Annotated in this window: 120 protein-coding genes and 4 pseudogenes (2 of these 124 running past the window's edge); 73 read left to right on the top strand and 51 right to left on the bottom strand. The window is 61.9% G+C overall.

Annotated features, from left to right (window positions below; genetic code table 11):
* The 7 genes from R6G97_RS02645 to R6G97_RS02675 form a co-directional block, all read right to left on the bottom strand.
* Nucleotides 1-243, bottom strand: partial view of an ABC transporter ATP-binding protein gene (locus R6G97_RS02645; RefSeq protein WP_043207753.1) — the beginning only. Its footprint begins 552 nt before the window's first position; only the first 243 of its 795 coding nucleotides appear in the window; it begins with the start codon at nucleotides 241-243; the stop codon falls past the left edge of the window.
* On the bottom strand, nucleotides 240-1373 hold the full coding sequence (locus R6G97_RS02650; protein WP_043207755.1) for an ABC transporter permease: 1134 nt from the start codon (nucleotides 1371-1373) through the stop codon (nucleotides 240-242). The genes R6G97_RS02645 and R6G97_RS02650 overlap by 4 nt, the downstream gene beginning before the upstream one ends.
* 149 nt (nucleotides 1374-1522) lie before the next feature.
* Nucleotides 1523-2545 carry a DUF5924 family protein gene (locus R6G97_RS02655; RefSeq protein WP_043207757.1) on the bottom strand — a complete coding sequence of 341 codons (1023 nt, stop codon included), beginning with the start codon at nucleotides 2543-2545 and terminating at the stop codon, nucleotides 1523-1525.
* Between the two features lie 104 nt (nucleotides 2546-2649).
* On the bottom strand, nucleotides 2650-4056 hold the full coding sequence (locus R6G97_RS02660) for a M16 family metallopeptidase (RefSeq protein ID WP_102082116.1): 1407 nt from the start codon (nucleotides 4054-4056) through the stop codon (nucleotides 2650-2652).
* Nucleotides 4057-4089: 33 nt separating this feature from the next.
* Complete coding sequence (locus tag R6G97_RS02665) at nucleotides 4090-5748, bottom strand: Na/Pi cotransporter family protein (protein WP_043207760.1); 1659 nt, start codon at nucleotides 5746-5748, stop codon at nucleotides 4090-4092.
* 253 nt (nucleotides 5749-6001) lie between these two features.
* Nucleotides 6002-6772, bottom strand: coding sequence for a TerC family protein (locus R6G97_RS02670; RefSeq protein ID WP_043207762.1), 771 nt, complete (start codon nucleotides 6770-6772; stop codon nucleotides 6002-6004).
* Between the two features lie 69 nt (nucleotides 6773-6841).
* Nucleotides 6842-8149 (bottom strand): CitMHS family transporter, encoded by a 1308-nt coding sequence (locus R6G97_RS02675; protein WP_043207764.1) that lies wholly within the window; start codon nucleotides 8147-8149, stop codon nucleotides 6842-6844.
* A 269-nt stretch (nucleotides 8150-8418) separates the two neighbouring features.
* On the opposite strand from R6G97_RS02675, the gene R6G97_RS02680 reads away from it, so the two are divergent.
* Nucleotides 8419-8820: a GFA family protein gene (locus R6G97_RS02680; protein ID WP_317847758.1), complete on the top strand. Its 402-nt coding sequence runs from the start codon at nucleotides 8419-8421 to the stop codon at nucleotides 8818-8820.
* A 33-nt stretch (nucleotides 8821-8853) separates the two neighbouring features.
* On the opposite strand, the gene R6G97_RS02685 is transcribed toward R6G97_RS02680, so the two are convergent.
* The 10 genes from R6G97_RS02685 to R6G97_RS02730 all read right to left on the bottom strand — a co-directional run bounded on the left by R6G97_RS02685 (nucleotide 8854) and on the right by R6G97_RS02730 (nucleotide 18752).
* Nucleotides 8854-10812: a DUF7844 domain-containing protein gene (locus R6G97_RS02685; protein ID WP_317847759.1), complete on the bottom strand. Its 1959-nt coding sequence runs from the start codon at nucleotides 10810-10812 to the stop codon at nucleotides 8854-8856.
* Nucleotides 10809-11129 (bottom strand): DUF2388 domain-containing protein, encoded by a 321-nt coding sequence (locus R6G97_RS02690; RefSeq protein WP_043207767.1) that lies wholly within the window; start codon nucleotides 11127-11129, stop codon nucleotides 10809-10811. The genes R6G97_RS02685 and R6G97_RS02690 overlap by 4 nt, the downstream gene beginning before the upstream one ends.
* Nucleotides 11130-11165: 36 nt before the next feature.
* Entirely contained in the window at nucleotides 11166-11459 is a 294-nt protein-coding gene (locus R6G97_RS02695) for a DUF2388 domain-containing protein (protein WP_043207769.1), read from the bottom strand.
* 168 nt (nucleotides 11460-11627) lie between these two features.
* Nucleotides 11628-11945 (bottom strand): DUF2388 domain-containing protein, encoded by a 318-nt coding sequence (locus R6G97_RS02700; RefSeq protein ID WP_043207771.1) that lies wholly within the window; start codon nucleotides 11943-11945, stop codon nucleotides 11628-11630.
* A gap of 294 nt (nucleotides 11946-12239) precedes the next feature.
* Nucleotides 12240-12455 (bottom strand): DUF1127 domain-containing protein, encoded by a 216-nt coding sequence (locus tag R6G97_RS02705; RefSeq protein WP_043207772.1) that lies wholly within the window; start codon nucleotides 12453-12455, stop codon nucleotides 12240-12242.
* Nucleotides 12456-12830: 375 nt separating this feature from the next.
* Complete coding sequence (locus R6G97_RS02710) at nucleotides 12831-14324, bottom strand: acetyl-CoA hydrolase/transferase family protein (protein WP_043207773.1); 1494 nt, start codon at nucleotides 14322-14324, stop codon at nucleotides 12831-12833.
* A 204-nt stretch (nucleotides 14325-14528) separates the two neighbouring features.
* Nucleotides 14529-15965 (bottom strand): NAD(P)(+) transhydrogenase (Re/Si-specific) subunit beta, encoded by a 1437-nt coding sequence (locus tag R6G97_RS02715; protein WP_043207776.1) that lies wholly within the window; start codon nucleotides 15963-15965, stop codon nucleotides 14529-14531.
* 2 nt (nucleotides 15966-15967) lie between these two features.
* Nucleotides 15968-16282, bottom strand: coding sequence for an NAD(P) transhydrogenase subunit alpha (locus tag R6G97_RS02720; RefSeq protein WP_023631272.1), 315 nt, complete (start codon nucleotides 16280-16282; stop codon nucleotides 15968-15970).
* A gap of 11 nt (nucleotides 16283-16293) precedes the next feature.
* Nucleotides 16294-17415 (bottom strand): Re/Si-specific NAD(P)(+) transhydrogenase subunit alpha, encoded by a 1122-nt coding sequence (locus R6G97_RS02725; protein ID WP_317847760.1) that lies wholly within the window; start codon nucleotides 17413-17415, stop codon nucleotides 16294-16296.
* A gap of 419 nt (nucleotides 17416-17834) precedes the next feature.
* Nucleotides 17835-18752, bottom strand: a complete 918-nt coding sequence (locus tag R6G97_RS02730) for a LysR family transcriptional regulator (protein WP_043207782.1) — start codon at nucleotides 18750-18752, stop codon at nucleotides 17835-17837.
* A 163-nt stretch (nucleotides 18753-18915) separates the two neighbouring features.
* Between R6G97_RS02730 and R6G97_RS02735 the strand changes: the two genes are divergently transcribed.
* Together R6G97_RS02735 and R6G97_RS02740 are read left to right on the top strand one after the other, a co-directional pair.
* Nucleotides 18916-20097 (top strand): acyl-CoA dehydrogenase, encoded by a 1182-nt coding sequence (locus R6G97_RS02735; RefSeq protein WP_317847761.1) that lies wholly within the window; start codon nucleotides 18916-18918, stop codon nucleotides 20095-20097.
* A gap of 14 nt (nucleotides 20098-20111) precedes the next feature.
* Entirely contained in the window at nucleotides 20112-21332 is a 1221-nt protein-coding gene (locus tag R6G97_RS02740; protein WP_090344062.1) for a CaiB/BaiF CoA transferase family protein, read from the top strand.
* Nucleotides 21333-21499: 167 nt separating this feature from the next.
* Here the strand turns inward: R6G97_RS02740 and R6G97_RS02745 are convergent, their stop codons facing one another.
* Nucleotides 21500-21637: a hypothetical protein gene (locus tag R6G97_RS02745; protein WP_317847762.1), complete on the bottom strand. Its 138-nt coding sequence runs from the start codon at nucleotides 21635-21637 to the stop codon at nucleotides 21500-21502.
* Nucleotides 21638-21708: 71 nt separating this feature from the next.
* Here R6G97_RS02745 and R6G97_RS02750 point away from each other — a divergent pair.
* A pseudogene (locus tag R6G97_RS02750) lies at nucleotides 21709-22047 on the top strand (methyl-accepting chemotaxis protein); the annotation flags it as partial.
* Nucleotides 22048-22107: 60 nt separating this feature from the next.
* Here R6G97_RS02750 and cysZ read toward each other — a convergent pair.
* A complete protein-coding gene (gene cysZ, locus R6G97_RS02755; RefSeq protein ID WP_043213846.1) occupies nucleotides 22108-22836 on the bottom strand; it encodes a sulfate transporter CysZ in 729 nt (242 codons plus the stop codon).
* A gap of 327 nt (nucleotides 22837-23163) precedes the next feature.
* Here cysZ and trxB point away from each other — a divergent pair, with 327 nt between their 5' ends.
* On the top strand, nucleotides 23164-24126 hold the full coding sequence (trxB, locus tag R6G97_RS02760; protein WP_043213848.1) for a thioredoxin-disulfide reductase: 963 nt from the start codon (nucleotides 23164-23166) through the stop codon (nucleotides 24124-24126).
* 83 nt (nucleotides 24127-24209) lie between these two features.
* Here trxB and nadC read toward each other — a convergent pair whose 3' ends face one another.
* Nucleotides 24210-25058 carry a carboxylating nicotinate-nucleotide diphosphorylase gene (gene nadC, locus R6G97_RS02765; protein WP_043207989.1) on the bottom strand — a complete coding sequence of 283 codons (849 nt, stop codon included), beginning with the start codon at nucleotides 25056-25058 and terminating at the stop codon, nucleotides 24210-24212.
* Between the two features lie 236 nt (nucleotides 25059-25294).
* Between nadC and R6G97_RS02770 the strand changes: the two genes are divergently transcribed.
* The 4 genes from R6G97_RS02770 (at nucleotide 25295) to R6G97_RS24865 (ending at nucleotide 31111) form a co-directional block, all read left to right on the top strand.
* Entirely contained in the window at nucleotides 25295-27463 is a 2169-nt protein-coding gene (locus tag R6G97_RS02770) for a DUF1631 domain-containing protein (RefSeq protein ID WP_043207990.1), read from the top strand.
* 76 nt (nucleotides 27464-27539) lie between these two features.
* Nucleotides 27540-28106, top strand: a complete 567-nt coding sequence (gene ampD / locus R6G97_RS02775; RefSeq protein ID WP_043207993.1) for a 1,6-anhydro-N-acetylmuramyl-L-alanine amidase AmpD — start codon at nucleotides 27540-27542, stop codon at nucleotides 28104-28106.
* Nucleotides 28103-28933, top strand: coding sequence for a regulatory signaling modulator protein AmpE (gene ampE, locus R6G97_RS02780; RefSeq protein WP_043207995.1), 831 nt, complete (start codon nucleotides 28103-28105; stop codon nucleotides 28931-28933). The genes ampD and ampE overlap by 4 nt, the downstream gene beginning before the upstream one ends.
* A gap of 1473 nt (nucleotides 28934-30406) precedes the next feature.
* Nucleotides 30407-31111: a methyl-accepting chemotaxis protein gene (locus R6G97_RS24865; protein WP_414628450.1), complete on the top strand. Its 705-nt coding sequence runs from the start codon at nucleotides 30407-30409 to the stop codon at nucleotides 31109-31111.
* Nucleotides 31112-31165: 54 nt separating this feature from the next.
* Here R6G97_RS24865 and R6G97_RS02790 read toward each other — a convergent pair whose 3' ends face one another.
* Entirely contained in the window at nucleotides 31166-31942 is a 777-nt protein-coding gene (locus R6G97_RS02790) for a TatD family hydrolase (RefSeq protein WP_043207999.1), read from the bottom strand.
* Nucleotides 31943-31944: 2 nt separating this feature from the next.
* Nucleotides 31945-32940, bottom strand: a complete 996-nt coding sequence (cra, locus tag R6G97_RS02795; protein WP_182941751.1) for a catabolite repressor/activator — start codon at nucleotides 32938-32940, stop codon at nucleotides 31945-31947.
* A 286-nt stretch (nucleotides 32941-33226) separates the two neighbouring features.
* Here cra and ptsP point away from each other — a divergent pair, with 286 nt between their 5' ends.
* The 3 genes from ptsP to R6G97_RS02810 are packed head-to-tail and all read left to right on the top strand — an operon-like array spanning nucleotide 33227 to nucleotide 38764.
* Entirely contained in the window at nucleotides 33227-36079 is a 2853-nt protein-coding gene (gene ptsP / locus R6G97_RS02800; RefSeq protein ID WP_317847765.1) for a phosphoenolpyruvate--protein phosphotransferase, read from the top strand.
* 1 nt (nucleotide 36080) lies between these two features.
* Nucleotides 36081-37031, top strand: a complete 951-nt coding sequence (gene pfkB / locus R6G97_RS02805; RefSeq protein ID WP_102081223.1) for a 1-phosphofructokinase — start codon at nucleotides 36081-36083, stop codon at nucleotides 37029-37031.
* The gene (locus tag R6G97_RS02810; RefSeq protein WP_317847766.1) at nucleotides 37028-38764 is read left to right on the top strand and encodes a PTS fructose-like transporter subunit IIB; all 1737 of its coding nucleotides are present in this window, start codon (nucleotides 37028-37030) and stop codon (nucleotides 38762-38764) included. Before pfkB ends, R6G97_RS02810 begins: the two co-directional genes overlap by 4 nt.
* Before the next feature lie 39 nt (nucleotides 38765-38803).
* Here the strand turns inward: R6G97_RS02810 and R6G97_RS02815 are convergent, their stop codons facing one another.
* Nucleotides 38804-39025, bottom strand: coding sequence for a DUF3820 family protein (locus R6G97_RS02815; RefSeq protein ID WP_070577002.1), 222 nt, complete (start codon nucleotides 39023-39025; stop codon nucleotides 38804-38806).
* 199 nt (nucleotides 39026-39224) lie between these two features.
* Between R6G97_RS02815 and R6G97_RS02820 the strand changes: the two genes are divergently transcribed.
* Nucleotides 39225-39701, top strand: a complete 477-nt coding sequence (locus R6G97_RS02820; protein ID WP_043208011.1) for a ferritin-like domain-containing protein — start codon at nucleotides 39225-39227, stop codon at nucleotides 39699-39701.
* Here the strand turns inward: R6G97_RS02820 and R6G97_RS02825 are convergent.
* From R6G97_RS02825 to R6G97_RS02835, 3 genes are all read right to left on the bottom strand, one after another.
* Complete coding sequence (locus tag R6G97_RS02825; RefSeq protein ID WP_317847767.1) at nucleotides 39698-41194, bottom strand: GGDEF domain-containing protein; 1497 nt, start codon at nucleotides 41192-41194, stop codon at nucleotides 39698-39700. The two genes, R6G97_RS02820 and R6G97_RS02825, sit on opposite strands and share 4 nt — an antisense overlap.
* Before the next feature lie 208 nt (nucleotides 41195-41402).
* A complete protein-coding gene (locus tag R6G97_RS02830; protein WP_043208015.1) occupies nucleotides 41403-42737 on the bottom strand; it encodes an OprD family porin in 1335 nt (444 codons plus the stop codon).
* Nucleotides 42738-42941: 204 nt separating this feature from the next.
* Nucleotides 42942-43166, bottom strand: a complete 225-nt coding sequence (locus tag R6G97_RS02835) for a hypothetical protein (RefSeq protein ID WP_102081226.1) — start codon at nucleotides 43164-43166, stop codon at nucleotides 42942-42944.
* Nucleotides 43167-43541: 375 nt separating this feature from the next.
* On the opposite strand from R6G97_RS02835, the pseudogene R6G97_RS24870 reads away from it, so the two are divergent.
* Nucleotides 43542-43823: pseudogene (locus tag R6G97_RS24870) on the top strand (PAS domain-containing protein); the annotation flags it as partial.
* Nucleotides 43824-44132: 309 nt separating this feature from the next.
* Nucleotides 44133-45125 (top strand): annotated as a pseudogene (locus tag R6G97_RS24875) (methyl-accepting chemotaxis protein); the annotation flags it as partial.
* Nucleotide 45126: 1 nt separating this feature from the next.
* On the opposite strand, the gene R6G97_RS02845 reads toward R6G97_RS24875, so the two are convergent.
* The 4 genes from R6G97_RS02845 to norR all read right to left on the bottom strand — a co-directional run bounded on the left by R6G97_RS02845 (nucleotide 45127) and on the right by norR (nucleotide 48899).
* Nucleotides 45127-45861: a YkgJ family cysteine cluster protein gene (locus tag R6G97_RS02845; protein WP_197853179.1), complete on the bottom strand. Its 735-nt coding sequence runs from the start codon at nucleotides 45859-45861 to the stop codon at nucleotides 45127-45129.
* Nucleotides 45858-46169, bottom strand: coding sequence for a hypothetical protein (locus R6G97_RS02850; protein WP_043208021.1), 312 nt, complete (start codon nucleotides 46167-46169; stop codon nucleotides 45858-45860). The genes R6G97_RS02845 and R6G97_RS02850 overlap by 4 nt, the downstream gene beginning before the upstream one ends.
* An 89-nt stretch (nucleotides 46170-46258) precedes the next feature.
* Nucleotides 46259-47158, bottom strand: coding sequence for a chemotaxis protein (locus R6G97_RS02855; RefSeq protein ID WP_043208024.1), 900 nt, complete (start codon nucleotides 47156-47158; stop codon nucleotides 46259-46261).
* A gap of 187 nt (nucleotides 47159-47345) precedes the next feature.
* The gene (gene norR, locus R6G97_RS02860) at nucleotides 47346-48899 is read right to left on the bottom strand and encodes a nitric oxide reductase transcriptional regulator NorR (RefSeq protein ID WP_102081230.1); all 1554 of its coding nucleotides are present in this window, start codon (nucleotides 48897-48899) and stop codon (nucleotides 47346-47348) included.
* A 156-nt stretch (nucleotides 48900-49055) separates the two neighbouring features.
* Between norR and hmpA the strand changes: the two genes are divergently transcribed.
* The 10 genes from hmpA (at nucleotide 49056) to R6G97_RS02910 (ending at nucleotide 59292) form a co-directional block, all read left to right on the top strand.
* On the top strand, nucleotides 49056-50234 hold the full coding sequence (hmpA, locus tag R6G97_RS02865) for an NO-inducible flavohemoprotein (protein WP_197853177.1): 1179 nt from the start codon (nucleotides 49056-49058) through the stop codon (nucleotides 50232-50234).
* A gap of 480 nt (nucleotides 50235-50714) precedes the next feature.
* The gene (locus R6G97_RS02870) at nucleotides 50715-51221 is read left to right on the top strand and encodes a disulfide bond formation protein B (protein ID WP_043208029.1); all 507 of its coding nucleotides are present in this window, start codon (nucleotides 50715-50717) and stop codon (nucleotides 51219-51221) included.
* 557 nt (nucleotides 51222-51778) lie between these two features.
* Nucleotides 51779-52723: a ubiquinol oxidase subunit II gene (cyoA, locus tag R6G97_RS02875; RefSeq protein ID WP_043208031.1), complete on the top strand. Its 945-nt coding sequence runs from the start codon at nucleotides 51779-51781 to the stop codon at nucleotides 52721-52723.
* Nucleotides 52724-52726: 3 nt separating this feature from the next.
* A complete protein-coding gene (gene cyoB / locus R6G97_RS02880) occupies nucleotides 52727-54745 on the top strand; it encodes a cytochrome o ubiquinol oxidase subunit I (RefSeq protein ID WP_043208033.1) in 2019 nt (672 codons plus the stop codon).
* Between the two features lie 3 nt (nucleotides 54746-54748).
* Nucleotides 54749-55372, top strand: a complete 624-nt coding sequence (cyoC, locus tag R6G97_RS02885) for a cytochrome o ubiquinol oxidase subunit III (protein ID WP_043208035.1) — start codon at nucleotides 54749-54751, stop codon at nucleotides 55370-55372.
* The gene (gene cyoD / locus R6G97_RS02890) at nucleotides 55372-55704 is read left to right on the top strand and encodes a cytochrome o ubiquinol oxidase subunit IV (RefSeq protein ID WP_043208038.1); all 333 of its coding nucleotides are present in this window, start codon (nucleotides 55372-55374) and stop codon (nucleotides 55702-55704) included. Before cyoC ends, cyoD begins: the two co-directional genes overlap by 1 nt.
* 11 nt (nucleotides 55705-55715) lie before the next feature.
* Entirely contained in the window at nucleotides 55716-56603 is an 888-nt protein-coding gene (cyoE, locus tag R6G97_RS02895) for a heme o synthase (RefSeq protein ID WP_043208040.1), read from the top strand.
* A gap of 271 nt (nucleotides 56604-56874) precedes the next feature.
* Complete coding sequence (gene alaC / locus R6G97_RS02900; protein WP_043208041.1) at nucleotides 56875-58083, top strand: alanine transaminase; 1209 nt, start codon at nucleotides 56875-56877, stop codon at nucleotides 58081-58083.
* A 204-nt stretch (nucleotides 58084-58287) separates the two neighbouring features.
* Complete coding sequence (locus R6G97_RS02905; protein ID WP_043208043.1) at nucleotides 58288-58665, top strand: YkgJ family cysteine cluster protein; 378 nt, start codon at nucleotides 58288-58290, stop codon at nucleotides 58663-58665.
* Nucleotides 58666-58752: 87 nt separating this feature from the next.
* Nucleotides 58753-59292: a hypothetical protein gene (locus R6G97_RS02910; protein ID WP_317847769.1), complete on the top strand. Its 540-nt coding sequence runs from the start codon at nucleotides 58753-58755 to the stop codon at nucleotides 59290-59292.
* A gap of 43 nt (nucleotides 59293-59335) precedes the next feature.
* Here R6G97_RS02910 and R6G97_RS02915 read toward each other — a convergent pair whose 3' ends face one another.
* Nucleotides 59336-59809 carry a DMT family transporter gene (locus R6G97_RS02915; RefSeq protein ID WP_043208045.1) on the bottom strand — a complete coding sequence of 158 codons (474 nt, stop codon included), beginning with the start codon at nucleotides 59807-59809 and terminating at the stop codon, nucleotides 59336-59338.
* A 90-nt stretch (nucleotides 59810-59899) separates the two neighbouring features.
* On the opposite strand from R6G97_RS02915, the gene R6G97_RS02920 reads away from it, so the two are divergent.
* Nucleotides 59900-60826 (top strand): LysR family transcriptional regulator, encoded by a 927-nt coding sequence (locus R6G97_RS02920; RefSeq protein ID WP_317847770.1) that lies wholly within the window; start codon nucleotides 59900-59902, stop codon nucleotides 60824-60826.
* A gap of 74 nt (nucleotides 60827-60900) precedes the next feature.
* On the opposite strand, the gene mnmH is transcribed toward R6G97_RS02920, so the two are convergent.
* Nucleotides 60901-62019, bottom strand: a complete 1119-nt coding sequence (gene mnmH, locus R6G97_RS02925; RefSeq protein ID WP_070577027.1) for a tRNA 2-selenouridine(34) synthase MnmH — start codon at nucleotides 62017-62019, stop codon at nucleotides 60901-60903.
* Entirely contained in the window at nucleotides 62019-63053 is a 1035-nt protein-coding gene (gene selD / locus R6G97_RS02930; protein WP_043208051.1) for a selenide, water dikinase SelD, read from the bottom strand. The genes mnmH and selD overlap by 1 nt, the downstream gene beginning before the upstream one ends.
* A 207-nt stretch (nucleotides 63054-63260) precedes the next feature.
* Here selD and R6G97_RS02935 point away from each other — a divergent pair, with 207 nt between their 5' ends.
* From R6G97_RS02935 to phnE, 4 genes are read left to right on the top strand one after another with little or no spacing between them, the layout of a single operon-like run.
* Nucleotides 63261-64115 (top strand): putative selenate ABC transporter substrate-binding protein, encoded by an 855-nt coding sequence (locus R6G97_RS02935; RefSeq protein WP_043208053.1) that lies wholly within the window; start codon nucleotides 63261-63263, stop codon nucleotides 64113-64115.
* Nucleotides 64112-64906 (top strand): phosphonate ABC transporter ATP-binding protein, encoded by a 795-nt coding sequence (locus R6G97_RS02940; protein ID WP_043208056.1) that lies wholly within the window; start codon nucleotides 64112-64114, stop codon nucleotides 64904-64906. Before R6G97_RS02935 ends, R6G97_RS02940 begins: the two co-directional genes overlap by 4 nt.
* Entirely contained in the window at nucleotides 64900-65727 is an 828-nt protein-coding gene (locus R6G97_RS02945; protein ID WP_090345264.1) for a PhnE/PtxC family ABC transporter permease, read from the top strand. The genes R6G97_RS02940 and R6G97_RS02945 overlap by 7 nt, the downstream gene beginning before the upstream one ends.
* On the top strand, nucleotides 65724-66491 hold the full coding sequence (gene phnE, locus R6G97_RS02950) for a phosphonate ABC transporter, permease protein PhnE (RefSeq protein ID WP_043208061.1): 768 nt from the start codon (nucleotides 65724-65726) through the stop codon (nucleotides 66489-66491). The genes R6G97_RS02945 and phnE overlap by 4 nt, the downstream gene beginning before the upstream one ends.
* 47 nt (nucleotides 66492-66538) lie before the next feature.
* Here phnE and R6G97_RS02955 read toward each other — a convergent pair whose 3' ends face one another.
* The 14 genes and pseudogenes from R6G97_RS02955 to R6G97_RS03020 form a co-directional block, all read right to left on the bottom strand.
* On the bottom strand, nucleotides 66539-67018 hold the full coding sequence (locus R6G97_RS02955) for a GNAT family N-acetyltransferase (RefSeq protein ID WP_102081236.1): 480 nt from the start codon (nucleotides 67016-67018) through the stop codon (nucleotides 66539-66541).
* Nucleotides 67019-67533: 515 nt separating this feature from the next.
* A complete protein-coding gene (locus R6G97_RS02960) occupies nucleotides 67534-67746 on the bottom strand; it encodes a helix-turn-helix transcriptional regulator (protein WP_274118935.1) in 213 nt (70 codons plus the stop codon).
* Between the two features lie 10 nt (nucleotides 67747-67756).
* Nucleotides 67757-68284 (bottom strand): hypothetical protein, encoded by a 528-nt coding sequence (locus R6G97_RS02965; RefSeq protein ID WP_317847771.1) that lies wholly within the window; start codon nucleotides 68282-68284, stop codon nucleotides 67757-67759.
* Entirely contained in the window at nucleotides 68281-69015 is a 735-nt protein-coding gene (locus tag R6G97_RS02970; protein WP_317847772.1) for a metallophosphoesterase, read from the bottom strand. The genes R6G97_RS02965 and R6G97_RS02970 overlap by 4 nt, the downstream gene beginning before the upstream one ends.
* Nucleotides 69012-69332: a hypothetical protein gene (locus tag R6G97_RS02975; protein WP_317847773.1), complete on the bottom strand. Its 321-nt coding sequence runs from the start codon at nucleotides 69330-69332 to the stop codon at nucleotides 69012-69014. The genes R6G97_RS02970 and R6G97_RS02975 overlap by 4 nt, the downstream gene beginning before the upstream one ends.
* On the bottom strand, nucleotides 69329-70063 hold the full coding sequence (locus tag R6G97_RS02980) for a hypothetical protein (RefSeq protein WP_317847774.1): 735 nt from the start codon (nucleotides 70061-70063) through the stop codon (nucleotides 69329-69331). The genes R6G97_RS02975 and R6G97_RS02980 overlap by 4 nt, the downstream gene beginning before the upstream one ends.
* The gene (locus R6G97_RS02985) at nucleotides 70060-70389 is read right to left on the bottom strand and encodes a hypothetical protein (protein ID WP_317847775.1); all 330 of its coding nucleotides are present in this window, start codon (nucleotides 70387-70389) and stop codon (nucleotides 70060-70062) included. The genes R6G97_RS02980 and R6G97_RS02985 overlap by 4 nt, the downstream gene beginning before the upstream one ends.
* Nucleotides 70373-70564 carry a hypothetical protein gene (locus tag R6G97_RS02990; protein WP_317847776.1) on the bottom strand — a complete coding sequence of 64 codons (192 nt, stop codon included), beginning with the start codon at nucleotides 70562-70564 and terminating at the stop codon, nucleotides 70373-70375. The genes R6G97_RS02985 and R6G97_RS02990 overlap by 17 nt, the downstream gene beginning before the upstream one ends.
* Complete coding sequence (locus R6G97_RS02995; protein WP_317847777.1) at nucleotides 70561-71124, bottom strand: hypothetical protein; 564 nt, start codon at nucleotides 71122-71124, stop codon at nucleotides 70561-70563. The genes R6G97_RS02990 and R6G97_RS02995 overlap by 4 nt, the downstream gene beginning before the upstream one ends.
* Complete coding sequence (locus tag R6G97_RS03000; protein WP_317847778.1) at nucleotides 71111-71338, bottom strand: YlcI/YnfO family protein; 228 nt, start codon at nucleotides 71336-71338, stop codon at nucleotides 71111-71113. The genes R6G97_RS02995 and R6G97_RS03000 overlap by 14 nt, the downstream gene beginning before the upstream one ends.
* 94 nt (nucleotides 71339-71432) lie before the next feature.
* Nucleotides 71433-71621 (bottom strand): annotated as a pseudogene (csrA, locus tag R6G97_RS03005) (carbon storage regulator CsrA); the annotation flags it as partial.
* Nucleotides 71622-71664: 43 nt separating this feature from the next.
* Nucleotides 71665-72498 (bottom strand): SPFH domain-containing protein, encoded by an 834-nt coding sequence (locus R6G97_RS03010; RefSeq protein WP_317847779.1) that lies wholly within the window; start codon nucleotides 72496-72498, stop codon nucleotides 71665-71667.
* A complete protein-coding gene (locus R6G97_RS03015) occupies nucleotides 72495-72743 on the bottom strand; it encodes a hypothetical protein (RefSeq protein WP_317847780.1) in 249 nt (82 codons plus the stop codon). Before R6G97_RS03015 ends, R6G97_RS03010 begins: the two co-directional genes overlap by 4 nt.
* 81 nt (nucleotides 72744-72824) lie before the next feature.
* Nucleotides 72825-73214: a LuxR C-terminal-related transcriptional regulator gene (locus R6G97_RS03020; RefSeq protein ID WP_317847781.1), complete on the bottom strand. Its 390-nt coding sequence runs from the start codon at nucleotides 73212-73214 to the stop codon at nucleotides 72825-72827.
* A gap of 160 nt (nucleotides 73215-73374) precedes the next feature.
* On the opposite strand from R6G97_RS03020, the gene R6G97_RS03025 reads away from it, so the two are divergent.
* Entirely contained in the window at nucleotides 73375-73695 is a 321-nt protein-coding gene (locus R6G97_RS03025) for a DUF1654 domain-containing protein (protein WP_317847782.1), read from the top strand.
* Between the two features lie 37 nt (nucleotides 73696-73732).
* On the opposite strand, the gene R6G97_RS03030 is transcribed toward R6G97_RS03025, so the two are convergent.
* Nucleotides 73733-74551 (bottom strand): XRE family transcriptional regulator, encoded by an 819-nt coding sequence (locus R6G97_RS03030; RefSeq protein WP_317847783.1) that lies wholly within the window; start codon nucleotides 74549-74551, stop codon nucleotides 73733-73735.
* A 91-nt stretch (nucleotides 74552-74642) separates the two neighbouring features.
* Here R6G97_RS03030 and R6G97_RS03035 point away from each other — a divergent pair, with 91 nt between their 5' ends.
* From R6G97_RS03035 to R6G97_RS03095, 13 genes are all read left to right on the top strand, one after another.
* Nucleotides 74643-74939, top strand: coding sequence for a YdaS family helix-turn-helix protein (locus R6G97_RS03035; RefSeq protein ID WP_317847784.1), 297 nt, complete (start codon nucleotides 74643-74645; stop codon nucleotides 74937-74939).
* Nucleotides 74936-75481, top strand: a complete 546-nt coding sequence (locus R6G97_RS03040) for a KilA-N domain-containing protein (protein WP_317847785.1) — start codon at nucleotides 74936-74938, stop codon at nucleotides 75479-75481. The genes R6G97_RS03035 and R6G97_RS03040 overlap by 4 nt, the downstream gene beginning before the upstream one ends.
* Nucleotides 75482-75612: 131 nt before the next feature.
* Nucleotides 75613-75999: a hypothetical protein gene (locus R6G97_RS03045; RefSeq protein WP_317847786.1), complete on the top strand. Its 387-nt coding sequence runs from the start codon at nucleotides 75613-75615 to the stop codon at nucleotides 75997-75999.
* Entirely contained in the window at nucleotides 75993-76289 is a 297-nt protein-coding gene (locus R6G97_RS03050; RefSeq protein ID WP_317847787.1) for a hypothetical protein, read from the top strand. The genes R6G97_RS03045 and R6G97_RS03050 overlap by 7 nt, the downstream gene beginning before the upstream one ends.
* Complete coding sequence (locus R6G97_RS03055) at nucleotides 76286-77041, top strand: Rha family transcriptional regulator (protein ID WP_104833989.1); 756 nt, start codon at nucleotides 76286-76288, stop codon at nucleotides 77039-77041. The genes R6G97_RS03050 and R6G97_RS03055 overlap by 4 nt, the downstream gene beginning before the upstream one ends.
* Nucleotides 77038-77679, top strand: coding sequence for a hypothetical protein (locus tag R6G97_RS03060; RefSeq protein ID WP_317847788.1), 642 nt, complete (start codon nucleotides 77038-77040; stop codon nucleotides 77677-77679). Before R6G97_RS03055 ends, R6G97_RS03060 begins: the two co-directional genes overlap by 4 nt.
* 224 nt (nucleotides 77680-77903) lie before the next feature.
* Nucleotides 77904-78689: a helix-turn-helix domain-containing protein gene (locus R6G97_RS03065; RefSeq protein WP_317847789.1), complete on the top strand. Its 786-nt coding sequence runs from the start codon at nucleotides 77904-77906 to the stop codon at nucleotides 78687-78689.
* Nucleotides 78686-79465, top strand: a complete 780-nt coding sequence (locus R6G97_RS03070; protein WP_317847790.1) for an ATP-binding protein — start codon at nucleotides 78686-78688, stop codon at nucleotides 79463-79465. The genes R6G97_RS03065 and R6G97_RS03070 overlap by 4 nt, the downstream gene beginning before the upstream one ends.
* Nucleotides 79462-80871 (top strand): replicative DNA helicase, encoded by a 1410-nt coding sequence (locus R6G97_RS03075; RefSeq protein WP_317847791.1) that lies wholly within the window; start codon nucleotides 79462-79464, stop codon nucleotides 80869-80871. The genes R6G97_RS03070 and R6G97_RS03075 overlap by 4 nt, the downstream gene beginning before the upstream one ends.
* Entirely contained in the window at nucleotides 80858-81355 is a 498-nt protein-coding gene (locus R6G97_RS03080; protein ID WP_317847792.1) for a hypothetical protein, read from the top strand. Before R6G97_RS03075 ends, R6G97_RS03080 begins: the two co-directional genes overlap by 14 nt.
* Entirely contained in the window at nucleotides 81352-81915 is a 564-nt protein-coding gene (locus R6G97_RS03085) for a hypothetical protein (protein WP_317847793.1), read from the top strand. Before R6G97_RS03080 ends, R6G97_RS03085 begins: the two co-directional genes overlap by 4 nt.
* The gene (locus R6G97_RS03090) at nucleotides 81912-82523 is read left to right on the top strand and encodes a hypothetical protein (RefSeq protein ID WP_317847794.1); all 612 of its coding nucleotides are present in this window, start codon (nucleotides 81912-81914) and stop codon (nucleotides 82521-82523) included. Before R6G97_RS03085 ends, R6G97_RS03090 begins: the two co-directional genes overlap by 4 nt.
* 359 nt (nucleotides 82524-82882) lie before the next feature.
* On the top strand, nucleotides 82883-83392 hold the full coding sequence (locus R6G97_RS03095; RefSeq protein WP_016489223.1) for an acyloxyacyl hydrolase: 510 nt from the start codon (nucleotides 82883-82885) through the stop codon (nucleotides 83390-83392).
* 543 nt (nucleotides 83393-83935) lie between these two features.
* Here R6G97_RS03095 and R6G97_RS03100 read toward each other — a convergent pair.
* Entirely contained in the window at nucleotides 83936-84169 is a 234-nt protein-coding gene (locus R6G97_RS03100) for a DUF6555 family protein (RefSeq protein ID WP_317847795.1), read from the bottom strand.
* 286 nt (nucleotides 84170-84455) lie between these two features.
* Here R6G97_RS03100 and R6G97_RS03105 point away from each other — a divergent pair, with 286 nt between their 5' ends.
* From R6G97_RS03105 to R6G97_RS03245, 29 genes are all read left to right on the top strand, one after another.
* Entirely contained in the window at nucleotides 84456-84779 is a 324-nt protein-coding gene (locus tag R6G97_RS03105) for a phage holin, lambda family (RefSeq protein WP_164525050.1), read from the top strand.
* A gap of 3 nt (nucleotides 84780-84782) precedes the next feature.
* A complete protein-coding gene (locus R6G97_RS03110; protein WP_164525049.1) occupies nucleotides 84783-85004 on the top strand; it encodes a hypothetical protein in 222 nt (73 codons plus the stop codon).
* 141 nt (nucleotides 85005-85145) lie between these two features.
* Entirely contained in the window at nucleotides 85146-85637 is a 492-nt protein-coding gene (locus R6G97_RS03115; RefSeq protein ID WP_289810898.1) for a hypothetical protein, read from the top strand.
* Nucleotides 85630-85803, top strand: coding sequence for a hypothetical protein (locus R6G97_RS03120; protein ID WP_289717715.1), 174 nt, complete (start codon nucleotides 85630-85632; stop codon nucleotides 85801-85803). Before R6G97_RS03115 ends, R6G97_RS03120 begins: the two co-directional genes overlap by 8 nt.
* Nucleotides 85804-85806: 3 nt before the next feature.
* Nucleotides 85807-86121, top strand: coding sequence for an HNH endonuclease (locus tag R6G97_RS03125; protein WP_289717714.1), 315 nt, complete (start codon nucleotides 85807-85809; stop codon nucleotides 86119-86121).
* 127 nt (nucleotides 86122-86248) lie between these two features.
* Nucleotides 86249-86674, top strand: a complete 426-nt coding sequence (locus R6G97_RS03130; protein ID WP_164525045.1) for a hypothetical protein — start codon at nucleotides 86249-86251, stop codon at nucleotides 86672-86674.
* Complete coding sequence (locus R6G97_RS03135) at nucleotides 86653-88185, top strand: terminase TerL endonuclease subunit (protein ID WP_164525044.1); 1533 nt, start codon at nucleotides 86653-86655, stop codon at nucleotides 88183-88185. The genes R6G97_RS03130 and R6G97_RS03135 overlap by 22 nt, the downstream gene beginning before the upstream one ends.
* Nucleotides 88182-88391: a hypothetical protein gene (locus tag R6G97_RS03140; protein WP_046786662.1), complete on the top strand. Its 210-nt coding sequence runs from the start codon at nucleotides 88182-88184 to the stop codon at nucleotides 88389-88391. The genes R6G97_RS03135 and R6G97_RS03140 overlap by 4 nt, the downstream gene beginning before the upstream one ends.
* Nucleotides 88391-89599, top strand: coding sequence for a phage portal protein (locus tag R6G97_RS03145; protein WP_317847796.1), 1209 nt, complete (start codon nucleotides 88391-88393; stop codon nucleotides 89597-89599). Before R6G97_RS03140 ends, R6G97_RS03145 begins: the two co-directional genes overlap by 1 nt.
* On the top strand, nucleotides 89577-90230 hold the full coding sequence (locus R6G97_RS03150) for an HK97 family phage prohead protease (protein ID WP_317847797.1): 654 nt from the start codon (nucleotides 89577-89579) through the stop codon (nucleotides 90228-90230). The genes R6G97_RS03145 and R6G97_RS03150 overlap by 23 nt, the downstream gene beginning before the upstream one ends.
* A gap of 10 nt (nucleotides 90231-90240) precedes the next feature.
* Nucleotides 90241-91443: a phage major capsid protein gene (locus tag R6G97_RS03155; RefSeq protein ID WP_289717710.1), complete on the top strand. Its 1203-nt coding sequence runs from the start codon at nucleotides 90241-90243 to the stop codon at nucleotides 91441-91443.
* Nucleotides 91444-91483: 40 nt separating this feature from the next.
* Nucleotides 91484-91765, top strand: coding sequence for a HeH/LEM domain-containing protein (locus tag R6G97_RS03160; RefSeq protein ID WP_317847798.1), 282 nt, complete (start codon nucleotides 91484-91486; stop codon nucleotides 91763-91765).
* Entirely contained in the window at nucleotides 91758-92075 is a 318-nt protein-coding gene (locus R6G97_RS03165) for a head-tail connector protein (RefSeq protein ID WP_164525040.1), read from the top strand. Before R6G97_RS03160 ends, R6G97_RS03165 begins: the two co-directional genes overlap by 8 nt.
* An 11-nt stretch (nucleotides 92076-92086) precedes the next feature.
* The gene (locus tag R6G97_RS03170) at nucleotides 92087-92404 is read left to right on the top strand and encodes a head-tail adaptor protein (protein WP_317847799.1); all 318 of its coding nucleotides are present in this window, start codon (nucleotides 92087-92089) and stop codon (nucleotides 92402-92404) included.
* A 10-nt stretch (nucleotides 92405-92414) separates the two neighbouring features.
* A complete protein-coding gene (locus R6G97_RS03175) occupies nucleotides 92415-92603 on the top strand; it encodes a DUF7302 family protein (RefSeq protein ID WP_317847800.1) in 189 nt (62 codons plus the stop codon).
* 2 nt (nucleotides 92604-92605) lie between these two features.
* Nucleotides 92606-93106, top strand: a complete 501-nt coding sequence (locus R6G97_RS03180; RefSeq protein ID WP_046786670.1) for an HK97-gp10 family putative phage morphogenesis protein — start codon at nucleotides 92606-92608, stop codon at nucleotides 93104-93106.
* Nucleotides 93099-93491 carry a DUF3168 domain-containing protein gene (locus R6G97_RS03185; protein ID WP_317847801.1) on the top strand — a complete coding sequence of 131 codons (393 nt, stop codon included), beginning with the start codon at nucleotides 93099-93101 and terminating at the stop codon, nucleotides 93489-93491. The genes R6G97_RS03180 and R6G97_RS03185 overlap by 8 nt, the downstream gene beginning before the upstream one ends.
* A gap of 59 nt (nucleotides 93492-93550) precedes the next feature.
* Nucleotides 93551-94021 (top strand): phage tail tube protein, encoded by a 471-nt coding sequence (locus tag R6G97_RS03190; RefSeq protein ID WP_317847802.1) that lies wholly within the window; start codon nucleotides 93551-93553, stop codon nucleotides 94019-94021.
* Between the two features lie 74 nt (nucleotides 94022-94095).
* The gene (locus tag R6G97_RS03195) at nucleotides 94096-94443 is read left to right on the top strand and encodes a hypothetical protein (RefSeq protein WP_289717706.1); all 348 of its coding nucleotides are present in this window, start codon (nucleotides 94096-94098) and stop codon (nucleotides 94441-94443) included.
* Nucleotides 94444-94535: 92 nt separating this feature from the next.
* Nucleotides 94536-94694, top strand: a complete 159-nt coding sequence (locus tag R6G97_RS03200; protein WP_317847803.1) for a hypothetical protein — start codon at nucleotides 94536-94538, stop codon at nucleotides 94692-94694.
* Nucleotides 94695-94762: 68 nt separating this feature from the next.
* Complete coding sequence (locus R6G97_RS03205) at nucleotides 94763-95161, top strand: hypothetical protein (protein ID WP_317847804.1); 399 nt, start codon at nucleotides 94763-94765, stop codon at nucleotides 95159-95161.
* A gap of 69 nt (nucleotides 95162-95230) precedes the next feature.
* Nucleotides 95231-100852 (top strand): DUF4214 domain-containing protein, encoded by a 5622-nt coding sequence (locus R6G97_RS03210; protein ID WP_317847805.1) that lies wholly within the window; start codon nucleotides 95231-95233, stop codon nucleotides 100850-100852.
* Complete coding sequence (locus R6G97_RS03215) at nucleotides 100849-101751, top strand: hypothetical protein (protein ID WP_317847806.1); 903 nt, start codon at nucleotides 100849-100851, stop codon at nucleotides 101749-101751. The genes R6G97_RS03210 and R6G97_RS03215 overlap by 4 nt, the downstream gene beginning before the upstream one ends.
* Nucleotides 101751-103337, top strand: coding sequence for a WD40/YVTN/BNR-like repeat-containing protein (locus R6G97_RS03220; RefSeq protein ID WP_317847807.1), 1587 nt, complete (start codon nucleotides 101751-101753; stop codon nucleotides 103335-103337). Before R6G97_RS03215 ends, R6G97_RS03220 begins: the two co-directional genes overlap by 1 nt.
* 4 nt (nucleotides 103338-103341) lie before the next feature.
* Nucleotides 103342-103857, top strand: coding sequence for a DUF4376 domain-containing protein (locus R6G97_RS03225; protein ID WP_317847808.1), 516 nt, complete (start codon nucleotides 103342-103344; stop codon nucleotides 103855-103857).
* Between the two features lie 537 nt (nucleotides 103858-104394).
* Complete coding sequence (locus R6G97_RS03230; protein ID WP_317847809.1) at nucleotides 104395-104865, top strand: hypothetical protein; 471 nt, start codon at nucleotides 104395-104397, stop codon at nucleotides 104863-104865.
* Nucleotides 104862-105044, top strand: a complete 183-nt coding sequence (locus R6G97_RS03235; protein ID WP_200928568.1) for a hypothetical protein — start codon at nucleotides 104862-104864, stop codon at nucleotides 105042-105044. Before R6G97_RS03230 ends, R6G97_RS03235 begins: the two co-directional genes overlap by 4 nt.
* Entirely contained in the window at nucleotides 105041-105478 is a 438-nt protein-coding gene (locus tag R6G97_RS03240) for a DUF1353 domain-containing protein (RefSeq protein WP_317847810.1), read from the top strand. Before R6G97_RS03235 ends, R6G97_RS03240 begins: the two co-directional genes overlap by 4 nt.
* A gap of 56 nt (nucleotides 105479-105534) precedes the next feature.
* Nucleotides 105535-105741 (top strand): hypothetical protein, encoded by a 207-nt coding sequence (locus R6G97_RS03245; protein WP_256805451.1) that lies wholly within the window; start codon nucleotides 105535-105537, stop codon nucleotides 105739-105741.
* Between the two features lie 372 nt (nucleotides 105742-106113).
* Here the strand turns inward: R6G97_RS03245 and R6G97_RS03250 are convergent, their stop codons facing one another.
* Both R6G97_RS03250 and R6G97_RS03255 read right to left on the bottom strand, forming a co-directional pair.
* On the bottom strand, nucleotides 106114-107898 hold the full coding sequence (locus tag R6G97_RS03250; protein WP_317847811.1) for a hypothetical protein: 1785 nt from the start codon (nucleotides 107896-107898) through the stop codon (nucleotides 106114-106116).
* An 844-nt stretch (nucleotides 107899-108742) separates the two neighbouring features.
* Nucleotides 108743-109600, bottom strand: partial view of a tyrosine-type recombinase/integrase gene (locus R6G97_RS03255; protein WP_317847812.1) — the 3' portion only. The gene runs 402 nt beyond the window's last position; 858 of the gene's 1260 nt are visible here — the last part of the coding sequence; its start codon lies beyond the right edge, outside the window; the stop codon is at nucleotides 108743-108745.

Raw genomic sequence — 109600 nt, forward strand, 5'->3', positions numbered from 1 at the left:
GGAGCGCTGCTCGCTGTTCAGGGTGGCCAGGTCCTGGCCGAATACGTTGACCTGCCCTTCGTTGGGCCGGCGCAGCCCGATGATGCTGCGCAGCAACACCGACTTGCCGCTGCCCGAGCCACCGACCACGGCGAGGATTTCGCCGCGGTACAGGTCCAGGTCGAGATTCTCGTGCACGCTCTGGGTGCCGAATCGGTTGCATAGCCCCCGGGCTTCGATCACTGCGTCTGGTACGCCACTCACCAGCCCATCTCCATGAAGAACAGTGCGGCCACCGCATCGAGCACGATCACCACGAAAATCGACTGGACCACGCTGGAGGTGGTGTGCGCCCCCACCGATTCGGCGCTGCCGCTGACCTTGAAGCCTTCCAGGCAGCCAATGGCGGCGATCAGGAAGGCGAAGAACGGTGCTTTGACCAGGCCGACGATGAAATGCTGCACGCCGATGTCGCTCTGCAGCAGCGAAAGGAACATCGCTGGCGAGATATCCAAGGACAGGGCACAGACCACGGCGCCGCCGACGATGCCGCAGATCATCGCGACGAAGGTCAACAGCGGCAGGGAGATCAGCAAGGCGAGCACCCGCGGCACCACCAGCAGTTCGATGGGATTGAGCCCCAGGGTGCGGATGGCATCGATTTCTTCATTGGCTTTCATCGAGCCGATCTGTGCGGTAAAGGCGCTGGCGGTGCGTCCGGCCATGAGAATGGCGGTCAGCAGCACGGCGAACTCCCGCAGGAAGGAAAACGCTACCAGGTCCACGGTGAACACCGTAGCGCCGAAATCCGCCAGTACCGTGGCGCCGAGAAACGCCACCACCGCGCCCACCAGGAAGGTCAGCAGTGCCACGATCGGTGCGGCGTCCAGGCCGGTCTGCTCGATGTGCGCGACCACCGGCGTAACCCGCCAGCGGTGAGGCTGCCAGGCCCTGCGAGCGAGCGTCTCGAGGATCAGGCCGATAAAGCCGAGCAATTGCCGGGTGTCCTCCCAGAGGGTGGCGACGGCGCAGCCGATGCGCTCGAGCAACAGCAGCAAGACGGGGCGCTCGGCTTCCTTGACCGGGATGCAGTAGTCCTGCACCGAGCAGTAGACGTTCTTTAGCAAGGCGCGGCTGGCTTCGGGGAGGTCATGGGTGCAATGCGACAGGCGCTCTGAGCCGAGCAACTCGGCCAGCAGCGAGGCGCCAGCGGTGTCGAGTCGACCCAGCTGGCTCAGGTCGGCGATCGTGTCGTCGCCATACTGTGAGCGCAACCGTTCGCTCTCGCGCTTGAGGCTGGCGTAGTGGGCCAAGGTCCAATCACCGGCGATGCGCAGGCAGGCCGGTTGGCTGCTGGTGTCCAGGGTAGCGCTGGGGGTGGTCATAGGCTCCATGCATCTGACAGGGCGCGAGGCGTCGACTCAGATCATAGCGCACCAGAGCGGCTGGGGCTGCTGGGCTGTCGCTTGCCACCGGCACTGGGGGCGCGGGTTCACCCGCGAACATATCGGTGAAAGCAACACGAGACAGTCGCGCCCAAGCATCACTGGGCTGGTGCGTCGTCGAGCACCTTGAAGCGCAGCACGCCAATCACCTGGCCATCCTCGGTCAGTACCCTCACCTGCCACTTGCCCACCGGGTTGGGTGGGAAGTTCTGCTTGTGGGTCCAGGCTCGATAGCCTTCCTTACGCCCGCCGTGGATGTCCAGGGCGATGCGGTCGACTTCTTTGCCGTTCAACTGCCACACATGATAGATGCGCTCGTTCAGGCCGCGCGGGGCGTTGATGGCGGTGTAGGCGTACAGGCCACCGCTACGGATGCGACTGACGGGGACTTCTTCGAGAGAGTCGCCGGGCTGGCGGTTCTGCACTTCAGTACTGACGGCCACTTCAGTCATCCACAGGGTCGCCGGAGGTACCCAGGAGCGCAACAGCCAACCGCCGCCGCCGACCGTCAGCGTCACCAGCACCAACGCCACCGCGCGGCGCCAGTTGTTGATCGGGAAACTGCTGGCCAGGCTCGGGAACGACAGCGCCATTGCGGCAATCAATGCCAGCTTGAAGCTTTGCGCGGTCGTCAGGTGCAGGATGATCGGCAACGCGGTCAGCAAGGCGGCGAACAGCGTCAGGGTGTGCAACGCCAGGAACAGCCAGCGTCGGGGCGCCAGCCACTTGTAGTACAGCGGGTCGATGATCGAGATGAGGCCGGCCGCGCCGAGCAAGCCCGTGAACACCAGCTGGCCGCTGTTCCAGGTGGTGGTGATGAAGAAGAACGGTAGGACGAAGAACAGGCTCTCCTGGTGGATCATCTGTGTCGCGTAACGCAGCAATGGCTGTGGGATCTCGCGCTTGAACACCTTAGCGAACAAGCCCGTCAGGGTATTCTCCAGCATCAGCCAGACCCAGCTGACCAGCATGAGCACGGCAACCCAGCTGGCCAGGCTGGCCTGGCGATCGACAAGGATGAAACTGCCGATGCCGGACAAGAAACCGCCCAGCGCGATGACGCCGGGGTAGCGCTTGAGCAGCTCGATCACGCGGATGACGAAATGGGGTATCGGGGGCATGGACGCAACAGACAAGAACGTGAGTGAGGCCAGGCAGGCCCTATCGCGGTAAAAGCTCGCGACAGGATGGAACTGGCAAGATGATGCCGCAGGATACTGCCAAATCAGGGCTTGCGTGTAGCGTCGTCGGGCTCAGCTGCCCGATGGCGTCGCAGACGCAGCAGACCAACGGCCAGGATTACTCCCAGCAGCAAAGCGAGTAGCCCATAGAGTTCGTCGAAGCCCAGCAGCGGCTTTTCGATGCGCAAGTAGCCGGGCTCCTTGAGTAAGGCGCGCAAGGCGGCATCGGCCTGCTTGAGGCTCACCTGGCGCAGCTTGCGCGCCGGGTCACGGAAGCGCCCGTCGTTGTAGTCGTTGAGCGCACCCCAGTAATAGTCCGCCAAAGCGCTGTTGCCCTGGGTGCTCCAGTTTTCCCGGGCGATGGCTGCGTCCTTGATGCGAGCGAAGGTGTCCGGGTCCAGGCCGTTCTTGCGCAGATGATCGAACAACTGCTCCATTACCTTGATCGCCTGGTCGACATCCTGTCGCTCGAGGTCTGCGTTTAAGGCCAGCATGCCGGTATCGCCGAAGCTTTCGCGCCGCACCGATGGTCCGTAGGACAAGCCATGGCGCAGGCGCAACTGGTCGTACAGGGCCCAGTCCAGATAGCGCGAGAGCAGATCGAGGGTGGCGTTCTGGTCGTTGTCGGCCGCAGGTTCGATGAACAGCCAGTGCAGTTTGACGCTGTCCCCCAGCCAGCCGCGGGTCAGGTCGCGGCGTTGTTCGGCCTGTTGAGTGATGGTGTCGAGGTTTCGACGTTCGCCCGGCTCGGTGGCCGGCAGTTCGCCGTAGGTGCGTTCCAGGTAGGCCGGCAGCAGGCGGTCCAGGCCGCCAACCACGATCAGGGTCATGTTGTTGGCGGCATACCAGCGTTCGCGCAAGGTTTTCACCTGCTCGAGGGTCATGTCCTCGAGGTTGGAGCGCTCGGCGCACTTCAGGCCCAGCTCCACGGCCAATTGGTCGCTGCCTGGGTGGCCGATGTCCTGGCGGTCGAGCCAGCGTTGCAGGTGGCCGTAATGGCCGCCGTCCTCGCGTTCGATGATCTTTTTCGCTGTCTCCAAGGACGTGGCGTCGATGCGGGTATCGCGGATCACTGACAGCAGCAGGTCGAGGACCTTGCGTTGGTTGCGCGCGGGCGCTTCGATCACGAAGGTGGTGTCGGCACTGCTGGTGTAGGCATTCCACTCGCCGCCCAGCGATTGCAGGCGCTCTTCCAGGCCCCCTTCGCCGGTGTCGTCGATGCCGCTGAACAGCAGGTGTTCAAGCAGGTGCGGCAGTTCCTTCTGGTCGCAGTCGAAGTCATCCAGGCCGACGCCGACCACCAGGCGAATGGCCACGTGATCGCGCTCATAGCCGGACTTGAGGATCACCTGCAGGCCATTGGGCAACAGATAACCCTCTACCCGCGAACGATCGAGGGCAAACGAGGGCAGGCTGCAGATCAGCAGGCAAACGAACATCAGGCAACGCATCGGCGAGCTCGGGTCTCCAGGTGTGTGCGAATTTCAGGACAGGCGGGCCTCGTCCGGCACGCTGTCGAGCAGAAGTCCGCCCGTATCCGCGCCGCCCAGTACGACATAGGCACTGCTGCAGAACAAAGAGTTCAATCGCTTCATGTCGGCGATCAGCTCCAAGTGTAGCGAACTGGTCTCGATACTTTGCACCACTTTACGTTGCAGACGACTGACATGGGCGTGGGCCAGGCGCCGCTCTTGTGCGCGGAAACGGCGCTTCTCGCGCAGCAGCAAACGCGCACTCTCGGGGTCTGCGCTGAGAAACACCGACAAGCCCAGGCGCAGGTTGGCCAACAATTGCTCCTGAAGGCCAGTGAGTTCTTCCAGCCCGACTTGGGAAAACTCTCGGCGCTGCGAGGTCTTTTGCTGTTGGACCTTGCGCAACATGCGCTCGATCAGGTCGCTGGCGAGCTTTAGGTTGATGGCCAGTTCGATGATCTCTGCCCAGCGGCGGTTGTCTTGTTCGCTCAGGTCTTCCCGGGACATTTGTGCCAAGTACAGCTTGATGGCGCTGTACAAGGCTTCGGCATCCTCGCCCAGGGCACGCACTTGCTGAGGCAGTGCGGTCTGGGTGCCGCGCAGCGCGCCGAGCATGGCTTCGAGCAGGTTATCGACGATATCTCCCAGGCGCAGCGTCTCGCGAGCAGCGTTGGCCAGGGCCAGGCTCGGTGTGCCCAAGGCGGTGGCGTCCAGGTGGCGTGCCTTGATCGGTCCATTGCCGTTCTCGCGTTCTGGCAGCAGCCAACTGCATAACCGGCCCATGGGTTTGACTGTGGGCAGCATGACCAGGCAGCGCAACGTGTTGTAGAGCAGGTGGAAGCCGATCACCAGTTCCTGGGGGCTGAAGCTCAGCGAGTCCATCCAGTCCACCAGCGGATGCAGCACGGGAATGATCAACACCAGGCCGATCAGCTTGTACAGCAGGCTGCCCAGGGCGACCCGGCGGCCGGCGGAGTTCTGCATGCTGGTGGTCAAGAAGGCCAGCAGGCCGCTGCCGATGTTGGCGCCCACCACCAGGCCGATCGCCACCGGCAGGCTGATGACTTCGGCGCCCGCGAGGGTGGCGGTGAGCAGTACGGCGGCCAGGCTGGAATAGGACACCAGGGCGAACAGCGCGCCCACCAGGGCATCGAGCATGATGTCGCCGGTCAGCGAGGCGAACAGCACTCGCACACCCTGGGCATGGGTGATTGGCGCGGCGGCCTGCACGATCAATTGCAGGGCCAGGATGATCAGTCCCAGGCCGATACCCACGCGCCCGAGCTGGCCGGCGCGGGTCTGTTTGCGCGAGAGGAAGAAGATCACCCCGAGGAAGATCAGCAGCGGCGACAGCCACGACAGGTCGAAGGTCAGCACCCGCGCCATCAGCGCGGTGCCCACGTCGGCGCCCAGCATGATCGCCAGTGCCGGCGTCATGGCCATCAAGCCCTGCCCCACGAACGAGGTCACCAGCATCGCGGTGGCATTGCTGCTCTGCACCATGGCGGTGACCACGATGCCGGCGATGAAGGCCAGTGGGCGCTTGCTCATGTTCTGGCTGAGCACACGACGCAGGTTTGAGCCGTACACGCGCAGGATGCCGGTACGTACGATATGCGTGCCCCACACCAGCAAGGCCACGGCGGACAGCAGGTTGAGCAGGGTCAGCATGTTCTGGGCCCCCTTGTTGCCTTGTGCCCCAGGCTGGGGCCAATAGGTGAAGCTGTGAGCCGGGCCCGGGGGTGGGCTGTTTTTGGGGCTCACTGAAGCTTTAGTTGTTTTGCGGACCTGCCGCCAGCTTCGCATGCTCGCCAGGCATTTGAAACATTTGAGTCATGAAAGGGCTGTCATCAACCCAAGGAAACTTCGCGCCAGAAACGAGAAAGGACCCCGAAGGGCCCTTTCTTTCTTGCGCTTCCTGATCTTATTGACCCGGAATGTCCTTGCGCAGTTTCACCGGCTCATGCTCCTTGCCCTGCTTTCGTGCCAAGGCGGTGCGCATGCGGATGTTGATCGCCTCGACCGCCAGGGAGAACGCCATGGCGAAGTAGACGTAGCCCTTTGGCACATGCACGTCGAAGGATTCGGCAATCAGCACGGTACCGACCACGATCAGGAACGACAGGGCCAGCATCTTCAGCGACGGGTGTTTGTCGATGAACTCGCTGATGGTGCCTGCACAGAGCATCATCACCAGCACGGCAACGATGATCGCGGCGATCATCACCGGTACGTGGGAGACCATGCCCACGGCAGTGATCACCGAGTCCAGCGAGAACACGATATCGATGATGGCGATCTGGATAATGGTGTAGAAGAACTTGCCGCCTGCGCCCTTGGGCTCTTCTGCGTTTTCGTCCTCGCCTTCGAGGCCGTGGTAGATCTCCTGGGAGCTCTTCCAGAGCAGGAACAGGCCACCGAAGAACAGGATCAGGTCACGCCCCGAGATGCCCTGCTCGAAGATGACGAACAGGTCGTCGGTCAGGCGCATCACCCAGGTGATCGACAGCAGCAGCATGATGCGGGTGACCATGGCCAGGGCCAGGCCGAAGATCCGCGTGCGCGGCTGCATGTGCTTGGGCATGCGGCTGACCAGGATCGAGATCATGATGATGTTGTCGATACCGAGAACGATCTCAAGCGCCGTAAGAGTAAAAAAGGCAACCCAGATTTCCGGGCTGGTCAGCCATTCCATGTGTTTTCCTTTGAACGATAAGGGCGACGCACCCAAGCGGGTGCGTCGCGGTTGAATAGTGCGCGTTTCTTACAGACTGCTGAACAGCGGGAAAATCCCCATGAGCAGCGCGGCGAGCATTATGCACAGGCACACGAGCACTGCCCACTTGAGCGTGAAGCGCTGATGATCGCCGAATTCGATACCCGCCAGGGCCACCAGCAGGTAGGTAGAGGGTACCAAGGGGCTCAGCAGGTGTACCGGCTGTCCGACGATCGACGCGCGGGCCATTTCCACCGGAGTGATGCCATAGTGGCTGGCCGCTTCGGAGAGTACCGGGAGAACCCCGTAATAGAAGGCGTCGTTGGACATGAAGAAGGTGAACGGCATGCTGACGATCGCCGTGATCACCGCCAGGTACGGCCCGAGTGCATCGGGAATCACCGCCAGCAGACTCTTGGACATGGCCTCGACCATGCCGGTGCCGGAGAGGATGCCGGTGAAGATACCGGCGGCGAAAATCAGCCCGGTCACGGCCAGCACGCTGCCGGCGTGGGCAGCGATGCGGTCTTTTTGCTGTTGCAGGCATGGGTAGTTGACGATCATCGCGATGCTGAAGGCGATCATGAACAGCACCGGAAGCGGCAAGGCGCCGGCGATCAGGGCGACCATCAGCGCAGCGGTCAGGGCGCCGTTGAACCAGATCAGCTTCGGTCGACGGGCTTCCGGAAACTGCGAAACGGTGATTTCGCTGTGGTCGATGTCGTCGGTGGGCAGGTGCAGTTCGCCCAGGCGAGCCCGTTCGCGCTTGCCGTAGAGGTAAGCGATGGCCAGGATCGCCACCACGCCGAACGCCATGGCCGGGATCATCGGCACGAAGATGTCGGACGGGTCGACATGCAGGGCGCTGGCGGCACGCGCGGTGGGGCCGCCCCACGGGGTCATGTTCATCACGCCGCCAGCGAGGATGATCAGGCCGGCCATGATCCGCGGGCTCATCCCCAGGCGGCTGTAGAGCGGCAGCATGGCGGCGCAGCAGATCATGTAGGTGGTGGCGCCGTCGCCGTCGAGCGAGACCACTAGAGCCAGCGCCGCGGTGCCGACCGACACTTTGAGCGGGTCACCTTTGACCAGTTTGAGGATCTTGCGCACGGCCGGGTCGAACAGGCCGGAGTCGATCATCAGGGCGAAGTAGAGAATGGCGAACATCAGCATGACGCCGGTGGGCGCGAGCTTGCTGATGCCTTCGAGCATCATGGGGCCGATGTGGCTGTAGAAGCCGCCGAACAGGGCGAACAGGATCGGTACCAGGATCAGGGCGATCAAGGCCGACAGGCGCTTGGTCATGATCAGGTACATGAACGAAATGACCATGGCGAAGCCGAGGAAGGTCAGCATGGCGGTACTCCAGGCGGTGCGCTGCGAAAGGAAAGTCGATTCGGGCGGGTCAGCGCGTCAGGCGCTGCGCGGGGAGTAGCCGGAGAGGTATAGCGAACAGGCGGGCACAGGAAAACATCGGGTATCACCATTGTTGTTGTTGATTGGGCCGGGCGCGGAAACTTCCGGGTGCCCTGGCTGACCGGTCTGCTGCCGGTGGTGGGGCTATCCTATTGGCGGAAGCTTTCAGCCAGCTTTCGGCTGAAACCAGGCGACAGGAGGTAGTGCCGATGACCGATGTAATGGAAGGTGGCTGCCATTGCGGCGCCCTGCGCTATCGGTTGCAAGGCGATCTTACAGATGTCGCCCATTGCCACTGCTCGATCTGCCGGCGGGTCAGCGGAGGTCTGGTGGTGACCTGGCTGACCTTGCCTCGTGACGATTTCAGATGGTTGACGGGCACGCCGGGCTGTTATGTCGCTCCGGCCAGTTGCAGCCGTTACTTTTGCACCAACTGCGGGGCTCATGTGGCGTTGCTGACGCTACACAGCCCCGCAAGCATCGACGTGACGGTGGCGACCCTGGACCACCCGGAGCGCGTACGTGCCAATCGGCACATCTGGACCAGCAGCCGGTTGCCTTGGTTGCATCTGGATGAGGATTTGCCTGGAAAGGCGCAGGAGAGCCTTTGAAGGCCGGAAACAGCCCCACCAACCTGAGCGGTATCAGGGAAGCTGCAAACCGCCGGCGGCTTTGTGCAATTCCCGCAGATGCACGCCGATCTGCTTCACATTGGCCTCTACCGCCGCGATCTCCTGGGCCCGCGAAGGCTCGAGCAATGCCCTAACTTCTTTGTCCAGGTCGGTGCTCAGGCGCAGCAATTGGGCCTGGCGCTCGCTGCTGATCTTCTCGAGCTGCTTGCGTTCTTCTGGCTGGGGCAAGCCGTAGCCCTTGTTTTCCAGCAACTCCGCCGGGCGGCTGAGGAAGCCGCTGTTGGCGAGCATTTTCTGCAAGGTGTCGTTGGCCTTGGAGATACTGCCGTCCTTGAGGGCGGTGGCGTTCAGGTAGCGCTGTTTGACCTCGTCCTGGGCCAGCAGCAGCTGGCGGCGAAGGCTGGCCTGTTCGAGCAGCAGCAACGCGGCGCTGGTGCGCAGGTCTGCCTGCTGGAACCAGGTACTGCGGTCCTTGGCATCCAGGGCCAGCCAGTCTTCGACTTTGTTCTGCTTGATCGGCAGCTGCTTCTTCAGCACATCGAACATGGCCTGGTAGCGCTCGCGGTAGGAATCGAAGCGATAGCCCAGGCGCAGGGCCTCACGTGGGTCATCCAGGACACTGGTATCGGCCAGCCCTCGCCCTTTGAGTACTTCCAGAAGGCCGTTGGGCATGATGCTGTCCAGATCGTTCAGCCGTGGATTGCCAGTGCCACTGCGCAGCAGTTTCAGGGACTCGACCGCACAATTGTTGGACAGGAAGTAATAGTTGCCGTCATAGCTCCAGTGAATCTCCGCAGCCTGGCGCACCAGGCTTTCAACCTCTTGACGGCTGAGCTTGAGCGGGATCGACGCCAGGCTGCGCAGTTCGGTCTTGGTGTACTCGTCGATCACCTGGCTCAGTGGCAGCACGAACAATCGCGAAGGGTAGGCACCGGTCAGGCCGTCCCAGCTGGACAACTGCACGTCATTGACGAATGCCCGGTACGACAGCACCAAGTGTTGGTCCAGATCCAGCCGGCAGTCTGGGCCACGAGGCCTGCCTGGGGCGCAGATCACCAGGCGCAACATGCTGTGGCCCCAACGGCTCACCCAGTTCTGGTTGGCTTCGGCCAGTAGGTAATCGACTTCATAGACCCGCTGCGGGTCGATTTCGCCCAGAGGCTGGCGGGCGAAATCGGTCCCGGCATTGAGAAATGGCAGACCGCTGACGCAAGTGTTCTGCTGTGGGGCCCAGCCGAAGTGGTCGCGCAGGTACTGATTCAGGGCGGGGCGGCGGCAGGCGTAGCTCGGGTCAAGGAGGAAGTACTCCATGTTGACCGCAACGAACTCCTTGGGGCTGCTCAATTCATAGCTGTCAGGGCTGCGGGCCAGCTGGCCATTGTGTTGCTCGCGATCGCCGCGACGGCCGACATATTGCTGCCATCCGGCCAAATCGAGCAGGCGCGGGTCGTCGCTCAGGGTAAAGCGCCTTTCAGCCTGGCCTCGGCACTGCTCAGGCAGGCCGATCTTGCCCAAGGTGTCCTGCTGGCGCTTGCAGCGGGTGATCAGCTGGCGTTCGGCTTCAGGCCACAGGCGGGCGCGGTCGTAAATGTGTGTCAGCTCGTGAAGCACGGTCGCCAGCAGCTCCTGCCGGACCGTGCCGTGAGGACGGTCGGTCTTCTTTTTGGCCGCGCTGCCATCGGTGAGGCTGGGCAGCAGGCGACGGTTGAGCTCAAGCGTCGCGACCGGCGAGGCCTGTCCATAGGCGTCGGTAGGCATACGCTCGCTCCAGCTGACCTGGATGCGTCGATCCAGCTGTTGCTTGAAGCGGGGGGGAAGCTTGCCCATGGCCTCGTCGAGCAGGGCTTGGGAGGCCTGCTGCTGCTGTGGGTCGAGGCCACTGACCTGCAGCTCGAGCTGCAGGCCAGCCAGGGCGGGCGTGCCGAGCAGCGTCAGGACGCAGCCCAGCAGCCAGGCACGCACGTGGTTCACAGAGCGAGGATGGCTTCGGCCAGAACCTGGTCGCTGGCATCGCGTGCTTCTGGGACGCGCTGGCGAAGGGTGTCGAAGGCGGCCTCCAGTTGAGCGCCGCGGATCTCGCCATTGCTGGCGACGAAACTGGCGGCGTCATCGTGGGCTTGTTGCACCACTTTGGAGTCGCGGATGGACGTCGTGGTGTCAGAGGTGAAATCGATCGAACGGCCAAAGGCACGGACGATGATATTGCTGGTGGCCACCAGGGTTTGTGCCTGGGCCAGGTCGGCCAGCAGCAGCATGCCGAGGGCAGCGGCGATCAGCGGTTTACGCATGGAGCATCTCCGGAAGATACAAGGAGTCAGACATGTTTATTGGACGAGAATTGCCTCGGCCAGTTCACGGTCACCGACACAATGGTACGCATGGGCATGACGCAGCGAATCGAGTGCCGCCTGCAGGCGTGCTCCGCGGATCTGGCCGTCGGTGGCCACGAAGGCTGCGGCGTCGTCGCGGGCCTGGATGACCAGCTTGCGGTCGAACGGCGCGGAGGTCACCTTGCTGGTGACGTAACTGCTGGCGACCAGGCTCTGGGTGGTGACATCCATGGCATGGGCGCTTCCCACGCCGATAAGGGCGAACAGTAACGGCAACGAATAACGCATGGAGTTCTGAAGGCGACGGAGGTGAACGGCGAAGGCTACCCCGGATACGTCGGCCAAGGCCAGTGTGTCCGGTTTGAATGGGGCCGATGTGCAGCCCTCTCGCGGGTAAAGCCCCTTCCACTGGCACTTGGCAGCTTCTTGGGGCTTACCCGCGCTCGGTAAGCAGTGTCAGAGCGCGAGGATGGCCTGGGCCAGTTGCGCGTCGCTTGCCTGCAGGCTTGGCAGCTGCTGGCGGATATGGATGAACGCGCTTTCAAGCTTGGCGCCGCGGATTGCGCCTTCGCTGCCGACGAAGGTCGCGGCATCGTCGCGGGCAGCCTGGACGATCTTGCTGTCACGGAACGACGAAGAGAGATCGGAGGTAGCGTCGGTGGAGGCGGCTACGCCGCGCACGACCGTGTCGGTGGTGACGACGAAGCTGGTGGCGTTGGCGGTGCCGGCCAGGGCCAGCAACAGGGCGGCGCCGATGAGGTGTTTACGGGACATGGTCGTGGACTCCTGCGTAAGGGTCTGGGTGATTCTGGTTATCTGCCGCACGTTTGATCGCTCGCGATGCTTTCAACCAAGCGGCTGAACGAAGCGTATCACGCGGCGGCGGTGCAGAGGTTAACTGGACGGGCTTTGTGCGCAGCTGTACTGGTCGATTCTCTGCTATTCAAAACTGTGCTGGTTTGCGCTGTGGTACGCGCACTAGAGCCCTGCAAACAAAAAGCCCGTCGCGGTTTCCCACGACGGGCTTTTGAAATTCTAGGGCGCCGGCCGAGGCCAGCGAGCCCGGGCTTAGCGCCAGAACGGCTTGCTCAGCTCTTCGTAACGCTGGGACTCGGTGATACCGGCGTCAGCCAGCAGACGACCGTCCAGGCGAGCCAGCTGACGACGGCTGCTGATACGACGCTGCCACAGCAGCAAGGTCGACAGGGCGCGCAGAGGCAGCGAAGCGTTGGAGGCTTGAGCGTTGTTTTCGAAAACCAGATCGGAACTGAGGGTACGTTCCATGATGTGTCATCCTTCCGCTTATGGCGGCATTAGGTAGTGATTTAACTGATGCCAATGATCCTCCTCCGTCGTCCAGAACAGTAGATACAGTTCACCAGTATTGCGATCACTCAGTTAACTGTCTAAGCCGACTGTTGCACCTGAAATTGGCGAAACTGTACCGGTGCGCACTTGTTTGGTGCAAAAACAGCGCGCTCCGATTTCGTGTCAACACAAAATCGACGTTTTTACCAGTACAGTAGTACAGTTTTTGTGAGTTAAAGGCGGGCAAGCCAACAGACTGTGTAGGTCCGAATGCAATCGCGGGAGCAGCCCACCCCCACAGAGGTGAGGATGGGGCTGCTCCCGCGACAGGTCCAGGCAGGCTGTGCTGGATCAGCTGGCGAGCATGCGACCGCTTTCTTCTAGGTTTTCGTGCCAGCTCAACGCCTCGCGCAGAATGTGCGGGGTGTGGCCGCCACGCTGGCAGGCGCGGTCGAAGTAGTCGTTCAGCGCGGCGCGGTAGTCCGGGTGCACGCAGTTATCGATGATCGCTCGTGCGCGCTCGCGCGGGGCCAGGCCGCGCAGGTCAGCCAGGCCTTGCTCGGTGACGAGAATGTCCACGTCATGCTCGGTGTGGTCCACATGGCTGACCATCGGCACTACGCTGGAGATCGCGCCGCCTTTGGCGATCGACTTGGTGACGAATACGGCCAGATGGGCGTTGCGGGCGAAATCGCCGGAGCCGCCAATGCCATTCATCATCTTGGTGCCGCAGACGTGGGTGGAGTTTACGTTGCCATAGATGTCGAATTCCAACGCGGTGTTGATACCGATGATGCCCAGGCGACGCACCACTTCGGGGTGGTTGGAAATTTCCTGTGGACGCAGGACGAGCTTGTCCTTGTAGCGCTCCAGGTTGCCGAACACATCGGCGTTGCGGCGGGTCGACAGGGTGATCGAGCTGCCCGAGGCAAAGCGCAGCTTGCCGGCGTCGATCAGATCGAAGGTCGAGTCCTGCAGCACTTCGGAGTACATGGTCAGGTCTTCGAACGGCGACTCGATCAGACCGCACATGACCGCGTTGGCGATGCTGCCGATGCCGGCCTGCAGTGGGCCGAGCTTGTTGGTCATGCGGCCGGCATCCACTTCACGCTTGAAGAAGTCGATCAGGTGGTCGGCGATGGCCTGGGTTTCGTCGTCCGGCGGCAGCACGGTGGACGGCGAGTCGGGTTGGTCGCTGATCACGATGCCAACGATTTTGGCCGGGTCGATCGGGATTGCGGTGCTGCCGATGCGGTCATCGACTTTAACCAGCGGAATAGGGGTGCGAGTCGGGCGGTAGGTCGGGATATAGATGTCGTGCAAGCCTTCGAGGTTGGCGTTGTGCGACAGGTTGATCTCGACGATCACCTGCTTGGCGAAGATCGCGAAGCTGGCCGAGTTACCTACGGACGTGGTTGGAACGATGTGGCCTTGCTCGGTGATCGCCACGGCCTCGATGACCGCGATGTCCGGCAGCTTGAGCTGCTGGTTGCGCAGCTGCTCAACGGTTTCCGACAGGTGCTGGTCGATGAACATCACTTGGCCGTCGTTGATGGCCTTGCGCAGGGTGCTGTCCACTTGGAACGGCATGCGGCGGGCGAGCACGCCGGCCTCGGTCAGCTGCTTGTCCAGGTCGTTGCCCAGGCTGGCGCCAGTCATCAGGCTGATCTTCAGGGGCGACTGCTTGGCACGTTCGGCCAGGGCATGCGGCACGGCCTTGGCTTCGCCGGCGCGGGTGAAGCCGCTCATGCCGACGGTCATGCCGTCCTGGATCAGGCCAGCGGCATCAGCCGCACTCATTACCTTGCTATGCAGGGAGGACAAGCGGATACGATCACGGTACATGGATTGTTATCTCGGGCTACTGAAGCTACTGGAGCGCAGTCTAGAGATTTCGCCCGTTGCCGTCCCGCGACCATGGTCGTAGGCGAAGACTGGATTTAGAGCCGTTGATCTGGATCATGCAAACGAAAAACCCCCGGGCATGACACCCAGGGGTTTTAGGGGATTGCCTGCGCTTCTATATATAAGTGCAGGTGAGTCTGGTGATCATTCCACGGCCTTGACCATGTCCTCGATCACCTTCTTGGCATCCCCGAACACCATCATGGTCTTGTCCAGGTAGAACAGCTCGTTGTCCAGGCCTGCGTAGCCGCTGGCCATGGAGCGCTTGTTGACGATGATGGTCTTGGCCTTGAACGCCTCGAGGATCGGCATGCCGGCGATCGGCGACTTGGGGTCGTTCTTCGCTGCCGGGTTGACCACGTCGTTGGCGCCCAGCACCAGCACCACATCGGCCTGGCCGAACTCGGCGTTGATGTCTTCCATCTCGAAGACCTGGTCGTACGGCACCTCGGCTTCGGCCAACAGCACGTTCATGTGCCCAGGCATGCGCCCCGCCACTGGGTGGATCGCGTACTTAACGGTCACGCCGTTATGGGTCAGCTTCTCGGTCAGTTCCTTGAGCGCGTGCTGGGCGCGGGCCACTGCCAGGCCGTAGCCAGGCACGATGATCACGCTGTCGGCGTTGCTCAGCAGGAAGGTCGCGTCGTCGGCCGATCCGGACTTCACCGGACGCTGCTCCTGGGAGCCTGCGCTGGCGCCGGCATCGGCATCGGCGCCGAAGCCGCCGAGGATGACGTTGAAGAACGAACGGTTCATCGCCTTGCACATGATGTACGAGAGGATCGCACCGCTGGAGCCGACCAGGGAGCCGGCAATGATCAGCATCGAGTTGTTCAACGAGAAGCCGATACCGGCCGCTGCCCAGCCCGAATAGCTGTTGAGCATGGACACCACCACCGGCATGTCGGCACCACCGATCGGAATAATGATCAGCACGCCCATGATGAACGCCAAGGCGAGCATCAGGGTGAAGGCACTGTAATGGCCAGTGAAGGTGAACAGCAGGCCCAAGGCAATGGTGGCCAGGCCCAGGATCAAGTTCAGCTTGTGCTGCCCGGTGAACTGTACCGGTGCGCCTTGGAACAGGCGGAATTTGTACTTGCCTGACAGCTTGCCGAAGGCGATGACTGAGCCGGAGAAGGTGATCGCACCGATGGCCGCACCGAGGAACAGCTCCAGGCGGTTACCGGTGGGGATCGGGTCGCTGATGCTGGCGACGATGCCCAGCGACTGCGGCTCGAGCACCGCGGCTATGGCGATGAACACCGCTGCCAGACCGATCATGCTGTGCATGAAGGCCACCAGCTCCGGCATCTTGGTCATCTCGACGCGCTTGGCCATGATCGAACCGGCGCTGCCGCCGATCAACAAGCCGACGATCACGTAGCCGATGCCGGCAGTCGCCAGCTCTGCACCCAGCTTGTAGATAAGGCCGACCGTGGTGAGGATCGCGATCCCCATGCCGATCATGCCGAACAGGTTACCCCGGCGCGAAGTGGTCGGGTGCGACAGGCCCTTGAGCGCCTGGATGAAGCAGACGGAGGCGACCAGGTAGAGAAGCGTTACCAGATTCATGCTCATGCTTACTTCTGCCCCTCGTTCTTGGTTTTCTTCTTGAACATCTCCAGCATGCGACGGGTGACCAGGAAGCCACCGAACACATTGACCGCCGCCAGGGCCACGGCCAGGGTACCCATGACCTTGCCTGCCGGGGTCACAGTCAGCGCGGCGGCCAGCATGGCGCCCACGATGACGATCGCGGAGATGGCGTTGGTGACGGCCATCAGCGGGGTATGCAGCGCTGGGGTGACGTTCCAGACCACGTGGTATCCCACATAGATGGCCAGCACGAAGATGATCAGGTTGTAGATGCCATGGGAAATCAGCATGTCTTCCATTGTCGTGCTCCTTAACCGTTCTTGCGCACGACCTGGCCGTCGCGGCACATCAGGCACGCGGCGACGATGTCGTCTTGGAGGTTGATCACCAGCGCGCCGTCCTTGTCGAACAGCAGCTTCATGAAGTCCAGCAGATTGCGTGCGTACAGCGCCGAGGCATCGGCAGCGACCTGGGCTGGCAGGTTGGTCGGGCCGACGATGGTAACGCCCTCTGCCATTACCACCTGATCCGCTACGGTCAGCGGGCAATTACCGCCTTGGGCGGCGGCCAGGTCGATGACCACGGCACCGGGCTTCATCTGCGCGACGGTTTCGGCGCTGAGCAGTGTCGGTGCCTTGCGCCCGGGAATCAGCGCGGTGGTGATGACGATATCGGCCTGCTTGGCGCGTTCGTGCACGGCCTGGGCCTGGCGTTGCATCCAGCTGGCTGGCATGGGACGGGCGTAGCCACCGACACCTTCGGCGCATTCGCGCTCCTCATCGGTCTCGTAGGGCACATCGATGAACTTGGCGCCCAAGGACTCAATCTGCTCCTTCACGGCCGGGCGTACGTCCGACGCCTCGATCACCGCACCGAGACGCTTGGCTGTGGCAATGGCCTGAAGGCCCGCGACGCCGGCGCCAAGAATCAGCACTCGAGCCGCCTTTACCGTACCGGCAGCAGTCATCAGCATCGGCATGAAGCGCGGATAGTAATGGGCCGCCAGCAACACGGCTTTGTACCCGGCAATGTTGGCCTGGGATGACAACACGTCGAGGCTCTGGGCACGGGAAGTGCGTGGCGCAGCCTCGAGGGCGAAGGCGGTGATACCGCGTTCGGCCATCTTGGCGATCATGTCGTTGTTGAACGGGTTGAGCATGCCCACCAGCAGCGTGCCGCTGTTGATCTGCGCAAGCTCCTGATCACTGGGTGCGACGACCTTGAGCACCAATTGCGCGCCGAAGGCATCGGCGGCATTGCCCAGGGAAGCGCCTGCGGCCTCATAGGCACTGTCCGGAATGCTGGCATTGAGCCCTGCCCCCCGTTGGACGGTGACCTGATGACCCTGGCCAACCAGCTTCTTGATGGTTTCCGGGGTGGCGGCGACCCGCGTTTCGCCCGTCTGCGTCTCGAGAGGAACACCAATGTGCACGACTTATTCTCCTGCGGTGACCTTTTGTCTTTGTTGAAGCCAGCGCACTTCGGGTGGTGCGTCTGGTGCGGCCGTTCAGCATGAACCCGCCGGTTCCGGGGCGGGTCGAGCATTTTGCAGACGAACCGAAGGGGCTTCAACCGGTTCTGAAGCGATACGAAGCCAAAACTACAAGTCACCCTGTGACCGTATGTCGCAACAAGCCGAAAGCGGCCCGTCAAACACAGGGTATTCGGAGATTAAGGTAAAAACTGCAATTTTTTGTAGGCGTTTCGCGGATGCGTTCGTGGATGTCGCAAATAAGCTCTGAAAGCCGCGTGGTTGCACGGTTTGAAGGCATTTTTAATGCAACCTGAACAGTTTTCTAATTGGCGACAAATCCTTATATCTGTAGGTGTTTAAAATAATTAACTACAGGGTCAGGTTTTCGTGGCGTCACGATGGGTCGCGGTGTAGTGGTCGGCCTGTTGCACCAGCCAATCGCGGAAAGCGCGCAGCGATGCCGATTCAACCTTGCGGTCTGGAATCATCAGGTAATAGGCCTTGGCACTGGCCAGAGCGTGGCGGTTCGCGATGACCAGCCTGCCCTCCTCCAGCTCACGCTGGATCAGGAACGGCGGAATCAGGGCGATGCCCATCTCGTGCATGGCGGCTTGGGCGAGCATTGAGAATAGCTCATAGCGCGGGCCTGTCATGTCGCGCTCAACATTCATGTCCAGATGCCCAAACCATTGCCGCCAGGCGTAGGGTCGGGTGGTCTGTTGCAGCAGTGGTAACTCGGCGATGCGTCGCGGCTCCAGGCTGCCCTGCCCCTCCAGTAGCGCCGGGCTGCACACCGGCACGGGGTTTTCGCCCATCAGTCGATGGGATTGGGTGCCGGACCAGTCCCCGTCTCCGAAATAAATGGCGGCATCGAAGGCGGTATCGGCGAACAGGAACGGTCGCGTGCGATTGGTGAGGTTCACCGTGACGTCCGGGTGACGCTCCTGAAAGTCCTTCAGGCGCGGCAGCAGCCATTGCGTGCCGAAAGTCGGCACCACGGCCAGCTCGATCACGTTCGCACCCTGCTGACGCATTACCGACAAGGTATCGCGCTCGACCGCATCGAGCTGCGCCGCGACCTGGCGACTATAAGACAAGCCCGCCTCGGTCAACTTCACCCCGCGGCGAGAGCGGCGGAACAGTTCCACATTCAGAAAAGCCTCCAAGCCACCGATTTGCCGACAAACGGCACCCTGGGTGAGGGCCAATTCCTGAGCGGCCTTGGTGAAGCTCTCGTGGCGTGCCGCCGCCTCGAAGCAGACCAATGCCGTGGTGCTGGGAATCTTGCGGCGCATGTACGTCAACCTCACTTGTCAGCCGTTGAATCTAGGATTTTTCAGTTTTTCGAAGTGAGAAAATATCACTAAACGGTGCGCAATCCTCGTTTGTCCAGACGGCCGATCGGGCCTAGGATCAAGGCACAAGAAACTCAGCTTCTCTATTTCGAGGTATTCGCTCATGGCCGGTAAAGCAAGCTTCAACTGGATCGACCCGCTGCTGCTGGACCAGCAGCTCACTGAAGAAGAGCGCATGGTCCGTGACAGCGCGTATCAGTTCGCCCAGGACAAGCTGGCGCCCCGTGTGCTGGAGGCCTTCCGCCACGAGCAGACCGATCCTGCGATCTTCCGCGAGATGGGCGAAGTCGGCCTGCTCGGCGCCACTATCCCGGTCGAATACGGCGGCAGCGGCTTGAACTACGTGTGCTATGGCCTGATTGCCCGTGAGGTGGAGCGCATCGACTCTGGCTATCGCTCGATGATGAGTGTTCAGTCGTCGCTGGTGATGGTGCCGATCAACGAGTTCGGCAGTGAGGCACAGAAACAAAAGTACCTGCCCAAGCTCGCCGCCGGTGAGTGGATCGGCTGCTTCGGCCTGACCGAGCCGAACCACGGCTCCGATCCGGGTTCGATGATCACCCGCGCGCGCAAGGTCGATGGCGGCTACCGTCTCACCGGCAGCAAGATGTGGATCACCAATAGCCCGATCGCCGATGTCTTCGTGGTATGGGCCAAGGACGATGCCGGCGACATCCGCGGCTTCATTCTTGAAAAGGGCTGGGAAGGCCTGAGCGCGCCGGCAATTCACGGCAAAGTCGGCCTGCGGGCCTCGATCACCGGCGAGATCGCCATGGACAACGTGTTCGTGCCGGAAGAGAACATGTTCCCTGAAGTGCGCGGTCTGAAAGGCCCGTTCACCTGTCTGAATTCCGCCCGCTATGGCATCTCCTGGGGCGCCCTGGGGGCAGCCGAGGCCTGCTGGCACACCGCTCGCCAATACACGCTCGACCGCAAGCAGTTTGGCCGTCCGTTGGCTGCCAACCAGCTGATCCAGAAGAAGCTGGCCGACATGCAGACCGAGATCACCCTGGCGCTGCAGGGCTGCCTGCGCTTGGGGCGGATGAAGGACGAGGGTACCGCAGCGGTGGAGATCACCTCCATCATGAAGCGCAACTCGTGCGGCAAGGCCTTGGACATCGCCCGTATGGCGCGTGACATGCTCGGTGGCAACGGTATTTCCGACGAGTTCGGTGTGGCCCGCCATCTGGTCAACCTCGAGGTGGTCAACACCTATGAAGGTACCCACGATGTGCACGCGCTGATCCTGGGTCGTGCCCAGACTGGAATCCAGGCGTTCTATTGATAAAGGAGCTGGCCATGGGGGCGCTATCACATCTGCGGGTGCTGGATCTTTCGCGCGTGCTGGCGGGCCCTTGGTCCGGTCAGATCCTTGCCGACCTTGGGGCTGATGTGATCAAGGTCGAGCGCCCAGGCACAGGGGACGATACCCGTTCCTGGGGGCCGCCCTTCCTAAAGGACGCCCAGGGTGAGAACACCAGCGAAGCGGCCTATTACCTGTCGGCCAACCGAAACAAGCGGTCGGTTACCATTGACTTCACCCAGCCTGAAGGCCAACGCCTGGTGCGTGAGCTGGCGGCGAAGTCCGACATCGTCATCGAGAACTTCAAGGTGGGCGGCTTGGCGGCCTATGGGCTGGACTATGCGAGCCTGAAGGCGGTCAATCCCAAGCTCATCTATTGCTCGATCACCGGTTTCGGTCAGACTGGTCCTTATGCCAAGCGCGCCGGATATGACTTCATGATCCAAGGGTTGGGCGGGCTGATGAGCCTGACCGGCCGCCCGGAAGGTGAAGAAGGCGCGGGACCGATCAAGGTGGGGGTCGCCTTGACCGACATCCTGACGGGGTTGTATTCGACAGTGGCGATCCTGGCTGCCCTCGCCTATCGCGATCAGACCGGCGTCGGTCAGCACGTGGACATGGCGTTGCTGGATGTTCAAGTGGCCTGCTTGGCCAACCAGGCGATGAACTACCTGACTACGGGCACCCCGCCACGGCGGTTGGGCAATGCACATCCTAATATCGTGCCTTACCAGGATTTCCCGACGGCGGATGGCAACTTCATTCTCACCGTTGGCAACGATGGGCAGTTCCGTAAGTTTGCCGAAGTGGCTGGCCAGCCACAGTGGGCAGACGACCCGAGGTTTGCCACCAACAAACAGCGTGTGGCCCATCGTGCCGAGCTGATTCCGTTGATTCGCCAGGCCACGGTGTTCAAGACCACGGCTGAATGGGTCAGTGAGTTGGAAAAGGCAGGCGTGCCTTGCGGACCGATCAACGACCTGGCGCAGATGTTCCAGGATCCCCAGGTGCTGGCGCGTGGTTTGGCGCTCGATATTGCTCACCCGCTAGCGGGTAGCGTACCGCAGGTGGCCAGTCCCATTCGTTTGTCCGAGACGCCGGTCGAGTATCGTCAGGCGCCGCCATTGCTCGGTGAGCATACTAACGCTGTGTTGGAGGAGGTGTTGGGTATGGATATCGAAGCGGTGCTGCGTTTGAGAAGCGCCGGAGTGATATGAAGTTCTCCCTACCCTCTCTATATAGAGAAGCGGGGAGGCCGTCAGGCCTCCCCGCTTTGCTTTTCAGCCGGATTAAGGTTTTTTGAAAATAAGTGTTGACGGGGTTTCGAATCCCCTTATAATGCGCCCCACTTCCGACGCAGTCGAAACGCAAAACTCCTTGATAATCAACGAGTTGAACGCTTCAGGTAATATCGGAAGGGCTTCGGTCTTCTGATCGGCAGTGGTGAAAAAGGCAGTTCTTTCTCGGTCACTTGCTTGACCGCTTCGATCTTGAATTCTTCGGGGTAACGCTGACGACTCATGGCACCTCCTATTTGGGCCTCATTATGAGGCTTGGAGGTGTCTACGAAACCAGGGGCGATTCATCAAGACCATCAGTGACATTGCCGGGCAGACCAACCTGCTCGCGCTCAACGCCGCCATCGAAGCGGCGCGCGCGGGGGAGCAGGGACGCGGGTTCGCCGTGGTCGCCGACGAAGTGCGCCAGCTCGCCTCGCGCACCAGCACCGCCACCGACGAGATCGCCAAGGTAGTGCAGCAGAACGAACAGTTGGCTCAGGCGGCGGTGGACATCATCGACACCAGCAAGCGCCAGGCCGAGCAAGGCCTGACCCTGGCTGCCGAAACCGGCAGCGTGATCGTCGAAATCCAGGACGGGGCGAAGAAGGTGGTGGATGCGGTAGGGCAGTTTTCCAACCAGCTGAATCATTGATGCCCCGCACCGTGGGGCGGGGTTAGCCGCGAAGGGGGCGCAGTACGCCCCCTCGCGAGGTCAGCTGCGCTCGCGTACCCAGAACAAGGTCGCGCCCGCCACTGCGGCTGGCATCATCACCACGTTCACCAGCGGGATCATCAGCGCCAGATAGGTGATGCCGCCAAAGCCCAGTGACTGCCAGCGCTTTTCGCGCAGCCAAGCGAGCATGTCCTGCCAGCTCATCTTGTTGTTGTCCGCCGGGTAGTCGATGTACTGGATGGCCATCATCCAGACCCCGAAGATCAGCCACAACGGGGCGGCCACCACGTTGACCACCGGGATCAAAGACAGGATGAACAGGCCGATGGCCCGTGGCAGAAAGTAGCCTAGCTTGCGCATTTCACGGCCGAAGGTGCGTGGCACCATGGCGATCAACTCGCCCCAGCTGAATGCGGGGAAGTTATCCTGCCCGCGGACCACCACCTCGACCTTTTCGGCCAGAAACCCATTGAAGGGCGCGGCGATGACGTTGGCCACCAGGGTGAAGGTGAAGAACACCATGAGGATCACCAAGGCGACGAACAGTGGCCACAGAATGTAGGTCAGAAAGCTCAGCCAGCTCGGCAGGGTGGGCATCAGGGTATCGACCCACAGGCTGAACTGATGCCCTGCGAAGTAGATCAGCCCGCCGAACAGCAACAGGTTGACTGTCAGCGGCAGCAGCACGAACAGGCGCAGGCTGGGGCTCATGACCAGTTTCAGCCCTTCGCGCAGGTACTGTGGGCCAGAGAGGACAGGGGCTTGCATCGAGACGCTCCGGATCAGGGGAAAACGCGCTGACCTTACCGAGTTTGAGGCCTCGACGAAAGCCGCCTGGTGCGGGAGCAACGGGCTGTAACAAAAGCGAGGGAAGATTTTCTATCGGTTCGGTCGGGAGATAGAGGCAGCCTATAAGGTGGATTGTCGAAGGATATTTCCTTAATCTCTGCGACCTCGCTACAGTGCGCTCAACTTTTTGGTTTCGGATCTGCGCGTCATAGGCTTCCCCAAGCGCTGCGTAGGTCCCTTTTCATTCCAGCCGGCACTGCCGGTGCCCCGACGCCGGCCCAGCGGCCGTCTCGACAGGAGTTCGACATGTCTGAAGTACGTCATTCGCGCGTCATCATCCTCGGTTCCGGCCCGGCCGGTTACAGCGCAGCGGTCTATGCCGCCCGTGCCAACTTGAAGCCGCTGCTGATCACCGGCATGCAGGCCGGCGGTCAGCTGACCACCACCACCGAAGTCGACAACTGGCCGGGCGACCCCCACGGCCTGACCGGCCCGGCCCTGATGCAGCGCATGCAGGAGCATGCCGAGCGCTTCGAGACCGAGATCGTCTTCGACCACATCAATGCCGTGGACCTGGCCAACAAGCCGTTCACCCTGCGCGGCGACAGCGGCACCTACACCTGCGACGCCCTGATCATCGCCACCGGTGCCAGCGCTCGCTACCTGGGGCTGCCGTCGGAAGAGACTTTCATGGGCAAAGGCGTTTCGGCCTGCGCAACCTGCGACGGTTTCTTCTACCGCAACAAGCCGGTTGCCGTGGTGGGTGGTGGCAACACCGCCGTGGAAGAAGCCCTGTACCTGGCCAACATCGCCAGCAAGGTGACGCTGGTCCACCGCCGCGACACCTTCCGCGCCGAGAAGATTCTGGTCGACAAGCTGCACGCCCGTGTGGCCGAAGGCAAGATCGAGCTCAAGCTCAACGCCACCCTGGATGAAGTGCTCGGTGACGACATGGGGGTGACCGGTGCGCGCCTGAAGAACAACGACGGTAGCAGCGACGAAATCAAGGTCGACGGCGTGTTCATCGCCATTGGCCACACCCCGAACACCTCGCTGTTCGAAGGCCAGCTGACCCTCAAGGACGGCTACCTGGTGGTCAACGGCGGCCGTGAAGGCAACGCTACCGCCACCAACGTCGAAGGCGTGTTCGCGGCTGGCGACGTGGCCGACCACGTCTACCGCCAGGCGATCACCTCCGCCGGTGCCGGCTGCATGGCTGCACTGGACGTGGAGCGTTACCTGGATGGCCTGGCGAACGCTTCGTTCTAAGGATTCGCCAGCGTCCACCGGGGCTTTGGCCCCCTACAAAAAAACCGGCCTGATGGCCGGTTTTTTTGTGTCTTGAAAGAGCCTTACAGGCTAAGGCGCATCGACAGGTCCACCGCCTTCACGTCCTTGGTCATGGCGCCGATGGAAATGTAGTCCACGCCGGTCTCGGCGATCACCCGCAGCGTGCTTTCGTTCACGCCGCCGCTGGCCTCGAGCTTGGCCTTGCCAGCGGTGATGCGCACGGCTTCGCGCATTTCATCGAGGGTGAGTTCATCGAGCATGATGATGTCGGCGCCAGCCGCCAAGGCCTGGCGCAGCTCATCCAGGCTTTCGACCTCGATTTCCACAGGCTTGCCCGGCGCGATGCGGTGCGCTGCGTTGACGGCCTCGGCCACCCCGCCGCTGGCGGCGATATGGTTTTCCTTGATCAGGAACGCGTCGTACAGGCCGATACGGTGGTTGTGACAGCCGCCGCAGGTGACTGCGTACTTCTGCGCCAGACGCAGGCCGGGGAGGGTCTTGCGGGTGTCGAGCAGGCGCACCTGGGTGCCCTGTACCAAGTCCGCGAGAAAGCGCGCCCGGGTCGCCACACCCGACAGCATTTGCAGGAAGTTCAGCGCCGTGCGTTCGCCGCTGAGCAGCGAGCGTGCCGGGCCTTCGAGGTGGAACAGCGCCTGGTTGGGCGTGGCCCGATCGCCATCGGACACCTGCCAATGCACCGCGACCCGCGGGTCGAGCTGGCGGAACACCGCATCGACCCAGGCGGTACCGGCGATGGTGCAGTCCTCACGGGTGATGATGGTTGCCTTGGCCAGGCGCTCGGCCGGAATCAGCTGGGCGGTGATGTCGCCACTGCCGATGTCTTCGAGCAGCGCGCGGCGCACGTTGGCTTCGATTTCGGCGGTCAGGTCGGCGAGGCGTAGGTTCGGCATGGTCGGCTCCACAAGCTAGGTGCGGCGATTATAGGGCAGGGGGGCGGCGTGTACAGCGGCAACGGGACTGACCTTTGGTCGGGACGGCTGAGCATTGTGGCGCATGGAGTGTCAGTTGCTGGCGTGTGAAGAACGCTCTAGTAGCTATCGGAATTTTTACCGATAATGCGCCCAGTATTTGGCGTCATGGTTTTGACTGGCATCGCGCCAACGAAAACACCCACAAGGAGTCCGGGATGCAGAAAGAAGGCAAGGTGGTGCCTTTGGCGGTCGCCATCGATCGCGGGGCTCATGCGCCCTCGTGCCTCCCGGTGCCGCTTCTGCAAGTGCGCGACCAGGCTGCATTGCAGCTGCGCCAAGGGCTGCAGGCATTGTTCGACAATGCTGACGACACGCTCTTCGAAATGGCCGACAAGGCTCCTGATCGTTTCGAGCAGAACCTGTACTTCGAAGCCATGCGGGACCTGCGTCTGAAGCGAAAGAGCATCGAGCGCGGCTTTCTCGACACTTTCTATGACCGCTTTGCCCAGGTAGGGCAGGTCGAAGCCTCGGCATTCACCCTTAGCGAGGACCCGCTCGGTTCGGCGCAGTTGGCACGCACCGCCGTCCTCGAAACCATGGTCGCCCGGGTGCTTTCGCGCGATGGTCTTGCTTTGGAACACCTGGCGTTGCGCCTGCAAGCCCTGCTCGGCAACGCCGCGGCGGCGCCGGACAACCCCCTGGGGCCGGACCGTTTGTGCGGTTATTTCCTGGAGGCCGCGCGCAGCCAAGGCGTTACCCGCAGGGTCAAGCTGATCCTGCTCAAGCTGTTCGAACGCTACGTGTTGCGCGACCTCGATCAGTTGTACGATCAAGCCAACCAGTTGCTGGCCGACGCCGGTGTGCTGCCTGAACTCAAGCCGACACCGCGCCGTCGTGCCGACGATCGTCGCCAATCCGTCCAACGCCTGTCAGCCGAGCTGGCGCGAGACGAAGCGCCGGATCTCGATGGCGCAGGCCAGGCGTTCTTCGATTCCGTACAGGCACTGCTGGCCCCGATCCGAGGCCGAATCGCGCCGCGTGTGCAGCAGGTCGCCAGCGCCCAGCCGATCAGCACCGCCGACCTGCTGCGCCTGCTGTCGCATCTTCAGCACTATGTACCGGCCACCTGCGAGGCGGATGACTTCTCGCTTGGCCAGCAGTTGGAGCAGTTGCTGCTGCGGGTGAGCGTGCGCAGCGGCACGCGCCGCCGGATCGACACGGCTGACGAAGACACCCTCAATCTGGTCGGCCTGCTGTTCGACTTCATCCAGGCCGACAACAACTTGCCTGTATCCCTGCGCGGGTTGATTGCTCGCTTGCACATTCCACTGCTCAAGGTCGCCTTGCTCGATAAAGGCCTGTTCAGCCGTGCCAGTCATCCTGCCCGGCGTCTGCTCAACGAGATTGCCGCCGCCGCGATCGGCTGGGAAAGCGGCAGCGAGGGCGTGCGCGACAGCTTGCATCTGCGCGTGGAGCGGGTGATCCAACGCCTGCTCAACGACTTCACTGACGATTCCCGCGTATTCGCCGATCTGCTCGAGGATTTTCTCGCGTTCAACCAGGAAGAGCGGCGGCGCAACGAACTGCTCGAACAGCGCACCCGTGACGCCGAAGAGGGGCGCGCCCGGGCGCTGCAAGCCCGGCAACGGGTACAGCAGGCACTGAACTTGCGCCTACAAGGTCGGGTGCTGCCGCACGCGGTGGTACACATGCTGGTGCATGGTTGGAGCCAGGTCTTGCTGCTGGCCTGGCTCAAGGAGGGCGAAGACTCCAGCGCCTGGCGCGATGGCCTGGACACAGTCGATGCCCTGCTGGCCAGCATCGCCCCGCACCGAGATCCACAGGCGCGGGAGCGCTTGTTGCAACAGGTGCCGGTGCTGCTCAAGAACCTGCGCGACGGATTGGCCGGGGTGGTCACCGAAGCCGCCGCGACCCGGGAGTTCTTCCTGCGACTGGAGCAGTTGCACCTGCGCGCCTTTGCTGGCGGTGACGTTTCATCCACCGACGGCGCGCCTGACCTGGATGAGGTCTTGGTGGCCGAGCAGATCATTCTGGCGGTGGCCGATGAATCGGCCTGTGGTCCGTTGCTGCGTCTGGATGGACAAAGCCCTGAACTGGGACAGGTGCGGCGGCTGCGCATCGGTGCCTGGGTAGAAGTGATGGATGACGATGAGCCCCTGCGCTGCAAGTTGGTGGCGGTGATCGACAGCAGCGACCGCTATGTCTTCGCCAATCGTACCGGCATGAAGGTGCGGGAGTGGAGCTGCGCTGGACTGGTCCAAGCCCTGCGGCGTGGTGAGGTTCGTCTGCTCGACGACGGTCTTTTGTTCGAGCGCGCGCTGGACGCTGTGCTGGAACGATTGCGCAGCCAGCAGACGCGCTGAACAATCATTTACATGCAAGCCTGCCGGACGCGGGGCATACTGGCGGCTCCTCCCTGGCGATTTCAGGAACTGCTCCATGCAATTGGACCGTGCGACTGGCTGGTTCTCCGGCGTCACCCACTGCCCCTCGCCGAATTTCAACGCGCGCCCTGAAGGCGAAGCCATCTCCCTGTTGGTTATCCACAACATCAGCCTGCCTCCGGCCTGTTTCGGCACCGGCAAGGTCCAGCAGTTCTTCCAGAACCGGCTCGATCCCGCCGAGCACCCCTACTTCGAAAGCATCTGCCATTTGACCGTCTCAGCGCACTTGTTCATCGAGCGGGACGGGGCGGTGACCCAGTTCGTCTCTTTGCTGGACCGTGCCTGGCATGCCGGTGTTTCGCGCTTCGGCGAGCGCGAGGGTTGCAACGATTTTTCCATTGGTATCGAGCTGGAGGGCACCGATGATTTGCCCTACACCGACGCCCAGTACCAGACCTTGAAACAACTGACCGAGCAGATTCGCGGCGCGTGGCCTGTGATCGACCTCGGACGTATCTGCGGTCACAGCGACATCGCCCCGGAGCGCAAGACCGACCCGGGCCCGGCTTTCGATTGGTGCCGCTACCGGGCGGCCCTGCAGTGCAGTGAGGACGACGCATGAGCTTTCTAGTGTTGGTGTTGGTGCTCTGGTTCGAGAAGTTCTCGGCCCTGCGCCAGCGGTTGCAGCGTGACGGGTTCTTCATCGGCGAGCTGGTACGTCTGGAGCGCAGCGGCAAGGTGCATCCCTGGTGGACGCTGGCCATCCTGGTGCTGGCGCCCGTAGCGTTGCTGGTGCTGTTGCTGCACGTGCTGGAGCCTGTGGCTTACGGCCTGCTGGCCTTGCCAGTGCACCTGCTGGTGCTGATCTACAGCCTCGGGCGTGGCGACATCAAGGCATCCCTGGGGCCGTTTCGAGATGCCTGGCGCCGGGCCGATGACCAAGCCGCGCTGCATGTGGCCGAGCGGGATCTGGGCCTGGCCGCCGACGATGCCCCTAGCTTGTTGGTGCGGGTGCAGGGGCATTTGCTGTGGCAGGCCTACCAGAGCTTTTTCGCGGTGATCTTCTGGTACTTCCTGCTCGGCCCGGGCGCGGCCTTGGCCTATCGGCTGCTGGCGCTGAGTGTAGAGAACAGCCGCCAACCGGCACTCAAGGAGCGCGCCGAGCAGCTGCGCCATGCCCTGGACTGGTTGCCGGTGCGGGTGCTGGCCCTGAGCTTTGCCCTGGTAGGCAACTTTGTCGCCGTGGTGCGGGTGATGCTGCATGAACTGCTCAACTGGCACATCAGTGCGGGGCATCTGGTGGCGCGGGTCGGACGCGTGGCGGACAGCGCGCCTGAGGAAGAAGACACCCAGCGGGGGCTCGGTCGTCTGGACAGCCTCTGGGAGCTGCTGCTGCGTTGCGCGGTGCTGTGGTATGCCTGCTTTGCGCTGTGGACGGTATTGGTCTGAGTGCGTGCTTCGGCTTGTCGGCCTGGTATCGAGCGAGCCAGGCCTACGCAAGCAGCGCTTAACCTTAAATTACAAACCTTGGGTTCGATCTGCGTTATACAAGTCCCCTGGCCGTTAATGGCCTTGTGCTACCTCGCAGAATAAAAAGAATCCAAGGAGATGCGCATGAAGCGTTTGCTCTATCCGGCCATCGCCCTGATGGACCGGCTGAGCTTCGGCTTGAAGTTCAGCTTGATCAGCACTTTGTTCTTCGTCCCCATGCTGATCACCAGCTTCTACCTGGTGCGCGACGTCTACGACGAATTCCACGCCACCGGCGTCGAGCTGCAGGGCTTGGGGCCCCTGGCTGGCGCCCTGACCCTGCGTAGCGATCTGGAAACCCTGGGCAACCTGTTGCAGATCAACGCCCTGTTGGGCCAGTCGGGACAGGCCGGCGACGTGGAGCAGCGTATCGGCGCCCTTGAGGACAAGGTCGCCGCGGGGCTTGAGGCGATACCCACGAGCGACCCGCAGCTACAGGCCCGACGAGAAGAGCTGAGCGAAATCTTCACCCGCGCGCGCAACGAGTCCTCCCTGCAAAGCAAGGCGGCTCTGTTCGACAAGCTGTTGGTTCAGGCCCAGGTCCTGACCAAACAGGTGGCCAGTCAATCCGGGCTGGACCAGGACCACCAGGCCTCGGTGCGGCATCTGAGCGAGCTGCTGGGCAGTGCCACGGGTCAGGTAACCCAGACCCTGGGCGAAGGGCGGGCATTGGGGGCCATGGCGTTGGGCCGTGGCTTCATCGATTCGGCCGGCAGTGCCCGCTTCGAAGACTTGTTGCAACGCTTGGAGCGGCTGTCTGCCGACTACGGCATTCGCCTGGACGACGCACTGGCCGCTGACCCGCGCGCAAGGACCGACTTGGCCGCGCTGGCCGAAGCCAGCCAGGCAACGGTGAAACAGGCCGCGACCTTGTTCGAAGACCGTGTGGTGATGGCCGAAACCCTGGACGCGCCGTGGCTTGGGTTCTATCAGCAGGTCAGCGACCTGATGGTGCAGACCTACCGCCTCAACGACGCCATCCTCTCCCACCTTCAGGTGCAACTGCAGGATCGCCTGGACGAGCACCGCCTGCGCATGATCGCGCTGGTCGCCGCGCTGCTGGCGGTATTTGTCCTGATCATCTATCTGGACAGCGGCTTCTATGTGTCCATCCGCCAAACCTTGGGCAATCTGGGCGCGGCCATGGACAAGGTCGCAGCCGGCGACATGACCGTGAGTTTCAAGGCCCACAGCCGCGACGAGCTCGGCGAGCTGGGCCAAGGCTTCAACCAAACGGTGTTGCGCATTCGCGAGCTGATCGATCAGGTGGGGCGGACTGTCTCGACGGTCGAGGAGCAAGCCGGGCAGGTGCTGGAGGTGTCGGTGCGCAGCAACCAGGCGGTCAGTGGCCAGCGTGAGCAGATCGAACAAGTGGCCACCGCCATGAACCAGATGAGCGCCACCTCCCAGGAGGTCGCCCGCAGTGCAGCCCTGGCCGCCGAAGGCGCGCAACAGGTCAATCGCGAGAGCGCCACCGGCCGTGGCCTGGTGGAAAACCAGCAGGACAGCATCACCCGCCTGGCCGGGGAGATTGACCAGAGCGTGGTTGCGGTCAACCAGCTGGCCGGTGACAGCCAGGCCATCGGCCGGGTGCTGGAGGTGATCCGCAGCATCGCCGAGCAGACCAACCTGCTGGCGCTCAACGCCGCCATCGAGGCGGCTCGGGCCGGCGAGCAGGGCAGGGGCTTTGCCGTGGTGGCCGATGAGGTACGCACCCTGGCGCGCCGCACCCAGGACTCCACTGAGGAGATCGCCCAGATGATCCAGCGCCTGCAGGCGGGCGTCGACGCGGCGGTCACGGCCATGGGCAGCAGCCACCAGATGGCGGCGGGGACGGTGGACGAAGCACGTCAGGTGCAACAGGCGCTGGGCAACATCCTTGGTGCGGTGGGCGGCATCGTCGCGCAGAACCAGCAGATCGCCGCGGCCGTCGAGCAGCAGACCGCGGTGGCCCATGACATCGACCTGAATATCGTGGCAATCAACCGCGCTGCCCAGGACACCACCCAAGGCGCCTGCCAGACCGAACAGGCCAGCCGGGCGTTGTCGAACCAGGTGGACGAGCTCAAGCGACTGATCGGCGCGTTCCGCGTCTAGGCTGATTCGTGGCGACTTCTTCGCGGGTTTACCCGCGGATGGGCCTGCGATGGCTTACCAGCCGAACAGCTCACAGGCATTGCGGCTGCTGATCTGAGCCAGGCGCTCGGCGTCTATGCCCATCACCTCGGCCAGTGCGTGGGCGATTTCCGGGAGATGTTCCGGGCTGTTGCGTTCTCCGGGGAACATCACCGGTGCCATGTCCGGGGCGTCGGTCTCAAGCACCACGCTTTCCAGCGGCAACCGGGGCAAGGTCTTGCGCAGGCGCAGGGCTTGAGGCCAGGTGGCCGCGCCGCCCAGGCCCAGCCTGAAGCCGAGCTTGATGTATTCGCGCGCTTCTTCATAGCTGCCGGCGAAGGCGTGGATGATACCGGCGCGCGCAGGCTTATAGCGCTTGAGGGTGGCGATCACCTGGGCATGGCTGCGGCGTACGTGCAGCAGGGCGGGCAGGTCGAAGTCGCAGGCCAGTTGCAACTGCGCCTCGAACAACGCTTGCTGGCGTTCCTTGTCCAGTTCCGGCAGGTAATAGTCCAGGCCGAACTCACCCACCGCACACAGACGCGGGTCGCCGCGCAGACGTTCGAGCCAGGCGCGCAGTTGTGCCAGGTGCTCGGGGCGGTGCTGGTCGAGGTACACCGGATGCAGGCCCAAGGCCGCGAACAGCCGCTGTTCGCCACAGACCAGATCCCACACCCGTTGCCAATTGGCCTGATACACCCCCAGCACCACCATGCGCTCCACGCCTCGAGCCGCCGCGTTGGTCAGCAGGCGGTCGCGGTCGGCGTCGAAGTCGGGGAAGTCCAGATGGGTATGGGTGTCGATCAGGCGCATGGTCAGCCTGCGTTGATGCGTTGCTTGAAGGTCCGGGCTATCGCATGCACGCCGGGTTCGTAGCGCTTGTCCTCGATCGCGGCCAGGGCCAGTTCCAAGGCGGTGGCCGCGATCAGGCCGTGCTGCTGGGCCATGGCATTGACCGGCAAGGGCAGGAAGTCCAGCAACTGGTTGTCGCCGAAAGTACCCAGTTGCAGCTGGCGCGAGTCGGCCGGGCGCGTCTGCAGGGTATCGAACACGCCCTGGAGCAACACGTAGGAGGTGGTCACCAAGGCGTCGGGCAGGCCGCCGAAGTCCTCGATCAGTTGCTGCATCAGGCGCTGGCCACACTCGCGGCTGAAGGCTTCGCCCTGGTAGCGGCGCACCTGGCCGGTGAACGGTTGCAGGGCTTCGTCGAAACCGCCAGCACGGGCCTGGCTGACCGACAGCTCCGGGCGTGCGCCGATCAGGGCGATGGTGTCTGGGCGGGTATCCAGAAGGCTTTGGGCCAGCTGGCGGCTGGCGTCGCGGTCGTCGCTGATCACTGAGCAGAAGTATTCCGGTGCCATCCGCCGGTCGATGGCGATGACCGGTAGGCCTTTGTCCTGCAGCTCACGATAGCTTTCGTCATCAGGCGGCAGGCAACTGGCGACGAACAGCGCATCGCAACGACGGGCGCGGAACAGCTGCTGCAACTGGCGTTCGCTGTCGGGCTGGTCATCGCTGCTGGCGATCAGCAACTGGTAGCCGCGGGCGCGGGCACCCTGTTCGAGTTGCTTGGCAATGCGGGCGTAGCTGGGGTTCTCCAGATCCGGGAGAATGAAGCCCAGGGTGCGGGTGTGCCGGCTGCGCAGGCCGGCGGCCTGGGGGTTGGGCGTGAAGCCGTGGGCCTCGACCACCGCACGCACGCGCTCGACGGTGCTGTTGCTGATGCGCTGTTGTTCGGCCTTGCCATTGATGACGTAGCTGGCGGTAGTCACGGACACACCGGCCAGACGGGCGATATCGCTGAGTTTCACCGAATTTTCCTTGTTATTACCGGGGCTGCCTGCGAGGCCGGACCGGGTAGTTTCACCTGGCGTCGGAGCCTTGGGCAGGCGACCATTGTCGCAATTGTCCGACAGGATGGGGCTTTTTCGTCGGAAGATTATCGAGTAACGTGGCCACCTGGTCAGGTTAAACGATTCAGCAGGCAAATTTTCTGCCCCGTGTACCGTCTGCGCAAGACCGTTGAACAGACCCGATTCGTGGAATTCACAACAATACCTCAGGTCCCCGCCCCGGGGGCTGCAAAAGGAGAAGGTCATGCTGGAGCTCGCTCAGGAGCAGATCGCTATGGACCAGGTGGCTGCCGACAAGGCCGAGGCGCTGCGCCTTCTGGCCGATCGGCTGGTCGCCGATGGCCTGGTCGCCGAAGGTTACCTGCAAGGGCTCCTGGACCGCGAGGCGCAAGGCTCGACATTCCTTGGCCAGGGTATCGCCATCCCCCACGGCACGCCGCAGACCCGCGACCAAGTCTTCGCCACCGGCGTGCGCCTGTTGCAGTTTCCCGAGGGGGTGGACTGGGGGGACGGTCAGATCGTCTACCTGGCCATCGGCATTGCCGCCCGGTCCGACGAGCACCTGCGCCTGCTGCAATTGCTGACCCGTGCCCTGGGCGAGACCGACCTGGCCGAGGCCCTGCGCCGTGCCTCCAGCGCTGAGGCGTTGCTCAAGCTGTTGCAAGGCGCACCCCAGGCCCTGGCGCTGGACGCGCAACTGGTGGGGCTGGGCCTGGCCGCCGAAGACTTCGACGAGCTGGCCTGGCGTGGCGCGCGGCTGCTGCAACGTGCCGGCTGCGTCGATGCCGGGTTTGCCAACGTGCTGCAACAGGCCGAGCCGCTGCCCCTGGGTGAGGGATTGTGGTGGCTGCACAGCGAGCGCCTTGTGCGTCAGCCAGGCCTGGCCTTCGTCACGCCGCAGCAACCGCTGCGCTACCGTGATCAGCCGCTCAACGGCCTGTTCTGTCTGGCGAGCCTGGGTGTCGCTCATCAAGCTTTGCTCGAGCGCCTGTGTGAAGTGCTGATCGAAGGCCGTGGGCAAATGCTCTACCAAGCGCCCAACAGCCGCGCCGTGCTGCAGGTGCTCGGTGGAGAGGCCCCGGCCGATTGGCCGAGCGTTTGCGTGGTGCTGGCCAATCCCCACGGTTTGCATGCGCGCCCAGCCAAGGTGCTGGCCCAGCTGGCCAAAGGTTTCGAGGGCGAGTTGCGTGTCCGCCTGCAGGACAGCGTCGAGCCGGCAGTGTCGCTCAAGAGCCTGAGCAAGCTGCTCAGCCTTGGGGCCCGGCGCGGCCAGACGCTGGAGCTCATCGCCGAACCCAGTATTGCCAACGATGCCCTGCCGGTCTTGCTGGCGGCCATCGAGCAAGGCCTGGGCGAGGTGGTGGAAGCGCTGCCTGAAACGGCCTCGCCAAGTGTCCAAGAGCCTGTGCAGACGCTCCAGGCGCCGGCGGCCGGAAGCGTCGTGCAGGGTGTCGGCGCTGCGCCGGGCATCGCCAGTGGCCCGGCTTTTGTGCAGGTAGAGCGCCAGATCGACTACCCGCTACGCGGCGAGTCGCCTGCCCAAGAGCGGCATAAGCTGCGCGATGCGCTGGCGGTGGTGAATGCCGAGCTGCAGGCCCTGGTGGAGCCTAGTGACCCCACGATCGGCGAGATATTCGTCACCCACCAGGAAATGCTCGCCGACCCGGGCCTGAGCGATGAAGTCGAGCAGCGCCTGGCCCAAGGCGAGAGCGCGGCGGCTGCCTGGATGGCGGTGATCGACGGCGCGGCGCGTCAGCAGGAGGCGTTGCACGACACCCTGCTGGCCGAGCGTGCTGCGGATCTGCGTGATATCGGCCGGCGAGTGCTGGCGCAACTGTGCGGTGTCCAGGACATCGTCGAACCTGAGCAGCCCTACGTGCTGGTGATGGCCGAGGTGGGCCCGTCGGATGTGGCCCGCCTGGACCCGGCCCGGGTCGCCGGTATTGTCACTGCCCAAGGCGGTGCCACGGCCCACAGCGCAATCGTTGCCCGCGCGCTGGGCATTCCGGCGGTGGTGGGGGCCGGTGCCGCCATTCTGTTGCTGGAGCCAGGCACGCCATTGTTGCTCGATGGCCAGCGTGGCCGGGTCAGCGTGGCGCCGGCGGCCGATGACCTGCAGCGGGCCCTGGCCGAGCGCGACCTGCGCGAGCAACGCCTGCAGGCCGCCTGGGCCAAGCGTCACGAGCCGGCGGTGACCCGCGATGGCCATGCGGTCGAAGTGTTCGCCAACATCGGCGAGAGCACGGGGATCGACAAGGTGGTGGAGCAGGGCGCCGAAGGCGTCGGCCTGCTGCGCACCGAACTGATCTTCATGGCCCACCCCCAGGCACCTGATATCGCCACCCAGGAGGCTGAATACCGCCGCGTGCTCGATGGCCTGGGCGGGCGGCCCCTGGTGGTGCGCACGCTGGATGTGGGGGGCGACAAACCGCTGCCGTACTGGCCGATCGACGCCGAGGAGAATCCCTTCTTGGGGGTTCGCGGCGTGCGCCTGACCCTGCAGCGTCCCCGGATAATGGAAGCCCAGCTGCGCGCCTTGCTGCAGGCAGCCGATGACCGCCCCCTGCGCATCATGTTCCCGATGGTCGGACAGGTGCATGAATGGCGCGAGGCCAAGGCCATGGTCGATCGCCTGCGTGCGCAAATCCCGGTGGCTGACCTGCAAGTGGGCATCATGGTCGAGGTGCCGTCAGCGGCGCTGCTGGCACCGCAACTGGCGCGCGAAGTCGATTTCTTCAGTATCGGCACCAACGACCTGACCCAGTACACCCTGGCCATCGACCGTGGCCATCCGAGCCTTTCGGCCCAGGCCGACGGCCTGCACCCGGCGGTGCTGCAACTGATCGACGTGACCGTGCGTGCCGCCCACGCCCAAGGCAAATGGGTGGGCGTGTGTGGCGAGCTGGCGGCGGACCCGCAGGCGGTCGCGGTGCTGCTGGGCCTGGATGTGGACGAGCTGAGCGTCGCGGCCCGCAGCATTGCCGAAGTCAAGGCGCTGGTCCGCCAGGCCGATCACCAGACGGCACGCGCCCTGGCGCGCGAGGCCTTGCAACAAGACAGCGCCGCGGCGGTCCGGGCGCTGGTGGAGCGTTATTGAAATGGCCAAGATCCTCACCCTTACCCTGAACCCGGCGCTCGACATCACCGTCAGCCTGGACACCCTGCGCCCCGGCCATGTCAATCGCAGCCACAGCCAGCACAGCCATGCCGCGGGCAAGGGGCTGAACGTTGCCCAGGTCCTGGCCGACCTGGGCCACAGCGTGACTGTGGGCGGCTTTCTGGGGCGCGACAATATCGAGCCGTTCGAGGCGCTGATCGCCTGGCGCGGCTTTGCCGACTGCTTTGTCCGGGTGCCGGGCGAGACCCGTAGCAACATCAAGCTGGTCGAGGCCGATGGCCGGGTCACCGATATCAACGGTCAAGGACCGGAAGTTGACGAGGCGGCCCGTGTTGCCCTGCTTCGTCGCTTGGAACAGGTGGCGGCGGGGCACGATGCTGTGGTGGTGGCCGGCAGTCTGCCCCGAGGTGTCGATGCGCAGTGGTTCCATCAGCTACTGCTGCAACTGAAGCAGCAGGGTTTGAAGATTGCCCTGGACACCAGCGGCGAAGCCTTGCGTGTCGGCCTGCAGGTCGGGCCCTGGCTGGTCAAGCCCAACACCGAGGAACTGGGCGAGGCGCTCGGCGCCAAGGTGGACACTGCGCAAGCCCAGCGCCTGGCTGCCGAGCGGCTGCTGGCCAGCGGCGTCGAGCACGTGGTGGTGTCCCAAGGCGAGCAGGGCCTGAGCTGGTTTGCCCACGATCGGCCACCCCTGCATGGGCGACCGCCGAAGGTGCAGGTGGCCAGCACTGTCGGCGCTGGTGATTCGTTGGTCGCGGGCATGGTCCATGGCCTGCTGCTGGATGAGCCGCGCGAGCACACGCTACGCCGGGCCACGGCCATCGCCGCTCAGGCGGTCACTCAGGTCGGCTTTGGGATTCGCGATCGCGAACAGCTGGCGCGCCTGGAAAACGCTGTGCAACTGACAGAACAACAAGAGGGTTGCCGATGAACATCGCCATCATCACCGCCTGCCCCAACGGCCAGGTGTCCAGCGTTCTGAGCGCGCGCTTGCTGGCGGCTGCCGCCCGGCAACGCGGCTGGAACCCCGTGGTCGAGGTGCAGGATGTCGAACGTGCCGAGGGGCGCTTGAGTCCGGCGCAGATCGCCGAGGCCGACTGGGTACTGGTGGTCAGCATTGGCCCTGTGGATCTGGAGCGCTTCGTCGGCAAGCGGGTCTATCGCAGCACACCGGCCCAGGCCCTGGCCGATCGGGAGCGTTTCCTGGATGAGGCGGCGGCCCAGGCCCAAGTGCTGGAGGCGCAGACGCCTGCGGTGCCCACGGCGAACGGTACGCTGCCGAGGGTCGTTGCTGTCACTGCCTGCCCCACCGGTGTGGCCCACACCTTCATGGCCGCCGAAGCGTTGCAACAGGCAGCCAAGGACTTGGGCTATCAATTGACGGTGGAAACCCAAGGCTCGGTAGGGGCGCGCAATCCGCTCTCAGCCGAGGCCATCGCCGACGCCGATGTGGTATTGCTGGCCGCCGACATCGAAGTGCCCACGGCGCGCTTTGCCGGCAAACGCATCTACCGCTGCGGTACTGGCATCGCGTTGAAGCAGGCGCGCACCATCCTCGGCAAGGCCCTGGCCGAAGGCAAGGTCGAGGTAGGGGTGGAGGCTGCCGCAGAGACCGTGAAGAAAAGCGAGAAGAGCGGCGTCTACAAACACCTGCTTACCGGCGTGTCGTTCATGCTGCCGATGGTGGTGGCCGGTGGCCTGTTGATCGCCTTGTCGTTCGTCTTCGGCATCGAGGCCTACAAGGAGCCTGGCACCTTGCCAGCGGCCTTGATGCAGATCGGCGGCGAGGCGGCATTCAAGCTGATGGTGCCGCTGCTGGCCGGCTATATCGCCTGGTCCATCGCCGACCGCCCCGGGCTGGCGCCGGGCATGATCGGTGGTCTGCTTGCCAGCACATTGGGGGCGGGCTTCATCGGCGGCATCATCGCAGGCTTCCTGGCCGGCTACAGCGCCAAGGCCATCAGCCGCTGGGCGCGTCTGCCGAGCAGCCTCGAGGCGCTCAAGCCGATCCTGATCATTCCGCTATTGGCCAGTCTGTTCACCGGTTTGGTGATGATCTACGTGGTCGGCCAGCCAGTAGCGGCGATGCTCGAAGGCCTGACGCGCTTTCTCGACAGCATGGGCACCACCAACGCCATTCTGCTTGGGCTGTTGCTGGGCGGCATGATGTGCGTGGATCTGGGCGGTCCGATCAACAAGGCGGCCTACGCCTTCTCGGTGGGGCTGCTGGCCTCGTCCAGCTATGCACCGATGGCGGCGACCATGGCCGCCGGGATGGTGCCGCCGATCGGCCTGGGCATCGCCAGCTTCCTGGCCCGGCGCAAGTTCGCCCAGAGCGAGCGCGAGGCGGGCAAGGCGGCATTGGCCCTGGGGCTGTGCTTCATCTCCGAGGGCGCGATTCCGTTTGCCGCCAAGGACCCGCTGCGGGTGATCCCGGCCAGTGTCGCGGGCGGCGCGCTGACCGGGGCGCTGTCGATGTACTTTGGCTGCAAGCTGATGGCGCCCCATGGCGGGCTGTTCGTGCTGCTGATCCCCAACGCGATCAACCATGCGTTGCTTTACCTGCTGGCGATCCTGGCGGGCAGCCTGCTGACGGCGGTGGTGTATGCACTGATCAAGAAGGGCGAGCGTGTGGAATTGGCGGTGGCGCCGGCAAAGGGCTGAAGAAAGCGAGCCTGAGGTCGTAGCGCAGCCCCAGGCGATTCAGCGGCGGTGTTTCTGGCGCAACGGCGTCAGCAGTTCACCCAGCCCGTTGTGGTCGATCTCATGCATCAAAGCCAGCAGTCCACCCAACTCGCCAGGCGGGAAGCCCTTGCGGGCGAACCATGCCAGATAGTCGCCGGGCAGGTCGGCGATCAGGCGACCTTGGTACTTGCCAAAGGGCATGGTGCGGGTGACCAGCAGCTGCAGGGTTTCAGGTTTCATCGCCAGCCCTTACCGAACAAAGCGCCGACCATACTGCAAACTGCATGAACACCCAAGCGGCGATCATGCAGAACGCCGCCCAAGGTGTTGCTCCACGGTTTCGTAACTCATTGAATTAACGAAGAATTATCCTTTTTGTCGATTTGGCACGATGCCTGCTCCATTCCAAGTGACTATCACCTGCCAAGGAGTTCGCGCCATGAGTCATCCAAACAACGACGTGATCGATGTGCTCAACGACCTGATCGAGTACAGCAAGGACGGCGAAAAGGGGTTCAAAGAGTCGGCCGAAGACGTCAAGAATACCGAGTTGAAGGCATTCTTCGTGCAACGCGCCGGTGAATGCGCCAGCGCTGCCGCCGAGCTGCAGAGCGAGGTGCGTCGTCTGGGCGGCGACCCGGAAACCTCTACAAGCCTCAGTGGCGACCTGCATCGGGGCTGGGTCAACTTGAAGTCCATGCTGACCGGCAAGAGCGAGGAAGCGGTGCTCAACGAGGTCGAGCGCGGCGAGGACTTCGCGCTCAAGGCCTACAAGGACGCCCGCGAGAAACTGGTCAAGCTCGGCCGCAGCGCCAGCGACCAGACCTACGCGTTGGTAGAGAAGCAGCTGCAAGGTGTGCAGCGTAACCATGACCAGGTCAAAGCGCTGCGCGACGCCGCGCGCGCTCGGTCCTAAAGCTCCGGGCCCTCGACACGGTTGCGGCCGTTGGCCTTGGCCCTGTAGAGCGCCTCGTCCGCGCTGCCCAGCAGGCCCGTCAGGTCCTGCTGGGTGCCAGGGACGTGCACGCCGATACCAATGCTGACGGTCACCGGTCGTTCGTCGCCTGCGAAAGTCGGTAGCGCCTCGACCTGGGCGCGGATGCGCTCGGCGAGCAGGCGCGCACCGGCCAAATCCGTCTCCGGCAGCACCACCTGGAATTCCTCCCCACCATACCGCGCCGCCAGATCCGCCGGGCGGCGAATACAGTGTTCGAGCGTATGGGCGACTTCACGCAGGGCATGATCGCCCCCGGCATGGCCGTGGCGCTGGTTGAACGCTTTGAAGTGATCAACATCCACCATGAGAATGGCCAGCGGCTGACGATTGCGCTGGGCCCGCGCCCATTCCTGTCGCAGCACCTGATCGAGATGCCGGCGATTGGCCAAGCCTGTGAGGCTGTCGGTGGCCGCCAGAGTCGCCAGGCATTGTTCGGCTTCGTGACGCCGGCGCAATTCGCGGCCTAGCAGTAAGATCAGCCAAAGAATGCCGATGCACAGCATGCCGGTCGCTACGCTGACCAGGATCGCAGTGCGTCGCCAGGACTGAAACACCTCTTCGGCCGAGTCCACCACCAGAACGATCAACGGCAGGTCAGCGACCCGGGCGAACGTATAGATATGCGGCGTGCCGGCCGACCCGGAGCGCGCGGTGAAACTGCCGCTGCGTTCGCTGAGGATGCGCTGGAAATTGGGCCGTTCGCGGTAATTGCTGCCGATCATCGGGTCTTGCGCCCGGGAGGGCTGGCGGGCCAGTAACTGCCCTTCGGTGTTAAGCAGGTTGATGCTGCTGTCGTTGCCGATGTCCAGGCGTTCGAACAGCTCGCTGAAATAGGACAGGCGCAGGGCACCGGAGGCGATGCCGGCGAATTCGCCATCAGGGCCGGAAATGCGCCGGCTGAAACTGATGCACCAATCCAGATCCCCCAGACGCGCTTTGAACGGCGGGCTGATGAACAACCCAAGGCCCGGGCGGTCGCGATGGGCCTTGAAGGCAACGCTGTCGCTCAGATCTCCTTGCCTTGGCGGCATGCTGAGCGAGTCACCGAGCACCTTGCCCTGGGCATCGACCCAGAGGATATCGCCGCGTACGGGGGCGGCGAAGGTCTGGTTGAAGAGGATTTGTTGGCGCAGCTCAGGCGAGGTATCCAGCAGTTCAGGGTGCTTCACCGCCCAGATCAGGCCGTGCAGGGTCTGGTCGTAGAGTTCGACGTTGCGCAGGATATCGCTTTCGATGAGCTGGACGATGTTACTGGAGGAACGTTTGGCCGATTGTTCGACACTGTCGCGTTCGCGGCTCAGCAGGTAGCTGACGATCGCCACGATGGCGAGCACGGCAAGGCAACTGCCCAGGTTGAGGATCAGTTCGGGGTGCGACCTGTACAGGGTAAAGCGCGATGATCGGGTGGGCATGTTCGCTACTGCACAGGCGGGGCCATTATGCGGCGGCGGTATTCTAGGGAAGCCAGGATTGTCGGACAAGATTCGTTCGACGGAAAAACGAGGCCGGCCGCTGTACGGCCTATCGCAGGCCTGGCCCGCTCCCACAGAGGCTACGGTGTCCTCTGCAGGTGCGGGCTTGCGCGGCGAACGAGGGCCAAGCCCTCGCCAGGTCTTTAGGTCAGAAGATGTTCAACGGATAGTCGACGATCACCCGGACTTCATCGTTGTCGCTGTTGCCATCAATGGCGGCATAGCCCTGGCTGCCGCGATGGCTGGCGTAGCGCAACAGCACCGACAGGTCCTTGAGGCTGCCTTCCTGGAAGACGTACTTCACGTCCAGGTCGCGTTCCCAGTGCATGGCGTTCTTGCCTTCAGGATTGTAGTAGGCGTAGTGGGTGGTGTCCTGGTCGGCTTTGGTCAGGTCCGCTTCACCGCGCGAGTACGACAGCGAGGTGCTCAGGCCGGGCAAGCCGAGGCCGGTGAAGTCGTAGTCGTACTGCAGTTTCCAGGACCGCTCGTTGGGCGCGTTGAAGTCCGAATACATGCGCGAGTTGTCTAGGTACACGCTGTCGCCCAGGTTGATGTAGTCGAACGGCGTGTTGCCGTTCACGCGCTGGTAGGCGGCCGTGATGCTGTGGTAGCCGGCATTGACTGTGAAATGCAGGCTGTAGGTGTTGTTGTCGATGTTGCCCAGCAGTGCCTGGCCGGTGTCCTGGGTGTGATAGAAGTGCAGGCCCGGGTTGAGGCTGACCAGGTCGTTGACCACATAGGTGTAGTCGAAGTCGACGTAGTACTGGTTCCAGATGTCCTTCAGTTCGGCGGCATAGAGATTGGTGGTGACGTTCTCGGTACCGCTCCAGGACAGCCCGGCCCAGGTCAGGTGGTCACTTTTGCTGCCATCATCCAGGCTGCCGTAGTAGGTATCGATGCGGCGATGCCCGCTCTGGTTGTACGGCTTGGTGAAGCTGGCCTGGCCACCTTCGAGCAGCAGGCCGTCGATGCTGGTGTTGGTCAGGCTCACGCCGCGGAAGGTCTGCGGCAGCATGCGCGACTCGCCACCGGCGATCACCGGGTTGGTGAGGAACAGGTCACCGGCCTTGAGCTCGGTGTCGAAGGCCTTGAACTTGACCGCCGCGCCTGCAGTGGAGAACGAGTGCGGGGCTGCCCCCGGTTCGCCATCGTCTTGTACGTGTTTGGGCAGGATACTGGTGCCGGAGTGGCCGCCACCGCCGTCGAGCTTCAGGCCCAGCATGGCATGGGCATCGACACCGACGCCGATCACGCCGGGGGTATAGCCGGACTCGAAGCGCGCAACGAAGCCTTGGCCCCATTCACGCAGGTCGCGCTCTGCGGGGTTGAGGTTGTTGCGATTGAAGTAGGCGTTGCGAAAATGCAGGTTCAGGGAAGAACCTTCGATGAATCCATCAGCCTTGTCTTCATCGGCCTGGACAGCGAACGGCATCGTTGCAGTCAATGCAACGAACAGCGGGGTAAAACGAAACGCGGAAGGCACCGGTACGAGCTCCTTTGATCTGGCGGTGGGGTCGTTGTTATTTTGGGGAATGCAAGTTTCTTGTTATGTACGCAACAGCCTGACTGATAGTTTTGGCACATAAAAAAAGCCGCTGATCGGCAGCGGCTTTGAAAGGCTAACATATTGGCGCACGGGGCGCCCGTGTGAGAGCCAAGGGAAAAAACAGGAGCGGAAAACAGTCGATCAGCTATCGGCACTGTCGTCGGCGACGGCCTTGGAAGCGGTCTGCTGTACGTCTTTGGTAGCATCTGCCTTCTGCGCGGCATAGGCTTCGCGAGCCTGTTGATGGACAACTGCAAGTTCTGCGTTACGGGCAGCGAAGGCCGGCGATTCTTCAGCCATGGCCAGAGGCGACAACAACAGGGAAGACAGAATGAAAACGCTGGCAACACCCATACTGTTGGACATTTAAAACAACCTTCTTGCGATGCAAGTGTTAACGAGGACAGGCATAAGTTAGTCCCTTCAACCATGTAGAAACAGGCTGAAGTTGGATAAGCACTGTTACGCAAAAAGTAATGATTGGCGGCGAAAACGCTAGGATCCAACGCGCAAACCAGCGTCCTTGAGCGTCCGGCAGGCAAAATGCCGAAGGTGTTGCCGCCCTGCGCGCTGCAAACGAAAAAGCGCCCCCTGCTGTCCATCAAGGCTGACAGCCCCATCGGTTTCAGGTGGTTGGTGGCCAATTGCCAATATGCTGCTCTGGATCAATGTTTTGTCAGTCATTGGCCCTAGAGTCGAACGCCCTGCCGATTTTCCCCACAACAACAACGAGTGCCTCCGATGAAGTGCAATTTGCCTGTTACCGGTCGCCAAGTGGATTACCCCGGCGATGCCAACATCCTGTCCACCACTGATCTGGACAGCCGGATCACCTATGCCAACGACGATTTCGTGCGAATCAGTGGGTTCACTCGCGATGAATTGTTGGGCCATGCGCACCATATCGTGCGCCACCCGGACATGCCGCCCGAGGCGTTCGAACAGATGTGGGGGGCGCTCAAGGCTGGGCGCTCCTGGATGGGGTTGGTGAAGAATCGCTGCAAGAACGGCGACCATTACTGGGTCAGTGCGTTCGTTTCGCCGATCAGCAGCGGTGGCAGAACCATCGAGTACCAGTCGGTGCGCACCCGGCCCAGCGCTGAGCAGGTGGCGGCGGCCGAGCGCTGCTATCGACAACTGCGCGAAGGGCGGCGTAACTGGCGCGCGCGCCTGCCGGTGCTCGGCCTGGGACTGCGGCTGTCGTTGGGCGTCGCAGCGGCGCTAGCGCTGGTGGTCGGCGTCGGACATGGCTGGCAGGGTGTGCCGGTGTGGCGTTCGCTGGCGGAAATCATGCTTGCAGCCGGGGCTAGCAGTGCGCTGTTGATCTGGCAGCTGCGTCCCTTCGAGCGCTTGCGCCAGCAGGCCTTGGCGATTGCCGACAACCCGCTGAGCCAGCAGTTGTACACCGGGCGGCGCGATGCCATTGGCCAGATCGAATTCGCCATGCGCATGCTCAAGGCCCAGCTGGGTGCGGTGGTGGGGCGCATTGGCGATACCTCGGCACGCCTGGCCGGGCATTCCGGGTCGTTGGTGCAGGCGCTTGAGGTCAGCCATGCCAACAGCCTGGAGCAGCAGGAAGAGGCGGACCAGGTGGCCACCGCCATTCACCAGATGAGCGCCAGTGTCGCCCAGGTGGCCAGCAGTGCGCAGTTGGCGGCCGTGGCCGCCAACCAAGCCGAAGATGAAACCCAGGCCGGCCATCAAGTGGTGGACCGCAATCGCTGCGCGATCCAGGACCTGGCCGGGTCGCTGGTCGAAGCCAGTGATGCAGTCCATCAATTGGAGCAGCACAGCAGTGATATTTCCGGAGTGCTTGACGTGATCCGGGGGATCGCCGAGCAGACCAACCTGCTGGCGCTCAACGCAGCCATCGAGGCTGCCCGGGCGGGCGATCAGGGCCGAGGTTTCGCCGTGGTGGCCGACGAGGTGCGCGGCCTGGCCCAGCGCACCACGCAATCGACCCACGAGATCCAGCGCATGATCGGCACGCTGCAGGACGGGGCTCGTGCCGCGGTGCAGGTGATGCGCCAGAGCAGCAGCCACGCCGGGCACAGCGTCGAGCAAGCGCAACTGGCCAGCGGTGCGCTCGATGGCATCAGCGCACGGGTCAACCAGATCAATGAGATGAGTCTGCAGATTGCCGCTGCGGTGGAGCAGCAGAGCCAGGTGAGCGAAAACATCAACCGCAACATCATCAGCATCCGCCAGGCCAGCGAAGCGACGGTCGATGTCGGCCAGCGCAGCCATGCCAATGCGACCGACGTGGCGGACCTCGCCATGGACCTGCGGCGTCTGGCTGATGAGTTCTGGCGCCGTTGCCAGTGAATCAGAAACCGATGAAGGCGTAGTAGAGCGGCGGTTCGGCGGTGGTCGACAGACCGAGTGCGGCCAACTCGTGCATCAGGGGCGGGGCTTCGATGTGCAAGGTCCAGGGCGCCTGGTTGTCGGCCGGCAGCCGTTCCAAGGCCGCGGCGAAAGCGTCCATGGCGGGCAGGTAGGCCGTGAAGCCGTTGCCCTTGAGAGCGCTGGTGGTCATGCCCAAGGCTTGGCAGAGGGCCACCTTGGCGGCGATGTCGTCACGGTCGGCCTGGCGCGAGGCTTCGATCAGGGCGCGCAGGTGCGGGTCCACCAATGACTGGCCGTGGATCAGTTCAGGGCCTTGGCTCCAGGCGTCGGGCGGACAGTCCTTGTTTTCCGGACGCAGGGGCAGGTGCGGGTTGATTTCGGCCGGGTAGATGCGGCAAACCAACGGGCGGGTCTCATAGATAGTGCACAGGTCGTTGTCGTCCAGGTTGCGGCAACGGCCCGGGTTGAAGGCGGCGAACGTCACCGACACGTGCAGCCGGGCCGTGCCGCAGACAACCGGGTAGGCCCGGCGCAGGACATGGTCGCGTTGTTCTGCCGGCATGCCGGGGCCGTCGCAGACGAACCCTTCGATCAGCACCACCACCTGGCCGCCGTTGGCCGCCCATTGGCGGGTTTCGTCCAGGGTCAGCGGCACATGATGGCCGGTGCAGCACTTGCCGCAACCGGTGCAGGCGAAACGAATGCTGTCGCTCACGGCGCGCCTGGGCTCCATTCGCTGACGAAGGCCTGGTGACGCTGGCGGTCATACAGGCACAGCTCGGTGCCGGTGCGCTGCTGCATGTGCTTTTGCGGGTAGATGCCCTCGATCAGCAGGACGCTGTAGCCCACCTGGTCGTCGAACTCCGCGGGTTTGCCGCGTGCATGGGCATCCTTGAGCTGGCTGGCGGCCAGGCAGCCCTTGAGCATCTGTTGGCGTTGTTCATTCCAGGCTTGACTGCTGGAAGCCTGGGCCATGCCGCTGGCGAGGACACAGGCGATCAGAAGGGTGCTGAGAAACTTCATACAAGGTACCGGCAACAAAACAACCGAAGGGCGCGAATTATGCCCGAGTCGTCCCGGGCAGCAAGCCAGGGAAATTGTCGCTGACTATATCAGTGCTCGGCAAAGACCACGGCCCGCGCGGCCACCACCAGACAATCGGTCAGCTCGGGCGAAGAGAACTTGGTGAGAATCGCGTTGGCGCCGGCCAGCTTGGCTTTTTCGCCGCTCATGGTGCTGTCCAGCGAGGTGTGCAGCAGTACGTAGAGATGCTGGAAGTCCGGGCTTTCCCGCAGGGTGCGGGTGAAGGCGTAGCCGTCCATCTCTGACATCTCGATGTCCGAGACGATGATGTTGATTTCCCGCTCGGTGCCTTGCAGTTCCAGCAACACGTTGATCGCATCCTTGGCGCTGCGTGCGGTGTGGCATTCGATGCCCAGGTTGCGCAGGGTATGGATCGACTGCTGCAAAGCCACTTGGCTGTCATCCACCACCAGAATGTTGGCGGCCGCCAGCAGGCTGGCGTCTTCCTCGCTGAGTTCGCCTGGGTGCGGTTCTGGCTCGGGCGGTGCGATGGCGTGGATGACCTTTTCGATGTCCAGCACCTGCACCAAGGTGTTGTCGACCCGAGTCACGCCGGTGATGAACGAGCGGTTGCCCGAGCCGTAGGGGGGCGGCTTGATGTCGGTGCTCAGGCAGTGAACGATGCGGCTCACCGCCTGCACATGCAGGCCCTGGCGCGAACGGCTGATCTCGGTGACGATCAGGCAGCCACCGGACGGGTCGGCCAACGGCTGCTCGCCGATGGCGCGGGAGAGATCGATCACCGACAGCGGGTTGCCGCGCAGCGTCGCCACGCCTTTGACGTGCGGATGCGATTCCGGCAGGCGGGTCAGCGGCGGGCAAGGGATGATCTCGCTGACTTTGAGCAGGTTGATCGCCATCAGCTTGCCGCTGCGCAAGGTGAACAGCAGCAGGGACAACGAGTCCGCACGGGCGTTTTGCGTGGCCATGGGCAACCTTCGAGTCTGTCGGTAATAAAAGGAGGATGCCGGGTTATCGGCCTGTTGGGGCCAGGCTTTAGGTCACGGTGCGGTCAATCGCAGGCGTTGCCTGGGCAGGTATCGCCTGCGTTGACCCTTTCGCGGGTAAATCTGGGCGCCGAAGGTCGTTTCGCGGTGGCGGGACTGGGCGCAAGGGTCAGCGCAACCCCAGGCGCTTGGCCAGGCGGCTGAGATTGGCGCGATCGAGCCCCAGCTCGCGCGCTGCTGCCGCCCAGTTGTCCTGGTGGCGCTCAAGGCAAGCGCCGATCACCTGCCGTTGATATGCGTCCACCGCTTCGCGCAAGCCACCGTCGGGCAGGTTGAGCAGTGGCTGAACCGGGGCAGGAGTGGGGGCGTGGTGGGGCACAAGGGCGGTGTGCAGGTCCAGGTCGCTGGCTTCCAGGGTCAGAATGCGAGGACGCTCGGGATGCTGGCCGAGGGCTTTGAGTGCCGAGCGGCCAATCAGATGCTCAAGTTCGCGCACGTTGCCAGGCCAGTCGTAGGCCAGCAAGGCGGCCTGGGCGTCGGCACTCAGTCGCAGGCTGTTCAGGCCCAGGCGGGAGCGGTTCTGCTCGAGGAAGTATCCGGCAATCAGCAACACATCCCGGCCGCGCTCCCGCAGCGGCGGGACCTGCAGCGGATAGACGCTCAGGCGGTGGTAGAAGTCGGCGCGGTAGTGGCCGTTGCGCACTTCCATGGCCAGGTCGCGGTTGGTGGCAGCGATCAGGCGCACATCGACCTGGTGCTCGCGATCTGAGCCCAGGCGCTGCAACTGCCCGCTTTGCAGGACCCGCAGCAGCTTGGCCTGTACTGTCAGGGGCAGTTCGCCCACCTCGTCGAGAAACAGCGTGCCGCCATTGGCCAGCTCGAATTTGCCGCGCCGCTCGCCATGGGCGCCGGTGAAAGCCCCGCGCACGTGGCCGAACAGTTCGCTCTCCACCAACGTGTCGGGCAGGGCGGCGCAGTTGAGGCTGATCAGCGGTTTGTGGGCGCGGTTGCTGGCCTGGTGCAGGGCCTGGGCCACGAGCTCCTTGCCGACACCGGTCTCGCCGGTGATCAGCACAGTCAGGTCGCTGCCGCCGACCAGGCGGATTTCTTCCAGCAAGCGTTTGTGCGCCTTGCTCTGACCGATCAGCTCTTTGGCTTGCCCGCTGGCCTGGCGATAGACCTCGGCGCGTTGGTGTTCATCCTCGGCGCGTAGGGCCAGGTCCTCGATGCGCTCGGCCACGGTGACAGTGGCCGCGGCGAGGCTGGCGAAGGCTTGCAGGGACTCGAGTTCCAGGCTTTGGAAACGCCCGGGCGTGAGGGCATCGAGGGTGACCAGGCCCCAGGGTTGTTCATCGACCATCAAGGGGCAGCCCATGCAGTCGTGCACGTGCAGGTCGGCATGCGGCGCGTTGACCAGGCCGTCGTACGGGTCGGGCAGTTCGCTGTCGCTGGCGAAGCGGGTCGGGCCGGGACGGCTGAGCAGGATCTGGAAGCGCGGGTGTTCACTGACCCTGAAGCGTCGACCCAGCGTATCGGGCGACAGGCCATCGACCGCCAGCGGCACTAGCCATTCGCCATCCAGGCGCAACAGGGCGGCTGCATCGCATGGCAGCAGGTTGCGCATGGCTTGCAGCAGGCGGCGATAGCGCTCCTGGTCCGGAAGATCACGGGATAGATCGCTGACCAGAGGGAGCAGGGTGGTGAGCAGAGGACGTGTAGTCATATGGACTCCTGTTGGTCGTTATGACTATACGCGCATTGGTGTCGTTTTGACTCGCATTGCTTGAAAACCTCGTAAACACTGGGCTCAGAAGTTGGCACGGTTGATGAAATACCGAGGGCAGACCAGTTCAAGCCCTAGGCTCAGGAGTCGTACCAAATGCTCAATGCCGAACAACGCGCAATCATCAAAGCCACTGTCCCGCTGCTCGAAAGCGGTGGCGAGGCCCTGACGACGCATTTCTACAAGATGATGCTCAGCGAGTACCCCGAAGTGCGCCCGCTGTTCAACCAGGCCCACCAGGCCAGCGGCGATCAGCCGCGCGCACTGGCCAACGGTGTGCTGATGTATGCCCGCCACATCGACCAGTTGGAGCAACTCGGTGGTCTGGTCGGGCAGATCATCAACAAGCATGTCGCCTTGCAGATCCTGCCCGAGCATTATCCGATCGTCGGCAGCTGCCTGCTGCGCGCTATCGAGGAAGTCCTTGGCAAGGACATCGCCACCGCTGAGGTGATCGCTGCCTGGGGCGCGGCCTACGGGCAATTGGCCGATATCCTGATCGGCGCCGAGGAAAGCCTCTATAAACAGAAAGAAGAAGCGGCCGGTGGCTGGCGCGGTACCCGTGAGTTTCGTCTGGTGCGTCGGGAGCAGGAGAGCAGCGAGATCGTCTCCTTCTATTTCGCACCGGTGGATGGCAATCCGGTCCTGAAAGCCGAGCCTGGCCAGTACATCGGCCTGCAGCTGTTCATCGACGGTGTCGAGCAGCGCCGCAACTATTCACTGTCGGCCCTGTGCGATGGCGAGCAGTACCGCATCAGCGTCAAGCGTGAAGTCGGTGGCAAGGTGTCCAATTACCTGCATCAGCAACTGCAGGTCGGCCAGACCCTGCAATTGTTCCCGCCGTCCGGAGATTTCACCTTGACGCACAGCGACAAGCCGCTGGTGCTCATCAGCGGAGGCGTAGGCATTACGCCGACCCTGGCGATGCTCCAGGCCGCCTTGCAGACGCAACGCCCGGTGCATTTCATCCATTGCGCGCGCAACGGGGCGGTGCACGCCTTCCGTGACTGGATCGATGGCCTGGCGGCGCGTCATCCACAGCTCAAACGCTTCTATTGCTATGCCGAGCAGGACGGCAAGGGCGAGGCCGACGCGGTCGGGGTGCTGAGTCAGGAGCAACTGGGCCAGTGGCTGCCGGCCGAGCGTGATGTGGATGCCTACTTCCTGGGCCCGAAAGGCTTCATGGCGGCGGTCAAGCGCCACCTCAAGGACCTGGGTGTGCCCGAGCAGCAAAGCCGTTACGAATTCTTCGGGCCGGCGGCGGCGCTGGAGTGAAGCCTCGATAATCTGGTCAGTCCGCTTCGGGGTGCAATCCACGAAGCGGACGACGCAGGATTTCCATTCCAATCGCTGGCAAGCCAGCTCTCGTATGCGGTGCTCCCGGACGTGGGTAATCGAGACGAAGCGAACGCGACATCGTTCGTGCGGGGGCTGGCTTGCCAGCGATTGGACTTGTAGGTCGCTTCTTATATAAGGAGATGAAATAAGCGAGGCCAATTTCATCTTTAATCTTCCTTTAATCACTGTATCCTTCACTCCCGGGTGTCGAGGGGCGTTCGCCTGTCCGGCATCCGGGTTGCCGCTTTTTGGCGGCTGACGTTGAACCGACGTCGCCCCGGCTGGTCTGAAGACGTCATCGGATAGCCCCGCGCAGTGCTATCACGCCGCTTCCTCGACGCACGTGTAGACTGTCGCCCAGGCAGGCCATTGCCCCGACAGGCCTGGCGCTGCCTCTATCCATCGAAGGAATCGGTAATGAACGAACAAACATCGCGCCTGAATCGCGAACGGCGCTTCCTGGTTCTGCTGGGTGTGATCTGCCTGTCGTTGATCGGCGGGGCGCTCTACATGCAGGTAGTGCTCGGCGAGGCCCCATGCCCGCTGTGTATCCTGCAACGTTATGCGCTGCTGTTGATCGCGGTGTTCGCTTTCCTTGCCGCCGCCATGCCGGGAAAACGCAGCCTGACGTTCTTCGAGGCGTTGGTGGTGCTCAGCGCGATCGGCGGAATCGTTGCGGCCGGCAACCATGTGTATATACTCGCGCACCCGATGGTCAGCTGCGGTATCGACACGCTGCAGCCGATCGTCGATGACCTGCCGCTGGCGCAGGTCTGGCCACTGGCGTTCCAGGTCGATGGATTCTGCAGCACGCCATACCCGCCGATCCTTGGATTGTCCCTGGCTCAGTGGGCGCTTCTGGCGTTCGTCCTCACTGCCGTCCTGGTGCCGCTGGGTATCTATCGGAACCGACGCAAGGCTTAGACAAAAGTCCCGCTTCCGACCTCTTCTGTTGCACGGCGAGAAACCAAAAGAAACTTGCCTCCCGCTTGACCCAGATCAACCACGAAGCCTTGTGCAATGCGGGCTTCAGGGCTATCAAGCGGGGTGCGACAAACTGTCGCGAAGTTGATTTTCCCTTCTGTATTGTTACCGAATTGGTAAAAGACTGTTGCGCAATAAGTCATAGTCAAGGGTGGGCGACCTATCTACAATCGCCCCCAATTTCCGTTCGGCACTGCTTGCAAGTCGCAGGATTGAAGGAAGCCGAGGCTCCTTTTTGCTGACTTCGTCAAGTTTCGCCCAACGGCGATACCGGGCGGACCCCCCTCCGCGTTTTCCCGCACCAAATGGACTTGGTCTGAAGTACAGGCCTGTTGCCTACGAAACCATAAGCACCGCTAACCCGCTTGACGCCAAGGTCCTGCAGTCGGACCTCCGGCAGGAGCGAGTACGGGCGCGAAATGCCTCACTTGGCAGGACGAAGTGTTGGCTACCAAAACACAAATTGCATTGAAGCAAGCTGATCTAGAGGTCGTGAGATGAGTAAAAAGCGTTACCCCAGACTGTTTGGCATATTGCCCTTTTTAGGCATGCTTTTACTCAGTGGGTGCAACTGGACCCTGCTCGACCCGAAGGGCCAGGTCGGCATTGAGCAAAAGAACCTGATCCTGATCGCCACTGGCCTGATGCTGCTGGTCGTCGTACCGGTCATCATCATGACCATCGCGTTCGCCTGGAAGTACCGTGCTTCCAACAAGGCTGCCACCTACACGCCCGACTGGTCGCACTCGACCAAGATCGAAGCGGCTGTCTGGATCATCCCGATCCTGATCATCATTGCCCTGGGCTACGTCACCTACCACTCCACCCACAAGCTGGACCCGTACCGTCCACTGGATTCCGAAGTGAAGCCGGTGCAGATTGACGTGGTCGCGCTGGACTGGAAGTGGCTGTTCATCTACCCGGAGCAGGGCATCGCCACCGTCAACAAGATCGTCTTCCCGGCTAACACCCCGGTCAATTTCCGCGTCACCTCCGACGCCGTGATGAACTCCTTCTTCATCCCGGGCCTGGGCGGCCAGATCTACGCCATGGCCGGCATGACCACCAAACTGCACCTGATCGCCAACGAGAACGGCGAATTCGACGGTATCAGCGCCAACTACAGCGGTGCTGGCTTCACCGGCATGAAATTCAAGGCTACTGCCACCTCCCAGGAAGACTTCGACAAGTGGGTCGCCGAGGTCAAGCAGTCGCCGAAGAAGCTGGACAAGGCTGAATACGACGCCTTGGCCAAACCAAGCGAAAACAACCCAGTCGCGCTGTATAGCGAGGCTTCGCCTGACCAGTTCCAGCTGATCGTCGACAAGTACGAAGGCATGAACCGCGGTCGTCCGAGCCACGAAGAAGCAGGCAGCAAAGATCTGGCCACTACCAAGGGTGTGGAATCGAGTATGCAACCAGCTGCCGGTGCAGAGGAGTAAGAGATGTTCGGTAAATTAAGCCTGGAGGCGATACCCTATCACGAGCCGATAGTCATGGTGACGCTTGCCATGATTGCGCTCGGTGGTATCGCTTTGGTCGGTGCTATCACCTATTTCCGCAAGTGGACCTACTTGTGGACTGAGTGGCTGACCACGGTCGACCACAAGAAAATCGGGGTGATGTACATCATCGTCGCGATGGTCATGCTGCTGCGCGGCTTCGCCGACGCCATCATGATGCGTACCCAGCTGGCTGCCGCTACCGGCGGCGCCGAAGGCTACCTGCCGCCTGAACACTATGACCAGATCTTCACCGCCCACGGTGTGATCATGATCATCTTCATGGCGATGCCGTTCTTCACCGGCCTGATGAACCTGGCGGTTCCTCTGCAGATCGGTGCACGTGACGTTGCCTTCCCGTTCCTGAACTCCCTGAGCTTCTACCTGCTGCTGGCAGGCGTGCTGCTGGTCAACATCTCCCTGGGCGTTGGTGAATTCGCCAAGACCGGTTGGGTTGCCTATCCGCCGCTCGCGGGTATCCAGTACAGCCCTGGCGTGGGTGTGGACTACTACATCTGGGCGCTACAGCTATCCGGATTGGGTACGACGCTTACCGGTGTGAACTTCCTCGTCACCGTGATGAAGATGCGCGCGCCTGGCATGAAGCTGATGGACATGCCGATCTTCACCTGGACCTGCACCTGGGCCAACGTGCTGATCGTCGCTTCCTTCCCGATCCTGACCGCTGCACTGGCTCTGCTGACTGTTGACCGTTATCTGGACTTCCACATCTTCACCAACGAGCTTGGTGGGAACCCGATGATGTACGTCAACCTGTTCTGGGCCTGGGGTCACCCTGAGGTTTACATCCTGATCCTGCCGGCCTTCGGTGTGTTCTCGGAAGTCACCTCGACCTTCGCTGGCAAGCGTCTGTTCGGCCACCACTCGATGATCTACGCATCGGGCGCGATCGCTGTTCTGGGCTTTGCCGTCTGGCTGCACCACTTCTTCACCATGGGTGCAGGCGCGAGCGTCAACACCTTCTTCGGTCTGGCGACGATGCTGATCTCCATTCCGACCGGTGTGAAGCTGTTCAACTGGCTGTTCACCATCTACCAGGGCCGTCTGCGTTTCACCGCGCCGATCATGTGGACCCTGGGCTTCATGGTCACCTTCTCGATCGGTGGTATGACTGGCGTTCTGCTGGCTGTTCCAGGTGCTGACTTCGTTCTGCACAACAGCCTGTTCGTTATCGCCCACTTCCACAACGTGATCATCGGTGGTGCGGTATTCGGCTACATCGCCGGCTTCGCCTATTGGTTCCCGAAAGCCTTCGGTTTCACCCTGAACGAGAAGTGGGGCAAGGCTGCCTTCTGGTTCTGGATCTCCGGCTTCTACGTAGCGTTCATGCCGCTGTACGCCCTGGGCTTCATGGGTATGACCCGTCGTCTGAACCACTCGGACAACCCGGCTTGGGAACCCTACCTGTACGTTGCCGTCGTCGGCGCCGTGCTGATCCTGTTCGGTATCGCTTGCCAGCTGATCCAGCTGTACGTATCGGTCCGCGACCGCAACCAGAACCTGGACGTCACTGGCGATCCATGGGGTGGCCGTACCCTGGAATGGTCGACTTCGTCGCCACCTCCGTTCTACAACTTCGCCCACATGCCTGAGAAGGTTGGCCTGGACGCCTGGCACGAAGCCAAGGAAGCCGGTGTCGCCTACAAGCCTGCGGCCAAGTACGAAGCGATCCACATGCCGAGCAATACCTCCACCGGTTTGTTCATGGGCCTGTTCCTGACCGTCTTCGGCTTCGCATTCATCTGGCACATCTGGTGGCTGGTTGGCGCGAGCCTGGTTGCAACCATCGCTGTCTTCGTTCGCCACGCCGCGCGTGACGACCAGGGCTACATGGTTCCGGCCGAAGAAGTGGCGCGCATCGAAGGCGAGCGCATGAAAGCGCTGGCCAAAGCAGGTGCTCTGCCTGCCGGCGCACGTGTCGAATCGTTTGAGCGGGTGTAATCAATGTCCAGTCAAGTAATCCACGCCGGCGCTCATGGTCACGACCATGGGCACGACGATCACCACCACGACTCGGGCCAGATGACCGTACTCGGTTTCTGGCTGTACCTGATGACCGACTGCATCCTGTTTGCGTCGCTCTTCGCCACCTACGCGGTGCTGTCCGGCAGTTTTGCCGGCGGCCCGTCGGGTCATGACATCTTCCAGCTCGATTTCGTAGCTGTTGAAACCGCACTGCTGCTGCTGTCCTCGATCACCTTCGGCTTTGCCATGCTGCAGATGTTCAAGGGCAACAAAGGTGGCGTGCTGGGCTGGCTGGCCATCACCTTCCTGTTCGGTGCTGGCTTCATCGCGATGGAAGTCTATGAGTTCCATCACCTGATCGGCGAAGGCTTCGGCCCGAACCGCAGCGGCTTCCTGTCGGGCTTCTTCGCCCTGGTCGGCACCCACGGTCTGCACGTGACTGCCGGTCTGATCTGGATGGCTGTCCTGATGTATCAGATCAGCACCAAGGGCATCACCCCGACCGCCAAGACCCGTATGAGCTGCCTGAGCCTGTTCTGGCACTTCCTGGACGTGGTCTGGATCTGCGTATTCACCGTCGTCTACCTGCTGGGAGTTCTGTAATGGCTAGCGCACACGACACTCATCACGAAGGCAACCACGGCAGCGTCAAGTCGTACGCGATCGGCTTCATCCTGTCGATCATCCTGACCGCGATCCCGTTCGGTCTGGTGATGTACCCGAGCCTGCCGAAGAACCTGACCGTCCTGATCGTGGTGGCCATGGCCGTCATTCAGGTGGTGGTGCACCTGGTGTACTTCCTGCACATGGACCGCTCGAAAGAGCAGCGTTCGAATGTGTCGACGTTCCTGTTCACCACTCTCGTAATCGCTCTGTTGGTCGGCCTGTCGCTGTGGATCATGTTCAGCATCCACATCGAAATGATGGCCAAGTGAGGTAAGACTGCATGTCCGTGAAGCACTTTATCCAAATCACCAAACCGGGGATCATTTTCGGTAACGTGCTTTCCGTGGCAGGCGGTTTCTTCCTTGCCTCGAAGGGCCATGTGGACTTCGCCCTGTTCCTGGCGGTAGTGGTGGGGACCTCTCTGGTCGTCGCGTCCGGTTGCGTGTTCAACAACTGCATCGACCGCGACATCGACCAGAAGATGGAGCGCACCAAGAACCGCGTCATGGTTCAGGGCGGCATGTCGCTGACCCTCGCGCTGATCTACGCCACCCTGCTCGGGGTGGCGGGCTTCAGCCTGTTGTATGTCCAGGCCAATCCGCTGTCGGCGTTCTGCGCAGCTGTGGGCTTCGTCGTCTACGTCGGCTTCTACAGCCTGTGGCTCAAGCGCAAGTCGGTACACGGTACCTTGGTCGGCAGCCTGTCCGGTGCCATGCCTCCGGTGATCGGTTACTGCGCCGTCAGCAACAGCTTCGACCTGGCTGCCGTGACGCTGCTGGTGATGTTCAGCCTGTGGCAGATGCCACACAGCTTTGCCATCGCCATCTTCCGCTTCAAGGATTACAGCGCTGCCAACATTCCGGTCTTGCCGGTGGCACGCGGTATTCTCGCGGCGAAGAAGCAGATCGTGCTGTACGTACTGGCCTTCGTGCTCGCCACCCTGATGCTGACCTTGGGCGGTTACGCCGGCCTGGGTTACCTCGCCGTGGCGGCTGCCATGGGCCTTTACTGGCTGTACATGGCCTGGGGCGGCTACAAGGCTGAGGACGATAGCAAGTGGGCCCGCAAGGTCTTCGGTTTCTCCATCCTCACCGTCACTGCCCTGAGCGTGATGATGTCGGTGGACAGCCAGACTGCCGCGGACGTGCTGATGACATACGCACGCTGATACAGACGCCTGTTACACGAAAACCCCGGCCTTGTGCCGGGGTTTTTTTATGCCTGTGGTGTGTGTTGCGGCTTCTTCGCAGTTTACCGGTGATAGGGCCAGCCCAGGCAACGTAAATCTAATGAATTCGATAAATAAGCCTAAAAAGATCTAATAAAACAGGAAATCGTCCTTTACAGGTTGTATGTTTCGGCACTATCTTCTGATTCGGCCGCCGCAGCGGCCCACGTCGCTCGGACGGTTCCGGGCGCTTACGTCATTCGAGGAAGCCATGGCCAACCCAGGTTCGCCGCGCCGCTTTGCGCGCATCGATCGTCTCCCCCCTTACGTCTTCAACATCACAGCCGAGCTCAAGATGGCCGCCCGCCGCCGTGGCGAGGACATCATTGACCTGAGCATGGGTAACCCCGACGGTGCCACGCCACCGCATATTGTCGAGAAGCTCGTCCAAGTCGCCCAACGGGAAGACACTCACGGTTATTCCACCTCCCGCGGTATCCCGCGTCTGCGCCGCGCCATCTCACGCTGGTACCAGGAGCGCTACGAGGTCGACATCGACCCGGAAACCGAAGCCATCGTCACCATCGGCTCCAAGGAAGGCCTGGCGCACTTGATGCTTGGCACCCTCGACCATGGCGACACGGTACTGGTGCCCAATCCCAGTTACCCGATCCACATCTACGGCGCGGTGATCGCCGGTGCCCAGGTGCGTTCGGTGCCGCTGGTGCCAGGCGTGGACTTCTTCAACGAGCTGGAGCGGGCGATTCGCGAATCGATCCCCAAGCCCAAGATGATGATCCTGGGCTTCCCGTCCAACCCGACCGCCCAGTGCGTCGAGCTGGACTTCTTCGAGCGTGTGGTCGCGCTGGCCAAGCAGTATGACGTGTTGGTGGTTCACGACCTGGCCTACGCCGACATCGTCTATGACGGCTGGAAAGCCCCCTCGATCATGCAGGTGCCAGGCGCCAAGGACATCGCGGTGGAATTCTTCACCCTGTCCAAGAGCTACAACATGGCCGGCTGGCGCATCGGCTTCATGGTCGGCAACCCGGAGCTGGTCAGCGCCCTGGCCCGGATCAAGAGCTACCACGACTATGGCACCTTCACCCCGTTGCAGGTGGCGGCCATCGCCGCGCTCGAAGGCGACCAGCAGTGTGTACGCGATATCGCCGAGCAATACCGCCAGCGCCGCAACCTGCTGGTCAAAGGGCTGCATGAGATCGGCTGGATGGTCGAAAACCCCAAAGCCTCGATGTACGTGTGGGCGAAGATTCCCGAAGCCTATGCTCACCTGGGCTCGCTGGAGTTCTCCAAGAAACTGCTCGCCGAGGCCAAGGTCTGTGTGTCGCCCGGGATCGGCTTTGGTGACTATGGCGATGACCATGTGCGCTTCGCCCTGATCGAGAACCAGGACCGTATTCGCCAGGCCATTCGCGGCATTCGGCAGATGTTCAGGGCCGATGGCTTGACGCGAAAATAAGCTGCAAGCCGCAAGAGGGCCGCGTGAGCAGCGGCCTTTTGCGGCTTTTCAATCTTGATGCAGCAAGTCGCCTTGCCGCTTGCTACTTGCCGCTGACAAGCGGTGGTTTTTTTTGCTTTCCCCCTCTTCTCAGCCACCCCTGGTTGGACTGAGAATGGCGCGCGGGCCTAGCCCTCATAACAACAACCCTCCCTCCGTGCCATCATGTCCGAATACAACCCTTGCCTTGACTGCGGCGCCTGCTGCGGGTACTTCCGTGTGTCTTTTTTCTGGGGCGAATGCCAATCAGCCGGGGGCGTGGTGCCCGACGATCTGGTGGTTCAGATCAACCCAACCCGGGTCGCGATGATCGGCACCGATGCCAAACCTTGCCGCTGTACGGCGTTGGGTGGCGAGATCGGCAAGCAGGTCGCTTGCACCATCTACGAAAACCGCTCGAGTCCATGCCGAGAATTCGAAGCCTCGTGGGTCAACGGTGTGCATAACCCCAGCTGTGACGCAGCCCGCGCGCATTATGGGCTGCCGCCGCTGGAGGCCAACGAGCCGCACTGGCCGGAGGATGACGGGGCCGAAGTGGCCTGACAGGGGCTTGTGGCGGGAAACCACCTGTTGCGTGAAACACAGGTGCTGTATGGTTTCAGGTTCGTCCAAATACCCTGGAGCCTGAGGTTGTCTGCCTATTACCTGCCGTTGAGCCTGCTTGTGTACCTGATCGGCCTGTTTTTTGACGGCGCGTTGATGGGAGCAGGTCGGCACATGCCTGCCTTGCAGATGCTGCTTTACGGGCCCTGGGGCGTACCGTTCGGCTTGTATCAATGGTTTGCCAACCCGTTGCTGGTGCTAGCGGTGCTGGCCCATCGGCGCTTTCGCCGGTTGGCGTTGCTGTTGGGGGGGGGCGCCCTGTACCTGGCGCTCAGTAGCCTGGGTATCGAGCGGCTGCCGGACAACCACAGCTATGCCTTCCAGGACGTCACCGGCTTCGGTGTTGGCTTCTACTTGTGGAGCCTGGCGATCCTGGTGTTTTGCCTGGGGCAGGCCTGGTGGTGCTGGAAGGCACGGCGCGCCGACGACATGCCCGGCTGGCACTGGCTCGATGTGGCGCTGATTGCTGCGATCGCCGTCACGATGTATGCCGGCACTCAGATGCCTGCACTGCATTTCGATGTGGACAAGGTCCTGATGCCGCCGGAGTCGTCACAGTCGCTGTGACTGCAGCTGTGTTGCCAGCGAGCAAGACAGTGCGAACACCACATCAGCGAGACGTACCCCACTGCACCACCAGCATACCCGCCACGATCATCCCGACGCCCGCCAGGCGCAGAGCGTTGACGGGCCGTTCCGGCAACCCCATCAGCCCCCATTGGTCGATCAGCAGTGACGACAGCACCTGCCCGGCGATCACGCAGACGATGAATCCCGCAGCCCCCAGCCGGGGTGTCAGCACCAGTGCGGCAGTGATGTAGAGCACACCCGCCACACCGCCAAACCAGGCCCACCAAGGCGCCTGGGCCAGGTTCTGCAACTGCGGCACAGGTGCTCGCATCAGCAGCAAGGCAGGGACCAGCATCAGCAGGCTGACGGTCAGCGATACCCCCGCCGCCCACAAAGGGTGGCCCAGCAAGCGACCGAGCGCGGCATTGCTGCCGGCCTGGAAAGGCACGGCGGCGCCTGCCAGCAGTGCAACGAGCAAAGGGAGGACGGCTGAGAAGGAGAGGGCGTGCGGCATTGAATGGCTCCTGTGGAAAACACTAGGCGCAGTGTTGTTTATCCATTTCAATGATGGAAATTCGAAATTCACACAGTCTGTATTCGTCATATGGATGATTTGCGTCGTATCGACCTCAACCTGCTGTTGACCCTGCATGCCTTGCTCAGCGAGCAGCATGTTTCACGGGCTGCCGTACGCCTGCACCGCAGTCAGCCTGCCGTGAGCCATGCGCTGGCCCAGCTGCGAGACATCTTCGTTGACCCACTGTTGGTGCGCCGGGGCGGCCGTCTGCACTTGAGCAGCCGTGCCCAGGCCCTGCGTGAGCCGCTGGAGCAGGCCCTCGCACAGCTCGACGGCCTCTTGGGGAGTCCGCGTTTCGAACCGAACCGGGCGCGACGCACCTTTCGCCTGGCAATGTCGGACTATGGCGCGCGGGTGGTGTTGCCGGGGCTGATGCGCAAGCTCAGAGAGCAGGCGCCAGGCATCGACCTGGTGGTATCCCAAGGCAGCCGTGAAGCGATGATCGGACAGTTGATCGACGGTGAAGTGGACTTGGCCCTCGGGGTGTTCCCCGATTTGCCCTCAGAGGTGCAGGTACAGGTGTTGTTCGAGGAGTCGTTCATCTGCCTGGCGGACCGCCACAGTCTACCGGCGCGCACCGGGCTTTCGCTGGCTCAGTGGCTGGCGCGACCTCACGTGCTGGTGGCCGTGCGGCCGGGCATCGACAACGAGATCGACTTGGCGCTCCAGGCGTCGGGTCAGGGGCGGCGGATCGCGCTCACCCTGCCGCACTGGGGCGTGGCCCAAGGCGTGATCAGCGGTACGGACCTCATTCTGACCGTGGCCCGCCGCAGCCTGGCGGGTACCCGGCTCGACCCTGAGTTGCGCTGCTTTGCGCCACCACTGCCGATCGCGCCGTTTGCCTTTACCCAGGCCTGGCACACCCGGCGCGAGGGCGATGCCGGTCACCGCTGGCTGCGTGAACTCATCCGTACGCTTTGCGATGAACACGATGTGCCGAGCTTAGCCAGTTGAGCGCAGGGTTCTGAGGGTGGCGCCGTCGCCATGGGAGCGCCGCTCCGGCGCCCCTGGCTTATGCGGGGCAGGGCTCAGGGCGCGAGGCGTGGCTCGCGTTTGGCCCGGGCCTTGAGGTATTCGCGCACCTCGACCCCGTCGCCGGCAAACTCGATACGCTCTGCCTTGGCTTGGCGCTGGTAGGCATACATCGGGTCGTAGTATTCGTTGAGCAACCCTTCGATCCAACCGCGGTGCAGATCCACCGCGCCACTGCGCAGCTGCTCGTCCAAGGCCTGGCCCAGTAGCGCCGACAACCGCTGGAAGCGCTCACCGCCCAAGCGCTTGTGGATATTGCCCATGCTTTGCAGCATGCGTTCGGCGAACAGCCGACGGCCGTCTTCTTCGCCATGCAAGGCGACGAACTCGGCGCACAGGTTGATCACGTAGTCCCGCAGGATGCGCTCCACGCGGTTTTCGAAGCTGTCTTCCAGCCACACCAGCGGGTACTGCTGCATGCCCTGGTACAGCTCCAGGGGCACCGAGCAACTCCCGACGATGCGCCCTTCATCCTCCAGAACGAACTGCTGCATTCCTCGGGCGCGCTTTTTCAAGATGTCGATGGCCAGCTGGTTTTCGAAATCGATCTGCGCCGGCTGCGCCGTGGCCCGCTTGCCGAAGCTCGAGCCGCGGTGGTTGGCGTGGCCTTCGAGGTCGAGCACGTTGTCCAACTGAAGCAGCACGTCGGTCTTGCCCGTGCCGGTAAGGCCGCCTACCAGCACGAAGTCGCACTGCTCGACAGCTTGCAAGGTGGTCTCCAGCAGGAAGGTCCGCATGGCCTTGTAGCCACCCTTGACCTTCGGGTACTGGATGCCGGCTTCGTCCTTCAGCCAGCCTTGGACGATCTGTGAGCGCAGGCCTCCGCGGAAGCAGTACAGATAGCCGTCGGGGTGGGCCTTGGCGAACGCCGCCCAGGCTTCCAGGCGTGCCTGCTTGATGGCGCCGCCGACCAGTTGGTGACCCAAGGCGATGGCGGCGGCCTGGCCTTGCTGCTTGTAGCAGGTGCCGACCTTTTGCCGCTCCTGATCGTTCATCAGCGGCAGGTTGACGGCGCCGGGGAAGGCCCCTTTGGCGAATTCGATCGGCGCGCGCATGTCCATCATCGGCACGTCGTCGAGGAACAGTTGGCGGTAGTCGGTGCAGTCGTTGCGCATCAAAGCACCTCGACCGCGTGGGTCTGTCGCTCGACCAGCTCGCCGATCGGCGAGAGGGCCAGGTTCAGTTCTGCGGCTACGGCGAGGAATTCGGCCTCGCCCTCGGGGCTGACCGCCACCAGCAATCCACCGCTGGTCTGCGGGTCGCACAGCAGGTGTTTCTGGTCTTCGGTCAAGGCTCCGATCTTGTGGCCGTAGCTGTCGAAGTTGCGCAGGGTGCCGCCAGGGATGCAGCCCTCGGCCAGGTAGTGATCGACGCTGGGCAGGCGTGGCACGGCATCGTAGCGCAGGTGCGCCGTCAGGCCGCTGCCTTCGGCCAGCTCCACCAGGTGGCCGAGCAGGCCGAATCCGGTGACGTCGGTCATGGCCTTGACGCCGTCGAGCTTGCCGAAGCGGCTGCCGGGGGTATTAAGGGTGCACATCCAATCGCGGGCCAGGCCCTGGTCCTGGGTGCGCAGCTTGGCCTTCTTCTCGGCGGTGGTGAGGATGCCGATGCCCAGGGGCTTGGTCAGGTACAGGCGGCAGCCGACGTGGGCGGTGTCGTTGCGCTTGAGGTGGCGCTTGCTGACCACGCCGGTGACCGCCAGGCCGAAGATCGGCTCGGGCGCATCGATGGAGTGACCACCGGCCAGCGGGATACCCGCTTCGGCGCACACGGCGCGCCCGCCGCGGATGACTTCGCGGGCGACTTCCGGCGGCAAGACGTTGACCGGCCAGCCGAGGATGGCGATGGCCATCAGCGGGTCGCCGCCCATGGCGTAGATATCACTGATGGCGTTGGTGGCAGCGATGCGGCCGAAGTCGTACGGGTCGTCGACGATCGGCATGAAGAAGTCGGTGGTCGAGACCACGCCGCGTTCATCGTCCAGGGCGTACACGGCGGCATCGTCGCGCGAGGCGTTACCGACCCAGAGTTTCGGGTCCAGGGCCTGGGCGCCGCTTTCGGCGAGAATCACATCCAGCACCTTGGGGGAGATCTTGCAACCACAGCCGGCGCCATGGCTGTACTGGGTCAGACGAATCGGTTCGCTCATACGCACCTCGGATTTTCGTGATGCGCGATTGTAGCAAAGCTGGCCTTTGCGCCACCGGCTCTTATAATCCCCGGGCCGACTGCAAGCTCCAAGTTCCCAGCGCCAAGAGGCAAGTACTTGGGATAGTCAGCGAAGTACGCGGTTCGCTTTCTCTTGTAGCTTGCAGTTGCAGTTTACCCTTTCCCCGCTATTGAACCGGAGAATCCCATGCTCAAACGTCCCCTGGCGGTCGCCGCCGGTCTCGTGCTGTCTTGCTGTGCCGTCATTGCCCAGGCTGCTGACACCCTGAGGGTAAGCGCCATCCCGGACGAAGCGCCGACCGAACTGCAGCGCAAGTTCAAGCCGCTGGGCGAATACCTTTCCAAGCAGTTGGGCATGGATGTGAAGTTCGTACCGGTGGCCGATTACCCGGCGGTGGTCGAGTCGCTGGCTTCCAATCGTCTGGACATGGCCTGGCTGGGCGGCTTCACCTTCGTCCAAGTGCACTTGAAGGACCCGACCGCCACACCGCTGGTGCAGCGCGAGCAGGATGCCCAGTTCACCTCCAAGTTCATCACCGCCAACCCGGATGTGAAGAGCCTGGCCGACCTCAAGGGCAAATCGTTCGCCTTCGGTTCGATTTCCTCGACTTCCGGCAGCCTGATGCCGCGTTACTTCATGCTCAAGGAAGACAACATCAAGCCTGAGAGCTACTTCAGCCGCGTTGCCTACTCCGGCGCCCACGATGCCACCGTGGCCTGGGTCCAGGCTGGCAAGGTCGATGGCGGCGTGCTCAACGCTAGTGTCTGGCAGAAGCTGGTCGATGCCGGCAAGGTCGACACCAACAAGGTCAAGGTCTTTGCCACCACTCCGACCTACTACGACTACAACTGGACCGTGCGCGGCAACCTGGACCCGGCCCTGAAGCAGAAGATCAAGGCCGCTTTCCTGGCGCTGGACCCAGCCAACCCGGAGCACAAGGCGATCCTCGACCTGCAGGCCGCCAGCCGCTTCATCGAAACCAAGCCTGAAAACTACGTAGGCACCGAGCAAGCTGCCCGTGAGGCCGGTCTGCTCAAGTGACTATTCATCTGCACGGCGCCAGCCTGCGCCATGGCCAGGTTCGCGCCCTCGATGCGGTGAGCCTGCGCATCGACAAAGGTGAGCGGGTGGCGATCATCGGCCCTTCCGGGGCCGGCAAGTCGAGCCTGCTGCACCTGATGGCGACGGCGGTCCAGCCCAGTGCCGGGCGCTTGGAGCTGCTCGGCCAGCAACCTTGGGCGCTGTCTGCCAGAGCCCGCCAGCGCCTGCGCGCGCGGGTGGGCCTGGTGCACCAGGCGCCGCCGTTGCCACCGCGCCAGCGCGTGGTCACGGCGGTGCTGGCCGGGCGCCTGGGGCAGTGGGGCATCCTGCGTGGCCTGCTCAACCTGATCTACCCGAGCGATGTGCCTGGGGCTCGTCAGGCGTTGGCCGAGCTGGGACTGGCGGACAAACTGTTCGTTCAGTGTGGGCAGTTGTCCGGCGGTCAGTTGCAGCGAGTCGGCATTGCCCGAGCGTTGTATCAGCGGCCTGAAGTGTTGCTGGCCGATGAGCCGGTTTCGGCCATGGACCCGGTGCTCGCCGACCACAGCCTGGCTCTGCTCAATCGTCATGCCCAGGACAACGGCGTGACCTTGGTGGCCAGCCTGCACGCAGTCGATCTGGCACTGGCGCACTTTCCCCGAGTGATCGGGATCCGCGAAGGTCAGGTCGCATTCGACTGCCCTGCCCAGGCGGTGACCGAGAGCCTGCTCGATGCGCTTTATGCCAACGAACAGCTGGCCTCGCCGCCCACCCCTGGGCCGACCCTGACGGTACAGATCCCGCGATGCTGAAGGCCGACACACGCGACCCTGCGGCATTGCCCCGGCTGTTGCTGACCTTGCTCGCTCTGGCGTTGCTGTGGCCTGGGCTGCGCTTGAGCGAGCTGAACCCTGGTGTGCTGCTGCAGGCGGAAAACCGTCAGCAGATGGGCAGCTTCGTCAGCGCTTTCTGGCCACCGGCGCACGATAGCGACTTTCTCTCGCTGCTCTTCGAAGCCACCTTGCAGACACTGGCCGTGGCCACTGCTGGCATGGCCTTGGCATTGCTGCTCGCGGTGCCGACCAGCCTTTTGGCCAGTCGCGCCCTGTCGCTGAGGGCCGCTTCACGCGGTGGTCGCCCGGGGCTGTGGTCGCGGCTGCTGCGCATGCCGGTGCGCGGCTTGCTGGTATTTTTGCGCAGCGTGCCGGAGATCGTCTGGGCTTTGTTGTTCGTGCGCGCCGTTGGCCTTGGGCCTACGGCTGGCGTGCTGGCGATTGCCATCACCTACGCCGGCATGCTCGGCAAGGTCTACGCGGAAATCTTCGAATCGGTCGACCAGCGCCCGGCCCATGCGCTGTTGCAGGCCGGAAGCGGGCGGTTGATGGCGTTCTTCTACGGCATCTTGCCCGGCGCTGCCGCGGAGGTGGTGTCCTACACCGTGTATCGCTGGGAGTGTGCGGTGCGGGCCTCGGTGGTAATGGGCTTTGTCGGTGCGGGCGGCCTGGGGCAGCAGATCGACTTGTCCATGCGCATGTTCGCCGGGGCCGAGGTCGCGAGCATGCTGCTGGCGTTCCTGGTGCTGGTGGTGCTGGCCGATCTGCTCAGCCGGGTGCTGCGGGGGAGGCTGGCATGAACCGGGTGATCAACCTGCTGATCGTCGTCGCGATTCTCGCCGCTGTGGTGGCGTCGTTCAGCTACCTCGAGCTGGACATGGCGTCGGTGGTCGGCAACGGCGGGCTGGCGCAGATGGGCGAATATGCACGCCGATTCCTGAGCCCGGACCTGTCCACCGAGCACCTGCGAGCCGTAGGCAAGGGCGCACTGGAGACACTGGCCATGTCTGGGCTTGGAACCCTGCTGGCAATGGTACTCGGCCTGTTGCTGGCGCTGCCGGCCGCCGGCCGCTTCGGCTGGCCGCTGCAGGGCGCTGCGCGGTTGCTGCTCAATGCCTTGCGTGCAATCCCTGAGCTCGTCTGGGCCGCTTTGACCGTGCTCGCTGCGGGCCTAGGCCCCAACGCCGGCACCCTGGCTTTGGCCCTGCATACTGCAGGCGTATTGGGCCGCCTGTTCGCCGAGGCCCTGGAAAACGCCCCCGCCGAGCCTGCTGCCGCCATCCGCCTGCAAGGTGGCAGCCAGGCTGCGGCGTTCTGCTTCGGCACCTTGCCCAATCTCTGGCCGCAATTGCTTGCCTACAGCCTCTATCGTTGGGAAAACAATATCCGCATGGCCAGCGTGCTCGGTTTCGTCGGCGCCGGCGGGCTGGGACAGATGCTCTACACCACCCTGAGCCTGTTCCAGGAGGCCCAGGCCAGCACCGTGATCATCGGCATGCTGGTGCTGGTGTTGCTGGTGGATGCCTTCAGCGACGTGCTGCGCCAGCGGTACGTGCGCGCCTGAGCCCTTGGTGGGCTGCGCTCACTAGGAAAGGGCCGGGGAAGCGAGGGTCAAGCGAGCACCTGCCTCATCTGCACCAATGCCACTCGGCTGCCATCCGGCGCCTGGCGCTCTTCGATGCCAAACGGCACGAAGCCCAGCTGTGGATAAAGCAGCAAACCCGCCGTGTTGTGGTTGAAGCACGATACCCACACCTCCCGTGCCGCGAATCGCTCCCGCGCCTGGTCGATCATGCATTGCACCAGATAGCGGGCCACGCCGTGGCCTCGCGCGGCAGGGGCCACCACCACGTTGCCCAAGGCGCACACGCCACCATGCTCGGCCTTGTAGAAATTGGCAAAGCCCAGCACCACGCCATCGCCTTCGATCACCGTCGATCCGCTGCGCTGGGCGATGGCATCGCTCAGTTGGTCGGGCGTGAGCGGGTAGGTGGCCTTCGGGAACATGTAGAAGAGCTCGTCCGGGCCTTGAGGGAAGCAGCAGAGAGCGGCGATGTCGTCGTGGCGTACGGGGCGGTGTGACAGCTTCATGGGGTATGCCTTCGAGGGGGGCTTCGATTTACATACTGATGGCGTTGCCGATCGACGGGCAAGTCGGGCTGCCGTTCGACTCTCATTCTCTAGTCAGTGCTTGTCCCCCAAAGAGTCGCGACGCGGCCCCGATGACATGGCTACGGACGCTGCCGCCCTTGACAGCAGGTGCGCAGCCCGCTCCAGGTCGCTCCCCGCCGGTCGCTGGAAACAAGGTCATCCGCCCTACACACGCCAGCATCGCCGAGGCCTGATCCAGCGGCAGGATCGAGGCATGCCTGCGTGTAGCGTGGTCAGCCAGAATGGCGCGTACGCTGTGGGAACGGGTTTACCGCGAAAAAGTCAACGCCATGCAGGCCAAATCCCAGGCACAAAAAAACCGACCATAAGGTCGGTTTTTTCCGGATTTTGGTGCCCCGAGGGAGACTCGAAAAACAATGAATTCAAAGGGCTTGAGTGCCTTGTTTTTCGGCCCCATACATGGGGCCATACAAGAATCTCTGCGCTGTGCCGGCCTAAGCTGCACCACGGGAATCCATCTGCACCTGAATCCATGCCTCGATTTCACCGAGCACAAAATACACCGCTGCCTGCCGCGTGACACCATCCTTGATCGGTCGCGGGAAGGTCGGATCATTGTTCACTCGGCGGTTGACGGTCACCCGACTGACGCCGAGCAGCTTACAGGCCTCTTTCATGTGGATTAGGGTTCGAGCATTGGTCGTCATGTATGGATCCTCAATCGACACTGTGATTCGATGCCTGACGCGTCAGGTTTTGGTTGTCACGCTGATCTTTCACGTCAGCTGGTCGGCGTCGGTCGCGCTTGGCGTTGATCGCCCGCAACACCGCATGCACCACCGAGCTGACCTTGGCCTTCTGGCAGTCCAGCAACTGATCGAACGGTGTGTCGGCGAAGCTGCTGACGCGATGGACCTCATCGCATGCCGCCTGGAAGTCGCCGCCGTACAGATGCCCTTCGGCACTTTTGGCTCGCTGGCGCCAATAGGCGTTCAGGGCTGGAAACTTGCGCAGGCTCTCCAGCTCTCTATTGCGCCAAAGCAAGCTGTTCTTGATAGCCTCTTCAAGAGCGACAGAGACAGCCTCGGCCTCTGTGGGAATGTCGCTGCCTGCGCGCCACCAGATCGAGACAAGCTCATCACCGGTCAGATCGTTGACGCGGACCCGCTGATCTACCTGCTCGCGCACGATGATCATGCTGGCGGCTGTGGCAAGGCGATCATGCAGGCTGTTCACTTCGTTCATGGCCGCTCCTCCCAATCCCAGTGCAGCTTCGGCTCAATCGGCGGGTGAGCCGACAGGGTGTGCAGGTTCAGCAGCGTGAAATAGCCGTCCATCCAGCCGGCGGTGTCGATGTGGTAGACGTTGCCCAGGACTGCCGGGCGCTTGACGGTGGTATGGCCCACCACCACCGCGCGCACACCCTCAACCCCATGGCGCTGTTCGTGGCTGATCCTGCTGCGCGACCACTGCACCGCCTCTTCGACGTTGCGCATGCCGGGCATGTTGCCTTCCGCCCAGGACTTGAGCATTGCCCAGGCTGGGAATGGACAGTCGGCGTGCACGATGCCCACCAGCCCCTGCGGCGTCTCGACCTCGATGATCAGCGGCAGGTCGGCCAGCAGCTCGACATAGCACGCTTGCTCCACTGATGATCTGGCGTAGAGCCAGGCGCCGCCGTTAGACAGATGCACATCGCCAAAGCGGCCGGACGGATCGAACCGGTACGCCTCGATCGCCATCTGCTCGTGGTTGCCGCGCACGGCGTGGAACCATGGCTTGGCCAGCCAGGCGTCCACCTGGTCCGACTCAGGCCCACGGTCGACCAAGTCGCCGACCGAGAACAGCCGATCCGCAGATGGATTGAAGCCGACCAGATCCAGGGCTCGCTGCAACCTGGTGAAGTGCCCATGGATGTCGCCAACCGCGAAGTCGCGCCCGGCGGTGTTGATCTGGAATTCTTTCAGGATGCTCATGACAGCACCCCCGCAGCACGCGCTGCTGCTGCCGTGATAAGGAACGACACAAGGAAGACGGACGCCGCCAGGCCAGGATGGTTACTGCTGATAAGCGCATAGAGCTGGAAGCCCGTGCTCGGCACGCTGATCCACCAGTAGCGCAGCAGCCGCTCGACCACTTCACCGGTTACGGCGCCAGAAGCCCAGCCAATCCAAGCTAAGACGTTGAAGGCCATGGTCACGTAGAAGGCAAAGCGGTGCAGTTGGGTGTTTCCGAACAGCAGCGACAGGCTGATGACGGCGCTGATTGCCGTGGATATGAGGGACTGGATCATGCAAAACCTCCCGCCAGAGCAGCCAGCTCGGCCACCAACGCATCAGTGCGCCCGTAGAACTTGCCGGCGTCCTCGTTCACGAAGCGTTCGAGCACGGTGCTCACGGCCTGCTGGTTGGCCAGCCCCCGCAAATCGGCGGTGAGCATGGCCGCGTCGGTCGATGGCTCATGCGTGAAGGCCTCCTGACTGATCAGCAACGTGCGCACCGGGCGGATGCCCTTGCTCTTGCTGGCCCAGTTGGTGTCAGGCACGCACCAAGGAAGCATGTGCAGGCACCAGGAACTACCGGCGCTGGGCTTCTGCGTGCTGGACCAATACTCACGCAGCGCGAAGGCCTGCGCAGGCCCGCCAGCACCATCCGCTGGCCAGTGCTTGCCCCAGTCCGGTAGCTGCAAGAGGTTGACCCTCATCACCTGCAACTGCTCGATGCTGGGCAGGTGCCAGCCGCGATGGCCATGAATGGTCATGCCCAGCACCTTCTTGGCGATCGCGCTTCCCGCTTCGGCCATGGCCAGTGTGTTTGCCAGCCCGTCGTGGTAGGACTTCGCCCCGCGGACGTTCAGGCGCGGGCCAGGAAGATCCCACCACTGGGCCAGCATTTCGAACTCACGCCCAGCGTCGATGATCGCGTGCTCGGCACCATCGAAGAAAAGACGTCCGGCGTAGAAGCCACCGGCCAGCGGCTGGCCAACAGCGGGCAGGGCGGCCGGGTTGATCGCGCGACGTTTCATTGTGAGCACTCCTTCAGCTCCTTGATCACCGACTCGATCCCAGCTGCGTAGCTGCCAGGTCGATCGACAGCTGCGCCTGCCAGGCGCTCGACAACTACGGCAACCGGTGAGGCGCGGAGCGCCGTGACCATATCGATTGCCCAGCTGCGCCCCTCCAGAAACATGAAGCGGTTGATGGGGCCGATGATGACTACCTCCAGGCTGCGCGGCTTGGCGTCTGGCGAAGGCGTGCTAATTTTCGGCGCCTTAGATGTAGGTGCTTTCGCTGGCTTCCCGCTGATCCGCCGGCGGGCGTGTTCAAGCGCCATTTCAGCGAGGCTGCCCATGGATGGCGCCCTCCGTGTCAACGACAGCCCGCAGGCGCAGCGTGATACCGCACTCACGGGCCAGCTGGTTGAGCCGGCCCACGCTGGTGGTGCTGTCCTGCAGCGCCTTGCCAAAACGCACCAGGCGCTCGCCCAGGTCTTCGAATTCGTTACGGGCTGGCTTGGGCTGGTTCATGGCTGCTGCTCCTGCACCACCTGCTGCTCCAAGGCTTCCAGGCGCAGGGTGGTATCGATCTCCTGATCCAGCTCTTCGCCGGATAGCCAGTTATCGCCGCGCACCACCAGCAGATCTTCGTCGGGATCTCCGATACGCTCGCGGTCACGCAGCCAGCGGTACCGGCGGGCGTCGGCTACCAACTTGACGTGCTCGTCGATACCGAGCGCCTTGCAGAATGCAGGCTCTCCCTTCTCTGCCATGTAGAGCATGGCGTCGTTGATGTGGCTGAACTGCAGGTCGCCTTGCACCACGACGTGGCGCAGTGCAACCGACAGGAAGTCCAGAACCTGCTTATCGGTCCATGGCGTGTACACCACCGACATCTGCGGCGCGCCACCTGCACGGGCCAGCGCTTTCTCAAGCTCCCACTGCAGGTCACCCTGGCTGGCGCCGGCGATCACAGCCAGGCCGCGACCGATATGGACGTGGGCGCCGAGTTGGACGAACGGAAGCACATGCTCCAGGGTGCCGCCCTGGGCCGGGCGCAGAATCAGGCTGATGCGATCAGGCTGCGTCATGGCGAACTCCTTGGGCGGTGGCGGCCAGGGTCAGCGCATCAAGCAAAACGTTGGCGCGCTCGTTGCGGTCCAGGTACTCGCGAATCGCCTTCACGATCAGGCTGTTCATGCTGCGGTCGTCCGCGTTGGCTGCGGCGGCTACCTGGTCGCGCATTCCGTCGGGCAGGCGGACCACAAATTTTTCAGCGGTGCGGCTGTCGTATTCAAAGGCCATGGCGGACCTCCTGTTGGGTTTCGTGGGCGGCGTGCTCTTGGGCGAGCAGCTGGCGCCACTCTGCTTCGGTGCGGTTGGCATAGAGCGGCTCGGGCTCTGGAGCAGGGGCCGGTAGGGATTGGTTGGCAGCCTTTAGCTCGGCAATTTCCGTGCGATCTACGGCAACCCCGCGTGGGGCCTCTACCCCAAGACGGACCTGGCCACCTTTGATGCCCAGGACGATGACTGTGATGTCGTCATTGATGCGGATGGATTCGCCTACGCGGCGCGTCAGGATCAACATGATCTAACTCCTTGTTGGGGCGGCCACCGCCGCCCCTGTATGGTTACTTGATGCCAATGAAGGGCAGCGGGGCCTGGCCGCCGGTATAGGTCGGCAGCTTGCCGTCCCACTTCTCAACCGCGTTCAGGGTCACCACGTCAGGGTTCGCGCGAAGGGCCTGGGCGCGGACTTCGATCGCCTTGGCATCGGCCTGCGCGATCAGCAGCTTGGCGTCGGCCTCGCCCTGTGCTCGCGCACGCTCCTTGTCTGCTTCCGCTTTGGCCTGGGCCACCTCATTCCGGCGCTGCTCGGCCATTTGGGTAGCCTGGATCTTGGCGTTTAGGCTGGCGGTGACCTGCTCTGGAAGCGCCAGGTCGGAGGCGTAGTAGATGCGCTCCAGGTTGATGCCGATCGGCGCTACCTGAGCACGGACGCGCTGCTCGACCGCCAAGAGCAGATCGGCCTTGCCGGAGCCGTATACGCTTTCGACGGGCAGCTTCGAAGCCACGTCATTGAAGGCGTCACGGACCATGTTGCGCAGGAACTTGTTGGTGATCTCGTCGATGCCGGCGCGGTACTTCTGGAACAGAGTGGTGACCTTGTCCGGGGCCACGGCGTAGGTGATACCTACGTCGCCGCCGACCTTCATGCCCTCGACGGTCTGGAAAGTGATGGTTTCGTCGCCGGTCCAGGTCTCGGTTTGGGTGAAGGTCGGGAACAGGTACAGCTCTTCGTTGATGCCGACCCAGTACTTGCCGGTACCGACCTCCTTGAGCTCAACGCCTTTCTCCGACCCGTACAAGTTGACAATGACCCCGACGTTGCCGGCCGGGACCTTAGAGCAGCCGCCCAGAATGGCGAGAGCACACAGCGATACAGCAGCGAGTAAACGCTTCATTGGTCTTCCTCTTTGGTGATTGCCGCTTGGGCGCGGCGCTTGTTGAGCAGGTGATTGGCAAGGCAGGCCGTTGCGACCAGCCAGATGCCGATGAGGGTGAGGCCGACCACCACCAGGGCGTCGGACTGGCTGCTAATGAGAGCTGGCGCGATGAAGCGCAGCACGGCCAGCGATAGCGCCAGGTAGAGCAGTGAGCTGGTCAGCGCGATCATTAGGTCTAAGGAGCGGATCGTGGGTTGTTTCATCACTTTCTCCAAGGCGAGCAAATGCCTGCCGCGTTTGTTGGCTTTCGCAAAAACTGGATGGGTTAGGTCAGATCGGCAGCGTCACGCCACCGCCAAGGCGCATTCATGGCGCCGGGTAGCAACACGGGTTTCAATCTTGCGCTCACCACCGTTGCCGCCGCGGCGAACACGAAGCGCAACGTCATCACCGATCATCGAGTGAAGGGTCAGCACCAGCGCCAAGGCAGTCGCTACCGGGCTGATCAGGCCTTTCTGCATGGCCACCGCAACGAGCTGGGCTCGCTTGATTACGCCTAGCTTTGTGCTGGCTGAGAGCAGACGCTTATCGACGGTGTCTTTCGCTACGCCGAGTTCGCGGGCAGCCGCTTTACTCGTCATCCCGCATGCCACGGCCATCACGCACTGCAATTCACGCTCGGCCAACCCCATGCCGAGATTCCCAGTCCAGGTACCGAATGTCAGTGCGTTCATGAGCGGTGCTCCATGCAGTTGAGTTCTGTTGAGTCAAATAATGGTTTGCCTTTATTAGCTTGTCAACAGGTAAACCTTTATTTCGTGCGCGAGCTTCCATCGAAGCAAGGAGGTTGGTTACTCTTTTGCTGTACGGATATACAGTTATCGAGGGGTGGCTATGGCTAAGCAAGAGAGACAGGCGCCAGAGCAGCGCAACGTCATGACAGGAATGGAGCGTCTGGTCTTGAGGGTTTCCTCAATGATCAACCACCCACTAGCGCAGACCCAGAGGTGGGTCACGATTCATCAGCTTGATACTGATAGTGATCAGGATTGGGAGGAGGTCATGGGCTTGCTCGCGGAAACGCCGGAGCTTGAGATTACTTTCGGTGATGATGGGAGCGTTACGCTCCAGTGGGAATCCGACGATTCGGAAAACGCAGTCATAACGCTAGAAGATGAGGGTGGCGAGGCGGAAGAAGTGCCCGCTCCATTCTGAAAGACACGCTGAGTGCTCATGGCTTTAGCCTTGGGCGCTATAGCAGGTTGCCGTTCCAGACGTAAAGAACCCTGGCCTGAATGTAGGTCTCCTCCCGGCGGATCATCCGGTCCTTGTGCTTTGGGTTATCGGAGATCATTTCGAAGTGATCCTCATCGGCGATCTGCAGTCGCTTGATGTACTCGTGTCCGCACCAGGAGAAGTAGTAGATACCATCACCCACAAATTCGCGGATGCTCACGTCGACAATCAGCGGGTCGCGATCTTTGATGGTCGGCGTCATCGACTGCCCCCATCCTGTGACGAGCTTCAGGTGGTGCGGCTCCTTGAAGTCCAGCCCCAGCTCTCGCAGGTTTCGCAAGCTTACGCGAACGTCTCGGAGCACTTCCGGGTAGTCGTGCGTTACCTGGCCTCCGCCCATTGCGCCACGCACGTCATAGTGCGCAATGCGGAACTCATCCCCGGCTGGACGTCGATTTGCAGCACCAGGTGCATTTGCACTTTCGATGAACGTATCAGTTTCTTCGGCAACCTCAAGCAACCGCTTGCGCGCCTGCTCTGGCAGACCTGCTCCAGCCTTCTGGAGCATCTGTCGCACCATGTCAGCCGCTGTCAGTTTCTCTGTTGGGGCGCCAGACTCCTCGCCTGTTGCATTGCTTTGACCGACGCCTTCTGCGAGCCATAGCGGGTCCACTCCGCAGATCTGGGCAATCTTGACGAGGTGCCCGCTGGTACGAGACAGCCCGCGCTCGATTTCCGAGATTGAGGCCTGCTTGATGCCTACCCGATCTGCCAGCTCCGACTGGGTAAGTTGCGCCAAGCGGCGGGCTTGTTTGAGGCGGTCTTTGAGTTCCATAGCGCACCAATTTAATGGTTAACCTTTTTCCTTGCAAAAAGGTGTGCCTTTAAAATAAAGTAAAGGCATACCTCTATTCGGCGTTCAGCCCATGAATGAAATATTCAATGACTTGGTCAGATTTTTTGGCGGCCAAGTGGCAACAGCGAAAGCCCTTGGAGTCACGCAGGGCACTGTCAGCGGTTGGGTGCGAGGCATCCATGGTTGCTCAGCTGATATGGCGCTGATCATCCAGGCCAAAACTCATGGGCGTTTCGCCGCTTCTTGTATTCGTCCATCGCTGGCGGAGTCGCTTCCAACCTTGGAGCAAAAGGTAACAGCAAGAAGCCATCATGCGCAGACCAACGAATCTGCTGTGAATTCATCCAGTACCGGAGGTGCGCAGTGAGCAACGTAATTTCATTGCCATTCGAGGGCGAACCGGTGCAGTTCAATCTGGATGGCTGGATCAATGCTACCCGCGCCGCAGCACGATTTGGAAAGGTTCCGAATGAGTGGCTGCGCCTTGCTTCCACCCATGAATATCTCGAAAAGCTGGCCGCCAGGGCCTCAGCTAGTAATGCGGGGAAATCCCGCATTACGTTCGTGACCTCACGCCGAGGCAACTCCCCGGATAGCGGAACATGGATTCATCCACGGCTCGCTGTGAAGTTCGCACGATGGTTGTCCGTAGACTTTGAGCTTTGGGTTGACGAGCAGATCGACGCGCTTCTTCGGGGCAGCCTGTCTGCGATGGATGCCCTAAACCGCGCCTGCAAGAAATTTGACGATCACAAAGACGTAGCTAGTGCCGCCGGTCGTGCGCTGAATGCCTGGAAGCGTGCAAAACCAACCCTGATCGCTGAGGTCGAGCGCGGTCGTCAGTTGGTGCAAATGACCCTGGGCTTCGACGCCCCCAGTACCAATCTCAAAAAGCAGGCGCTGCCATGAAGGTCTGCCCATCCCAGTTTTTGTTGAGCGGCTAAATCGCGCGCAACAAAAAACCCGCCGTAGGAAGCGGGTTTCTCTAACCAGTCCCCTGGCAGGGACTTTTTGAATCTTCGTCACTTGGAGACGATTTCATGCAGCCCAAAATTACCACCGGACACAACCGGACGCAATACCCGCCACTTCTGAAGGAGCGGTTCGCCATTATCACGTCTTGCGGTCCTGACGTAGGCGTCGAGCTTCCGCCGATTTCAACCAAGGACTGTGAGGAAGCGATCGGCTTGCTTCGTCAGGCCTACCCATCCGTCCGCCTGATCTGTGTGTATGCGGAAGCCACTGTCGATCTCCCCGCGCTTCAACAACAGGCTGACCGCCATCGCGACATCATCGTCAACTGCCGTGGAGCTGACTATCCAGCCTCGGTTTACGCCGAGCGCCTTGGTCTGCCGATGGTGTTTGGCGAGGTCGCGCCACAAAAGCCAGCCTCTCGAAATCGTGGCGCGGGAGGTGCGGCATGCTGACAGTCCGAACGGAGGTAATGGCGCCGCCGATTTCCGGCGAGATCGTCCAGGACGTAACCCTCACCGCCGCCGAAATCGCACGCTTCAACGAAGCCCGCGAGTCATTCAAATTGATCAAAGCCTTGTACTGGGCGCATGTCGTGCCTTCGCTCGGCGGATTCGGCAATCCTGTAACCGGGGAGCTTGAACGCCTGTTTGAGCGGGTCGTTTTCGACACCAGGAATTTCCTGTACCCGCACCGCAACGCAGCTGCTTTCCATGATGCGAAGGATGTGGGAGGTGCGGCATGAACCTGGTCACCATCAAGGACGGCGATGCCGTCACCACCACTCTCGCCGTTGCCCTGGGCACTCAGAACGACCACGCCAGCGTTATCAAGTTGGTGCGCTCCTACCAGGCCGACTTGGAGGAGTTCGGACTTCTGGATTTCAAATCCGAAAGTACCGGAGGCCGGCCTACCGAGTACGCATTCCTGACTGAGCCCCAGGCAACCCTGCTGCTGACGTTCATGCGCAACACCGAGATTGTCCGGGCCTTCAAGAAAAAGCTGGTCCGCGAGTTTTGGGAGCTTGTCCAGGAGCGCAACCGTGCCAGCCAGCCTGACGTTACGACCCAGGAAGGTGCCCTCATTGCGCTGCAGGGTGCCGTTGAAAAGCAGCTGGCGCTGATCGCTGAGAACCGACAGATCGCCCAGCAGCGCGATGAGGCAGTCCGAACGAAAGCCGAAATTGGCACCCGCCGCGAAGCCACGGCTATGGCCACCGCATCCGCTGCAGTCCGTCAGGTGCAAAAGCTCAAGGAAGAGCTGGGCCTCGGCATCCGCCAGGCGTCCGTGGTCGCGGTCGAGAAGGCCACCGGCCGCAACTTCGGCACCGCCGGTTACGTGCCGCTGCGCAAGTGGTGTACGGCGCGCGGCATCACCGCCCCGAAAGTCATCCACCCCACCTTCGGCACGGTTCGTTCCTGGCCCGCTGGTGCCTGGATGGACGTTTACCAAATTGACCTGGCCGAGCTGTTCGGCACTCCGGGAGAAACCGCATGAGCACCATCAAACTCGAAATTGCCGAAAAGATCGCAAGCATCGCGAACAAGCCCAACCTCTCTCGCAAAACGATGCTGATCCTTACTCAGCGAGTGGTGCGCAACGGTTTGGCCAAGCTGCAGCAGATTCGCGATGAACGCCGCGTCTTCCGTCGCGAGGCGGCAAAGCTCAAGGCGTACCCAGTGGCGCAGCACCAGGCAGACATCATCATGGCGAAATCCAAGAGCCATCGTGAAGATGACCACAAGACCACCAAGCAGGGTTTGATCGGTCTTGGTTACCACCTGATCAAGGACACCGACAACAGCTACGACGCCATTGGCTTCGACTGCTTGTGCGACCTGCTGAGCATCAACCCGGTACATCGTGCAGCAATCCAGAACGACGAGCGAGGTCTTGCCGGGCTGATCTACGTCGCAAGGTTGGAAAACAGTGCCAGCCCACAGTCCGAGGGCTGGGGAGAGGGCGGGCCTTTGTTTGAGGCGTGCTTCATGGCGATGGTCGACTGGATCAAGACAGCTCCCGAAGGCGACCTGCCTGATCTGTTCGGCCCAGGTTCGCCCTTTGCTGGCGCTGAAGTGGTCCAGGTCAACCCGTTGACGGATATCACCGGCCCATCATCGGAGACTCTCCAATGACCCCGACCACAACCCACGCCCAGGCGCCCCAGCAGCGCGCTGGCGCAACGATTAACGCCACGGCGTACCCCGAGCTACGCAAGCTTCCGGCACCTGCCGGAGGCGGAGCGCTGGGGCATCTACGAGCTGGCCAAGTCGGGATGGCAGACCAGGCAAGAACAAGGGCATGTGATGCCCGAATCCTACGACGCATTCGTGCGCCGCGTCACAGAGGAGCTTGAGCTGTGAGCACCATTCTCATGAGCGCGTGCTGGCCCCTTCAGGGCATGAGCGCCACCCAGAAAGCCGTTCTGATATCGCTGGCCGACAACGCCAACGACGAAGGTGTCTGCTGGCCATCGGTACCCCGCATCGCATCTCGCACCTGCCTTTCTGATCGTGCTGTTCAGTCCGCAATCAAGTGGCTTTGCGAAGCAAACCTGCTGGCAGTCAAGGCGCGTAATGGCCGATCGACGATGTACACGCTGACCCCCGAAGCATATTCACCCCCGAACGAGGTTCACCCCGAACCAGATTCACCCGCCACCGAAGGAGATGCACCACCACCCCCGAACGAGGTTCACCACACCCCCGAACCACGTTCACCCATAACCATAAAGGAACCCAAAGTTGAACCATCAAAGAACCGTAAAAGGGGAAGTGATGGGTTCACGGTTGAGCAGATGCTCGAGCTGGCACCCACTGATCTGAGTGAGCAAACCGCCCGTGATTACTTCCAGTTCCGGAAGAAGAAAGGCCCGCTGAATCTGACGATCTGGAACAACGTTCTCGCAGAGCTTGAGGGATGCCGGGCCGCTGGGATCAGCCCGGACAAGGCCCTGGCCGAGGCGATGACCGCTGCTTGGCAGGGGTTCAAGACCTCCTGGATTGTCGACCGACTGAAAAAAGAGGCTTGGACCTCCGGCACTAGGGGGGCAGGCCAATCGCACCACACCGACCTCGACAAGATTGACCACACCGAAGGGTTTGTTCGCCAGCCTGACGGGACTTACCGGGTAGCAAGATCATGACCACTCCACAAATTCTCGAGACCAAGACCGCCGAGTGCCGTACCCACGGCACCTACACGGACGAGCTGATCGAATCGTTCTCTGGTGATCACTTCTGGCAGGGATGCAAGCGCTGCCAGTTCGACGCCGCTCACTCGAACGACGAAATGATCCGCAAAGCTGCGCTGACCACGCGGCACCAGCGGACGATGAACGCCGGCCTGCTGGCTTCGGATATCCCACTGCGCTTCCGGGCTGCAACGCTGGATAACTACCGTGTCGGTAGTCACCCCGAAGGCCAAGGCGCAGCTCTGAGCGAGTGCCGTAAGTACGTGGACGAATTCGAAGCCAATTGGGATGCTGGGCGCTCGATGATGCTGCTTGGCAGTGTCGGTACTGGAAAAAGTCACCTGGCCTGTGCCATTGCCCAGCAGGTGATTCGCAGCTTCGGAGCTTCGGCGCGGTACACCATGGCCATCGAGATCATCCGCGATATCAAGATGACCTTCGACAAGAAGTCCGAGCAGACCGAGCGCGACGTGTACGCCTCCCTGTTGAAGCCGGATCTGCTGGTGATCGACGAGGTAGGCGTTCAGCACGGCAGCGACTTCGAGCGCCAGGTGCTGTTCGAGGTGATCGACTCGCGGTACCGACAGCTGATGCCGACCATCGTGATCTCCAACCTGGGGCTTGCCGGCCTGCGCAAGTGCCTGGGTGATCGCGCTGTCGACCGTCTGACCGATGCTGGCGGGCCTGCTGTCCTGTTCACCTGGGCCTCGGCGCGAGGTGAAGCATGAGCGAACTGGTAATGGGATACCCGGAGGCCGAGCACGGAGTGCTGGGGGCGATCATGCTGGCGTCTCTCGATGGCAACGCCGCGCTGGTGGATGACATCGTCAGCCAGATGACCAGTGCCGACTTCCTCTACGACGACCATGCGGCCTTGTTCGACGTGATCCGTGACTGCTTGGATCGTGGGCTGCCGGTCGATGCGGTGACGGTCGGTGACGTGCAGCGCCTCCTTCCAAGCGGGAAGGGCACGCTGGCATTTGCGGCGGACCTCTGCCGGAACGTGCCCTCGGTGGCCAACGCGATGGCATACGCAAAGCAGGTCAAGCAGTGGGCGGTGATTCGCCAGGTGGTCGATATCGGCCATTCCGCGAAGGCTGCCGTTGCAAATGGCCTGGTGCCGGACGAGATCATCGCCCAGGCCCAGCAGTCCATCGCAGACCTGCGTGACCTCCAAGGGAGCGGCAAAGCCGGTTACAAGCGTATGGCCGAGGTGCTGCCCAAGGTCTTCGACGGCATGCAGGAAGTGCTGGACGACCGAGCGCCGCCGAAGCTTTCGACTGGCCTGGCCGATCTGGACAAATTGATCGGCTTCCTGCGCCCCAAGAGCATGGTGGTGATCGCCGGCCGCCCAGGCAGCGGCAAGACCATGCTGGGCTTGCAGATCGTCAACCACATCGCTATCCGTGGCGCTGGCGTGGGTCTGATCTTCAGCCTGGAGATGGACGAGAAGGAGTTGACCGTCCGCACCATCGCTTCCCAGGGCGGGATCGACCTGCGCCGCATGGAGGAGGTCAAGAGCCTCGATGAGGACGAGTGGCAGCGCATCGGGACTGCAGGCAGCAAGATTGAGGCAGCTCAGTTGTACCTGAACGACACCCCCGGTATGACCATGAGCGCCATCCGCTCGGAAGCCCGCAAGCTCCAGCGCGAGCAGGGCCTCGACATCCTGATGATCGACTATCTGGGGCTGGTGAGCACTGAGGGCAAGAACCAGAGCCGCACCGACGCCGTGGCGAAGATTTCCATCGCCCTGAAGAATCTGGCGAAGGAACTGAGCGTGCCGGTGCTGGTGCTGGCGCAGCTCAACCGAAACCCGGCGAGCCGCCCCGGCAAGAAGCCCCAGGCCAGCGATCTGCGCGACTCTGGCCAGATTGAGCAGGACGCTGACGCAGTGATCCTTGTGCATCACGATCCCGAGTCGGAAGCGGGTGAGCAAGGCGTCACCGAGCTGATCCTCGACAAGGGGCGCCAGGCACCGCAGGGCTCATGCCTCGTTCAACGCCAAGGGCAGTACGCCCGATTCGTCAATTTTGCCGGAAATCGCCTCCCACCTGACGACGAGGTCGAGATGGGGCGTGTCCTGAATTTCTCCAAGCACCGTAAGGGGAGCAAGCACCGTGAAACTTTCTGATCTGTGGCCACGCGCTGGCGCTGGCAAACCTGCAACCCCGGTCGTGTCGGTGGCGGTGACCAAGCGTGCTGGCGCCGAACAGCCTGTTGCCACTGGCAATACCCCTGCGCCTGCTGCTGCCCCGCGCGGCCCTATCGAGCTGCCCGCCACCCTCGCCGAGTGCGAATCCCTGCATGAGCAGCTGGTTACCGACGCCATCCGCCTGGAGCTGGCGCTTGATCAGGCGCAGGCTGATGCCGCCCAGGGAATCCCCTACAACCGTAGCTGGTACAACCGGGCCAAAGCTGCGCTCAAGCACATCAACCACGACCGTACACGCCTGCTGTACCGCTGCGGACAGATGCGCAAGGAGGCCAAGGCGCAGTCGCAACTGCACATGGACCGGGTGATCCTCGACGTGATCAAGGAGTCGCTGCCCGCCGACCAGTTCCTGGGCTTCGTACGTATTGCAGAAGCCCGCATGGCCTCGGAGGTGGCGCGATGAGCCCATTCGAGCTGTTGAGGCGTTTGACGAATCCTCCGGAGACGATCTCCAGCTATCGGTCGACATCCCTGTGCGGCAGCCAGGTTCCGCCGACGCGCAATCCAGCACCGCCAGAGGCGCCAAAGCGCTACCCCGAGGCCGAACGAATCGCCGCCTCGCTGCGTGACTTCCCGGGTGACTGGGGCTGGCGCCTCAAGGGGTACGAACTAGAGCACAAGCCGAGTGGGTTTGTGCTCTGGGTGGCGAACAAGTCCTACGGGCTGGCCGAGCGGGCCAATGGTTGCAACTCGGAACTAACAGAGCCGGAACAGGCCATCATCTGGCCTGCCGTTGAGGCCTGGCTGGAGTCTCACAGGGTCGGCTTCACCGGTCGGCTGCCCAAGGCGAAGATCTGGCGCAAGGGTGGTATCTGGCGCTGCATGTCCGAACAGCACCCGTGGGCTGGCGCTGGCAGCTCACCGGAGGAGGCGTACCGGTCCTGGTCCAGGGCTGTATCGATCGAGGCGCGGACCGACCAGCGCCCCGGTGAAATCCTGCACGTATGGAGTGCCGCACAATGAGCAACGCACTGGCGGCTCAGCCGCGCCGAATGCTGGCTGACTTCCAGCCTATTGTTTATCAGGGCGTCATGGCGGCCATCGTGAGAGTTCTGGCGGCGGACAGCACCAGCAACGCGACACGGCAAAGCTGGCAGAAGCTGATCGACTCAGGCCCGCGCACCGGTGGTTTCCGAGCCCTGCTTTCGGCTCGCGACCAGTTCGACTACGACTGCATACTGCATGCCTTGCTACATCGTGAGCTGACGCCTGCGCATTGGGATGTACTGGTGGGTAAGTTTTCAACGCACAAAGCCAACCGCGTCAGCGCCATCGCTCGCACCATCCCTCGGATTAGCTCACCTGCGCCGGCCCTGTTCATCTACAAAGCCACGACCGTGTGGTTCATCCCGAAGATGAAGGGCAAGCAGGGCAAGCGCTCGACCGATGTTGCGGTGCTGCCGGATGAGTTCTACGACGTGAACACTTGGGACACCGAGGCGCGCCCTGATTCCACCCGCAGTCGTTGGCGTCGGGGTATTCACAAGTGCCTGGAGGCCTTGGAGGAGGGCGCGGTAATTCATGTGACCGAGATCCTTGAGCGGGAGCAACTGATCGAACGAATAGATTGACAATGGTGAGCGAATGAGCGAAATTGCCAACCATCCTCACATCCCTGCGCGTAAACGGGATTGAGGCACAAAGCCCTGGCCATTACAGCCGGGGCTTTTGCGTTATGGGCTTCTGGATTCGAGAGCCTGCGTAAAAGGTTCTTTCATGCCGGATAAACACCTGTTTTTATGGCACGGTGTCCGGCATGCAACGCAACGCGACACGGACAAGCCCCAGACATCGTGTCGGGGTTTTGTGTTTTTGAGGGGCTTCGATTCAGGTAGCCTTCCAAAAAAAGCATTTTTCTTGTATGAGGGAACGATTTGATAGCGCTATGATTCTGATAGGTTGCTACTCAATAATATGGAAGACCGTGAGTATGAAAAACGTTCTCGCCGTTGTGGCGCTTTCCCTTTTCGCTGCGTCCGCCGGGGCGGCTGAGTTATCCGGGGCGCTTGGCGCGACAGGCCAAGGTGGTCTTACAGCGCGCGTCGGCATTGGCTTTAACTGGGACAAAAGCTGGTTTGAATCCAGTACTGGCCGTCTCACCGGTTATTGGGATGCTGGGTATACCTATTGGGAAGCAGGAGATGCTTCCGGTGGCGCTCACTCGCTGTCCTTTGCGCCAGTTTTCGTTTACGAGTTCGGCAGCGGTAACGTGAAGCCATTCGTTGAGGCTGGCATCGGCCTGGCGGTCTTCTCTGGTACGTCCGCAGGTGACCAGGACTTTGGTTCGGCCTTCAACTTCGAAGACCGCATCGGTGCGGGCTTGAAGATCGGCGAGACGCAGAAGGTTGGCATCCGAGCGATTCACTACTCCAACGCTGGCATTAAGCAGCCCAACGACGGTATCGAGTCGTACTCGCTGTTCTACAGCCACCAGATTTAAAAAAGCACGATCCCTCTTTGCCCGCTCTGTGCGGGCTTTTTTATGCGGATGACACGCTCAGGCAGCTGGGCTAAGTCGGTAGTGGCGTCGATCAAAGCCGTGCGCTCCCTGATCGGCTACGCGATGAGAGTCTGGGGTACGTGACCCAGCGATCCAGACCAACAAGCCGGGTAAGAACCGGCCCTCCGCACCCATTCCAAGCCTTGGTATCTGCCGGGGCTTTTTCGTTTCTGGAGCATCACCTATGGCCGAGCCAAGTACCGGCGCCCTTGCAGTGACCGGCGTACTTGCCAGCGTTGGCTTGGGTATCCCGATATAGCTATTTATCCCCCTCAATGCGTACATCCGAGATGCCCAAATCGGCGACCGCACTGCGCAATTCATTGTGTGATAAGCGGCACGGTGGACGCACCTCGGAAAGGGCGTCAGTGGAGGCATGCAGGCGGAGGAGAGCGGTGAGTACATTGTCTTCGCTCGGCCTAGTAGACCAATCGCAGATCCAAAACCTGGTATGTCCTCTGAGGTTGTAGTCAATGCGGTACTTCATAGGGTGGCTGACCTCCGCCATTGGACGTCGGTTATGCCGAAGCGCTCAGCATCAGGTCGAGAGACCTTCCTGGTATCCGAAGCAGTGAATTTAGGAATGACTCCTACGCCAGCTTCGCAGGCCGCCCAGTGCCAAGCCTCAGCGTTATTCATTCGCTCGGCGCGGACGATGAATTCGCGAGCCTCCCCGTGGAGCTTGTAAGCGATTACAAAAATGTCACTGATCGGCATTTATTAGTTCCCTCTAGTGAGGCCAGATCGGGCAACATTCCTTTTAGCCTCTAGGGGATTCCTAGGCAAGCATCCGACCGGTTTTACGTCGGTGCACGAATTTTCATTTACGGAGCAAGCAATGGCCCGACCGACCTCGGCCCAGGCGCAGCCACCTCGCTGGGCATAAGGCTCCTCTACTGTTCTCGCTGGGTGGTTGGTCGCCCCAGCCTTCCGCACCCACTCCTGGGCTCGCCACAACGGCGGGCCTTTTCTATTTCCGCTCCCCGAAACGGGAGGAATCGAGATGCCGAACATGCCCGAGAAGGATCCTGGCCTGTGGGCCGCAGTGCTCGCCTGGCTGGTGGCTCATCAGCCACAGCTGTACACGGGTGGTACAGCCGCGGCCGTGGCTATGTGCCGGGTCATCTACGGTGGCGGTGGTCGCCGCAAGGTCATCCTCGAAGGAATCCTTTGCGGGCTGATTGGCACCAGCCTGATGCCGGTGCTGGAGTACTTCTCGCTCCCTACCAACCTGGCGGTCTTCGCGGGCTGCATGGTTGGCTTCATCGGAGTTGAGAAGTTGCGTGACTACTCCGACCGGTTCATGAGCAAGAAGGTCGAGGGCTGATCGATGATCGAGCACATCCATACCCCTCACGACAGGCGAGGCTGGCGTCGCGTCTACGTCAACGGCAATGAGATCGGCAACGTGATACGGGCTGATACGAGGCGCGGCCTGGTGGTCTTTGTCCCGGAACCAGTCCGCTCAAGGCGCTCGGGGTTCGATGAGATCTACACCCGAACGCTGCGCGGCCATGTCGTGGTTGTGCCCATAGGCGACGACGAAGCCTGATCCTCGCGCCACAAATTCGAGGTGCGCCGTTTTGTGGCGCACACGGAGACACCCATGCCCATACACACCAGCGCTGGCGCGAGGATCGTCCTCAAGTCGGCTGATCCATTTCCGCCAACTCACCCAAATTCGGAGAGCGCAATGAGCCAAGCCAATAAGCTGCTGGTAATAACCAGCGAGGGTTACACCAGTAGCTCTGAGCACGACAAGTTCACCGCTCGTGCGGAGGTAATTGCCGCCAAGGTGGGCGCCGAACTGCTGGTGTTGGGTCCAGGCCAGGCTGCGTTCATGCTCGATGGTCTGACCGCTCCAGGTGAGGAGGCAGCCAGTGAGATCACTGGTGGGCTGCGCCACTGCTCGGAATCCCGAGAGGCGTACTGGGGTCATGCATTGCGTGGCCATGTCGAGCCACTGAAGGCTGTTGAGAGCATGGCGCTTGGCGTCAGCCTTGACCCGTTGGAGTCGGCAATCCGCGAAACGGTAAGCCTGCTGAATGACCAGGCGGTGTTCCTTGCGGAAAGCAACCTCACTGAGGTCCAGCGCGCTGGCCTGAAGTTTCTGGGCGAGAAGCTCAATAGCCACCTGAATCACCTGTTGGGCGCACAGCTCAAGCGAGTAACTGCTCATGAGTGACAAGGCCGATTACTACCAGCTCAAGGGCATGGTCAGCGAGATGCCGAAGGAAGAACAGGAAGCGGTGGCCAAGGCCGAGGCTGAAGTTCTCGCACTCGCTGCCAGTTCGCCGGCTGCTCTGATCGGCGCGACGATGGCGATGATCAAGCTCAGTCTTGAGGTTTGAAGGATGGCCAGCAACTCACCCTGGCATCACCTCTACAACACCAAGCGGTGGTATCGGCTGCGCTGGAAGCAACTCCAAGCTGAACCGCTCTGCAGGCTGTGCGCTGCGTTGGGCAAGGTTGTTGCTGCCACGGTCGTTGACCACATCAAGGCGCACAAGGGCGATGAGGCGATCTTCTATGACGCCTCTGGGCTTCAGTCACTCTGCAAGCACTGCCACGACTCGATCAAGCAGCGGCAGGAGAAGTCTGGCCACCTGGTTGGACACGATCTGTCCGGCCTTCCACTCGACCCGAACCATCACTGGAATGTCGATTGAAGCACGTCGCTGCCCCGTTCTGGGCGCGCCGGCACCCCAGGGGGGGGTAAAAAGTAGGGATTCTCATCTAGCAAGACCGCCTCCGACCCTCTCCTTTCATTAATTCGTAGTTTTTTTAGGAAAAATAATGGCAGTTCGAGGCAAAAAATCGGTTGCCTCCATGGCTGTCGCGTCGCCGGTTGGCGTCGACAATCGGTTGGCACCACCGTTTCACCTGACCCCGGCACAGAAGGCCGAGTGGGTCCAGATCGTCAACGCCCGGCCGGCAGACTGGTTCGGTCCAGAGCACGCCGCGATGCTGGTGCAGTACTGCCGGCACAAGGTGCAGTCAGACCTCATTGCCCAGCAGGTCGAAGAGTTCGAACCCGAATGGCTTCTCGAAGATGAAGGCCTGAAGCGCTTCGACAAGCTCGGCGCAATGCTTGAGCGCGAGACCCGCGCAATGAATGCGCTGCTGCGTTCGATGCGCCTCACCCAGCAAAGCTTGGTCCGAGCGGACAAGGCAGTAGCTACACAGAAGGGACGTAAGCCATGGCAGTCAAACGACGACTGAGTCGGGGCGAGCGGAACATCAAGTGGATCGAAGACTTCTGCTGCATCCCTGAAGGGCGCCTTGTGGGTCAGCGGGTGAAGCTGACCAAGCACCAGAAGAAATGGATCAAGCGAATCTACGACACGCCAACCAGGACCTTCATCCTGTCCATGGCGCGAAAGAATGCCAAAACGGCGCTGTCGGCTTTCATCCTGCTGCTTCACATTTGCGGCCCAGAAGCTCGGCCCAACTCCCAGCTCTATAGCGCAGCGCAGTCGCGGGACCAGGCGGCGATCCTTTTTGAATTGGCGGCCAAGGTCGTCAGGATGAGCCCAGACCTTTCCGAGTACGTGAATATCCGGGACACAGCCAAGGAGCTGCTGTGCGGTGAGCTGGGTACCTTCTACAAGGCGCTCAGCGCGGACGCTGCCACCAAGTTCGGTCTCAGCCCTGCCCTGGTCATTCATGACGAGCTGGGGCAGGTGGTCGGGCCTCGGTCGCAGCTGTACGAAGCGCTGGAGACCGCCAGTGCTGCACAAGAGCAACCGCTGTCGATCATCATCAGTACGCAGGCCCCGACAGACGCTGACCTACTCAGCTTGCTGATCGATGACGCACTGACTGGCGCCGACCCGCGAAACAAGGTTGAGCTGTGCACTGCCTCAATGGATCTTGACCCCTTCAGTGAGGAGGCGATCCGCCAGGCAAACCCGCACTTTGATGACTTCATGAACAAGGATGAGGTGTTTCGCCAGGCCTCAGATGCCAAGCGGCTGCCTAGTCGAGAGCCGGCCTACCGAAACCTGATCCTCAACCAGCGGGTTGAAGCGCGCAGCCCGTTCATCCCCCGGGCCATCTGGCAGGAGAACGGTGCAGAACCGGATTGCCTGGAGGGTCAGGCGGTCTATGGCGGCCTCGATCTGTCCAGCGTGAGCGACCTGACGGCGCTGGTCCTGGTGGGCGAGCAAGGCGACGTTGATTCGACGTTCTGGCTACCTGAGGAAGGCCTGGTCGAGAAGTCGCGTAACGACCGCGTACCTTATGACCAGTGGGCCAGGGATGGTTACTTGCAGACGACTCCGGGCCGAGCGATCGAATACGAGTTTGTCGCCGAGTACCTGCGCGGAGTGTTCGATCGCTATGACGTCCAGTGCCTCAACTTCGACCGATACAACATGAGATTCCTCAAGCCATGGCTGGAGCGCGTTGGTTTCAGCGAGGAAGAGCTGGGGCGGTTCAAGGAGTTCGGCCAGGGCTTCGTGAGCATGTCGCCAGCACTGCGTGAGCTTGAGTCGCGTTTGCTTGCGAAGAAGCTCAAGCACGGTATGCATCCAGTTCTGGCGATGTGTGCGGCCAACGCCGTTGCCGTCAGTGATCCAGCTGGCGGGCGCAAGTTCACCAAGGCCAAGGCCAGCGGTCGGATCGATGGAATGGTTGCTCTGGCTATGGCTGTAGCAGCTAGCACTGATACGCCAGAGGTTGTCAGCAGCCTTTCGGACCACATAACCAAACACGGAATCAGAACCCTATGACTCCTGAACAACAGACGCCTCGTGAAGATGAGGTGTCGGCCCTCGCTCGCCTGCGCGAAAGCCTGCCGGATGTGGTCGGCATGGTCGGCTTTGGCCTGCTCGCGCGCGGTCTATGGGTTGGCTTTGGTGAGGCCGTAGCGCTTTCGGTGTGCGGGGTGATCCTCATGTCACTGTCGGCCTATGCCGTAATCCGAGGAGGGAGCTGATGTTTAAGGCCCTGCTTGGGAGAAAGAACAATCCGCTGGCCATCGACACGCCGGAGAAACTGGCCCAGGCGATGGGCTACGGCTACGAAACATCGTCAGGACAGCGCGTGACGACCTCCAGCGCTCTGCAGCAGTTGGTGGTCTTCAACTGCGTGCGCGTGCTGGCCGAGTCGATTGGCATGCTGCCGTGCCGTCTGATGAAACAGACGGACAAGGTACGCTTGCCGGCCACCGGCCACCGGCTTTTCCCGCTGCTGACCATGGCGCCGAACGGCTACATGACCTCCCAGGAATTCTGGGAAATGCTGGTCGCCTGCCTATGTCTGCGCGGCAACTTCTACGCCTACAAGGTCGAGGCCCTCGGCAATGTCGTCGAGCTGCTCCCACTCAATCCCGACATTGTCCAGCCGAAGCTAAACGACGACTGGACGGTTGAGTACAAGGTCGACTTCAAGAGCGGGCAGAAGACCCTAACGCAAAAAGAGATCTGGCACGTCCGCCTGTTCACGTTGGATGGTCTGAATGGTCTGAACCCGATCGCCTACGCCCGTCAGACTCTTGGCCTAGGCCAGGCGATGGACGCCCACGCCGGCAAGCTGTTCACCAACGGCGCGGTAACCAGCGGCGTGCTGCGCACCGAGCAAACCCTGACCGACGAGGCGTTCGCCAGGCTGAAGGAAGAGTTCCAAGGCGAGCACATGGGGGCGGCGAACGCCTACAAGCCCATGATTCTGGAGATGGGTCTGGACTGGAAGCCGATCAGCTTGAACGCCCAGGACGCCCAGTTCATCGAGTCCAAGCGCATGACCGAGGCGCAGATTTGCGGCCTCTTCCGCGTGCCGCCGCACCTGGTGGCGAACATGGAAAAGATGACGCTCAACAACGTTGAGCAGATGGGCATGAACTTCGTGAACTACTCACTGGTGCCGATCATGACCCGCATCGAGCACCGCATTCAGGTCGGGCTGCTCAACGAGAAGGACCGCCTTACTCACTACGCCAAGTTCAATGCCGGCGCCCTGATGCGCGGCGATCTGAAGGGGCGGTATGAGTCCTATGGCAAGGGTATCCAATGGGGGATCTTGAGCCCCAACGATTGCCGCGAGCTTGAGGACGAGAACCCTCGCGAGGGCGGTGACGTGTACCTCACCCCAATGAACATGACCACCAATCCGGAGTCGGCAAATGCAGACAAAACAGCGCCTTGACCTGCCGCTGACCATCAAGTCGGTCAGCGACAGTGGCGAGTTCGAAGGCTACGGCTCGGTGTTCGGGGTCGAGGACAGTTACGGCGACGTGGTTATCCGCGGTGCTTTCTCAGCCAGCCTGGCCAGATGGAAAGAAAAAGGGCGCCTGCCGGCCATGCTCTGGCAACACCAGATGAGCGAGCCGATCGGCGTGTACACCGAGATGCGCGAGGACGACGTTGGCCTGTACGTGAAAGGCCAGCTGCTAACGGAGGCTGATCCGCTGGCCAAGCGCGCCCATGCGCACATGAAGGCCGGGAGCCTCACCGGCATGTCAATCGGCTACATGCTCGATGACTACGAGTATGACAAGGAGAAAGGCATCTGGCTGCTGAAGGCGATCGACCTGTGGGAAGTCTCCCTGGTCACCTTCCCGGCCAACGATGAGGCCCGGATCACCGATGTGAAATCTCTGCTGGCCCGCGGCGAGACCCCGCCGCCCAGCAAAGTGGAGCGAGCCCTGCGAGAGGTAGGGTTTTCTGGCTCCCAGGCCAAGGCCTTCATGGCCAAGGGCTACGGCGCAGTTTCACCGCGAGAGGCGGGTGCCGAAGAAGCACTTCAATCCCTGAAATCCCTTTTGGACAAAATGTAAGGAGCCTCTCATGGCTGTGGAAAAGAAAGATATCGAAGATGTCGCTGAGGCCCTGGGCCGCAAGTTTGACGAGTTCAAGGTGGTCAACGACAAGCGAATCGACGGACTGGAGGCCGAAAAGGGCAAGCTCTCCGGCCAAGTGGACACGCTGAACGAGAAGCTGGGCGAGCTTGATGAACTCAAAACGTCGCTCGAGCAGGAACTGGCCGCGCTGAAACGTCCCGACGGCTCCGGCACCAAGGCTGCGAGCGAGCACAAGACCGCATTCATGCAGTTCGTTCGCAAGGGCATCGACACCGGCCTCGGCGACCTGCAGGCCAAGGCGCTGCAAATCGGCAGCGATGCCGACGGCGGCTACGCAGTGCCGGAAGAACTGGACCGCAGCATCATCGAGCTGCTGAAAGACACCTCGCCAATGCGCCAGGTGTGCAACCAGATCACCGTTGGCACGCCAGACTACAAGCGCCTGGTCAGCCTGGGTGGCGCCGGCTCCGGCTGGGTTGGCGAGACTGCTGCCCGTCCCGCGACCGGCACTCCGACCCTGGGCCAGATCGCCGCGTTCATGGGTGAGATTTACGCCAACCCGCAGGCAACCCAGACCAGTCTGGACGACATCTTCTTCAACGCTGAGGCCTGGCTGAATGGCGAGGTCGCGCGCGAGTTCTCGGAAAAAGAGGGCGCAGCCTTCACCAGCGGCGATGGCGTGAACAAGCCAAAAGGCTTCCTGGCCTACGATCTGGTCCTGGACGACGACAAGACCCGCGCCTTCGGCAAGCTGCAGAAGCTGATCTCGGGTACCGCCGGCGGCTTCAATGGCGACAAGATCATCGACTTGATCCATTCGCTGAAAGCAGGCTACCGAGCCAATGCCCGCTTCATGATGACCAACCTGACCGTCGCCTATGTCCGCAAGCTGAAGGACAGCCAGGGCAACTACCTGTGGCGTCCAGGGCTCGAGGCAGACAAGCCGTCCACCTTGCTGGGCTATGGCATCGTGGAGAACGAGGACATGCCTGATGTCGCCGCCGACGCCAACGCCATCTCCTTCGGCGACTTCCAGCGTGGCTACACCATCGTGGATCGCATCGGCACCCGCGTGCTTCGCGACCCCTACACCAACAAACCTTACGTTGGCTTCTACACCACCAAGCGCGTCGGCGGCATGCTCGTCGACTCCCAGGCGATCAAGGTTCTGACCCTGAGCGCTGCCTGATCGAGCGGGCGCCTTCGGGCGCCCTCTCTGCGGAGGATGTATGCCGAAGATTTCCGTTGAAACGTCGTTCAAGTTCGCTGAGGGCGGCAACGAGGTGATCGAGATCCAGGTTGGCGAGCAGGATGTTTCCGAACGCTGCGCTCTGGTAGCTGTAGAGCACCTGGGAGTGGCCACCTACCTTGACGGCTCGGGGGCGGTGGAAACCGACCCACTGAAAATGAACGTGCCGGAGCTGAAAGAGTGGCTGACGGCGAAGGGTATCGCCTTCGACGCCGCGGCGAAAAAGCCAGAGCTGCAAGCCCTGGTGCCGAAAAATGATTGACCTCGCCACGGTGAAAGCCCACTTGCGCGTTGATCACGACGAGGAGGACGCCCTGATTCAGGGCTACTCCGATGCGGCCATCAGTGCCTTCGAGTTGTGGACCAATCGCAAGCTGATCGCCGAAGGTGAACCGCTTCCTGATCCGGTAGGTAATGCCTTGGGCATTACGAAGGCGATTCGGCAAGGCGCCTTGCTGCTGATCGGGCATTGGTACGCCAGTCGGGAGACCGTCGCCATCGGAGTTACCGTGATCGAACTGCCCATGGCCACCAATGCCCTGTGGCTACCGCACCGCTGGGTGAATATATGAGAGCCGGCCCAATGCGTCATCGCCTCACTCTGCAGCGCGGGGTCGAGACCCGTGTCAGGGGCGGCGGGGCCGAAGTCGAGTGGCAGGACCTGGGCGAGGTCTGGGCGGAGATCGCCTTGCCCAGTGGGCGCCTTGCCCCCGTCGCCGAAGGTATCCAGAGCCTGGTAACTGCCGAGATCCGGATTCGTCCGCGCCCGGATGCTGTCGCTGGCTGCCGCCTGGTGGAGACCGTGCGCGGCGTCAGCACCACTTACCTGATTCACGCGGCCCTGTCGGACAACGCGAACAGCATGCTCCGCCTGCTCTGCTCCAACGTCATCAACCCCTGAGGACATCACCATGCGAGTGAAAGCTCTGGCCAGTATTTCTGGCCCAATGGGCCGCAAGGCCGTGGGCGACACATTTTCGGTACCGGACGATGAGGGTGCCGCCCTCATCGCCCAGGGCGTTGTCGAAGAGGTCGTCGAACCTACCCACGATGAAATCCCTGTGCCGGCAGCGAAGCCGCCCAAGTCGCGGAAGACCTGACCATGGCTCGTCGGTCGAGGTTGTCCGGTGACTTCAAGCTGCGCCGGACGCTGCGCAACATTCACCAGACGATGGACAACGAGGTGAAGGTCGCCATGCAAGATGGCGCAGACCGCATCCTGGAGAGCATGCGCGAGTTCGTTCCTAAGGACACAGGCGAAGGGGCTGCTGCACTGAGCGCCTTTGTGTCGAAGAGCGGCCTGGATGCGCAGATCGGCCTGCGTGGGAAGAAGGCCAACAGGAAGTATTACTACCTAAGGTTTATCGAGTACGGCACTAAGGGATACACCGAGGGCAAGCGCTCCGGAGGCCGCAATAAGCGGGTCACCAACAAGTCCGACGGCAAAAGCTTCTTCGGCAAGTATCCGGACATTCCGGCTCGGCCTGCGCATCCCTGGCTGCGGCCGGCGCTCGACGTGAATCGTGAATTCGTCCTGGCCAACATCCGCGCGGCTGTGGCCCGCACGCTCAGGAAGGCCAGCGAGGGGGCAAGCGATGGCTGATCCATCCGTTGCATTACAGATCGCCCTGGCTGATCGTCTGGAAGCCGGCCTGGCTTCACTGAACTGCCCGGTTTACGACGGTGCACCGCTCAACGCGCAGATGCCTTATGTGTCGATCGACAACGAGATCATCAACGCCGCCGACTTCCTGGCCAGCCGCATGGACGAGCGCTTGCTGTACCTGAGCGTCTGGAGCAACGCCAAGGGCCAGCTTGAGGTGAAACGCATCATGGCGGCCATTGACGAACTGCTGAACGAGCAGCCGCTGTCAATAAGCCCTGGGCGCGTCGTGTCTGTTCGCGTCCTGCGCAAGCAGTCAAAACGCGAACCGGACGGCGTGACCTACCAGGGTGCCGTGACCCTACGCATTTACACCCAGCACTGATTTTTCACTGAACCACTGCCGCGCTGCGGCTCAATCACCTGTCCTCGGGAGGACTGCTTATGTCTATCAATACCGGCGCCGGCACGCGAATCCACATCGCTCCGCGCCTCGCTGCTGACTTGCCAGCTGACCACGCCGCTGCCGTCACTCTGCTTTCTGGCCTGACCTATGTCGAGATCGGCGAGGTCGAGAGCATCGGCGACTACGGCGACACCATCAACGACGTGACCTTTGCTGGTCTGGCCCAGGGGCGCGCCAAGCACCTGAAAGGCCTGGCCGACGCCGGCACCTCCGAACTGGTGGTCGCCTTCGACGCAGGCGATGCCGGCCAGATCAAGCTGGTCGAGGCTTTCTTGGATCGCTCGCGTTTCGACTACCCGTTCAAGGTTGAGTATGTCGATGGCAACGTCGACTACTTCGCCGCCAAGGTGATGAGCAACAAGAAGTCCGGTATCACCGTCGAGGGCGTGCTCAAGCGCAACGTCACCCTCGGCATCAACTCCGAAATCTACGAGGTCATCACGCCGTAACGAGCGACGTGCAGCGACCTGGTGTGCGGTCTACCTGGCCGCACGCTTCTTCTCTTTCCCCAAGGAATCATTCCATGTCCAAGACCACCCACGGCATCACCACCATCACCGTCGGCCAGCAGACCTTCGAACTGAAGCCGACCCTCAAGGCCGTGCGCAACATCGAGGCCCGCTTTGGCGGCATTGGCCCGGCCATTGGCGAACTGAGCCACCTGAAGCCCAGCGCTATCGCTGCCGTGCTGCTGATCGGCTCCGGCCAGGACTTCAAGCCGAAGGACATCGAAGCACTGGAGGAGCAGGTCTTCGAGGCCGGCATCCGCGAGGTGAACCCGCAGGTCGTTACCTATTTGACCAATCTCCTCAACCCAGGCGGAAAATCGAAGGATGAGCTGGACGCCGAAGTTGCACCGGGAAACGAGTAAGCAGGCCAGGCAACGGCAGCTACGTCGATGAGCTGTACGAGCTGGCCACCGGCTGGCTCGGCTGGTCGCCTCGCGATGCCTGGGAGACACCGGTGATCGAAATCCTCATGGCCTGGGAGGCCAAGGTGAAGTTCCTGCGGGCGAGCAACCCATTCGGCAGCGGCGAGCCGGCCAAGCCGGACAAGACCGTTGCCGCCAAGGAACTCCGTATGGGCCTGCGTGTGGCTGCCATGAGCAGGGCCAAGGACTGATCCTTGCTCTTGGTTTGGTCGAGTCTTGAGGATGGTGTTAGATTGCAAAACTTTGCAAGGAGGCTCACATGAAGGTTCTGGTGGTTATGTTACTGGTGCTTATCGTTCTGATACTTGCACCTGGGCTTGCCTGGGTATTTGCTGCTGGGGCAGTCGCTTATAGCGCCATTATTGCCGTAGGCGGGATATTCACCTTCATTTTCATCCTGTCTTATACGCTCTGGCCCTCATTCAAAAAGTGGCAAGCACAAAGAAGCACTGACGCCAAGATCAGGGAGGCCAACAGGATCTTCCGCGAACGAGAAGGCGCAAGGACCAACTCACAAGATGCGCTCAATGCCCCTCTGAATGATGGTTTCGAAACTGATACCGACAGAAAGTCATGCAGTCGGTGTCAGGTGGAGATGTTATCCAGCTCTATCCGATGCCCGTCGTGCGGTCATGCGGTAACACTCTCTAAATCCTAGTTACCTAGAACTAGGCGTCTACAACAAGCCCGCAAAGTTGCGGGCTTTTTTTCGTCTGGAGAAAAGTGAATGGCCGACGGCGACATTCAGAGCATGCTTGTTCGGATTGAGGCCACCACGGCCCAGCTCCGCCAGGAAGTGGCACGCGGTGAGTCTGCGGTAGCCAGCGCCGCTGGCAAGATCGATGGTAGCCTGGGGCGGATCGACAGCGCATTCGACCGGACCGGGAAGAACGCGACGACGCTGCAACAGGCGATCAGCAGCGCATTCACCGGGATTGGCGCGGCCTCTGCCGCTGCGGTGGCCGGCCTGGTGGCGATCACCAGCCGGACGACCGAGTATGCCCAGGAGGTGAAGAACCTCGCGGCCTTGTCGAACACGTCGGTCGATGACTTCCAGCGCCTGGCCGCCGGCGCAAAGACCGTCGGCATCGAGCAGGAAAAGCTGTCCGATATCTACAAGGACATGAACGACCGTGTCGGCGAGTTTCTGGCGCGCGGCGGTGGCGAGATGGCCGATTTCTTCAAGGAGATCGCGCCGCAGGTCGGTGTCACTGCCGAGATGTTCGCCAAGCTCTCCGGTCCCCAGGCGCTGCAGCTGTACTACAGCTCGCTGGAAAAGGCCGGGCTGAGTCAGCAGCAAATGACCACCTACATGGAGGCGGTTGCCGACGAAGCGACGGCGCTGATCCCGCTGCTCAAGGACAATGGACAGGGCTTCCGAGACTTCGGCGAGCAGGCCGAGAAGGCGGGCCGCGTCCTGAGCCAGCTCGAAATCGACCGGCTGGTCGAGGTGCGCCAGTCCATCGTCAACCTGCAGGGCGCTTTCGACGGCGCCTCTCGCCAGTTGGTGTCGGGCATGCTGCCGGGCATGGAGGGGCTGGCCGATCTGTTCGACCGCCTCTCGGGCGGCGGTGCTGCTGAAGCGCTGGGCCAGGCGATTGGCTTTCTTGCCGAGAACGTCAATATTCTGGTCGCGGCGGTCGGCGCCAAAGCCGCCTCCAGTTTCTTGGCCTATTCCCAGCAGGTGGTGGCCAGCACGAAAGCAACGCTAGCTGAGGCCATGGGCGCCAAAGCGGCAGCGGCGGCAAAGCAGGAACAGGCCATCGCCTCTGCATCATTGGCTGCAGCCCTGGCTGGAGAGGCCTCTGCTGCAGTTGCTGCTGCTCGTGCCGATGAAGCGCAAGCAGTGGCTAGGGTTCGGAGCATCCAGTCGGCCCGAGAGCAGATTGCTTACAGTGCTGCGCTTGCGGTGGGTACCAAGGAGGAAGCCCATTACGCCAATGTCTTGGCTGCAACTGAGCTTGAGTTGGCGGCGGCGAAGAAAGCGGCAGCTCAATCCAGCGCTCAGCTGGGGGCCGCCCTGAATGCTGAATCGGCGGCGCTGGTAAAAGACACGGCTGCAACCCAAGCAGCTGCGACAGCCAAAAAAGAGTATGCAGCGGTATCGTCACTGGCAGCGCGTGCCGGCAGCGGCCTCCTTGGGCTGCTGGGCGGGCCAGCGGGTATAGCTTCGTTGGCGCTCGGCGCCGGCATCGCGTTCCTGACGATGCGAGACAGTACTGACAAGACGACCCAGTCGATTCTGGACATGCAGCAACCGCTTGACCAGGTCGCTGAGAAGTTCAAGCAACTGACCCGCGATCAGCAAGCTGCCGAGCAGGTGGCGAAAAGCAAGGAGCAGGCCGAGGCCATTCGTGAGCAGGCGGCAGCCTATGAGGAGTTCCTGAAGCTGCTCCGGCAGCAGTTCGGTTCGGACTTATTTTTGCGGTTGAAGGCCGACATTGATGCGGCCTACGAGTCGGGTGTTCCGCTCGTAGATGTCATCGCAGACCTGCAGACCCGTTTCCGCATCCCTAAGGATGTCTCCGACTCCTGGGTGGAGCAGGCCGGCAAAGTCAGTACGGCTGCCGAAAAGACGGCCTTCCTGACGCAGGTACTCAATACCCTGACTGGTGCGCTCCAGCAGAACACGGTCGCAACCCACGAGAACAACGCCGCCAAGGGCGGCATGTCGGCCACCGAAGAAACCTACCTGCAAGCCCTGCAGAAGCGCAGTGCCGCCCTGGAGGACGGCAACAGCGAGACGAAGAAGGCCACCCGCTGGCTGAGCGAGCAGAAGAACGTCACCGAGGAAGGTCGCAAGGCCATCCTGGCTGAGGCTGAGGCCGCGGATAAGCAGCGTGAGGCCAAGGAGGCAGCAACCAGGGCCGCGCAGGCGGCTTCGAGCGCCGGTAAGCAGGCTGCTACCGAGGCCAAGAACCAGGCCAAGGCGTTGGCCGACCTGCAGGCGCAGGCCGAGATCGCGGTCCGCAGTGCCCAGGGCCTGGCGGCTGCGTATCTGGACGGCACCGACAAGTCGCGCGAGTTCGGCATTCAGCAGAAGGTGGAGGAAGCGCTGCTTAAGGCCGGTGCCGGGGCACGCAAGGAAGTGGAGGCCGCGATCCGTGGCCAGGCAGACGCCGAGGATCGGCTCGCTGTTGCAAAGTCCGCCTACGACTTGGGCAAAGAGACCGAGGACATCCTCGCCCAGGCGACCGCCACTCTACAAGGCACGGCTGCACTGGAGGCGTATAACGTCCAGAAGGCGATGCAGGTCGCCCTGGCCGGGAAGAACGTCGCTGTCGGCAGCCAAGAGTATGAGCAGCTGCTGGCCGCGACCAAGGCCCAACAGGAGGCGGTGAAGATCGCCAAGCAGGCATCGGATGCGGGCAGCATCATGGATCGCCTGTACCCCGAGAAGAAGCTGCTGCGCGAATACACCGAGGCTCAGGCGGCCCTGAACAAGGCCATGGAGCTGGCTCCGGACAAGGCTGCCGAGTACCAGGATGCCCTGCGCCTGTTGGGTCTTGAATACGAGCAAAACAAGAACGCGGCGACCGCCTGGGGTCAGTTCACCGAAGGCGCGCTGGACCGTGTCGATGGCGCCTTCGCGGACGCCTGGAAGAACATTGGTGACGGCTTCGACGGCTTCGCCACCAGCCTGAAGGATGGCTTCAAGCAGCTGCTGGCTGAGCTGGCACACATGGCCATCACCCGCCCGATCGTCATGCAGATCGGTGCGGCGCTGGGTGTTGGCGGACTGTCCGCGCAATCTGGCGGGCTATTCGGCGGCGGCGGTGGCAGCGGTGGCCTGGGCCTGTTTGATATGGCTTCCAAGGCCTACGGCGTGGCCACCTCCGGCTTTGGCAGTGCTGTTTCTGCCGGTTGGAGCGCGGGCGAAGGCTTCCTCGGCGGCATGCAAGGCGCGATCAGCGGCGGCTACAACTACATCAGCAGTGGCCTGAGCGGGTTGTTTGGTGGCGGCGCTGCATCCAGCCTGGCAGCAGGCGCGGGAAGCAATGTCGGCTATGGGCTTGGTCAGAATCTGGTTGGCGGCAGCGTGGGATCGGCCTCGTATGCGGCCAGCAGCGGTTTCATGGGTAGTGGCCTGAGCGGCCTTGGCACGGCAGGTTACGGGATCGGCGGCGCCCTGTATGGCTACCAGCAGTCCGGCCTCAAAGGCGCGGCCACGGGCGGCCTGGGTGCGGCGGCCGGTGCAATGCTTGGCAACATGGTGCTACCTGGTATCGGTGCCATTATCGGCGGTGCGCTGGGCGGCATGCTTGGCGGCTCGCTGTTCGGCGGCGACTGGGTCACCAAGGACACCGGCCTTTCGCTGGCAGTTAAAGATGGCGACTTTCTCGGTAAGCGGTACAAGTACCAGAAGAAAAAGGGCGGGCTGTTCGGCAAGAACAAGAAGCGCACTCGCTACTCCGCGCTTGACCCGGAAATGCAAGCGGCCCTGGACGCGACCTATGACGCCACCGAGGGCTCGGTCCTTGATCTGTTCGACCGTCTCAATGTCGAGCTGAATGATGGCGTGCTCGATGGTTTGAATATCGGCGCGCAGAAGATCAGCACGAAGGACAAAACAGCCGAGGAGATCCAGGCCGAAATCGCCAAGTGGTTCGGCGGTGTGGCCGACTCGATGGTTTCTGCTGTCGATGCTGCTACAGCAGCTGGCCTTGGCGGCTACAACTTCGAAGGCCTCACCGCGTTCGTGCAGAACCTGGAGGGCGTCAACGAGGTTGTCCGCTATCTGAATGTCGGCATGTACGACGTGTCGGTCGCGGGCGGCAAGCTGGCTGAGCAGCTGTCGGCGATTGCGGGCGGGCTGGATGTGTTGCAGAGCAATGCTGCGACCTATTACGGCGCGTTCATCAGCGAGTCGGAGCGCATGGACGATACGCTCGATGCCGTCACCCGGGCGTTTGTGGCAGCGAACCAGACGCTTCCAGAAACCCGTACCGGCTTCCGCGACATGGTCGAGTCGATCGATACGACAACGCAGGCCGGCATGCAGATGTTTTCAACGCTCATGGCGTTGTCGGGCCAAGCCTCTACGTACTACGACATTCTGGAACAGCGTGCGAGCAACGGCGTGAATGCAGCATTCGCGGCTCTGCAGCGGTCCATCGCGGCGCAGCAGAAGGCGATCAGCAAGTCGCTGGCGGACGCCAACAGCCGCATCAGCGACCTGACTGGTATCAGCAACGCCCTGGGCAGTGCACTGAAGCAGTTGCGCGGTACCGGTGACGATGCCGTGCGCATGCTCCGCAGCCAGGCCCAGGCCACGCTGCAGTCGGCGCTGGCGATCGCCAAGGCAGGCGGCAGCTTGTCCGGGTTTGCCGGGCTGACGGATGCCCTGGACGTGCTGGGCTCCAACAATACCGACCTGTACGGGTCGCTGGAGGAGTTCAACCGGGACCAGGGCCGCACTGCGAACGCCGTCGCGGAGCTGAACAAGCTGAACGGCAAGCAGCTGTCTGCCGCTGAGAAAAGCGCTCTGGCAATGCAAGCCCAGCTGGATGCACTGGACGCCCAGCTCGAGTTCGCTCAGGCCCAGGTGGATGCGCTCAACGGTATCGACAACTCGGTGAAGTCGGTTGCCGATGCAGTCAAGGAAATGAACGCGGCAGTTGTCGCGGCCATCGCCTCAATCAGCGGCAAGTCAACACCTCAAAATGCTGGAGTACTGATCGACAGTATTTACAAGGATCAGCTCGGTCGGGACGCAGACGCAGAGGGCAAGCAGTACTGGGTAGATCAGTTGGCCAGTGGCGCGCTGAACAATCAGAACATCGTCGGGGCCATCACGAACGCTGCGGCAATCGAAGCTGCCTATAAAGCAGCAGGCATCGCAATGAATGAGGGCGCCAGCTACTGGGCTGGCCAGCTCGACTCCGGTGCGCTGACTGCTGCACAGCTCCAGGAGGCTGTCCGCAACGCTGCCATCGCCAACGGCTCAATCCCGGCCTATGCGTCCGGCGGTTTGATCACTGGCCCCGGCACAGGCACGAGCGACAGCATCATCGCCAGGCTCTCGAACGGCGAATACGTCATGAGTGCCGATGCGGTGCGCATGTTCGGTACCGGCCTGCTCGATCAGATGAACGCCGGGCGCCTGCCGGCGTTCGCCCAGGGCGGTCCGGTGCTGGACATCCCAAGCCCGAACCAGGTCTTCGGATCGAGTCGAGCGGACGTGATAAGCGGAGGCAGTGACAACGGAGCGCTACTGGCCAAGTTCGAGCAGCTGCTCGAAGCAAACAAGTCGCAACGCTTCCAGATCGCTAAGTACGCCCAGCAGGTCGCTCAGCTGCTTCAGAAGTGGGATGTCGAAGGTGCGCCAAAAGAAAGGGATTACGCATGAGAGTGATCAACCCGATTGTGATCGGCGAAGCCCAGTTGGTCAGCAGCAATGTGCCGGAAACGGATTATCCGGCCTGGGCTGCAGCGACGGCCTACACCAAGGGGCAGCGGGTGATTCTTGCCCATGTCGTCTACGAGGCGCTGGTCGACGTGCCAGCTGGCGTAAAACCGGGTGAGGAGGTGGTCACCGCCGAGGCCCCAGCCAAGTGGCTTGAGGTTGGAGCCACAAACCGCTGGCGAATGTTCGACGACAAGCTGGAGTCGCTCACCACCAATCCAGGCACGATCAGTGTCACGGTCAAGCCTGGCGCGGTGGTGAACTCGGTCGCGATGTTCAACGTGTCCGGCAAGTCGGTCACGGTGAAGATGGTCGATGCCCTGGAAGGGGAGGTGTACAGCGAGACGGTCACGCTGGTCGATGCCGGGGTGACCAACTGGTACGACTACTTCTTCGAGCCGGTCGGCGTGAAAACCGACCTGGTGCTGCTCAAACTGCCGGCCTACGGATCGGCCAATCTGGTCATCACCGTCGATGCAGGGGCCGGGCAGGCGGCGGTCGGCCATGTCGTCGTAGGCAGCCGGCAGCAGATCGGCACCGCACTATACGGCACGTCCGTCGGCATCAATGACTACAGCCGCAAATCGACGGACGACTTCGGCAACACCGTTGTTGTGCAGCGCTCGTACTCCAACCGCGCCGAATTCGACGTGTCCGTGGACACCTCGGCGGTGACCAGGATACGTCGGCTGCTGGCCGAGCTGCGGGCCACGCCCGTGGTCTGGATCGGCGAAGAAACCTATGAAGCCACCATTTTGTTCGGCTACTACCGAGATTTCAGCATCGTCTTCTCGGGGCCGAGCGTTTCCGATTGTTCAATTACCGTGGAGGCGATCATCTGATGGCTACCCCTGTTATCAAAGCTTTGCCTGCCGCCCCTACGCGCTCTGACGGCGCCGACGACTTCGCCGCGAAGGCGGACACGTTTGTTGCGGCACTGCCGCCTCTCGTCGTGCAGATCAACAGCACTTCCGAATGGATCGGCGGACAGGTCGCGGCGGCCGAGGGCTACAAGACTGCCGCTGCGGGCTCCGCATCTGCTGCTGCCGACTCCGCCAGCGCAGCCAACGCCTCGAAGAATGCCGCCGCGCAATCGGCCATCGATGCCACCGCCAACGGCGCGGCACAGGTCGACCTGGCTGCGGCGCAGGTGGGGCTTGCGGTTGATGCAAAGAACCAGGCGCAAATTGCGGCCGCTGCTGCAGGGGCTGCTGCGGGCCTCCCCTCGCTAGTAGGTAAAGGCCGCAAGGTTCTGCGCGTCAGGCAGGACGTGACCGGCGTCGAGTGGTCTGGTGTGCATGAAATCGGGGATCTACTACAAACCGCCAGAAATCCCGGCTCGCTCTATCTACAGGCAGGCGGGATCTATCTGCAGAGCGCATACCCTGAACTTTTCGCATTGATTGGCCTTATCGGAAGTGACCCCTTCGTGTCGTGGAGTGCACCTACTAACGCCGCGCAATCCCTCCGCGATGTTGACTATGGACTCAACAATGTTTGGGTCGCAATTGGCACCAGCGGCCGCGTAACTCGTAGCACAGACGACGGTGAGACATTCACCACACAAACTCCAATAACCGGCACGCCCCATCTAACCGCGATTGCTACAGATCGAAATGGGGTTTGGATTCTGGTCGGTGAATCAGGAGCGGTTTACCGCAGTACCGACAATGGGGCTACTTGGGTCAAATTGACACTACCGGGCGTCACAACTGAAAAGATGAACGGCATCGCCTGTGATAAAAACGGGGTATGGTTGATCGCCGGCGACTCGAAGGTTTACCGCAGTACCGACAACGGGGCTACCTGGGTCGCCCTAACTGGATTGCCACAAACTGGGCCGTATCTAGCCCTGGGCACCGACGAAAGCAATACTTTTATGCTTTCCCGTGATAACAACAGCGCTAACTTGATGCGCAGCGTGGATCGCGGTGCGACGTTCGTAATGGCCGGCAGCCTCTCAACATATCGAGCTGCTGGGTATGCTTATGACAAAGTTAAAGATATTTGGTACGCAGCTGCTAAGGAAGATGGTATTTACCAGAGCCGTAATGGCGGCGTGAGTTGGCAGAAAACCAACGTCAATAAAGCCAATGGCGGGAATATACCTGCACTTGCATACGATGTGGCGGTTGTAGACGGTGCGGTACTTCGCGTCGGCGCTGATGTAACGACGTCAGCGGCTTCGGTGTTTCTCAGCAATAATGACGGATTCGATTACTCTGCCATAACCTCGCCAATTGGCTTTAGTATTCGCGCTATTGCGGCTAAACCTGACGGTACGGCAGTAATGGTGGCGGAAACAACGGGTGTATCGTTGGCGAAGAGTATTAAATCGTACAATTACGATAAAAATACTCAATTCAAGTTGCCTAACCCTGCGCCGATTGCAGGACTGCAAGCATATATCAAAGCAAAAGAAGGTTGATCGCATGATCGTTTTATATTGCTGGGGCGCGGATGGTTATTTGATTGGCGCTGTCGAGGTCGATGAGAGCGGCGAACTCCCGCCGCGCAGCACCCCGACCGCGCCTCCTGAGCTGACCGGCTCAGAAGTCGCCCGCTGGACCGGTCAAGGCTGGGAGAAGCTGGCCGAGGCGCCATCTCCTGAGCCGACCCCCGGGCCAGACTGGCCCGCCCTGATTGCTGCGCGCCGCTTCCAGGCAGAAACCGGTGGCGCTGTCGTCGAGGGCCTGACGGTCAACACCGAGCGCGATAGCCAGTCTCTGATGACTGGAGCCGCGTTCGCCGCGTCGCTCGATCCCGAGTACCGGATCAAGTGGAAGACGGCGTCCGGCTTTGTCGAGCTGACGGGCGCCCAGGTCATTGCGCTGGCGTCGGCTGTGCGCGCCCACGTGCAGGCCTGCTTCAACCGCGAGGCCGAACTGCAGGAAGCCGTAGCTGACGGGTCGATCACCGCCGAAATGCTGGAGCAAGGGTGGCCGTAATAGCCTCGATCTGACGCAACCATCCCCGGCCGCCTTGAGCGGTTTTGTCACCTGCCCCCTGAAAAAACGAAGCCCCGGCGAACTGTGATCACCAGGGCTTCTACTTTCTCTGATGGGGACAAAAGAGAACGCTGCGCAGATGATAGCAGTCGAGCGCCAAAAAGCAAAACCCCGGTGGTTCGCAATCACCGGGGTTTCTATTTTCTCCAGCGCCCTTGTTTTCGCATGGAGAACGTGGGGCGAATCCTAGCTGAAACAAGGTCGAGGATCTATTCAGGCGACCATAGTGTTAGGCGATGGGTGCGGCTGGATCCTAGTGCTATATTGACCGCCGCCCTGGACGGCGCCCTCGCTCAAGGAATGGGAATGTCTCGACTTATCGTGTTCGCACTCGCAGCGCTTCTAATAGCAGGTTGCTTCATCACCTGGTCGCTAGCCCCCTCATTGGTCGCCCCAGGATGGCGCCCCCTTTAAATTCATATCTCAACCGCCCAAAACCCCGCCATGTCGCGGGTTTTTTTTCGCCTGGAGAAACCCATGCTGCAACAAATCCGCGCCTCGGCAATTGCCCCGGCGCTCAAACTGCTGCCCGCGAAAATGTCGGGCCGGCGCGCTGAACAGATGCTGCTGAGCGTCGGGCTACAGGAAAGTCGACTGATCCATCGCCGGCAGATCGGCGGCCCGGCCCGAGGCCTCTGGCAGTTCGAAAAGGGCGGCGGTGTCTGTGGCGTGCTTGAGCATCCCGCCACCCAGACCCTGGCGCGCTCCGTATGCCAGGCCCGAGGCGTCCCGGCGACAGACACCGCCGTCTATACCGCGCTGGAGCACGACGATGTGCTTGCTGCCGCGTTCGCCCGGCTGCTGCTGTGGACCGATCCAGCACCACTGCCTGCGGTGGGCGAGATCCAGCAGGCCTGGGCCTTGTACCTGCGCACTTGGCGCCCTGGCAAGCCGCACCGGCAGACCTGGGACGCTCTGTATGCCCAGACAATGGAGGAGGTGGCATGAAGAAAGCCATTCTGCTGACCGTCGTGATCCTGCTCCAGGGCTGCGCTGTCCAGGCCCTGAGCTACGCCGCCAACGCCTACTGCGCGACTCCAGTGGATGTGCGCGCCGCCAACCGCATCCTGGTCAACGCCTCGATCGCGCCGAATCGTGTCGAAGTCACCTGCGGCGGTGCGCCATGACTGGCCGCTTCCTCGACCCGCTGCTGCTGCGGGCATACGACAAGGGGGAGTGGGTGCTGATCAACGATTTCCGGTACCAGGCGCTCGACGGCACGGTCTACACGGCGCCGCGGTACTTCATCACCGACCTGGCTTCGGTGCCTTGGGTCGTAAAGCCGCTTTTCCGTGACATCGAGGACCGCGAGGCCGGGGTCATCCATGACTGGCTTTATTGCCAGAACCGCCTGCCGCGCGCCGTGTGCGATGCGCTGTTCTACGAGATGCTGCTCGCCCTGGGCGCAGACAAGCGACGGGCTGGCTTGATGTACGCCGGTCTGCGGGTCGGCGGTGGGTCGCGCTATGCGGCGTGCAAGGGTGGGGTGAAGGATGAGGATATGGCTTGGGCGCTGATGGGGGAGGGGGCGTTGCAAAAGCGTATGACCGAGTCCGGATAGTGCGGCTGGCCTGTGAGGCGGCCTATACTGCCTTGACCAAACGACAGGGGCAGGGCATGAAGACCTTGGCAGGAATCGTCGAGGCGGGAGAGCCGCTGGTTCAGCAGGCCATTGATGCAATGAGGCGCTACTACGAGGCCAAAGACCTTAAGGAACCCCCAGAGGTGGTCGAGCGCCTTCGGCGGGAGGCTGAGTCGCTGATGCAGGCGTTGCAGCAGTATCAGCAGCGAGCGCTGGGCGGGGTTGCTGCGACTCTTCATTGAGTGGATTGTCTTGGGACGGCAGAACGTCGGAGGTGGGAGCGGAGCTCTACGTCTCGGCAGGACCATTGAAGTCAGGGAATGCCCTTAGTTCGTTCGTAATGAGGGCTAGTTCTCATGTTTTTATGATGTCTACTTGCCATTTTGTATCATTGAAGGTACAGTGTTCTCGACTATCTCCAATAGTCGATGTTGACACGAAAACCCCCGTACCTTGACGAAGGTACGGGGTTTTTTTTGCCTGCTAAAACGTGATTATCTGACTTGCTAGCTCATGTGGCTGAACTAGCGGAAATAAAAAACCCGCCTTTTTAGGGGCGGGTTTTTATCGTTAGCAGGCCCGAGGGCCTGCCGCAGATACAACCATTAAGCTTATTAGGCTACGTGGTTGCTGGTGATCACACCGTTAGCGAAGCTGACATCGTCCAGCGAGGTAATGCCAGCCAGCTGGATAACAGCAACGTTGTTAGCCGAGCCGCCAGCAGCGTTACCAACAGCGTTGGACTCGATAACAGCGCTTACTTCTTTGGTGGTTGCGTCCTGGATGAAGAACACTTCCTTGACGCCAACGTTGGTGCCGACGTAGTTGCCGTCAGTATTTACAGTGACGTTTTTGGTCAGGCTGAAGCCTTCACCGATGTACAGAGCATCACCTTTGTTGAAGTTGGTGATCTTGAAGTCGTCGGTACCTTTGACGCCGTCTTTGAAGAAGAACAGGTCAGCTTTGTCCTTGCCGAGAAGGTCAGCGTCAATGTCAGCAGTCAGGTCTTGAACGAAAGCAGGCAATGCATGTTCGGCGTCGTCTGTTGCTTTAGCAATTGCTTCGTGAGCGTCGATCTGCTTCTGAGCTTCAGAAACCAGTGCGTCAGCTTTCTGAGCGTCAGCCAGCAATTTCGCAGCCTCAGCAGCAGCCTTCGAGTCTGCAGCGTAGGTGTTGCCCAAAGCTTTTTCAGTCAGAGCAGCTTCAGCGTCGCCAACAGCTTTGGTGGAAGCAGCTTTAGCAGCGTCAGCAACGGCTACAGTCTTCAGCGAAGCGTAGGTTTCTTTGAATACGCCGGTATTGAATGCTTTATCGATAGCTGCCAGCTGAGTTGCGTTGGCACCTTTGATGGCAGCATACAGGGCATCAGCATCAGCAATCGCGGAGCCGCCTGCGTCTTCGTATGCTTTAGAAGCATCGCTGAACGCAGTGCCGTTAGCAGGAACAGCGCCGATGACACCCTGCAGAGCGCCAGTTACATTGGCGGTCTGCTCAGTGGTAACAGCAGGAACTTTAGCATCGGCAGCTACAGCGGCGTTGAAAGCGTTGATTTTAGCGACGGCTTCTGGATCTTTATTAACCAGGTCAGCGCGCGCATCGACCAGCGCCTTGGCAGCAACGTCCGAAGCGGTCTTCAGAGCGTCAGTGGTGCTGCCCGAAATGTCGGTGCGCAGAGCTTGGGCGTTGGTCAGAGCAACTTTTGCTTCGGTGTAGGTAACAGTCTTGTCGCCATTGGCATCGATATTGGTCAGGGTGGCGCCGTACTCTTTGTTCAGCTCAACGACTTTGTCGTTGGTAGCGGACAGCGAGGTGACTTTGACAGCCTCGTCAGCCTTTTCATTTGCTTCAGCAATAGCGAGAGCTTTGATGGACGCCAGACCAGCTGGGAGAGCAACACCGGACAGACCGCCATTTTCCAGCAGGCTCAGGGCGTTGGTCACAGAAACAGCGGTGCCGTCAACACCGGCGATGATCTTAGCTGCGTCAGCTTGGACGTAGTTGTCGCCAGCAGTGGAAGTGTAAACTTCACCAACCAGAACCTTGTTAGCGATGACTTTGGCGTCGGCAGCCGAAGCGCCGTTCACGAAAGCTACCAGCAGTTGATCAGCGTTTACGGAAGCGCCGCCGCCAGTGGTCCAGTATTCCAGGCCAACAGAGTCAGCTGGGCGGCCGAACAGTTGCAGGTAGATTTTGGAAACGGTTTCTTCACGGTTCAGGCCAGCGTAGGCGTTCTGGTACTCAGGCTGCTCGTTAGTGAAGTTCGAGCGCAGGTTTTCCAGAGTCATTTTAGCCGGCGAAGCATTCAGTTCGTTCAGCCAGTAGTCCATGCCAGCTTTGTCGGCAGCGCGGCCCAGGTAAGCAACGTACAGCTGTTGAACTTGTGCAGAAGTAATAGCCATTACGGTTTCATCTCCAATATGAGTCGATATTCCAATTCAGGCATCCACCTTGGATAGAAGGTCACGTGACCTCCTGCCTGATTGCCCCACCTCCCCCCAAAGGCAGAGATGGCGATTTTCTAGGCAACCTTAGTCGCCGACAGTTCCGTCGCGATGTGTTCTAGGTCACGTGTAACCTTAACCAAGCACACAGCAGACAGTTGCTCGCGGATCATACATGGCCATATGGTTGCAAAACAATAGGCAAACGCCACCTGTGTGAGCCGCTCCCCCTTTTATCGTCCGGCAGCGACCAAACTAAAGGGCGGGCATCAGAAAAACTAAGCTTGCTCTAAGGTAGGCAGGGGTTTGCTGGTTGCAGGCGCTCGCGGGCCGGTGTAGAGCGGGCGGTAGAGTAGGCAAGTTCATCCGGGCCGACACTACCGCAGTGAGCCGACTGCTGTGGGAGCAGACAGGTGGCTACTAATGCACAGCTGGCGGCTCGATCTTGGGCGAGGAGTTGGGGTTGCGACTATTTTCGGGGGCGGGCCTGTCCGGCTACCAAGGAGGTATAAAAATCTCTGGAGGAGGTATGGTTGGCGGGCTTGAGGCTGGCGACCAGGGGGGCGGCAGGTCTGGCGGAAAGTGCTGGTGCGGCGAAATGCTGCAGGTGCAGAAAGGCTTGGTGGTGAACGCGTGCTCTTGTGGGGGGAGGGATCTGTGAGCGGAGCGCCGACAGTGAGTCGGATATGAGAAGGAACTGAGGCGGCAGCGTCCGTCTGCCACTAACCTCACCTCAAAAAGAAGAAAATTGAGTCGAAAATCCGCTTTAAGAACTCTGGCGGCTACTCTTTTGGCCTGTCGCTTAGGGTTCCAGCGCTCTGCGCTTGAATTGCTCTCGATGCTCTTCTGTCATGCCTGCTTCAAGCGCGTCAAGGAAGTCCGCATACCATTGCATCATCCTCCGGCGTTGGCGCAGGTATGCCGCCTTGTTGTAGACACCGGAAACCCCCGCCTCCTTGTGGGCTAATTGCGCCTCGACGAAATCCTTGGGCCATTCATGCTCACGAAGCAGGGTGCTCGCGGTGTGGCGCGTACCGTGCCCCACAAGCCTTCCTTTATAGCCAGCACTGGCGAACACCTTGCCAATGGTGTTCTCGCTGATAACCGGCGTTGATGAACCGATCCCTGGGAACAGCCATTTGCTCCTGCCGGTCAGCTCGTTAAGCTCCCTCAATGCGGCGATCAGTTGCGTGCACAGTGGCACGACATGGTCGCGCCTCATCTTCATCTTCTCTCCCGATATCGACCACAGGCCTGCCTCAAGATCGATATCCGCCCATTCCGCATATCTCACCATTCCCGGCCGGCTCGCTGTCCACAGCGTCATCCAGGCCGCAGTGCGCGCGATCAGCCTGCTGGTCGACCTGCGCATAGCGCGCATGAACTCTGGCAGCTCGGGCTCAAGCAGGTGAGGGTACTGCTGGGTCGCAGGCGCTGGAGCGGCGACTACCAGTAGTTCGCTGGCTGGGTTGTTCTCGGTTAGGCCGCTGGCGATCGCGAAGCTGAAAATCTTGTTCAGCCAGCCACGGGCTTTCTTCGCTACATTGTGGGCGTCGCGCTTCTCGAAGGATTGCTGCAGGGTGGCGCAGTCGCGCCTGGTGATCTCGTCCAGCTGTTTGTCGCCGAGGGCTGGCAGGATGTCCTTATCCAGGTAGGTTCG

It is taken from the genome of Pseudomonas sp. HTZ2 (assembly GCF_033173945.1).
Taxonomy (GTDB): domain Bacteria; phylum Pseudomonadota; class Gammaproteobacteria; order Pseudomonadales; family Pseudomonadaceae; genus Aquipseudomonas; species Aquipseudomonas guariconensis.

Coding starts and splice junctions, on each gene's coding strand:
- R6G97_RS02650 (WP_043207755.1), bottom strand. CDS start 1,373: ATGGAGCCTATGACCACCCCCAGCGCTACCCTGGACACCAGCAGCCAA.
- R6G97_RS02655 (WP_043207757.1), bottom strand. CDS start 2,545: ATGCCCCCGATACCCCATTTCGTCATCCGCGTGATCGAGCTGCTCAAG.
- R6G97_RS02660 (WP_102082116.1), bottom strand. CDS start 4,056: ATGCGTTGCCTGATGTTCGTTTGCCTGCTGATCTGCAGCCTGCCCTCG.
- R6G97_RS02665 (WP_043207760.1), bottom strand. CDS start 5,748: ATGCTGACCCTGCTCAACCTGCTGTCCGCCGTGGCCTTGCTGGTGTGG.
- R6G97_RS02670 (WP_043207762.1), bottom strand. CDS start 6,772: ATGGAATGGCTGACCAGCCCGGAAATCTGGGTTGCCTTTTTTACTCTT.
- R6G97_RS02675 (WP_043207764.1), bottom strand. CDS start 8,149: ATGCTGACCTTCCTCGGCTTCGCCATGGTCATTTCGTTCATGTACCTG.
- R6G97_RS02680 (WP_317847758.1), top strand. CDS start 8,419: ATGACCGATGTAATGGAAGGTGGCTGCCATTGCGGCGCCCTGCGCTAT.
- R6G97_RS02690 (WP_043207767.1), bottom strand. CDS start 11,129: ATGCGTAAACCGCTGATCGCCGCTGCCCTCGGCATGCTGCTGCTGGCC.
- R6G97_RS02695 (WP_043207769.1), bottom strand. CDS start 11,459: ATGCGTTATTCGTTGCCGTTACTGTTCGCCCTTATCGGCGTGGGAAGC.
- R6G97_RS02700 (WP_043207771.1), bottom strand. CDS start 11,945: ATGTCCCGTAAACACCTCATCGGCGCCGCCCTGTTGCTGGCCCTGGCC.
- R6G97_RS02705 (WP_043207772.1), bottom strand. CDS start 12,455: ATGGAACGTACCCTCAGTTCCGATCTGGTTTTCGAAAACAACGCTCAA.
- R6G97_RS02710 (WP_043207773.1), bottom strand. CDS start 14,324: ATGTACCGTGATCGTATCCGCTTGTCCTCCCTGCATAGCAAGGTAATG.
- R6G97_RS02715 (WP_043207776.1), bottom strand. CDS start 15,965: ATGAGCATGAATCTGGTAACGCTTCTCTACCTGGTCGCCTCCGTCTGC.
- R6G97_RS02720 (WP_023631272.1), bottom strand. CDS start 16,282: ATGGAAGACATGCTGATTTCCCATGGCATCTACAACCTGATCATCTTC.
- R6G97_RS02730 (WP_043207782.1), bottom strand. CDS start 18,752: ATGCGCCGCAAGATTCCCAGCACCACGGCATTGGTCTGCTTCGAGGCG.
- R6G97_RS02735 (WP_317847761.1), top strand. CDS start 18,916: ATGGCCGGTAAAGCAAGCTTCAACTGGATCGACCCGCTGCTGCTGGAC.
- R6G97_RS02740 (WP_090344062.1), top strand. CDS start 20,112: ATGGGGGCGCTATCACATCTGCGGGTGCTGGATCTTTCGCGCGTGCTG.
- R6G97_RS02745 (WP_317847762.1), bottom strand. CDS start 21,637: ATGAGTCGTCAGCGTTACCCCGAAGAATTCAAGATCGAAGCGGTCAAG.
- cysZ (WP_043213846.1), bottom strand. CDS start 22,836: ATGCAAGCCCCTGTCCTCTCTGGCCCACAGTACCTGCGCGAAGGGCTG.
- trxB (WP_043213848.1), top strand. CDS start 23,164: ATGTCTGAAGTACGTCATTCGCGCGTCATCATCCTCGGTTCCGGCCCG.
- nadC (WP_043207989.1), bottom strand. CDS start 25,058: ATGCCGAACCTACGCCTCGCCGACCTGACCGCCGAAATCGAAGCCAAC.
- R6G97_RS02770 (WP_043207990.1), top strand. CDS start 25,295: ATGCAGAAAGAAGGCAAGGTGGTGCCTTTGGCGGTCGCCATCGATCGC.
- ampD (WP_043207993.1), top strand. CDS start 27,540: ATGCAATTGGACCGTGCGACTGGCTGGTTCTCCGGCGTCACCCACTGC.
- ampE (WP_043207995.1), top strand. CDS start 28,103: ATGAGCTTTCTAGTGTTGGTGTTGGTGCTCTGGTTCGAGAAGTTCTCG.
- R6G97_RS24865 (WP_414628450.1), top strand. CDS start 30,407: ATGAGCGCCACCTCCCAGGAGGTCGCCCGCAGTGCAGCCCTGGCCGCC.
- R6G97_RS02790 (WP_043207999.1), bottom strand. CDS start 31,942: ATGCGCCTGATCGACACCCATACCCATCTGGACTTCCCCGACTTCGAC.
- ptsP (WP_317847765.1), top strand. CDS start 33,227: ATGCTGGAGCTCGCTCAGGAGCAGATCGCTATGGACCAGGTGGCTGCC.
- pfkB (WP_102081223.1), top strand. CDS start 36,081: ATGGCCAAGATCCTCACCCTTACCCTGAACCCGGCGCTCGACATCACC.
- R6G97_RS02810 (WP_317847766.1), top strand. CDS start 37,028: ATGAACATCGCCATCATCACCGCCTGCCCCAACGGCCAGGTGTCCAGC.
- R6G97_RS02815 (WP_070577002.1), bottom strand. CDS start 39,025: ATGAAACCTGAAACCCTGCAGCTGCTGGTCACCCGCACCATGCCCTTT.
- R6G97_RS02820 (WP_043208011.1), top strand. CDS start 39,225: ATGAGTCATCCAAACAACGACGTGATCGATGTGCTCAACGACCTGATC.
- R6G97_RS02825 (WP_317847767.1), bottom strand. CDS start 41,194: ATGCCCACCCGATCATCGCGCTTTACCCTGTACAGGTCGCACCCCGAA.
- R6G97_RS02835 (WP_102081226.1), bottom strand. CDS start 43,166: ATGTCCAACAGTATGGGTGTTGCCAGCGTTTTCATTCTGTCTTCCCTG.
- R6G97_RS02850 (WP_043208021.1), bottom strand. CDS start 46,169: ATGAAGTTTCTCAGCACCCTTCTGATCGCCTGTGTCCTCGCCAGCGGC.
- R6G97_RS02855 (WP_043208024.1), bottom strand. CDS start 47,158: ATGGCCACGCAAAACGCCCGTGCGGACTCGTTGTCCCTGCTGCTGTTC.
- norR (WP_102081230.1), bottom strand. CDS start 48,899: ATGACTACACGTCCTCTGCTCACCACCCTGCTCCCTCTGGTCAGCGAT.
- hmpA (WP_197853177.1), top strand. CDS start 49,056: ATGCTCAATGCCGAACAACGCGCAATCATCAAAGCCACTGTCCCGCTG.
- R6G97_RS02870 (WP_043208029.1), top strand. CDS start 50,715: ATGAACGAACAAACATCGCGCCTGAATCGCGAACGGCGCTTCCTGGTT.
- cyoA (WP_043208031.1), top strand. CDS start 51,779: ATGAGTAAAAAGCGTTACCCCAGACTGTTTGGCATATTGCCCTTTTTA.
- cyoB (WP_043208033.1), top strand. CDS start 52,727: ATGTTCGGTAAATTAAGCCTGGAGGCGATACCCTATCACGAGCCGATA.
- cyoC (WP_043208035.1), top strand. CDS start 54,749: ATGTCCAGTCAAGTAATCCACGCCGGCGCTCATGGTCACGACCATGGG.
- cyoD (WP_043208038.1), top strand. CDS start 55,372: ATGGCTAGCGCACACGACACTCATCACGAAGGCAACCACGGCAGCGTC.
- cyoE (WP_043208040.1), top strand. CDS start 55,716: ATGTCCGTGAAGCACTTTATCCAAATCACCAAACCGGGGATCATTTTC.
- alaC (WP_043208041.1), top strand. CDS start 56,875: ATGGCCAACCCAGGTTCGCCGCGCCGCTTTGCGCGCATCGATCGTCTC.
- R6G97_RS02905 (WP_043208043.1), top strand. CDS start 58,288: ATGTCCGAATACAACCCTTGCCTTGACTGCGGCGCCTGCTGCGGGTAC.
- R6G97_RS02915 (WP_043208045.1), bottom strand. CDS start 59,809: ATGCCGCACGCCCTCTCCTTCTCAGCCGTCCTCCCTTTGCTCGTTGCA.
- R6G97_RS02920 (WP_317847770.1), top strand. CDS start 59,900: ATGGATGATTTGCGTCGTATCGACCTCAACCTGCTGTTGACCCTGCAT.
- mnmH (WP_070577027.1), bottom strand. CDS start 62,019: ATGCGCAACGACTGCACCGACTACCGCCAACTGTTCCTCGACGACGTG.
- selD (WP_043208051.1), bottom strand. CDS start 63,053: ATGAGCGAACCGATTCGTCTGACCCAGTACAGCCATGGCGCCGGCTGT.
- R6G97_RS02935 (WP_043208053.1), top strand. CDS start 63,261: ATGCTCAAACGTCCCCTGGCGGTCGCCGCCGGTCTCGTGCTGTCTTGC.
- R6G97_RS02945 (WP_090345264.1), top strand. CDS start 64,900: ATGCTGAAGGCCGACACACGCGACCCTGCGGCATTGCCCCGGCTGTTG.
- phnE (WP_043208061.1), top strand. CDS start 65,724: ATGAACCGGGTGATCAACCTGCTGATCGTCGTCGCGATTCTCGCCGCT.
- R6G97_RS02955 (WP_102081236.1), bottom strand. CDS start 67,018: ATGAAGCTGTCACACCGCCCCGTACGCCACGACGACATCGCCGCTCTC.
- R6G97_RS02960 (WP_274118935.1), bottom strand. CDS start 67,746: ATGACGACCAATGCTCGAACCCTAATCCACATGAAAGAGGCCTGTAAG.
- R6G97_RS02965 (WP_317847771.1), bottom strand. CDS start 68,284: ATGAACGAAGTGAACAGCCTGCATGATCGCCTTGCCACAGCCGCCAGC.
- R6G97_RS02970 (WP_317847772.1), bottom strand. CDS start 69,015: ATGAGCATCCTGAAAGAATTCCAGATCAACACCGCCGGGCGCGACTTC.
- R6G97_RS02975 (WP_317847773.1), bottom strand. CDS start 69,332: ATGATCCAGTCCCTCATATCCACGGCAATCAGCGCCGTCATCAGCCTG.
- R6G97_RS02980 (WP_317847774.1), bottom strand. CDS start 70,063: ATGAAACGTCGCGCGATCAACCCGGCCGCCCTGCCCGCTGTTGGCCAG.
- R6G97_RS02985 (WP_317847775.1), bottom strand. CDS start 70,389: ATGGGCAGCCTCGCTGAAATGGCGCTTGAACACGCCCGCCGGCGGATC.
- R6G97_RS02990 (WP_317847776.1), bottom strand. CDS start 70,564: ATGAACCAGCCCAAGCCAGCCCGTAACGAATTCGAAGACCTGGGCGAG.
- R6G97_RS02995 (WP_317847777.1), bottom strand. CDS start 71,124: ATGACGCAGCCTGATCGCATCAGCCTGATTCTGCGCCCGGCCCAGGGC.
- R6G97_RS03000 (WP_317847778.1), bottom strand. CDS start 71,338: ATGGCCTTTGAATACGACAGCCGCACCGCTGAAAAATTTGTGGTCCGC.
- R6G97_RS03010 (WP_317847779.1), bottom strand. CDS start 72,498: ATGAAGCGTTTACTCGCTGCTGTATCGCTGTGTGCTCTCGCCATTCTG.
- R6G97_RS03015 (WP_317847780.1), bottom strand. CDS start 72,743: ATGAAACAACCCACGATCCGCTCCTTAGACCTAATGATCGCGCTGACC.
- R6G97_RS03020 (WP_317847781.1), bottom strand. CDS start 73,214: ATGAACGCACTGACATTCGGTACCTGGACTGGGAATCTCGGCATGGGG.
- R6G97_RS03025 (WP_317847782.1), top strand. CDS start 73,375: ATGGCTAAGCAAGAGAGACAGGCGCCAGAGCAGCGCAACGTCATGACA.
- R6G97_RS03030 (WP_317847783.1), bottom strand. CDS start 74,551: ATGGAACTCAAAGACCGCCTCAAACAAGCCCGCCGCTTGGCGCAACTT.
- R6G97_RS03035 (WP_317847784.1), top strand. CDS start 74,643: ATGAATGAAATATTCAATGACTTGGTCAGATTTTTTGGCGGCCAAGTG.
- R6G97_RS03045 (WP_317847786.1), top strand. CDS start 75,613: ATGCAGCCCAAAATTACCACCGGACACAACCGGACGCAATACCCGCCA.
- R6G97_RS03050 (WP_317847787.1), top strand. CDS start 75,993: ATGCTGACAGTCCGAACGGAGGTAATGGCGCCGCCGATTTCCGGCGAG.
- R6G97_RS03055 (WP_104833989.1), top strand. CDS start 76,286: ATGAACCTGGTCACCATCAAGGACGGCGATGCCGTCACCACCACTCTC.
- R6G97_RS03060 (WP_317847788.1), top strand. CDS start 77,038: ATGAGCACCATCAAACTCGAAATTGCCGAAAAGATCGCAAGCATCGCG.
- R6G97_RS03070 (WP_317847790.1), top strand. CDS start 78,686: ATGACCACTCCACAAATTCTCGAGACCAAGACCGCCGAGTGCCGTACC.
- R6G97_RS03075 (WP_317847791.1), top strand. CDS start 79,462: ATGAGCGAACTGGTAATGGGATACCCGGAGGCCGAGCACGGAGTGCTG.
- R6G97_RS03085 (WP_317847793.1), top strand. CDS start 81,352: ATGAGCCCATTCGAGCTGTTGAGGCGTTTGACGAATCCTCCGGAGACG.
- R6G97_RS03090 (WP_317847794.1), top strand. CDS start 81,912: ATGAGCAACGCACTGGCGGCTCAGCCGCGCCGAATGCTGGCTGACTTC.
- R6G97_RS03095 (WP_016489223.1), top strand. CDS start 82,883: ATGAAAAACGTTCTCGCCGTTGTGGCGCTTTCCCTTTTCGCTGCGTCC.
- R6G97_RS03100 (WP_317847795.1), bottom strand. CDS start 84,169: ATGCCGATCAGTGACATTTTTGTAATCGCTTACAAGCTCCACGGGGAG.
- R6G97_RS03105 (WP_164525050.1), top strand. CDS start 84,456: ATGCCGAACATGCCCGAGAAGGATCCTGGCCTGTGGGCCGCAGTGCTC.
- R6G97_RS03110 (WP_164525049.1), top strand. CDS start 84,783: ATGATCGAGCACATCCATACCCCTCACGACAGGCGAGGCTGGCGTCGC.
- R6G97_RS03115 (WP_289810898.1), top strand. CDS start 85,146: ATGAGCCAAGCCAATAAGCTGCTGGTAATAACCAGCGAGGGTTACACC.
- R6G97_RS03120 (WP_289717715.1), top strand. CDS start 85,630: ATGAGTGACAAGGCCGATTACTACCAGCTCAAGGGCATGGTCAGCGAG.
- R6G97_RS03125 (WP_289717714.1), top strand. CDS start 85,807: ATGGCCAGCAACTCACCCTGGCATCACCTCTACAACACCAAGCGGTGG.
- R6G97_RS03130 (WP_164525045.1), top strand. CDS start 86,249: ATGGCAGTTCGAGGCAAAAAATCGGTTGCCTCCATGGCTGTCGCGTCG.
- R6G97_RS03135 (WP_164525044.1), top strand. CDS start 86,653: ATGGCAGTCAAACGACGACTGAGTCGGGGCGAGCGGAACATCAAGTGG.
- R6G97_RS03140 (WP_046786662.1), top strand. CDS start 88,182: ATGACTCCTGAACAACAGACGCCTCGTGAAGATGAGGTGTCGGCCCTC.
- R6G97_RS03145 (WP_317847796.1), top strand. CDS start 88,391: ATGTTTAAGGCCCTGCTTGGGAGAAAGAACAATCCGCTGGCCATCGAC.
- R6G97_RS03150 (WP_317847797.1), top strand. CDS start 89,577: ATGCAGACAAAACAGCGCCTTGACCTGCCGCTGACCATCAAGTCGGTC.
- R6G97_RS03155 (WP_289717710.1), top strand. CDS start 90,241: ATGGCTGTGGAAAAGAAAGATATCGAAGATGTCGCTGAGGCCCTGGGC.
- R6G97_RS03160 (WP_317847798.1), top strand. CDS start 91,484: ATGCCGAAGATTTCCGTTGAAACGTCGTTCAAGTTCGCTGAGGGCGGC.
- R6G97_RS03165 (WP_164525040.1), top strand. CDS start 91,758: ATGATTGACCTCGCCACGGTGAAAGCCCACTTGCGCGTTGATCACGAC.
- R6G97_RS03170 (WP_317847799.1), top strand. CDS start 92,087: ATGCGTCATCGCCTCACTCTGCAGCGCGGGGTCGAGACCCGTGTCAGG.
- R6G97_RS03175 (WP_317847800.1), top strand. CDS start 92,415: ATGCGAGTGAAAGCTCTGGCCAGTATTTCTGGCCCAATGGGCCGCAAG.
- R6G97_RS03180 (WP_046786670.1), top strand. CDS start 92,606: ATGGCTCGTCGGTCGAGGTTGTCCGGTGACTTCAAGCTGCGCCGGACG.
- R6G97_RS03185 (WP_317847801.1), top strand. CDS start 93,099: ATGGCTGATCCATCCGTTGCATTACAGATCGCCCTGGCTGATCGTCTG.
- R6G97_RS03190 (WP_317847802.1), top strand. CDS start 93,551: ATGTCTATCAATACCGGCGCCGGCACGCGAATCCACATCGCTCCGCGC.
- R6G97_RS03195 (WP_289717706.1), top strand. CDS start 94,096: ATGTCCAAGACCACCCACGGCATCACCACCATCACCGTCGGCCAGCAG.
- R6G97_RS03205 (WP_317847804.1), top strand. CDS start 94,763: ATGAAGGTTCTGGTGGTTATGTTACTGGTGCTTATCGTTCTGATACTT.
- R6G97_RS03210 (WP_317847805.1), top strand. CDS start 95,231: ATGGCCGACGGCGACATTCAGAGCATGCTTGTTCGGATTGAGGCCACC.
- R6G97_RS03215 (WP_317847806.1), top strand. CDS start 100,849: ATGAGAGTGATCAACCCGATTGTGATCGGCGAAGCCCAGTTGGTCAGC.
- R6G97_RS03220 (WP_317847807.1), top strand. CDS start 101,751: ATGGCTACCCCTGTTATCAAAGCTTTGCCTGCCGCCCCTACGCGCTCT.
- R6G97_RS03225 (WP_317847808.1), top strand. CDS start 103,342: ATGATCGTTTTATATTGCTGGGGCGCGGATGGTTATTTGATTGGCGCT.
- R6G97_RS03230 (WP_317847809.1), top strand. CDS start 104,395: ATGCTGCAACAAATCCGCGCCTCGGCAATTGCCCCGGCGCTCAAACTG.
- R6G97_RS03235 (WP_200928568.1), top strand. CDS start 104,862: ATGAAGAAAGCCATTCTGCTGACCGTCGTGATCCTGCTCCAGGGCTGC.
- R6G97_RS03240 (WP_317847810.1), top strand. CDS start 105,041: ATGACTGGCCGCTTCCTCGACCCGCTGCTGCTGCGGGCATACGACAAG.
- R6G97_RS03245 (WP_256805451.1), top strand. CDS start 105,535: ATGAAGACCTTGGCAGGAATCGTCGAGGCGGGAGAGCCGCTGGTTCAG.
- R6G97_RS03250 (WP_317847811.1), bottom strand. CDS start 107,898: ATGGCTATTACTTCTGCACAAGTTCAACAGCTGTACGTTGCTTACCTG.